The following is a 115,343-nucleotide window of genomic DNA, read 5'->3' as shown; positions in this document are numbered from 1 at the left end:
TTCAGTTATTTTCTGAATCAGCGCGGCATTCAACAAACGTTTTTGCCAGATGTCGTTCAGGCTATCGAAGCTGGATGCCCAGCTGGGAACTGCATTTTTGATTGGCAGCCGTTCATCTGTATTGAAGTTGAAGGGTTCCGGTTTTTGCAGTTGAGTGATCAACCACTCCAAACGTTCCTGTACCCTCGACTGGAACAGGTTATAGAAGTTATAGGGACTGGTAAGCTGCCCAGAGGAAACAACTTGTGCAAAGTTGTTTCTGAGCCACTGATATTTGCCTACGTCTGCTGCCGTCAGATAAAGATGCTGCGGATCAAGCGATTTGACCAATAGATCGAAGGCCTTGTTGGACCATGCCTTGTCAAAATTGATATGAACATAACTGCCCAGGCGAATGGATTGAGTCACTTCCTGAGAGGCTAGCGAATCGTCTGCATTGGGGGTGACTGTGGCCAGCGCAGGGGTAGCTAAAGTAGTGCACAAGGCCAGAGCAATAGCACTTGAAGCAGTAATAAACGGCCTCATCAAGGATGACTCCCGATTTTATTAATCTTGAAAGTTCAGAAAAACAGCCCTGTGCATGTCGTCATGCCATAGACTATCCATCAACGGGTTTCCAGCAGTTTAACAGGCCTTTAAGGTGTATAGTCAATCGTCATATGCCTTTTTTGTCGGCATAATACATGCAGGCAATAGCATTGAAGGTTGCTGGAAGAAGATTGACACTACCTTAAAGGCGTCTTTTTTTCATGGTGCGCGATATTGAAGATGGCGACGTTTACATGAGCGTTGCCAAGGCTGAAATTTGTCTGGGCAGGGACTGTTCTCATGAATTCTTGTTTAACATGCCAAGTCATTTGATAACCATGATAGTCAAAAGATACGTTGGGAAACAATGTTTTCAAACATCTTTTCCAATAAAAAGTATATCGCCAGTGGAGATTCACTCCTTCTTCATGGTTCCCTTTTCGTTATTCATCTTTATTGCTGCCAATCTATAAACCACTTCATAGGCAAAAACGAGAGAACTTTATGTCTTCCTCAGCAGTATTACATCGCCTCTTTTCTTTCCTGAATGCTTCTCCCACCCCCTGGCATGCCGTGGAGGTAATGGCCCAACGGCTGAGTGAGAACGGTTTTACTCGCTTGAATGAAGGGGAGTCGTGGTCACTTTCAGCGGGCGAGAGCTATTATGTCACACGTGGCGATGGCGCCTTGATTGCTTTCCGCCTGCCGATGAAGGATCTGACGGATTTCCGCATGATGGGTGCCCATACGGACTCCCCACAGTTGCGCCTGAAGCCCAATGCATTGATCAATTCGCGTGATTGGTGGCAATTGGGTATCCAGGTATATGGTGGCGCGCTGTTAAACCCCTGGTTTGATCGTGATCTCGGGTTGGCTGGCCGTGTGCATTTGCGCCGAAACGGGCGTATCGAATCTCTGTTGATCGATACCAAACGTCCCATAGCGGTGATTCCCAACCTGGCCATTCACATGGACAGGGAAGCGAATAGTGGGCGCAAGATCAACCCTCAGACCCAAATGGCGCCTATTCTGGCCTCTATTGAAGAAGAGGTGGGGGAGGATGTCCATACCTTCATCAAAACCTTGATTGAACAACAGTATGGTGCAACGGAAGGGGATGTACTGGATTTCGAGTTGGGCTTTTATGATACCCAGCAAGCAGCATTGATCGGTTTCAGGGAAGAACTCTACAGCAGCGCGCGTCTGGATAACCTGTTGTCCTGCTTTTGTGCGCTTGAAGCGCTCCTGGAGGCTGATGGCACGCAGGGAACCATGCTTGTAGCCAATGACCATGAGGAAGTCGGTAGCGCGAGTGTCAGTGGTGCACAGGGTACTTTCCTTGCGGACGTGCTTGCCCGTTTGAGTGAACAGAAAGGCGTGGGCGCACAGCGAGCTGCTCAGGCCAATGGTGCTGAAGAGACGCGAGTACGCCTGATACAACATTCGCGCCTCATTTCTTGTGACAATGCGCATGCGTTACATCCCAATTTTGCCGACAAGCATGATGCGTCCCACGGGCCTCGCTTGAATGGTGGGCCGGTTATCAAGACCAATGCTAACCAACGTTATGCCACCAGCAGCCAAACCGCCGCACTATTCCGTGATATCTGTCAGCAGAATGATGTCCCCGTACAGGACTTCGTCACGCGTTCGGATATGGGTTGTGGCAGTACCATTGGGCCTATTACGGCAACACAGTTGGGTATTCCCACACTGGATATCGGTTTGGCTCAGTGGGCCATGCACTCTATTCGTGAAACAGCGGGGAGCAAGGACCCTGAGTTCATGATCAAGGCCTTGGTAGGCTTCTGTAATCGTGAGGATATTCAGTAGGTAACGTATAAGGGAAGTCTGATGATACGGCTACTAAAATGTCAGTTTCCAACCCGGTATTGTGAAAGATATCGACTGGCAGAAAGAGAGCGGTTGAGCAATATCTCATGAAAGATAACGGCTGAAAGGCATTGGGCGTATCGGTCAAGGTTCTGGTACGCCTTCTGTTCGTGGATTATTCAAAAATCATCAGACGGTCGAAGGCAAAATATCGGCGGCCTCACCGGTAGTTCGTATTCAATCTGGACATCCACGTAAAGGTATACTGTATCCAGGGTATGGATATCGATAAGTAGAATAAGAGTAGTTGAAAACAGAGGAATAGGAATAGGAATAGTTGCAGAGAGGCATTGTAGAACAACAGGTGGGATCGAAGTGGTGGCTACGCCCTGATTTGAACAGGGGACCCCATCATTATGAGTGATGTGCTCTAACCAGCTGAGCTACGTAGCCCTTCGATGGGTGCGTATCTTACTGATCATGCTGAAAATGTCAACCATAAAAATATAAAAGACGAAAAATCATCGAGTTGCTGCTATTTCTACGCGCCCGCTATATAGGGTTGCTTGCGAAAGGAAGCTGGCAAAATTGATCGATAAGAAGAATGATGTTTCTTTCCGGTCGATAAAATACTCTCATTGATCGTTAAAAAGCTCGGCAAATATACCGAGCTTTTTCTCTGATCGGATAGGATCAAACAGGATAGTTAGATGCTGTAGGCCTGCAAAGATATCTAGAACACCATACGCAAAATAATAAAGAGGATAAAGGAGAGGAGTATTGTAGCGGGTAGCGTCATGATCCATGCCAGTATCATATTGCGAATGGTTGCCCATTGCAGGCCGGAACCATTGGCGGACATGGACCCCGCAATAGCGGATGAAAGTACATGGGTCGTAGAGGCAGGGAGCCCAAGGTGATCAGCCGCTCCGATGGTGGCCATGGTCACCGTTTGCGCAGCGACCCCTTGTCCATAATTCAGATTGTCTTTGCCGATTTTCTCACCAATGGTTGTCACGACCCGTTTCCAGCCAACCATGGTACCGAGCCCCAGAGCCAGTGCAACCGCCACTTTTACCCATGAAGGAATGTATTGGGTGCTCCGATTGACGGCTGCCTGGTAGGCATCCACGGCTTGCCGGTCCTGTGGCGAAATGGCAAGCACACGGCCTTCTTCGATCAGATGAAGGGCCTCTCCCGTAAGATACAAGCGTGTACGGATCTGAGCGACTTCCTCGTGGGGAATTTCACTAAAGCTATGATAACGGGCCAGCTCATCACTTGTACTACGCAGGTACTCGGCCAGTGCAGGTGTGGCCTGTATATCCCAGCTATGGTTTTTAATCGTCTCTGTAACCACTTTCTGAGGTGAATCGATAGTGGTGGGTGGGTATGGATACTGTTCCAGCATCTGTGCAACGTGGTTGGATGCCTGTTGGAGTTCGACAAGATCCTGAGTGTGGGAATCCGGGTTCAGGGAAAAGGCAGCCGGTACCAGTCCAATTAGAATCAACATGATGAGCCCCATCCCTTTTTGCCCGTCATTCGACCCGTGGGCAAAACTGACCCCTGTACATGTCAGTATCAGGAGACCCCGAATATAGCCGGGTGGTTTCTCATCAGGCTGCGCCACCTTGTTCAGTGAAGGCGCCCGGATGAAGACTTTCATGACAATCAACAACAGGGCAGCGGCAATAAATCCGATGATAGGGGAGAAGAGCAGCGACAAACCGATCTTTTCAGCCTGGCCCCAATCGATACCATGGATGGAAGCACGCCCGGTTTCCAGAAAATTATTGGCAAGTCCCACTCCGAGTATGGAGCCAACCAGGGTGTGAGAACTGGAATTGGGCAAGCCAAAATACCAGGTACCGATATTCCAACTGATGGCAGCCAGTAATAGCGCAAAAACCATGGCAAGGCCGGCACCGGTACCGACCTGGGTAATCAGTTCGACAGGCAATAGCGCAATAATACCGTAGGCGACAGTTCCAGTTGCCACCAGAGCACCGAAAAAGTTAAAGAGTCCAGACCAGAGCACTGCTGCCTGCGGTGGCATGGAACGGGTGTAAATGACGGTGGCGACTGCATTGGCAGTATCATGAAATCCGTTGGCAAATTCGAAGCCAAAGGCGATCAGAAGTGCAGCGCACAGGGTGATCCAGGGAATGGCAGGAATACCATCGAGATCAATACCCAGGCAATAAAATATATAACAAAGGCCTGCCAGTATCATGCCCCCCATAAGCAGGGCCGTGGGCAGTTTCGAGAAGCCTCTCTTGGAACGCTGTGCTACTTCTGTGACGTTGACAGAGGGTTCCGGAGGGGGAGGCATGGACATAAGCAAGGATTCCGAGCGGACAACATGTGATTCAAGGTGCGCGGCAAGCGTATTACTTCAAGATGACAGTAATGTGACAATTTGTGTCATATTGCCATAAATCTGCTCTTCCTGAAACGGCTATCAATCAGCGAAGAATAGGTACATCAATTTCAAGAGCACTTTATAACTGGAAAAACCACGTGAGAAAAGCCCCGGAATACAGAGGCCAGCCGTCTTTTTGAAGGGAGGTATGTGAAATCGGATAGCACGAAAAATGTACAAAGGATCGCAAAAAGAAATGCCTACTTTATGGCGTATAGCTGACACATATACCGTTGACCTGCCTTTTTGGCCTGGAAAATTGCCTCGTCTCTTTCTTTGCGTGGTTTGGACACAATTATTATACATAAGGCTATAGATGAAAACGCAACTTGGTGTAATAATCCGCCGCGGCGTTTCATGGGCAATATGCCTTGTGGTTACGCCCATACTCGTTCGGTCATATATCGATGCAAAGGCTTGTGTCGGTATGGCCGTTCCTTCTTCATAATGTGGATAACTGTTCGGTCAGCAATATTACTGGCTGAAGCCTTGTACGTCTGGAACCTGGAACAATGTACTGTTTGAACATCGTACTGTTTGAGTAGTGTAATGGTTAAAGTAGTGTATCGGTTAAAATAGTGTATTGGCCAAAACAGTGCATTGATTAACACAGTGCCTTGGTTAAAACAGTATATCGCCTGTTATCCCGCCTGATTGGGCATGGTTTCCAATCTCACCATAACGATAGTGGAATATGGAATGACCTCATCGACCTCCTATTCGAATCGGCAGGCCTGGCTGCGTGTTGGTTTGTTGGCGCTGGCTGCCTTTATTTTCAATACTACCGAATTCATGCCGGTAGGATTGCTGAATGACATCAGTATCAGCTTTAATCTTCCTGTGCATGAAATCGGGTTGATGCTGACTATATATGCCTGGGTAGTCGCGGTGTTTTCTCTACCTGCCATGTTGCTTACTCGCAAGATGGAGCGTCGACGCCTGCTCAGTGTGGTATTTGTCATCTTTATTATCAGCCATATTCTCTCTTCAGTGAGCTGGAGTTACCCCGTACTGGTCGTCAGTCGTATCGGTATTGCATTGGCGCACTCGATTTTCTGGTCCATCACGGCATCGTTAGCGGTGCGTATTGGCCCGCCGGGGAAAGAGCACAAATCGCTTGCGCTTCTGGCGACAGGAACGGTGCTGGCAATGGTACTGGGTGTCCCACTGGGTCGCATTATCGGTAACGCGTTTGGGTGGCGGCTTACTTTCTCATTGGTCGCCATGGCGGCTACCATGATACTGCTGGTGCTTGGGCGTTCACTGCCCTTGTTGCCCAGCGAGAACGCAGGGTCATTTTCCAGCCTTCCCACGTTGTTGAAGCGACCTTTGCTGCTCACTTTCTATGCCCTGACGCTACTGATGGTCACCGGTCATTTCATGGCGTATAGCTATATTGATCCATTCTCTATAGAAGTGGCGCACCTTTCCAGCATGATGGTCACAGGACTATTGTTGGCATTTGGTATTACTGGAATCGTGGGCTCGTTGCTGTTCAGTCGCTTGGGGGGGAAATTCCCCAGGACCTTTATGTTCGCGACTGTAGCTGTCATGACCCTTTGTCTTTTTCTGCTACTGCCAGTTGCACACAGTCATGAAATGCTCATGGTATTGGTGGCGATCTGGGGGGCTTCCATCATGTGCCTTGGGTTAAGTCTGCAGGCACGTATCCTGGAACAGGCAAGCGATGCAACGGATGTGGGGATGGCCGTTTATTCCAGCCTTTACAACGTGGGTATTGGAGGAGGGGCCCTGTTGGGCAGTATCGTCATCAGCCATCAACAGTTGAGCCTTGTGGGTATTTACGGCGGTGGTTTGGCTCTGGTCGGTACTTTGCTTTATGGCGCCGTTGCAGGGCGTTCCTTGATGAGTAAGCGAATCCGGCATAATGGGGCCTGATGGCACGGCTCTTGATCATTCTGGGAAGCCGAAGCATGTGGGGCGGCTGGATGCCGGATTGTTCTTGTGACTTCAATGTGATGAAGCCCGCCTGGTGCCCATGTCATGGCCATGGAAGGGTCTGAATGATACATGATAAAGAGAGGGGCTGATGGTGTCATGACCGTCAGCCCCTCTCTTTATGGTTTGCTCGTGCTTTGCGAAGCTAACCAGCGCTTGTTTCTACCCAAGCGCTGAGTCATTACTCAAGAAGCAGTCTCACAGGCGCCTTTTGAAAGGGCGCTATACATTGAAGCGGAAGTGAACAACATCACCATCCTGAACAATGTAGCTCTTGCCTTCGAGTCTCCATTTGCCTGCGTCCTTGGCACCTGCTTCGCCCTTGTAGGTGATAAAGTCTTCGTAGCTGATCACCTCGGCACGAATAAAGCCCTTTTCGAAATCGGTATGAATAACGCCTGCTGCCTGCGGTGCCGTGGCCCCGACAGGGGTTGTCCAGGCTCTGACTTCCTGTACACCGGCTGTAAAATAGGTTTGCAGGCCAAGCAGTGAATAACCGGCGCGGATGACACGATCAAGCCCCGGTTCTTTCATCCCCAGCTCTTCCAGAAACATGGCTTTTTCTTCGCCATCATCCAGTTCGGCAATTTCAGCTTCCAGTTTGTTGCAGACAACGACGACAACGGCGTTTTCCTGTTCGGCAATCTTGCGAACGATATCCAGATAAGGATTGTTTTCGAAGCCATCTTCATCGACATTGGCAATATACATGGTGGGTTTCAGCGTTAGGAAACCATAGCCACGCAACAATACTTTTTCATCATCATCCAGCCCGAAGGAACGAAGTGGATTCCCTTCTGCCAAGTGAGGCTGAATTTTTTCCAATACCGCTTTGGTTGCGATAGCTTCTTTATCGCCGCCCTTGGCAACGCGCGTCAAACGTTGGATGCCACGATCAACACTGTCCAGATCAGCAAGCGCCAATTCGATATTGATGGTTTCGATATCGGCCTGAGGGTCAACCTGATTGGCGACATGGATCACATTCTCATCATCGAAACAACGTACCACATGGGCGATTGCGTCTGTCTCACGGATATTCGCGAGAAACTGGTTACCCAACCCTTCCCCCTTGGAGGCACCCGCCACAAGGCCTGCAATATCCACGAACTCCATCGTGGTGGGGACGACTCTTTGCGGTTTGACAATCTCGGACAACGCATCCAGACGGGGATCAGGCATTGGTACAATACCTGTATTGGGTTCGATGGTGCAGAAGGGAAAGTTTTCTGCATCGATGCCTGATTTTGTCAGTGCATTGAATAGCGTTGATTTACCCACGTTCGGCAAACCGACAATGCCGCAATTAAAGCCCATAGTGTTGTCCTGAAACCTTAAGGATGAGGGAGGAGGCTCCTGTAAGAGTGTGTTTGAGCAAGCACTGGCATTGTAAGGGCCCGCATACTGAAAAACACCCCAAGTGGAGACTCATCTTGTCATGAATGATTGCCATGTAGACTGAGCGTGGCTCTTGGCGGTAAGCACATGGAGTGTGCTGCTTGGTTTATACCTCATCGCCTTGGCGAGAACTGTTGCCATAACGATAGCCACTGAGTATCGCCAGCTTTTGTACACATGACTCTGATTCGGCATAGTCTAACCGATCATGAGGGCGCTGTGCAGATTGCGGACGTTTATATATCAGAAATGGAGGCTATGTAGATGGCTCATTGCCTTGTTCCATTCTCCATCAAGAGCCAGGGGTAGGTCATCTAGAGCGGCAGCTATCGCGTTATCAATTGCAATTCGATCTGACTTGCCGGGAGTCCCCAGCACATAGTTGACAACCTTGGCAGCGTCACCCGGGTGCCCAATGCCTACCCGCAAACGATAAAAATCACGGTTATTACCCAGTGCACTGATGATGTCACGTAATCCATTATGTCCACCGTGACCGCCGCTCTTTTTGAAGCGAATTTCCCCGGGTGCGATATCCAGTTCATCATGCGCAACCAGAATTTCTTCTGGGGCCAGTTTATAAAAACGTGCCAGCGCAGCAACGGCCTGACCACTTCTATTCATGAACGTAGTGGGTATCAGTAGATGAATGTCCCGGCCGCCGAGATGTACTTTGGCGTATTCACCGAGGAATTTTTTCTCTGCACGCAAGGGCTGATTATTGCGCCGAGAGAGTTCTTCTACGAACCATGCGCCCGCATTGTGTCGAGTCTCTGCGTACTCGCTACCGGGGTTGGCCAGTCCAACAATGGCTTTAATGGAAGAGGACATGGGTTAACACCATAATGAAAATTCGGAAGGATGGGGCTGAAAAGGGGAGCAAGTGTGACAAAGCATGAATACACGAGATTTTGTTTCAGGCGATGCCAAGTCCCATGTTATCGGATGATTTCGGGGACACCTAATCAAAAGGATATCCGTTTGGTTGCATACACTTGGATGGAATGACGCACCCGCCTGAAGACCTGTCTTGAAATACCCGGTCTCCGCTTGTGTTTCTACCATAAAATAACCCCCCGAGCATCCTGGACGCTCGGGGGGCCATAAAGACGAATTACTCTTCTTCGTCTTTGCTTTCGCCTTCGTCAGAGGCCGCTTCATCGTCCGCTGCTTCTTCGTCTTCGTCAGACTCGGATTCAACTGTCGGATGAGAAACGGTGACAACCGCTGCGTCAGCATCTTCGTCATCTTCGACGTGTGCCAGAGCAGTCAGTGTAACGCCAGCGGGTACTTTGATGTCAGACAAGTGCAGAGACTCACCCAGACCCAGCTCAGCAACGTCGAGCTCGAGGTATTCAGGCAGATCTTTCGGCAGCGCGCTGATTTCCACTTCGTTCAACAGAACGTTGAGGATACCGCCTTCGTCTTTAACACCTTTGGCTTCTTCTGCATTGTTGAAGTGCAGCTGAATGTTCAGGGTGATTTCTTCGTTCGCATTGATGCGTTGGAAGTCAGCGTGAGTGATCAGCTCCTTGAAAGGATGGCGCTGAAGATCACGGATGATAACCTGCTCAACCTTTCCACCTTCGATGTCGAGTTTCACGACGGAAGAGAAGAAAGCATCATCGCTGATCGCCTTGTAGAATGCAGGCTTGTCGATAGCGATGGGGAGAGGCTCGGCATCACCACCATAAATGATACCAGCAACACGTTCGTTCGCACGGCGCAGGCGGCGGCTCGCACCTTTCCCCAGCTCCGTACGCACAATTGCAGAAAGAGTATAATCGTGCTTCATGTTAATTCCTTTATGTGCACTTTAGCGTGCATTCGTTAAGTAAAGCGGAGTACTTCAGGATACAAACCGCGACCAGATCGTATCCTTTCCGCCAGAAAACGAAGTTCGTGAACTTCGTATGACTGTCGCAGGATGCGCCACTGGGAAACCTCAGTGGAACATCGCGCTAACAGATTCTTCATTGCTGACGCGGCGAATTGCTTCAGCAATCAGGCCAGCGACTGTCAACTGGCGAATCTTGCCAGATTGGCTGGCTGCTTCCGACAGGGGAATGGTATCTGTAATGACCAGTTCATCCAGTACGGAATCATTGATATTGTCGACCGCAGGGCCTGACAGAATGGGGTGTGTGGCGTAGGCAACTACCCGTGCCGCCCCATGTTTTTTCAGTGCTTCAGCGGCCTTGCACAAGGTACCCGCCGTATCCACCATGTCATCGACCAGAATACAGGTGCGATCCTTCACCTCACCGATGATGTGCATTACCTGTGCGGTATTGGCGCGCGGGCGACGCTTGTCGATGATCGCCAGTTCGACATCCAGCTGCTTGGCGACTGCACGGGCACGAACCACACCGCCGATGTCAGGGGAGACAACAATAACATCGTCGTAATTCTGACGCTCAATATCATCCAACAGAATGGGGGAGCCGTAAACGTTGTCCACCGGGACATCAAAGAAGCCCTGAATCTGGTCGGCATGAAGGTCCATTGTCATTACACGGTCCACACCGGCTTTTACCATCATGTCCGAGACAACCCTCGCTGAAATCGGTACACGAGCGGAACGGATACGGCGATCCTGACGTGCATAGCCGAAATAGGGTACTACGGCAGTAATACGCGTGGCAGACGCACGACGCAGTGCATCTACCATCAGGATGAGCTCCATCAGATTGTCATTGGTGGGTTCGCAGGTGGACTGGAGAATGAAGACATCCTTGCCGCGGACGTTTTCATTGATCTCTACAGTGATCTCACCATCGCTGAATTGACCTACAGTGGCATGGCCAAGGCGATTATCCAGGGCCTCTGCGACCTTGCGAGCCAATTCGGGGTGAGCATTACCAGCGAAAACCATTAATTTGGACACGACACAGCTACCTTTTAATGCTGGAAAGAGTCTTGTTGCATGCTGAAACGATCAGGCATCGTGCTTTGGGGTTTGCTTCTATCAGGGGCCTTGCCTGCAAGGAACATACCCGTTGGATTTCCCGGGGCGCCACTATGACAGTGCGTTACCACTTTTGGAAAAGACCAATGATCACGATGCCAAAAATTATATCAACATCGATGGCAATATGGATGAGTAAATCGCCGTTCGATGGGAGTAAAGCAACGGTTTTGCTTCTGCCGGCATGTTTGTATTGGCTGTTCAGCAATCGATGTTTCAGAAGAACGGAACGAAGGGTAGGGAAGAAGAGTGGATATGTATACTGTTGAGGCCAGTGGATAGATACATTATTCGGCGATGATCTTGATTAAATGGCTGGGGTACCAGGATTCGAACCTGGGAATGCCGGTACCAGAAACCGGTGCCTTACCACTTGGCGATACCCCAACATGATCATCGATATAAAAACAATAATATCGACTTGGCTACAACAACCGACCCACCTGCCTAACCTTTGCCATGTTCAGGCTCTGTCAGTAGGAGATATACCTGTTAACAGGATATACCGGAATGACCGAGCATGTACAAAAGCCCAACTCCTGCGGTAGTCAGCAAAAGGTGGAAGCGCCGGAGAGCAAGGTTGGTTGCCCTTGACTCGGCGCGTACTATACGGAGTATTGGAAAGCGGGTCAAGTCCTCGTGTTGAGTGGTCAGCTACTCGTGTGATTGGGCTGCCATTGGGTGATGACAAAAATGACGGTGATATCACCATATGTCAGCTTCAAGCGTCCGGGTAACCAATAGGTGCCGGCGTAGCTCCATTGCTCATAATGGATGGTCCAGCCATTCTGTTGCAACGTTTGGGGGAAACCGAGCCGGTCATGGGTAAAGTGACTGGGGGAATCCGGGGTTGCTTCACCCTTGATCCAGCTATTCAACGCGGACACGGGAAGTGACCAACCCAATTGCTGTTCCATCAGGTCTTCAGCTGTCGGTGCATTGAATGTGCCGTTGCTATTCTGTAGAGAGACATTTCCCGGCTGGCCGACCAATGTATTACGGCCCACGCCAAAGGGGCCTGAAACCATGATCAGATAGTGTTGGCGATTTTGGGTCCAGTCAAGATTGGCGCTACGGCTTTGTTGGGGTGAACGAAAACCGATTTTGCCGTTGATTTCCCACTGCTGTAGGCGCTCAAGGCGAGCCTGTTGCTGTTTCCACATACCGTGCTGTCGTGCAATGGAAGGTGTAGGAGGGGAAACGGCGCATCCCGCCAACAGTGAAAACGTTACGATCGCGAGAAGTGTATAAATGCGCAGACTGTACCGGCGAAGCGGATGGCTGCAAGTTGTCATGGTGTGTGTCATCGCGTGACAGCTCCTTTTGCGAGCGATGAAGAGGATTGAGCGGAAACAAGCCACGGATTTTGCTGTATCAACTGGCTAAGTTCCGGATGGCTGGCGAGTTGCGTCATGCCCCTCGTGGCCACTTTCTGGGCTTCCTGTTTTTGCCCCAGCATCAGCAGGATCGAGATGAGATGCGAAGCAATTTCGTCTTCCTGATCCTGTTTATAGGCCAGCAATTCCCAATGCAAGGCCTGGTGAGGCTGGTTCATTTTGGCATAAGTCCAAGCCAGGCTATCCATAATGGCCGCATTGTTGGGTGCGACCTGATTGGCTTTGGTTAACATTGACAGCGCTTCGGGATAGCGGTGTGTAAAAAGAGTGAGTGTATAGCCATAGGTATTCAGTACCTCTGCACTATTGGGGTGGCGTGACAACAATATTTTTAAATCGCGTTCTACTGCCGCAGGGCGTTTCTGCTGAATGTTGCGTTGTGCGCGTAGCATGAGCAGATTGTCATTGTGGGGTGCCATGGCTTGAATTTGCTGGTCCAGCAACTGGGTAGCCTGTGCACTTTCCTGCAGGTCATCGAGAAGGCTAATGCTGAGTACGGTGAGCGGGCCACGTTGGTTTGGGTAGTGAGCTCGTTGGTCCGCCAGATAGCTAACGGCCGCTTGTTCGCTTTGATGCGCTACCAATAATTCCGTTGCTCGTATGCGCGAAGGCATGAAATCAGAGCTATTCTGAGGGATAGACGTATAGCTGGAAACAGCGGTCTTCCATTGTTGCCGCTGTTCGGCAGCAGCCCCCATCAACAGGTGTGTTCTGGCAATAACACCAGCGGGTACGTTGCTGGATTTCAGGTTGGGCGTCAATAACTGTTCAGCGAGAGCGGGCTGTTGCGCTTCCAGAAAGAGTTGCCCCAGTTGGATTCTGAGTGAGGGTGGATTATTCGTTGAAGCAAGCAGTTCCTGCGCACTTTTGAAAGCATTGTCATTCTGCTTCAAGTCAAGCTGAAGCTGGACGATGGCAAAGATATATCTGGGTTGGTCCGGTGCCAATTCGTGCGCGTGCTGGATGGCAATCAACGCCTTTTCGGGCTGTTGAAGAGCCAACTGTATTTGGCTCTCGACCAACCAGGTGGCGGCCTCTTTAGGCCATTTTTCTTCAATTTTGTGGATATTGGTCAAGGCTGTTTGGGGGTGATTTTCACCCATGGTCACAATGGCGCTTGCCAACGTGGGTTGGAAACGATTCGGATGCTGTTTTGTGTAGTGGCTTAGCTGTTGAGCCAGTGGCGTAAGATTGGCATTGGCATCCAGTGCCTGGCTTATCAGACGAGCCAATTCAGGTGTCTGGCCTTGTTCATCCAGCCATAAGCCAATATCGAGTGCCTGATTCCACTGCTGCTGATAGGCGAAATGGTTCATCAGGACCGTGGCCATTGCAGGAGAAGGAGGATGCTTTTCAAGATTAATCGCAGGATGACTTTTCAGCCATTCGAGGGCAATGGCCTGGCTAACCCGCGGCGCGTTGGCGGAGCCCAGTGCCTCGGCTGCCTGATTCAGTAATAGCAGACTACCAGACTGTTTTGCAGCGCTCAGGTAACGAATGGCGGCGGCGGCATTTTGGCCGGATGCCAGCAATGCCTGTGCTTGAAGCAGACTTGTGACAGTTTGTGGCCCAAGATTTTCAACACGGCTCAGGTCGTTGGAGTAAGGGCTGGTCGCTGTTTTGGCGTTGGTATCTGCATAAGCGAGTGACGTTATGCCGCTGGACAGCACCCCTGCTGAAAGGGGGAGAGCAACAAGTAATGAAGAGAGCCTGCGAAATTTCATGGACACGCCTTATAAAAACGGTTGTTCCTGAAAGAAATCAGCTCTGCCAGGCTGCTAGCTGGTCAGATAGATCACTGGATTGATTGTAGGGCTAGCCGCGGCGAGCCATTGATTGTTTATATCAGAGTCCAGAAACGCCCCAGAGTTCCCATTCTGGCGGGCTGGGTGTCTCTATAATGACTCCGATCTCACGACAGTCTGAGAGCAGTCGATGCTCTCATGTCACATACTGTTATGTGGTTTGGCAATGTGTAGACGTCTTAAGCATGCGTGCGAAATGTAAAAAACCGCGGTTTTTTCAACAGGTAAGTTGTTATGAAAGACACTCATTGGAAACAACTACTGCCCCCTGACGTAGAAAAACAGGCTTCAATAGCAGAATGTGGCGATTCCGCTTTTCTTGCTCAATATCAAATCCTGGCTTTTTTACCGTACGGTTGTGATAGCTTCCAATATACCTGATGTCTCTGGGTTGTGGGGTGCTATCGTTGAAATTGCGTATTTGTTATATCTTTTCAAAGTGATTGATAGTTTTTTTTTATCGACGATTAGCTGTTTGATTATCTTTGTATAATGAATGGCGTTCTGCAACTCGCTGAAAAGGCACTGAATTTATTCCTTTCCATGCTGTTTTTATTACTGGTTGAACGCTTGTAACGGCGTGGTCGATTGTCGCATGACGTGTCTTTTGGCCCGCCTTTGCGGGTTTTTGATTGGTCGGTCAGTCCTGAATTGTGCTACCATTGAGTTAATCCATAAGTGCAGGTGAGCTGCACGTTTCCATTAATATCACTACCTTTAATGACGTCGCCATTCGTGAATCCTCCTATCGTCATTTTTATGATGGGCATGCGCATCAAAGACAGGGTTGATGCAACGAGATTCGGGGGACGCTCATTCAGACCCGTTTAGATGCTGCTCTGTTCCGCGGCTTTGGCATGATACGTGGCTGTTGTTTTCGTCATCAGGGGTAGTGTGCAGATGCATGAAAAAGATGGCTTATGACGCTTCTTACCCTTGGCATCAATCACCGTAGTGCTTCGCTGGATATTCGCGAGGCCTTGGCATTTTCTCCTGAACAGCTGGAAAGCGCTTACGCTGAACTCATCACGCTGGATGAAGTGGATGAGGGCGTAATTGTGTCTACCTGCAATCGAACGGAATTTTATCTGGGTGTCGATCATCTTACCGACGCCTCTGTAGCGCATATCCTTGCGTGGTGGGCGGATTTCCATGGTTATCCGCTGACGTCTCTTGAATCCTGTGTTTATCAATTTCGTGGTGAAGAGGCGGCGCGCCATTTGATGCGTGTCGCCTGTGGCATAGATTCCATGGTATTGGGTGAGCCGCAGATTCTTGGTCAGGTTAAATCCGGTTATCAGTTTGCTCAGCGTTTCGCTGCATTGGGTAGCACGCTGGACAAGCTTTTCCAGTACGCTTTTGCGACGGCCAAGCAGGTTCGTTCGCAGACCGGCATTGGTGAAAATCCTGTCTCGGTTGCCTATGCTGCAGTGCACCTTGCCGGTCGCATATTCGATGATCTTTCCCGTTCGCGTGCGCTTCTGATTGGCGCAGGTGAAACGATCGACCTCGTGGCACGCCATTTGAAAGAGGCCGGTATTCAGGGGCTTATTATTGCCAACCGTACGGTTTCCCGTGCTGAGCGCCTGGCGGCTGAAGTGGGAGGCGTAGCTGTCGGTCTGGATGAAGTCCCTCAGGCATTGTCATGTGCCGATATCGTGATTAGTTCGACGGCCAGCCCGTTGCCCGTCATGGGAAAGGGGGCGGTAGAAAGCGCGCTTAAGGCACGCAAGCATCGCCCGGTCTTTATGGTGGATATTGCTGTTCCCCGTGACATTGAGCCTGAAGTCGGTGATTTGGAAGACGTCTTCCTCTATACCGTTGATGATTTGAACGAAATTATCGACGAAAACCTGCGAAGCCGTGAAACCGCGGCGGCCAAAGCTGAAACCATGATCAATGCCCGTGTGGCTGAATGGCAGCATGAACGTCGTGAGCGGAGCGCCGGGGAGCTGATCCGTCGTCATCGGCGTCAGGCAGAAGCGTTGCGTCAGGCAGCGGAAGCCCATGCCCTTGCACAGCTTGATCGCGGCGATGACCCACATGAAGTGATTAAACGTCTTTCCAACCAGCTTACCAATAAATTGTTGCATGGAACGACCGCGCGTTTACGTATCGCTTCTGGCGCAAATCGTCAGGACATTATGTCTGTCGCTGAAGCCTTGTTGATCGATGGTGGTATGGATCATATCGAGGAAGCTGCGCGTGAGGCGGAAGCCACGGCCCAAAATCAAAAAGCCCGGCAAAGTCAAACCTCCGGGGTAGCCAATAACGCGGAATGTCCTTTCTCTCCTGCGGCGGCGTCTTCTACGGTTAATTATCACTAGATAGGCTTCCCCATTACCGGCATTGGGGCGAGTGATCCTGCCCCCATGCCTCTGGTCAAAGAAGGTGTGGAGTCTTCTGGCGGCAGTCGCCAAAAATAACCTTAAGCAGTTTTTTCCAATTTTCCGCGCGCCACCTCTTTCTCTTCTGTATTATATCCCCTTTCCTTTTATTGCCTGCCGCCGTGTGTTGCCACGGGGCAAGTGCCGAGTCTTTGTCATTACAGGCCCTATTATGAAGTCATCCTTGCGAGAACGTCTTGATCATACGGCAGACCGCTTCGAAGAGCTTTCAGCGCTCCTTTCCGAACCTGATGTGATTAGTGATCAGACGCGTTTTCGAGACTACTCGCGTGAATACTCGGAACTGGAAGAACTGGTCTCTGCCTGGCACCGCTATCTTTCATTGGAAGAGGAACGTGATGCTGCTGAAGTCATGTCGAACGACGCTGATGTTGATATGCGGGAAATGGCGACAGAAGAGTTGGCAGCACTCAGGCCAAAAATTGATGCGCTCGAAGAAGAGATCAAGCGTTTATTGATACCCAGGAACCCGGATGACGAACGGAGTGTCTTTCTGGAAGTGCGTGCGGGCACAGGTGGGGACGAAGCGGCTCTTTTCGCCGGAGACCTCTTCCGTATGTATTCGCGCTATGCTGAAAACCGGGGATGGCGTGTGGAACTGTTGAGTGCCAGTCATGGTGAGCAGGGCGGTTTCAAGGAAGTGATCGCGCGGGTCGAGGGGAAGGGTGTGTATGGCAAGCTTAAATTCGAATCCGGTGCGCACCGTGTTCAGCGCGTACCGGCTACCGAGTCCCAAGGGCGTGTCCACACCTCCGCCTGTACGGTTGCGATCATGCCTGAAGCTGATGAAGTCTCTGACATCGAGATCAATACCAATGATCTGCGTATTGATACATTCCGTTCGAGTGGGGCCGGTGGTCAGCACGTTAACACGACGGATTCGGCTATTCGAATTACCCACTTGCCGAGTGGTATGGTCGTCGAGTGTCAGGATGAACGTTCGCAACACAAGAACAAGGCCAAGGCGATGTCGCTGTTGGCTGCACGCCTGAAACAGGCAGCGGAAGAAGCCCACCATCAACAACAATCGGAAACACGCCGCTCGCTGGTGGGGTCCGGGGATCGTTCAGAACGTATCCGTACCTATAACTTCCCACAAGGGCGTATGACAGATCACCGCATTAATCTGACCCTCTACAAATTGACCGATATTCTGGAAGGGGACCTGGATTCAGTGGTGGACCCCTTGATTCAGGAACATCAGGCTGACGAACTGGCTGCCTTGCAGAATGATTGAGTGAGGGTGCCATGTCATTAACCGGTACAACTATAGATCCAACGGGAACTCCAACGATAGAAGCGGCACTTGCTCATGCTCGGCAACATCTGGTGATGGCTTTAGGTGTTCCTGTCGCTGACGCGGCACTGGATGCCGAGGTGCTGCTCGCTGCGCAATTGAATAAAAGCCGTAGCTGGCTCTATACATGGGGTGACAAGCCGTTGGAGGCTACGGATGTTGTGCCGTTTAACGAAATGATCGAACGCCGCGCCCAGGGTGTGCCGGTGGCTTATTTGATAGGGTATCGTGAATTTTTTGGGTTAACGCTTAAGGTTTCGAACGCGACGCTGATCCCCCGTGCCGATTCCGAATGTCTGGTAGAAAAGGCCCTGGCACTGGCAACTTCACCCCAAGGGCGAGCACTGGATTTAGGAACGGGTACAGGGGCTATCGCACTGGCCTTTGCGAGTCACAGGCCAGCGTGGCAAATCACGGCGACAGATCGTATTGAAGGTGCAGTCGCACTGGCAGCAGAAAATGCGGCCGCTTTGGGGTTGTCCAATGTGCGCTGTATACAAAGTGATTGGTTTTCCGCAGACGCATTGGCTGGGCAACGGTTCGATCTGATCTTGTCAAATCCCCCTTATATTGATGGTCAGGATCACCATTTGGATGAGGGGGATGTACGCTTTGAACCCCGCTCCGCACTTGTTGCTGAAGATGAAGGTTATGCTGATCTATTGACAATCATTCAGCAATCCATACACTTCGTGCGCCCCGGCGGATGGCTCCTGTTGGAACATGGCTACACGCAGGGGGCCAGGGTTCAGCAATTGCTCAGGCAATATGGGTATGCAGTCGTAGATACCCTCCGTGATTTGGGAGGGAATGAGCGCGTCACGTTTGGACGGTCCAATCCAGTAGAGGGGGTTGAGGCTGAAATGAAAACCACAGGTACCCTCCTTTGAAATAAAGGAGAGTGACCGCCGAGACATTGAACGGCAGCAGCATGCCCATGATCGTGACAAACGCGGTCATAAGGCGTAAGTAGTGCCTATCGCATTGGGAGGCGGAAGGGCTGTGTGTTTCTGCCCATGGTGGCCTGCGTCGATCTTGTTGGGAAGTAGCTGTCTAAGAAGCCAGAAGCTTCATTTGTAGCGCCGTAGGCGATTGGAGTGGAGAGCAGTGAACACTCCTGCGTTCTCCATGTATTACAGCAACGCATGTTGCTTCAATGTCAGTAATCAATAGGGAGTCATGACGGATGAACGATCAACAATTGTTGCGCTACAGCCGGCACATTTTACTTCCCGAAATCGATATTGAAGGTCAGCAGCGTCTTCTGGATGCCTCTGTGTTGATTGTCGGCCTGGGAGGGCTGGGCTCAGCCGCTGCACTTTATCTGGCTGCGGCGGGGGTCGGGCATCTGACTCTGGTAGATTTTGATGAGGTTGATCTGTCCAATCTCCAACGGCAGATTATCCATACTGAAGCACGTCTAGGGCAGTCGAAGGCGGAATCTGCCAGCGAGGCTATTGCAGAAGTTAATGGCACTGTGGTTGTTAAGACGATTTCAGAACGTCTGACACAGGATGCACTTGATCAACATGTGGCAGAGGCGGATTTGGTGCTTGATTGTACTGACAGGTTTTCGAGCCGCTATGCCATTAATCAGGCATGTTGTCTGGCTGAACGCCCCCTGGTATCGGCAGCGGCTATTGGCTTCTCGGGGCAGCTGGCTGTATTCGACTTGCGAAAGGAGGCATCTCCTTGTTATGCCTGCCTTTATGGCTGCGACACAGGGGAAGACTCAGCTACCTGTGCCGAAAGTGGCGTGGCTGCACCTCTGGTAGGTGTGATGGGTAGCTGGCAGGCGCTGGAAGCACTGAAGTTGATTACTGGCGCTGGTACACCTGTGGCTGGTCTGACTTTGTTCGATGGCCTTCGTGGGGAATGGCGTCAGTTAGGAGCCGAAAGGGACACCAGTTGTGAAGTTTGTCGGCAATTTCGTTCGCACTAATTCCCGGATTGCACTATTTTCATTTCATTACACATGGTTATTTTATTATCCATAGTTCACCGCCATCGGCCTTTTCGGAGACTCAAAAAAGATGACACAAGAGACGGCGAACCAGCACACCCCCGAAGAATCCAGACTTCAGGGAAGCATTCGTACCAGTTCACGTGAGGCCTCTTCCATTAGTTTGAAAGGATTATCCAAGCGATTTTCCGAGGATGTCGTGGCGCTTGACCACGTTGATCTGGATATCCGTGCAGGGGAGTTTTTTACTCTGCTTGGCCCTTCAGGCTGTGGCAAGACGACACTGTTGCGTATGTTGGCGGGCTTTGACTCTGCCGACGAAGGCGTTGTGATGATTGGTGGGCGTGATGTCACTGAGATTCCTCCTCACAAGCGTAGTGTAAACACGGTTTTTCAATCCTATGCGCTGTTTCCCCACTTGTCGGTGCACGATAACATCGCTTTTGGCCTGAAAATGCGGGGGATGAAAGCCGCCGAGCGTGATGAGCGTGTGAAGCGTATGGCGGCCATTCTGAAAATTGATTCCCTGCTTGAACGCCATATTCATCAGCTTTCAGGAGGGCAACGTCAACGTATTGCCCTGGCGCGGGCATTGGTAAATGAGCCTGATGTATTGTTGTTGGATGAGCCCCTTTCTGCATTGGATGCTGGACTACGTTCTGATCTTCAGGTTGAGCTTAAACGTTTGCAACAAACGTTGGGCATGACGTTTGTTTTTGTGACGCATGATCAGGAAGAAGCAATGGTCATGTCTGACCGAATTGCATTGTTGAATAGCGGTAAAATTCAACAGGTGGGTACGCCTCCCGAAGTCTATGAGCGTCCTGTGAACCGTTTTGTAGCGAAGTTCATTGGTCACGATAACCTGTATCCGGTGTCAGGGCGTGACGGTATGACAGTGACAACGCCACTTGGCAAGCTGACGACAGAATTCAGGAACGAAGGAAAGTTGGCCCTTTTACGACCTGAAATTATTGAGCTGACACCGGTAGGCAGTGCTGGCGTTGACCCAAAACTGGCGTTGAATCGTCTGGTAGGAAGGGTGGAAGAGCGCTTTTATCGCGGAGCAACGGTTGAGTACCGCTTGTCCTGTGACGGTGTCCCCCTGCTGGCTGAAGCGACCAACTCGGGTGATCGCCTTTTCCGTGTCGGAGATGATGTGCAGGTCGAAATCTACCCTGAAGATGTTGTCCTGATTGATGACGTGTTGTAAGCGGCGTTAGAGCCATCCTCAACGCGGCAAGAGATTCAAATCAGTATTGTCTCCGCCCATGCGGAGAGTGACCAACCCATTGTTGGTGGAGTTATTTCAATGGCGAAAAACACGGCCCGGCCTGTCCAGGCACCTTCTCACCGGAAAGCCATGTGGCATCTATTGCTGACTACAGGACCTTCGGTGGCATGGATCACCATATTCCTTGTGTTACCGAGCCTCTATATGGTGTCGATGGCATTCTTGACCAATGGTGTTTATGGTCAACCGCAGCTGCCACTTACTTTAAGTGCCTTCAAGCAATTGGCAGGGTATGGCTTTCTGGGCTGGAGCCCGGGTAATTTATATACCCTGTTGCATACAATTAACTACACCCTGTTTTCAACAGTATTGACAGTTCTGGTCGCCTATCCTGTTGCCTACTATATTTCGACATGTCGGCCCAGCCTTCGAGTCATCATGCTGTTGGCCGTCGTGGTTCCTTCATGGACCAACCAGGTTATCCGTGCCTTCGGATGGATGAACCTGCTCTCTCCAGGCACACCACTATCACACTTGGCGAGCTGGCTAGGATTCACTACGCCTGATTTAGGGCTTTATCCATCCGCTTTTGCAGTCATGTTAGGGTTGTTATACAACTTCTTGCCTTACATGGTGTTGCCTCTCTACAGCGCTTTTGAAAAACTGGATAACTCGCAGCTTGAAGCCGCACGTGACCTTTATGCGAATCCGTTGCGTGCTTTTTTTGCTGCGATATTTCCACAAACGTTGCCCGGCTTGATGGCCGGACTAGTGCTGGTCATGATTCCTGCTTTTGGAATGTATGTGGTACCGGCGCTATTGGGTGGTGGTAAAGCGATGATGATCGGCGATGTTGTTGCTACCCAGTTTACCGATGCGTCCAATTGGCCGCTGGGTGCAGCCGGCTCCCTACTGATGTTGGCAGCGACCCTCCTGGGTATTTGGTTGCTTCGACGCCTGGGGCGCCGCCTCGGCGGCGGTGAGGAGGTCGTGCTATGAATCACTCCACTGTTAGTCAGCCAAAAAAGCATATGGCAAGAAAGCGTCGTCGGTCTCCCTTGTTTGCCATCTTCTGGTGGCTGGTCATGATTTTCCTTTATGGCCCGCTGGTCGTCATCGTTCTGTATTCGTTCAATGCGATTAATAGTGCGGCCTCATTCGCCGGGTTTTCACTGCGGTGGTATCAACAGTTGTTCAGTGACCCCAGCGTGGTGAGTGCTTTCTACAATTCGATGATACTGGCGGTAACGTCTTCGATTATTGCGGTGATATTGGGCTCTTTCATGGGCTATGGATTGTATCGTCACCGGGGGAGCCGAATGGGATGGTTGATCATTCTGCTTTATTTGCCCATGGTCATGCCGGATATTGTGTTTGGTATTGCTGACATGGCGTTTTTCGTGCGTATTCATTCATGGACAGGCTGGTTGTCACCCGGGCTTGGTACGATGATTATCTCGCACGTCACGTTCGAGATTCCTTTCGTCGCGTTGGTGGTCTATTCGCGTTTTGTGGGGATGGATGCGACCTTGTTCGATGCCAGTAAGGACCTCTATGCATCGCCATTCAAGCGGACGCTTCATTTTATTATCCCGGCGATCAAACCGGCGCTGGTAGCTGGTTTCTTCCTTGCCTTTACACTCTCCTTCGATGACTTTGTGGTGAGTTTCTTTACTTCAGGGCCCAATAGCGCAACGCTTTCCATTTATATTTGGGGAGCCATACGCAAAGGGGTATCACCGGAGATTAACGCCATCGGCTCCCTGATGATTCTAGCCGTCTTTATCGCAGCATTGATCAGTTTGCTTTTCACAATGAGAAGCCGTCGCAGAGAAGGCGCAATTTGAGTCATTATGGGGTAGAGTGTGTTTCTATTCCGTCAAGTCATCCAATTAATTAAAAAAATGACTTGTGCGGTATTGGAGGGGACGTTTCAGTACAAGAGCGCGGTTCAAGTAGTACTGGAACCTTCCCGAAAACCATCGTTTCCAACTATCTGGCTACCATTAAGAGAGGTAATCCAACGTTGATCAAATTTTCCAAACTCATGGGTGTGGGCGCACTATGTGCGATGGGTGCTGCGGTATTGCCGTCGCAGGCCTCCGCAAAAGAGACGCTGTATCTGCTGAACTGGTCGGAGTATATGAATCCCGCCATTATCACCCAGTTTGAGAAGAAGTACGACGTGAATGTCGTGCAGAACTACTTTGGAACACTCGGGGATCTCTATGCTCGACTGCAAGCGGGTGGAGACTCTCAGTTCGATGTAATTGTACCTTCCAATTATTACGTACCGCGGCTTATTCACGCTGGGCTTGTGCAACCTCTTGATAAATCAAAGTTGTCGAATCTCAAGAATATCATGCCGAAGTTCATGAATCCTGAGTATGATCCGCAGAGCCAGTACAGCGTGCCCTATCAGTGGGGTACAACCGGTATTGTCTATAATACCAAGGCATTTCCGAATCACCCGGATAGCTGGAGTTTATTGTTTGATCCCAAGGCGAACCCTGACCAGCCATTTGCGATGCAGTCAGATGGGAATGTAATGATCGGTGCCGCCTGTGCCTATCTGGGCCACGCCTATAATTGTAACGATCGCCAGGATTGGATTCAGGCAGGTAAATTACTGATGCAAACCACAGGCCGTTCCAACTTTTCAGGGTACGTGGATGGCACTCCCGTTCTGGACCAGCTGGCGCGTGGTACCGTTAAAGTGGGCATCAGCTTCAATGGCGATTTCCTTAACTCGCGTAACGCTGATCCGAAGGACTTCAAGAATCTCGCTTTCTTTGTCCCGAAAGAGGGGGGGGAATTGTGGGTAGATACCATGATGATCCCTGCGCACGCACCTCATCCGGACCTCGCCTATAAATTCATCAACTTTATACTGGATGCCAAGGTAGGCGCCGAACTGTCGAACTGGACGTATTATTCCAGTCCCAACAAGGCTGCCTTGCCTTATCTGGACAAAGCCCTGCAGGAATCCCCTTCGGTGCCTTCAGCCGATGTCATGAAGCGCGTGCACTATCTCCCCGCGTTGGATGGTCAGGATCTTATGGACTTCCAGCAATTGTGGAGTGAAGTACGTTCACACTGATATACAAGTAGACACAATGTTTACGAAAACGATGTGAAGAAGGGCGCTCTTGTTGAGAGCGCCCTTTTTATTTCCTGATGCTATCTTCAAGTGAGTTCGTATTTTGCCTGCCCTAACCAGCCGATAGCGCATGCCAGATATTCATCACCATAAAGTTTTCGAAAACGTACGGTTTCGTCCAGTTGGCTATCGCGCCACACAGCGAGGCGTTGAGTGAAAAATCCAACGTTAAGGGAACGCGGCACTCTACGGTAATGCACTGGCGCCATTGTTCGTAGGTTTCAGGGAAGGGCGTCAACATCATTTCAGATCATGCGCCAAAGTAGAGATTTGGCATTCATCTGCCCGTCTTTTGTTTCCGATAGTAACAGCACGAATTGGCACGTGGACACTGCATATTGATATGTTATAACATATCAATAAAAAGAGGCTATGACGTTCAATCCTAAAGCGGTGAGTTGTTCAAACATACTGCTGAAAACTCAAATGAAATCGATGGCATATCCAATGCGGTATTCAGCCTGATCATGAATTCTGGAGCATTACGATGAAGAGTACAGCGCAGACATTTGCAATGCCAAAGAAGCTCCCGGTCACTGTTTTGTCCGGATTTTTGGGAGCGGGCAAGACGACCCTGCTCAATCATATTCTCAATAATCGTGAAGGACGGCGGGTGGCTGTTATTGTTAACGACATGTCCGAAGTCAATATTGATGCGGCATTAGTGCGAGAGGGTGGAGCCGAGCTGTCGCGTACTGAAGAAAAACTGGTCGAGATGAGTAATGGCTGCATTTGCTGCACGTTGCGTGAGGACCTGTTGAACGAGGTCGCACGCTTGGCGGATGAAGGACGATTCGATCAATTGATTATTGAATCTACCGGTATCTCTGAGCCTTTGCCAGTCGCTGAGACGTTTACCTTCGAGGGGGAGGACGGCCGCTGCCTGAACGAAATGGCACGGCTCGATACAATGGTTACCGTAGTGGATGCATTCAATTTCCTGCGTGACTACAGTTCACGTGACAGTTTGCATTCACGTGGGGAGTCATTGGGTGAGCAGGATGAGCGTACTGTGGTTGACTTGCTGATCGAACAGATCGAGTTTTGCGACGTGATCGTGCTTAACAAGGCTGATCTTGTCAGTGAAGAAGAACGCGAACGGCTGATTGCGATTCTCCTTGGCCTGAACCCGCGCGCCCATATCGAAACGGCAGCCTTTGGCAAGGTGCCCCTCGAGCGAGTACTGGATACGGGACTGTTTGATTTCGATGAAGCAGCCCTTGCCCCGGGCTGGTTGCAGGAGATGCGTGGTACACATACGCCGGAGACCGAGGAATATGGCATTGGTAGCTTTGTCTATCGGGCCCGTCGACCATTTCATCCACATCGTTTCCATGATCTTGTCGAAAGTGAATGGCCCGGTGTGGTGCGTTCGAAAGGTTATTTCTGGCTTGCCAGCCATCCGGGAAAGGCCGGTTCATGGTCACAGGCGGGCGCAGTGGCCAGACATGCTGCTGTCGGGTACTGGTGGGCTGCGATTCCCCGCGAGCGTTGGCCGCAAGATCCCGAGTATGTGGCAAAGATTCGCGAGAAATGGGATGACAAGGTGGGGGATGCGCGGCAGGAACTGGTTCTGATTGGTATGGACATGGACGAAGCAGCGTTGCGTGCTTGTCTCGATGCGTGTCTGTTGACTGACGACGAGATGGCCGCTGGCCCCGACGTATGGGAAACCTGGCACACTCCCTTCCCCGGTTGGACGTGATGGTTCTTCGATAGTGTGAAAAAGTGCGTTCATGACCAGACGAACATGGCTTGAATATGTCGGTAAAACAGGGCGCCATCGGGGGTTGGTTAAATTCTTGCCTTGTATGGACAACGATTAACAGAGTACATAACGAACTTGACGTCTTGGCTGCGGGGCAGAAGGTGTGCCCCCGGCTCCTCTTGGCGTTATCAGCTGTATTCCACACCCTCTGAATCAGTGAATCCCTTAGTAATGCGAGTAACAGGTAGACAGCCTTTCATGAGGCCTGTATAACTCTTTTTCTGGTCTCGTGGCGGGCTTTCAAACGTTCGTACTGCCGTACCTGCGTAAGATTTGATCAAGTTGGTACGGGGCTTCTCACATGTGGCGTCAGATCACAGGGAAACGAGCCAAAATAATCACTACGCACACACATTTGACAATCCTTGCACTCAATTATCGACCCTTGATAGGGGCAGCAAGGTTTGTTTTGGAGTTTTGAAATAATGCATATCCCTCCTTCGTCAGCAAACTCCGTCAAGAGTCCTCCTACACGTAAGCGTTGGTATCGATCGCTTTATGTCCAGGTGGTGCTGGCTATCGTCATTGGTATCCTACTGGGGCATTTTTCACCTGCATTGGCCATGCATCTGAAACCGCTGGGGGATGCCTTCATTAAACTGATTAAAATGGTCATCGGTCCTGTTATTTTCTGCACCGTCGTAACCGGTATTGCAGGCATGGGTGACATGAAAAAGGTCGGTCGGGTAGGCGGCAAGGCACTCCTGTATTTCGAAGTGGTTTCTACCGTTGCATTGGTGATTGGTATTGCTGCCGGCCTGATATTACGCCCGGGGGTAGGGTTCAATGTGAATCCAGCCACCCTGGATGCTTCCGCGATTGCTCAATACACGTCGTCTGCGCAGCATGGTCATGGAATCGCTGATTTCTTTCTTGGCATTATCCCTTCCACAGTGGTGAGTGCCTTTACAGAAGGGAATATCCTGCAGATTCTTCTGGTGGCTATTTTGACAGGCGCTGCATTGGCCTCCATGGGCGAGAAGGGCGCTCCGGTTATTTCCGCACTGAATCGAATCTCTTCTATCCTTTTCACGATTGTGGGTTATATCACCAAAATGGCCCCTATCGGTGCTTTGGGTGCGATGGCCTTTACAGTGGGCAAATATGGCATTGGCTCGTTGGCACAGCTTTTTGAGCTGGTCATCTCTTTTTATGCCACCGCCATATTTTTTGTGGTTGTCGTATTGGGAGCTGTTGCCAAAAGTGCAGGTTTCAGTATTTTCCGTTTGATTTCATATTTGAAGGAAGAACTGTTGATTGTACTGGGCACCAGTTCCTCCGAGTCAGCCTTGCCGCAGTTGATGTCCAAAATGGAAAATGCAGGTTGCCCAAAATCCATTGTCGGTTTGGTGGTACCTACCGGTTATTCATTCAATCTTGATGGTACCAACATTTATATGACGTTGGCGGTCTTGTTTATTGCGCAGGCCACCAATACTGATCTTACAGCCATGCAATTGGTAACCGTCCTCTTAGTGGCAATGCTGACTTCCAAAGGGGCCAGTGGCGTCTCGGGTGCGGGCTTCATCACATTGGCGGCCACTCTTTCCGTGGTGCCAGACCTTCCTGTTGCCGCAATGGTATTGATACTGGGTGTAGACCGCTTTATGAGTGAATGTCGCTCGTTAACCAATTTCATTGGCAATGGGGTTGCGACCATCGTTGTTTCTGTTTCTGAAAAGCAGCTGGATCGTCAGCGTTTGTCGGAAGTGCTTCACGCGGATTATCAATCGAAAGTGGCGAAAGACACGGAGGACGCCCATCCTCATAACAACCACTAAAGTTGCTATCTCGATTACCTGAACAGGTGCATTGATTTACATCCATACCCCGTTGGCTAGTGCCGCCTCGGGGTATTTTTACATGCGACGGCTGACTTGAAGGCGTCGATTTCAGCCGTACCAGTTTTTCAGTCAGAAGAGCCATAGGTCGCTATCGCCGTTGTCTGTAGAGTATGGCTCACGTTATCCATAGCATTATCCACCTGACATGAAGAATACTTATCGGGCTCTTGCGTTCGGCATGATGTTGGCTGTGTTCGACATGTTGAAAAGTGCAACCTCTCTGGGGCGCCGATTATTTCATGTCGCGAGAAAAACAGTGTTTATGTGGTGGTGCCATTCAGCTAAGTGAAGAAACCTTCCCTACTTACTCCCGCTCTGTACTATTGTAAAAAAAGGTACAGTTGTAAGGTAAAGTCTCTATCCGAAGGGAACCCTGATGGCTATCAATACTCAAAGACGTGTTAGGGCATTTTTTCTCGAGAGGTGGCCTGCTAAATCATTCATATCACCAAGGATACGGATATGCTGGAGGAAGGTAGTATGGGTGATTTTGTCAGGGATGGCATCAGTGCTGGTGTTATTGGGGGTATTGGCGCTACCGGGATGTGTCTCGGTAGGATATTCACCTCAACCGGGTTTGCCAAAAGGGTACGTTCCCAATCATAACCACGATATGATGAAATACATTACCGTGTCCGACAAGGTATAATTCCTTCACGCTTAATACGCAACAGCAAATGCCGTCATGTTATTTTACGTGAATAGGACATGCTGTGGCGTCTCATAAGTACAAGATTATCTACGCATATTAAACGTAATTTCACATCCCGTTTGCTCAAGCACTGTTAGAATGTCGGGATCGCTCTTAAAGTCATAAAGGATAGCCTCATGAGCATCGACCCAAAGGCAGGTAAGCTGCCTGACGAGTCTTCATTAGTCAATTTACCACGTCTGGTTACACGCTATTACAGCGTTACACCTGATATTGAAGACCCTGCCCAGCGCGTGGCCTTCGGGACATCCGGACATCGTGGTTCCTCTCTGAAGGGAAGCTTTAACGAGGCACATATTCTTGCGGTGACCCAGGCCATCTGTGATTATCGCTCAGCGCAAAAAATCACTGGCCCGCTGTTTCTAGGGATGGATACCCATGCCCTGTCCGAGCCTGCCTTTGTATCAGCTGTTGAAGTGTTGGCTGCCAATGGTGTCGAGACGCGTATCGATGCAGGTGTTGATGAGACACAGGGGGAACCGGGCTTTACCCCGACTCCTGCGCTTTCCAACGCCATCATTGAATACAATATCGGTCGAACCAGTGGTTTGGCTGATGGAATCGTTATTACTCCTTCTCATAATCCTCCCGTGGACGGTGGCTTTAAATATAATCCCCCCAATGGTGGCCCGGCGGATACAGACGTGACCGGGTGGATCGAAACCTGTGCCAATGAGCTGTTGAAAGCCGGCTTAAAGGGCGTGAAGCGTATTGACTATACTTCCGCGTTGAATGCACCGACGACTCAGCGTTTCGATTTTCTCGATAACTATGTGAATGGCCTCGATCAGGTCATTGATTTTGATGCGATTCGCCATTCCGGATTGAAATTTGCTGTTGATCCGCTGGGAGGGGCCGGCATTCACTATTGGCCACGTATTGCCCAGCGTTATCAATTGCCACTGGAAGTCTTGTCACAGCATCAGGATGCAACCTTCCGTTTCATGCATCAGGATTGGGATGGAAAAATCCGCATGGATTGCAGCTCACCCCACGCCATGGCCGGGATGATTGCAAACAAGGATCGCTTCGATGTAGCGTTTGCCTGCGATACGGATCATGACCGTCATGGTATTGTGGCGCGCTCTGTCGGCCTGCTTAATCCCAACCATTATCTGGCTGTGGCGATCGAATATCTCTTTACCCACCGCAATGAATGGCCGCAAGAAGCAGGTATTGGCAAGACGCTGGTCTCTTCTTCAATGATTGATCGTGTCGGCGAAGGACTGAATCGCAAAGTGGTCGAAGTGCCGGTGGGGTTCAAATGGTTTGTTGATGGCCTTATCTCGGGCAAACTGGGCTTTGGTGGTGAAGAGTCTGCCGGTGGTTCCTTCCTGCGCAAACAGGGTGGTGCATGGTCCACGGACAAAGACGGTATCATCATGGGGTTGCTTGCTGCCGAGATTACCGCTGTGACAGGCAAGGACCCGGGCGAGCGCTATCAGGCGTTGACAGAACGCTATGGCTCACCGGTGTATCAGCGTATTGATGCAGCGGCCAATCGTGAACAGAAAGCCAAACTGAAAAAGCTGTCCGCGGATCAGGTGAAGGCCGATACGTTGGCCGGTGACAAAATCACCCGTATTCTGACAAAGGCGCCGGGTAATGATGCACCCATTGGTGGCCTTAAAGTGGTGACAGACAACGGCTGGTTTGCAGCGCGTCCGTCCGGTACTGAAGATGTTTATAAGATCTATGCAGAAAGTTTCGAGGGTGAAGCCCATCTGAAGCGTATTCAGGAAGAAGCCAAAGCGCTGGTGGATAGTGTTTTGAATGACTGATCGGTGCGGGATTACCCGAATGTTACCTTCGAATGGATAATGCAATCGGGTATATGTTTTTTGTGAGAACCGGGCCTCTTTGAATGGGGGCCCGGTTTTCGCGTTTAATGGCACGAATGCATCATGCTAAAGCGCGTTGCCTACAAAGTGTTGACTAGAAGTTATAGCGTGCCAGCAACACGGTTGAGTCATGATGGTAGATATGATTACCGTCACTGTTTTTGTCCTTGTTCCAGACATGCTCAAGGGCAACGATGAATTGACGGTGGAATAGTCGCGCTGCGGTACCGAGGACACGACGGTCCTTATTGGCGGCACTCCGCTGGTCAGTTCTCAGGTCATACAGGCCATAGACCAACAAGTCATTGCCATCGCCCCAGACAGCGGGGAAGGTATACTGGGCATAGGTGCCATAATGATTATTGACAGCATTATGGGCAACCACATTACGGCTTCTTCCGCCGACTGCTGCCAAATACCAGTTCCCCGGTGACCAACTGGCGCCAAGATCCCATGCGTTGGCATTGGGTGAAGGATAGCTGGCATTGTTCTCCAGTGACTTCATGTGAGCATAGTGATATACCGCAGAGAGTGTGATGTCATACCCCGGCTTGAATTTGGCGCCGACTTCAACAAACTCCTTCCTTTTCGACCCGTACTGAATGTACTGAGGTTCCCCGTCGTTTCCTTCAATCTTGTGGTCATGCAATGTGCCACGAGACCATCCGTACATGGCGCCGAGCGTCCATTTTCCTTTGGTCACGACATATTTCAGTGTGCTGGAGGGACGCATGACCGAACCATTCAAATCATTGCCGCTCCATGACATCTCACTGTAGTCCCCATAGAAATAGGGCTGGTCTGTATAGACATCTACAAAGTCATACAGCAGTGAGTTCTGTCGTCCGAAGGTTAATGTACCGTATTCGGGGAAGGTCACACCGAAGAAGCGCTGACGATTGAAGTGGGCATCTCCATTATGGGTGGTATAAAGAGGGTCCAGCGCCTCTTCCCAACGTCCTGTCAGTATCCAGCCATTTGATAGCTTATGTTGATAAGCGACATTCAGGCGTGTACCGCCGTTACCAAAACGATTTTCCGACGTGCCACTTCGATTCCATTGATAGTCATAGGCAATACGACCTGAAATCAACAGAGCATCCGTAGGCGTTTCAAATACAGTAAAAGCCTCGGCTTTTGGAATCAGCGCAAAAGCGCTTTGCAATGACGCTAGTGCAAGTCCTCCAATGACGAATTGACGAGCGCGCCCACGCTGTTTTGTGGGGGAGTGTTGGGTACCCCATGTCGTTGCCAAAAACCGAGTAATGATGTTCTTGTGCGTAGGACATAGTTTTTCAAAATCTGGCTTTTCAAAACCTGGCTTTTCAAAACCTGGCCGAGAGGCACGTTGTGGATGGGTAAAAGTGCGGATGTGCATAAAATGTTGCTACCTACTTTATTATGATCAAGTATCGTTTTAAGCATGCATAGCGGTACCTGGCGGGCACCCCTGATGGCATTGACCAACAGTTTTTGTTGTCTGTTTCAGCGTATCCCTTCGCGATAAGCAGATGTTTTTATCGGAAATGATCCAGCCCCTGAGCGTAATGAAAACTGTCTTGAAATCCTAATAACAGATGGGCGTTAGCTATCAAAAAGCGTTATATCGACATAGGACTCATACAGCATGTTCGGCTGACCGCGCAGCTTCTGCCTCTGCCTCTGCTTCTATTCATATTCATGTTCATATTCACATTCATCCGCTGTTTCCAACGTTGTTTACGGATGCGAAATAGTGCTGTTTATTCACATGTTAACCAAAGAAGGAGAGAATACTTGATAATGGCAGGTATGACTACAAACAGCTCTTAAGTTTGATATAAATATAAATAAAGCCAATGGTATAGGTTTTTTATCGCTGTAAAGATGTTTTTAAAGCACGATTGTTTTTTTTATATAAGAAAGTTAACATCAGAAAACCAGACATCACTTTTCGCTTGGGATATAAAGTTGCGGCAGAGAAGAGGTCGAGTGAAAAGGTACGTCAAAAAGGAAGGGCGGCCGCTTGAAAAAAAACAGGGTGACCTATAGTCACCCTGATAGAGTACTGCTTCAGCAGACATATATTGATATGTTCAATTATGAAAGGGCATCCAGTTTTTGTTTCAGTAATTTGTTGACCTGCTGCGGATTGGCCGTACCGCGGGTAGCCTTCATTACCTGCCCCACAAAATAGCCAATCATCTTACCGCGTTTGTCCTCTTCGGCCTCACGATACTGAGTGACCTGAACAGGACTGTTGTTAATGACTTCATCGATGGCGGCTTCCAATGCACCGGTATCGGTGACCTGCTTGAGCCCTTTGGCCTCGATCACATCATCGGCGCTTTCGAAGCGACGTTCCCATAGCTCCTGGAAGACCTGCTTGGCTGCCTTACCATTGATGGTTTCATCCTTGATACGTGAGACCAGTTGCCCCAGTTGTTCGGCACTGACCGGACTTTCGGTGATCGAGAGCCCTTCACGATTCAGGTGGGCAGAAAGATCTCCCTGAACCCAGTTGGCGGCCAGTTTTGCATCGTTACATACAGTCAGTACATGTTCATAGTACTCTGCCGTGTCGCGTGATGAGGAAAGGATGTCAGCATCGTAATCGGACAGGCCCAGCTCATTGAGGTAACGCTCGCGTTTGGCCGTAGGCAGTTCGGGTAGAAGGGTGCGCTGATGGTCCACATAGGCTGAGTCCACTACCAGTGGCAGTAGGTCAGGGCAGGGGAAGTAGCGGTAATCGTTGGCTTCCTCTTTGGTACGCATGCTGCGGGTTTCATCAGCGTCCGGATCATACAGGCGCGTTTCCTGTACCACCTTGCCACCTTCTTCCAGAAGATCAATCTGGCGTTCCACTTCGTAGGCGATAGCGCGTTCAACGAAACGGAACGAGTTGACGTTCTTGATTTCCGCACGCGTACCGAATTCCGACTGCCCGGCAGGACGTACCGACACGTTCACATCGCAGCGCATGGAGCCTTCCGCCATATTACCATCGGATATGCCCAGATAGGTCACCAGCGTATGAATGGCACGCAGATAGGCAGAGGCCTCCTTGGCAGAGCGCATATCCGGTTCGGAGACGATCTCCAACAATGGCGTCCCTGCACGGTTAAGGTCAATACCGCTCATACCGATAAAATCTTCATGTAGAGACTTGCCGGCATCCTCTTCCAAGTGCGCATGGTGGACACGGATAGATTTCCGTTCACCATTTTCAAGGCTGATCTCGATTTGGCCTGCGCCTACGATGGGCTGTTCCATCTGGGTCGTTTGATAGCCCTTGGGCAGGTCAGGGTAAAAGTAGTTTTTGCGCTCGAACACTGAAATTTCAGGCAGTTCTGCGTCAATGGCCAGACCGAAGCGCAATGCCATGGCGACGGCATTTTCATTCAACACAGGCAGTACCCCCGGCATTCCGAGGTCAACGGCATTGGCCTGCGTATTGGGTTCTGCTCCAAATGCAGTAGACGAGCCGGAAAAAACTTTCGAGCGGGTCGCGAGCTGAACGTGGACTTCGAGTCCGATCACGGTTTCCCATTGCATAGTGATTTATCCTTCGCCGACTCAGTTCTGTTGCGGACGGCGGGTATGCCAATCCGTATGTTGCTGGAAAATATGGGCCACATTCAGCAGATGTGATTCTGCAAAATGGGGTGCCAGAATTTGCAGGCCTACCGGGCGATGTTCCACAAATCCGGCAGGAACACTGATCCCCGGAATACCGGCGAGGTTGATCGCGATAGTGTAGATATCCTGCAGATACATGGACACCGGGTCCATCTTCGCCCCCAATTCGAATGCCGTTGTGGGCGTTGCAGGCCCCATCAGGACATCCACTTTCTCGAAGGCATCAAGGAAGTCCTGACGAATCAGTCGGCGAACCTTTTGTGCTTTACGATAGTACGCATCGAAGAATCCCTCGGAGAGGGTATGGGTACCAATCAGAATACGACGCTTGACCTCTTCCCCAAAACCTTCGGCGCGGGTGCGCTTGTAGAGATCTTCAAGATCTGCCGGATTCTTACAGCGATAGCCGAAGCGAACGCCATCGTAACGGGACAGATTTGATGAGGCTTCTGCCGACGCAATCACATAATAGGTCGGGATGGCCAGATGGGTATGTGGCAGGCTGACATCAATGACTGTTGCGCCCAGGGATTCGTAGACCCTGACAGCTTCACGGATGGCTTTTTCAACCTGAGGGTCCAGACCTTCGCCGAAATATTCGACTGGCAAACCGATTTTCAGCCCCTTGAGAGGCGTATCAAGTTCAGCGGTATAGTCGGGTACCACGCGTGACACACTGGTCGAATCCCGTGAATCATGTCCGGCAATGGCATTTAGTAACAACGCGCAATCTTCTGCCGAACGAGCAATCGGCCCTGCCTGATCAAGACTGGATGCATAGGCGATGATGCCGTAGCGGGAGACCCGCCCGTAGGTCGGTTTCAACCCGGTGATGCCACAGAAGGCTGCTGGCTGCCTGATCGAGCCGCCGGTGTCACTGCCCATGGCCGCGGGCACCAGTCCGGCCGCCACGGCAGCCGCCGAACCCCCGGATGAACCACCGGGTACCAGTGTGTTGTCCCATGGGTTTTTTACTGCGCCATAGAAGCTGTTTTCATTGGAGGACCCCATGGCGAATTCGTCCATGTTGGTCTTGCCAAGGCTAATGGTGCCAGCGTCTTCCAGTTTGCTGACAATGGTCGCGCTATAGGGAGACACAAAATTGGAAAGAATGCGTGATGCCGCGGTGGTCAACACATCCTGAGTGCAATAGTTGTCCTTGAGCGCAATGGGGGCGCCGGTGAGGAAGGAGGCATTTCCCTGTGCACGCAATGTGTCAGCAGCTTCTGCCTGTGCCAGTGCACGGTCTGCCGTTACCGTGATGAATGAGTTGGTATCGGCACCGTATTGATCGATACGTGCCAGCAGGCCGCGTATCAGCTCAGTACTGGTGAATTCACCTGCATTCAGGCCACGGGCCATATCGGCTAGGGTTAGATCTAACATGCTGGTTGCTCTGGATTCTGTGAAATAGATCAAGTCGCTGGTTGTATTAAGTGTCCGTGAGCCTATTGTCGTGCGTTATCTGCCTACCTGTTGCACGCGAGGACTTCACTGGGAGGCGAAATCACTCAAAGGCGAATGAGGCCAGCATGAAAAAGGCGGTGGCGATAAAATGAAACGTGCAATAAAAAGGTTTTTTACGATGCTGGCATCTTGGACTCTTTGCCGGGTACACCATCAAAACCATTGCAGCCACCCGGTGTTTTCAGGGGCTCATGCCGCAACAGCCATGATTCATATAGGCGGCCGGGCGGCTCACATGAACAGATTTCTACTCAACGACGCGCGGTACGAGATACAGTCCTTCACTCACTTGCGGTGCTACCCGTTGATAACGTTCACGCTCGTCCGATTCGGTCACTTCGTCAGGGCGCAGGGGTTGCGTGGCATCCAGCGGGTGCGACAATGGCGCTGTCTGGCTTGTATCCACCTCTTGCAAGCGGTCTACCATATTGAGAATCCGCGAAAGGTCATCGACGTATTGCTCTGCATCAGCGTCATCAAGACCTATACGGGCCAGATGTGCTGCGCGTTGTACATCAGCGTGTTCGATCGCCATGCTGGTTTCCTGTTATCGAGATAGTACGTAACTGTTTTACGGTTTTTGCTGTTCGAATAAGAACGATTTCTCTTCGAATGTAATGAGCAGGTAGAAGACCGCTTGGAGTCAGGGGCCTGCTCACGTTATCCTATAGACATTATATCCGTGCGCCTGCACAAATTGCACGATAGTATGGACTGCATTCTATCGAATTGGCGGCGTTATCGAATCAAAGACGTTACCGGATGAAAAGGCTTCCCTCGCCATTGGCAGGGGGAGTATTCGGTTTCGTTGAAACGAGTGCCACGTTGAAGCGCTAAATGTGCTATTTTAATGGCTCATATTCATTCGTGGTTATTGGCTTTACATTCGAGTGCTAGATTAGCATATCTTGCCTTCTCCGGCAGCTGTTGGCTTGCCGCAAAGGGAACGCAATGATAACGTTTGTATCCGCACCGTACTCCGTGTCTGCCCTAGGTACCTCTACACAATGTTCAAACGTCTACGTGGTCTGTTTTCAAGTGATCTTTCCATTGACCTTGGTACAGCCAATACGCTTATTTATGTTCGTGGCCGTGGCATCGTCCTTGACGAGCCTTCGGTCGTCGCAATCCGTCAGTCCGGTAACATGCGCAGTGTGGCTGCGGTGGGTCTTGATGCCAAACGCATGTTGGGGCGTACGCCGGGGAATATTACCGCTACCCGCCCGATGAAGGATGGCGTGATTGCCGATTTCACTGTGACAGAGCAGATGTTGCAGTACTTTATTCGCAAGGTTCATCAAAGTACGTTCATGCGCCCCAGTCCGCGTGTACTGGTGTGTGTGCCTTGCATGTCTACCCAGGTCGAACGTCGCGCAATCAAGGAGTCTGCTGAAGGCGCTGGCGCTCGTGAGGTTTTCCTGATCGAAGAGCCCATGGCGGCGGCCATCGGTGCCGGTCTTCCGGTTGAGGAAGCGCAGGGTTCCATGGTGGTCGATATCGGTGGTGGTACTACTGAAATCGCTATTATCTCGCTTTCCGGTGTGGTCTATTCCGAATCCGTGCGTGTTGGCGGTGACCGTTTTGATGAAGCGATTACCAGTTATGTACGCCGTCATTATGGTACTTTGATTGGTGAGGCAACTGCCGAGCGTATCAAGGAAGAGATCGGGTGTGCCTATCCCGGCGGTGAGTTGCGTGAAATCGACGTACGTGGTCGTAATCTGGCCGAAGGTGTGCCGCGCAGTTTTACACTGAATTCCAATGAAATCCTTGATGCGCTGCAAGAACCGCTCTCTGCTATTGTGAGTGCAGTCAAAAGCGCGCTGGAGCAGTCTCCCCCCGAGCTGGCTTCTGATATCGCCGAGCGCGGTCTTGTGGTAACGGGTGGTGGAGCCTTGTTGCGCGACATCGATAAACTGCTTGCTGAAGAGTCTGGCCTGCCGGTTATCGTCGCTGACGATCCCTTGACCTGTGTAGCGCGTGGTGGCGGTAAAGCGCTGGAAATGATAGATCAGCGTGCCTTTGAGCTCTTCTCGATCGATTAATGGCGTAATTCTGTAATCTCGCTGCCTGATACACATGCGTATCGGGCAGGGGATTGCTGGTCGGTGTGTGGAGGAAGCTCTATCAAGTCCCTGTTCATTCGAGGCCCCAATCCTAATCTGCGCATGGTGTTTTGCACTGTGCTGGCGGTGGTTCTGCTGTACGCGGATCATCGTTATTCGTGGATGGATAATATCCGGGCCGAAGCTTCAACGGTCGTTGCACCGGTTCAATGGCTAGTCAGCCTACCTGCTGAAGGGCTGGGCTGGGCATCGGTCAATTTGTCCAGTCAACGCACGTTGATACATGAAAATCAGGTGCTGCGTACTCAGCTGAATCAGATGCTGCATCGCACCATGCAAATGGAAGCCATCGAAGCAGAAAACAATAACCTCCGTCAGCTCTTGCATGCCGCACCGCGTGGGCGTATTCCGTTTGCCACAGCACAGCTGATGATGGTAGATAACGATCCTTTCCTGCAGCAATTGATTATTGACCGTGGTGCACAGCAGCATGTCTATGTGGGGCAGCCGGTGTTGGATGCCTTCGGTGTTATCGGGCAGGTAGTCTCGGTAGAGCGCTTCACCAGTCAGGTATTGATGGTGACAGACCCAAGCTATGCCGTACCGGTGCAGATCATTCGCAATGGTTTACGCTTCATTGCGCAGGGTACCGGTTCGTCCAATGATATCGAGATCATGGATGTACCCAACAATTCCGATATCAGGGTAGGGGATGTCATGGTGACGTCTGGCCTTGGTGGCGAATATCCCGCAGGTTATCCTGTCGCGACTGTGACCAGTGTCCAGACCAATACCAATGGACCTTTTGCCCGCGTGATTGCGCAACCTTCAGCGCAGGTTAACCGTAGTCGTGATTTCCTGTTGTTATATGCGCAAGACGTGACCTCCGATGATGCGGGTGATGAAGTCAGCCAGCAGAGTATCGATGTCGCCAACAAGTTGGTGCACCCTCAGCAGGATGGGAGTGAGTGACATGGTAGGAGAACGGGATCGCGTCAACTATCTTACGATTTGGATTACGCTGATTATTGCATTGGTGCTGGAGGTCATGCCCATGCCTGACAGCCTGCTTCTTTTCCGTCCGCATTGGTTGGCGATGGCATTGATATACTGGTGTCTGGCAGCGCCCATGCGGGTCGGCGTTTTTCACGGCTTTATTGCTGGCCTGTTTCTTGATCTTCTGGAAGGAACGCCGCTTGGGCAAAATGCGTTATTGCTCTCGGCAGTCTGCTTCATGGCGCTATCGCTCTATCAGCGGATGAGGGTTTATTCGCTGTGGCAACAGGCACCGATCATCTTTGTTATTACCGGATTGGCCTTGCTGGGAGAACAGTGGCTACGTGTGCTTTTTGGCACCTCACGCCTTCATATCCAGTTTGTTTTTCCGGCATTGGTGAGCGGGCTGCTTTGGCCGTGGTTCTTCACGCTGATGCTACACATAAAGCGCCGTTTTAATTGATGTTTGAGTTATGCCCCATCCTATAGCAATGTTGGTCAACGTTATGCGGGTGAGGGTAACGTAATACAAAAGGTATGGCGTTGCGAAATCGTTTTCACGCGTTTTTTCCTGTTGGTGCCGGTATCTTTCTTTTATATCATTAGCACTTTTACACCATTAGCACTTTTTCATGCTGGTCAGCCTCACAACAATTTGTTTCTTCCCCACTTGATCTTATCCGACGGCCGGCGGTTATTGCCGTTTCTTCAACACGCGTCCCTTTACGCTTTATCCCCTTTCTGTTGACATTTTGTCACGTTTCTTTGTTCCAAACCGTGTAAACTGAAATGACACTGCGACGAGTCTCTTCAGGAAATGAATCGCATGCATCTTTCCTTTAAAAAGCATATAAAGAACAGGATTTATGGCCTCTGATGCACCCACGCAGGATGTGAAACCCTCTGAGTTTGATGCTGAGGATGCAACGTTACCTCCTCCGTTGTGTTTGGCTTCAGCTTCTCCGCGTCGTTTGGCCCTGTTGAAGACAATCGGAGTAATTCCATCCCGGGTGATTCCAGCCAATATTGATGAAAGCGTCAGGCCGGATGAAGCGCCTCACGCGTACGTCGCTCGCATGGCCGCCGAGAAAGCCAGTACACTTCGATGCACCCACCCTGAAAGTTGGATAATGGGTGCAGATACAACGGTGGTGGCGGGTGGCATAATATTGGGCAAGCCTGCGGACGAGGGCGATTTTTGTCGTATGTTTCAGCTGTTGAATGGTCAATCTCATCAGGTTCATTCTGCTGTTGCCTTGCTGGGACCTGAAGGGCAATCCTTTTCATGTCTTGTCACTACGACTGTGACATTCGCAGCCATCCCGGATGCTGAGCGAGATGCCTACTGGGCGACTGGCGAACCTGCCGATAAAGCTGGTGGTTACGCGATTCAGGGGGTTGGGGCGCAGTTTGTGACAGATCTGTCAGGCAGTTACTCGGCTGTTGTGGGATTGCCCCTTTATGAAACCTCACAACTGCTCAAGCAGGCGGGCTGGCGTTTACTTTGATCGTAGTAAATGATGGCAGTAAGTGGATGATGAAGTGACGGTATGAAAGGGAAGAGCTTGTTTTGTAATGAATTTTGATCGGATTCAGGCCGTCATTCCTCTCGTATCCATGTTACAGTAAAGCAGGGATGTACACTTTTGAATGCAGTTTATTGAAGCTTCACTCTAAAAAAACATCTGGAGATAAAGGTTTTTCCTGAGTCTATCACTGCCAGTGAAATGCCTGTTCGAAGTGCTTCGTTCAAAGAGCTTCGTTTAAAAAGCATTGTTCGGAGAGATAAAGGACAAAGCGGTCTAAGCAGCAATGATCGCCAGAAATCGCAAAGCCGAATGACTATTCGCTAAAGCGGAAAATCCTCAAATAAGGACGTTTGATGAGCGGCGAAGTATTGATCAATGTGACCCCAATGGAAACTCGGGTGGCCGTTATAGAAAATGGTCTTCTGCAGGAAATTTCCATTGAGCGACACCGTCGTTTGGGTATCGTTGGCAATATTTACAAAGGCAAGGTCGTTCGTGTTCTCCCCGGTATGCAGGCCGCTTTTGTCGATATTGGCCAGGAAAAGTCCGCATTCATACACGCACATGAATTGTGCCCGCAACGCAATGACGGAGAGGAACCCTCGATCCTTGATCTTGTGCGTGAAGGGCAAACCCTTGTGGTTCAGGTTATCAAGGACCCCATCGGTACCAAAGGGGCTCGGCTGACGACTCATCTTTCCATACCGTCTCGTTATGTCGTGCTGATGCCGGACACCGAACATATTGGGGTTTCCCAACGCATTGAAGATGAAGATGAGCGGGAGCGACTTCGTTTGGCAGGCGAAGCGGCATTGGTATCTGCAGGCCCGGAAGCCCCACCCGGGGGGCTGATTCTTCGCACGGCAGCAGAAGGGGTGGGCGAAGATGCCATTGTGGCGGACGTTTTATTTCTTGGGCGTTTGTGGCGAAAGATTCAGAAACGCCGAGTGGAGGCCCGTGCACCGGCATTACTTTACTATGATCTTCCCCTGTATTTGCGTGTGTTGCGTGACCTCATGCGGGATGATATTGAGCGAGTAAGAATCGACTCCCCTGAAAAAGGGAAGAAGTTAAAAGCCTTTGCCCATGAGTTCATGCCGGCATGGGAATCCCGTATTGAAGATTATCGCGGAGAACGTCCGATTTTTGATCTATTCTCTGTAGAGGATGAATTGGAAAAGGCGTTGGATCACAAGGTTCAGTTGAAGTCTGGCGGTTATATTATCATTGACCAGACAGAAGCCATGACGACAGTGGATGTCAATACCGGTGGTTTCGTCGGGCACCGCAACCTTGAAGAGACGATCTACAAGACGAACCTTGAAGCGGCCACAGTAATCGCTCGTCAATTACGACTGCGAAATCTGGGGGGTATCATCATTATCGATTTTATTGATATGGAAGATGCTGAACACCGCCGCCAAGTATTGCGATTACTGGAAAAGTCGCTTGAAAAAGACCACGCCAGAATAACCCTTTCGGGGGTTACCGAGTTGGGGCTGGTTCAGCTGACACGCAAACGTACGCGCGAGAGCCTGGAGCGCGTGTTATGCCAGTCTTGTCCGGTGTGTGCCGGGCGCGGGTCTATCAAGACACCGGAAACACTGTGCTATGACATCTTTCGCGAGATACTGCGCGCCAACAAGGCGTATGATAACGAAGGATATCTGGTGGTCGCTGCGCAGCCCATTGTTGATCGGTTGTTGGAAGAGGAGTCTTCCTCTCTGGCAGAAATCGAAGGCATGCTGGGCAAGTCAATCAAATTGCGTAGTGAATCCCACTATCCTCAAAATCAGTATGATCTAGTGTTAATTTAAGGGTTCAGAGCTTTCTCTCTATGTTTTACGCTCACACACGATGCAACGACATGCACATGACAAGCACCAACGGAATCCTGCTCAGCAGTGTTTTCCTTTCAATCATGTCTGATCGTGTACCAGAGGCTGAGTGTGGTATATCGCTGACAAGGGTGGATACGCCTTCATGACGATTGGAAAGCGGCTACTCTGTATCGGGGGGATGATTATTGCGGTGATACTGGCGATAGTAGCCATTATCATTCTATCCCTGCGGCTTTTTACCTGGCATATTACCGATGACTCTGCTTTTCTTCGCTGGATACCTGTTCCCTCTTCGGTGAAAGCAGGCTGGCAGGAAATTTCCTTTCACCTGGAAGGGCCGGAGCTGGTTGTTTCCATTGCAAAACTGCATGTGGATTACTTGCCCCAGGGAGGATCTCAACAGCATTATAATGTTGAAAAAGCCCACATTGACCTGAATTTGTGGCGTTCCCTGCGCCTGCGTCAACCTGCCTTCGACAGGCTTGATATTCAGCAGCCCAATATCCGTCTTGTACAATCCTCCAATGGTGAATGGTTCCCTCCCGGAAACGGCAACGGCGGTTTTGACTTTACTCTTTCCGATCTTGAACGTTGGGTGACCAACGTGGCGGGAAGCCGTGCCAGTATTACTCAGGGAACTGTTGATCTGGAGGGGCTTGCTGCGCATCATCAAGTGCAGGTGAATCAGGCAGAACTGGTGGTCGGTAAGCAGGGCAAAACAGCCCTTCAACTGAAAGGCACCATGGATAATGCCCAACGTGCCGGGGTAACTTTGCAAGCCCTATTGTCGCCGGAAAACGGGACGCAAGGGCAGGCAGAGCTCTTCGGTGATGCCTATCAGGTATCCACAATCGCCAGTATGTTCACCTTGCCGATGCACTACGATTTCAGCAGTCAGGGCAAGCTCCATGCGCAGTTACATTGGCGGGGTATGGAACAGGCAGACCTGCGTATCGCGACTCAGTTGCCTTCCCTTCATATAGATCGTACAGAAGACAATCAGGCACCCCTGAATTTGCAGGATGTTAGCCTCAAGGCAGCCATGAATTTTGACCACGGCAAATGGACCGGGGCAATGGCTGATCTGGGCGCGAAGGATGATCAGGGCAATCGGTTGGCTATTCCCAGCCATGGCAGTATTCGTGGTCAGGGGCAGAAGATGAATATTCTACTGCCTGATTTCCAGCTGGAACCGGCCAATCTCTTTTGGGGGATATTGCCCATTTCACCCCATCTGGAAACCTTCCTGACACACATGCATCCGCGCGGCCATGTGTGGGGAGCAACTATCAGTTTCGATATGTCGCCCCATATACCGGGCCGTGAACGTGTCCGCTTTCAGGCAGGCGTCTTCGGGGCTGAGTTCTCCCCCTATGATGAATCTCCGGGAGTAGGCCCCATCAATGGCTGGGTAGATACCACGTTGTTGAAAGGGTCAGCTGACCTTCAGGGGTCGGATTCCACTTTGGAAATGCCTCATCTTTTTGCCAGGGCGTGGCCCCTGGATCAGGTCAGCGGTACCTTGAACTGGATTACCAAGCCACGCTATACCGAACTCAATGCCAGGGATCTGATGTTGCAGCGTACGGGGGCAGGGACAGTCAAGGGGAACCTTTTGCTTTCATTGCCTGACGATGAACGCAAGCGGCTAGCGTTGAATGTCAAATTGGAGAATGGCAAGCTGACTGATCCTCTTCAGTGGGTACCGGTACACACGATCAGTAAATCGTTGGGCGATTGGTTAACGACGAATATTCATCAGGCTGAAGTCCCCAATGGCTCCCTGGATATGGTGATGGTTTTTGGTGCGCCCGAAGGGCATCCGGAAGAAGAGCGCAAAGTCGATTTTGCTGATCCGAAAGGGCCCAGTCACTTGCATCTTGACCTGACCATCAAGAATGGCAAGTTGGGTTATATGGATGGTTGGCCCCCGCTTGATCAGGTCGATGGGCAATTCTCCCTGAATGGCGAAGACATGAAGGGGACTATCCAGCATGCCGATCTCAAGGGGTTGACTGGCTCCAATGGCATATTTTCATTCCACGATCATGTGCTGAAAGCGAGCGCGCCCAGCATTGTCGGGGATGCATCAGGTCTGCTGGGAGTATTGCAGGAAGCACACTTTGATAGTTCCAGTATTCATACGCAGTTTAACCAATGGTCGGCACACGGCCCACTGCAAGGTAACCTCTCTGTTGAAATTCCCTTTGATGGAAAGGATGCGCACAAGGTTCATCTAATCGGGCAGGGTAGTATCCATGATGCAACGGCTGTACTGAATGCCAAGCATTTAACGTTTAGCCAGCTGTCGGGACAAGGAAAGCTCGAAATTGATCAGGGGAAACTTCGTCTGACGGGAACTGGTCAGGCCCATGCCTTTGACGGACCGGCCCATGCAGTCGTTGATCTGAATGATGGTGTGGGGGGCGTTCGTTTTTCAGGGCGTGCCAATGCTCAGGCTCCCTTGAAGTGGTTGGGGATTGACGGATTGGCGCCGAATATCACAGGGCCAGTCAATTATACCGGTAGTGCGTTGATCCGCCGCAGCGGTGGCCCTTTCGTACTTTCCGTCCGCTCTAATTTGAGAGGACTGGCCCTTCCATTTCCTGCACCTTTGGGCAAATCGGCAGCCGAGGTGGCACCGCTCAACATGGACATCGATTTGAGTCAGGGAATCGGTTCGGTCAATCTGGCTGATCGATTGTTTGTCCGTTGGCGTCATGAAATGAAACAGGGGCAAATCTGGGTGCAGCAATGGCCTTCACGCCCGACCTGGCAATCTGATGATGGCTGGGTGATCAACTGGCATGCGCCACGTTTGGATCCGATGGCATGGCAATCGGTGATTTCGCGTATCGATTTTAAACGTTTGGGTAGCTCATCCGGTTCTTCTCGTAAAGGAGGAGGAAGCAGCGATTCTTCCATCGTGTTCAATGGAGGTTCACTGAAAACTGAGTGTCTGGTATATCAAGAGCATTGTCTGGGCTCCCTCTTTGCCATCGGCTATCAAACCCATAACAATTGGTATGGGCAGCTGAAAGGACCGTTGGTTTCCGGTAGTGGCTCCTATGTACCAAGTAAACAGACACCGATCAACATTACGCTGGATCATGTTGCCCTCGACCCTGTGCTGAATCAGCTCCTTGAGGACAGTAAGAAAGCGGCAAATAAACCTAAAGCATTTTCGAATAATCTGTATCAGAACGTATTCACGTTGGTGCCGAATCGGTCACCCCTGATGGCGTATCCTGCAGGTATGGCGTCTGTCCCGGCGGGACATCTGGAGATACAGGATATTCAGGCCAGGAATGAACGTGGGCATGTTTCCCTCGACTGGCATGCAGATGCTTCGGGCATCACTATTCCAAATCTCAAGGCAGAACTGGCAGGGTCTCAACTGCAGAGTTCACTGCGTTGGAGCAAAGTCGGAGATGCCAGCGTCACGACAGGGCGTGCTACCCTTGAAAAGGGAGATATCGCTCGCCTGTTCGCGCTGATGAATCAGCCGAAAGTGGTAACAACACCGCATGGTGGTCGCATTGATACGAGCTTCTCCTGGCCCGGGGCTCCGTGGCAGCCCGACTGGCGTAGTGTAACAGGAACGATTGAAGGGCATATCAATGGTGGTAACTTTGAGTCCATTCAATCCAATTCGGCTCGTTTGATTGGTCTACTGAATCTGGATAATCTTTTCCGTCGTTTGCGTTTGGACTTCACGGATTTGACCGGCAAAGGTATCGCTTTCAACCATATTGATGGTGGCTTTGCCTTGAGCGATGGCCTGTTGACCACCTCTGGACCGATTGTCATTCGCTCCCCCATTACGACGTTTTCCTTCGATGGGCAGGTGGATCTCATCAAGCGCACATTGGATGAACAACTGAATATTACGCTACCTGTATCAGAGACCTTGCCGATTGCTGCGTTGGCGATAGGCGCACCTGAAATAGGCGGTATTCTTTTGCTGCTGCACTGGGCATTCGGACATTGGGTTGATCAGGTCACCGAGCTGCACTATGCGGTGTCAGGGCCCTGGACGCAACCGACGTTTAAAATGGAACGTCCCAACTGATGGTGTGCAGTGTTTGAACATAACCGGTGAACCGTCATCCATCGGAGGATTGCCTGAAAAGGGGCTGTCTTCCATAAGAAAGGGGCCTCGCAAAGAGGCCCCTTTTTCGTTGCAATTCTATTTCATTACAACCCTGTTTCGTCATGGCACCGGGCTGATGGAGGCTAAATGGCAGATTAATGCCACACGTCCCAAGGCTGGTGCAGCTACTGAGGTGTTGGCCCTTTCACTGCTCTAACGAAGTCGTTGATCCGTAGGTACCGTTTGAAAGCATCTCGGATCTGCTCGGGTGTTACTTTCATGATATGCGCAGCGGCAATTGCGCTTTCATTCAGCGGTTTTCCATCTTGTGCGTAGCTAGTCAATTGGCTGAGAATATCACTGTAGCTGCCTTCGGCAAGCGGGATCTGGCGAATCAACATCCCTTTGGCACGTTCTAGTTCCAACTCGCTGATAGGTGTGTTCTGCATTTGTCCCAAATCACGCAAAGCCAGTGTTTGTGCCCTGGAAACATTCTGCGGATCACTGCCATAGTTAATGCTGAAATTGCCACGGTGACGATTGAGACTCAACCCGCTGTCTACCGTGTAGACGAGCCCATTCGTTGAACGCAGGTCATGGTATAGGCGAGAGGCATAAAAGCCGCCGCTGAGGACCTGGTTGCCCACCATCAATGGATAACGGTCAGGATTTCTGTTATTCATGTCCACCATTTCGGACAGCGTCACAGTATCTTGTGTTGCGCTGTTATCGGGAACATGAATCGAGCTTCCTTTATTTAGTGGCACAGCAGGGTAATCAACATCCGGCTTGGACCCATTGGCTTTCCACTGTCCGAAGTTCTCTTCAACAATTTGACGGGCCTTTTCAGGGGTAATATCTCCGATGACGGTAATTGTCGTCATGTCAGGACGATAGACCCTGTTATAGTAGTTTCTGACATCCTGTAGCGTCATTTGCATGACATGTTGCGGATGAGGATAGCGCAGGAAGGGATCATTTTTAGGTAGCAATGCACCGTAGAGCCCTTGCGTGAAATAAAAATCAGGGGATTGAAGGGCACCGGCGTAGTATCCGGCATATTGTCTCTGAATCAGGGAGAAAGCCTGTTGCGGAAGCGCAGGATGCAACTCACCTTCAGCCAACAATTTCATACTGGCAGCAAAATTATTTGTCAGTGATGACAGTCCAAAATTATCTCCAAGGCTAATGTTGGCACTGAGGTCATCTTCTGCCTGTTGGTACTGAAGGCGTGAATAGTGCTTTGTCCCAAAAGAGAAGAGGGCATTGAGAATGTCATCGATGCCTTCCTGATGAGCCGGTGCCTGCATATCTTCGTTGGTATTGATCGAGCCGGAGACAAGCACCGTGTGGCTGAGCTTCTCGGGTTGAACAATCAGATGAATACCATTGGGTAGCCAGTAGGAGACCGGGTTTAGTGTCGAGTGGGGAACAGTCAACTTCCCGAAAGAGTGGCGTGCCCATTCAGGTAACTGAACGGGTTTGCTGGGTGCTGAGCTGAAACTTTCGGCACCGCCATATCCTTTACTGGAAGTCGCCGCACCTGAGCTGCTGGGCTTTAATGTCAGTGTCGCGGTATGTGCAGGGTCCAGCAGCTTGCGTGCCAATGCATTCACCTGAGCGGGCGTCACTTTCTCAATATTGCGAATCAACGCTTCTGGCGAATCAAGCCCATTCATCACAATCAGGCTGGACCATAAATTGGCTAGCCCACTGATGGAGTTACGCTGATACTCGAAGCTTGCAATGGTGTTTTGTTTGGCTGATTTGACCAGTGCCGGGTCAACCCCATGGGCCGCAGCATGCGCCAGTATTTTTTGCATGGCTGCCAATACTGGCTTGGGATCATCCCCACGGTTGAATGCGCCCACGGCTTCGGCCATACCTGCCTCAGGCAATGAATTCGCTGTAAATCCGGCAGCCAGCGCCGTTCCATTATAGCCCAATGCCGCCAAGTCTCCCCGTTGCGAGCCCAGGACATCGGCCAGAATCAGGGCCGCGTAATAGTCCTTGTCATGGATGCCGGGCCAACGATAGGCGAGGGCTACGGTGCCATAGGGGGTATCCGTGGGGAGTGTCTGCGAATAGGCGGTAAAGGGCTGGAAATGGAAGCTGGGGCGTTCAGGCAGCGTTTTTCGCGGGATATTGCCAAAGTGTTTGCGTACCATGGTTAACGTTTGTTGCGGATCAACATCACCGCTAATGACCAACACGGCATTGTTGGGCGCGTACCATTTCTCATGGAACTGACGAATCATTGACGCAGGTGTTTTATTGAAGGAGTCGCGCGTGCCTAGTGGCGTGTGCGCATAGGGCGTTCCCTTGAACATCCGTGCCGACAACTGCGTATAGAGTTTGAAATCCGGATTGGAAAGGTCGCGCGAGACCTCTTGTTCGATGGCCCCTCGTTCGTCTTTCCATTGTGCTTCCGTGGCATCCAACCCCTTCATGCGAAGCGATTCCAGATGTAATGCAACGTCGAGGTTTTGTACAGGAGTGGTAAAGAAGAATTGCGTCATGAACTGGGTGGTATCGGCATTGAATGCGCCGCCCATATTGGCTGCAATTTCGGCAATCTGATCCTGTGTGATACCCGGGCTACCGCGGAACATCATGTGTTCCGTCGCATGTGCCGTGCCGGGAAAGCCTTCGGGGGCTTCATCCGATCCAACCAGATAGTTGATTTCAGTCGTTACGATGGGCGCTAATGTATCGCGGACAATGACCACCCGTAGCCCATTGGCGAGTGTTGTCTTCACTACATCATTGGCTTGAGCGACAGGCTGGGAAGACGTACTTGACTGGGGAGTTGCCGTGGTAGCGAGTGGATCATTCTTTTGGGATGTCAGTGATGCCGCACTGGCACACGTACTGACTGATAATGCAACGCCCAGTGCCAGGGCGGCGCCAAACATGACTTTCCCTTGCTGTGCCCGGCAGGGTAGGGGCTGTTTTTTTTGTCTTGACGGCATTGAGTAACCTCGTTGTCTCTCGTGATGGGCTGTTATTGCTGAGTTATAAACGCCTATTGCTGAATCAAAATCGATTTGGCGTGATTAAACGATAGGTAACGCTTGTCTCGAATCACGTTTTTCCTGGATCAAAATAGCCATCACACCCAGACATGCTGGCTTTCGGTATATGTGTGATGCCTATTGAAGATGTACGCCTATGATTTAATGAACATCGGTTTAATGAACATCGGTCCAACGAACGTCGGTTCAATGAACGTCGGTGGTTCAATGAACGTTGGCTGCCTGATGCCATGATCAGGTGGCTGGATTAATGGGCAGATGCATCGAGCACGACTATCGCTGATAGCGGACAGGCACATGTTCATCCAGACGATTTATTGAATAGAATCGCTATGGTTAAGTTTCATTTCAGTTAAAGTTTTAGCATAAAGGGCCGATATACGCTTTACAATAGAGCATGCATTTAGCCCTCGTGATGAAAAAACCTTTGTTCAGTCCACAACTCGTTCGGAGTCAGCAATGACAGCGCGCTCTTTCGTAGATGACCCTTTTGCAGACATGTTCTCAGCTGCAGAAGCGATGGCTCTTTTTTCCAACGCATCCGATGTATTGAAAACCGCTGAATCCATGTTGCTGACTCCCACCGGGCTGGACCTTTCCTCGTTGGATTCAAGTGTCACCGCAGCGATAGGCCCGGGGATCGATTTTGCTGAAGTATTTCTGCAGCGTCGTTGGGAAGAAAGCTGGGTATTGGCAGAAGGGCGCGTCACATCAGGCCAATTCAACAGTGATGGCGGGTTGGGTATTCGTTCTATTGCCGAACAGAAAACAGGCTTTGCTTACTCCAATCAAATCACGGATGAAGCATTGGCGACGACAGCCGCTACCGCCACGTCGATTGTAAAGTGCGGTCAACAGATCGAGCGGCAGCCTGTGCGGGTGTCCGATCACTCCTGTTTGTATGTGTCGGCTAATCCTTTTAGCGCACGGCAGGGTGAATCGGCAGCGCAAGCGGCTGCCAAAATCGCGCTTCTTCACAGGATTGATAAGCTTGCACGTGCTGCAGATACGTCTGTGACGCATGTGAATGCTGAACTGTTCACGCAATACGAGGTGGTCTTGGTACAGGCCAGTGACGGCACACTGGCAGCGGACCTTCGCCCATTGATACGGTTGAATGTATCGGTGATTGCTGAGCGAAATGGGCGGCGTGAAACTGCCAGGGCAGGGGGTGGAGGGCGATTCGATTTCGATGTTTTTGTGCATTCAAGTACCCCGGGTTTTCTGGTGCAAGAAGCAGTCAGAAAGGCATTGGTAAACCTTGACAGTGTGGCTTCCCCTGCAGGGGAGTTTCCGGTAATACTTGCCGCAGGATGGCCCGGAGTCCTGTTGCACGAAGCGGTAGGGCATGGGCTGGAAGGGGATTTTAACCGTAAGGGAAGCTCTGCTTTTGCGGGCCGTTTGGGGGAACAGGTGGCGTCTCCCGGAGTCACGGTCGTGGATGATGGCACATTGAAACATCGCAGGGGGTCCCTCTCGGTGGATGACGAAGGAACGCCAACGGAAAGCACGACGTTGATTGAAGATGGGCGTTTGACGGGCTATATGCAGGATAAGCTGAATGCTCGCCTGATGGGGATGCAACCGACGGGAAATGGTCGCCGTCAATCCTATGCACACTTGCCCATGCCACGTATGACAAACACCTATATGCAGCCTGGTGCTCATGATCCTGAAGAAATGATCGCGAGTGTTGATCGTGGAATTTACGCCGTTGGTTTCAGCGGTGGGCAGGTGGATATTACAACGGGAGAATTTGTCTTCTCAGCCAATGAAGCCTATTTGATCGAACGTGGAAAGCTCACCGCGCCGCTCAAGGGGGCTATGCTGGTAGGCAATGGGCCGGCGGTGATGTCACGTATTTCAATGATTGGGCATGATTTGCAGTTGGATGGCGGCACCGGTAACTGTGGCAAGGAAGCGCAAATGGTGCCAGTAGGGGTGGGGCAGCCTACGTTGAAGCTTGACCGGATGACGGTGGGCGGTACGCAGGCTTGATGACTCTTTGATCAGGATGCAGCGGGTTTATAGATGCAGCGAAACAGGACGATCCAATCAAATATCTTCCTGTTCCCTGAGTAATTTAAACAGTTTACGTGAATTTGTCGGTGGTTTTCCGGCATCCCGTTCACGACGTGCATTGCGGATAAGCTGACGCACCTGCCCGATATCAATGCCGGGAAATTTCGCCAGTAACTCGTCAAGAGCGGCATCACCATTTTCGATCAGGCGATCACGCCATTGCTCAAGCTGATGAAAGGCTACGTCACGTGAATTCTGCTGATCTTCAATGCGCTGAAAGGCAGCATGAATAGCATCGACGTCTTCGCTTCGCATGACTTTACCCACATATTGCATGTGACGGCGGCGCGCTTCATGAGAGGTAATTCGCCCCATCTCCTCCACGGCGGCCAACATATCATCCGAGAGCGGCAGTTGCGCACGTTGCGAAGGCTTCATTTCAATGATTTGTTTGCCCAGTTGCTGGAGCGCTTCCATTTCACGTTTGAGCTGGGATTTACTGGGCGGCTCGGGTTGAGCATCCCACTCTTCCTGTTCGCGCGCTTTGCGTTTGGATTTTGCCATGGTGAAATCCTTGGGTTGAACCTGTATTTGAACTGATAATCGTATCAGTATACCAAGCGGATGCATCTTCACGTCAGCCATGTAGCGTAAAATTTTGAATACGGGGGATAAGGTTCCCTGACTGACCCGCAAGGAGACATGATGAGCGACACTTTCGATGTGGATCAGCAGCGTTTTTTATTGGAGAAGAGCGCTCGGCTTGCACTGAATCATGCAGAAACACTGGGCGTATCTGGTTGTGCTGTGAGGGGAAGTGTGTCCCAACAGTTAGCGGCTGGTGTGTTGCAGCAGAAGGTTGATACTCTGACACTATCACGGGATCAGCTGATAGAAATCACCGTGTTTGACGGCCATCGGCGGGGCAACGCCTCCATTAGCGATACCAGTGATGCTGCCATAAAAGATGCCGTGGAACGTGCAACGACCATTGCACGGCTAACGGAGGAAGATCCCGCCCTAGGGCTGGCAGATCCTGCGCTTTTTGCTACGGCTGAAGATGATTTGGCGTTATACCATCCGTGGAAACTCACTCCGGATGAAGCCCTTGAAATTGCGTTGGCGTGTGAAAATGAAGGCCTGTCTGTGCCGGGTATTTTACGCTCACAGGGCGCGCGGCTGACAACAGACAGTAGGGTTGAAGTGCAAGCTAACAGTGCCGGTTTTTTGCAAGGGCGTGTATCGTCAGAGCACCTGTTGAGTTGTGGTCTGATAGCGGCTGATGATGCAGGGATGCGTCAGGAGGTTGAGTATACTCTGGGTCGCGCTCCCGAAGCGTTGGCCTCGCCTCGGTTTGTTGGGCAGCAAGCAGCAGAAAAAACGCTGGCATCAAGATCACCACAAACGGTCAGGACAGGGCGCTATTGCGTCATGTTTTCTCCTCCGATAGCCAAAGCTCTGATCAATATGGTGATCCGTGCCCTCAGCGGTGGAGCGCAGTACAAGGGCGCCAGCTTTCTATTGAATGCACTGGGTGAGCCCCTGATGCCCGATTGGTTCGGGCTTGTAGAACGTCCCCACGAAAAAGGGGGCTGGGCCAGCACATATTACGATAGCGATTGTGTGTGTACCCAAAATAATACTTTCATTGATCAGGGGTGCATCGCCAGTTATCTGCTTTCCACTTACAGTGGTCGCCGGTTGGGACTGCCGACGACAGGCAATGCAGATGGCGCCCATAATCTACGCGTTTTGGCACCTGCCATATCCGCAGAAGAGATGTTGCAGCGCATGGGGAAAGGCGTGTTGGTTACAAAGATGATGGGGCAGGGGGTAAATCTGGTGACCGGCGATTACTCACGTGGTGCACAAGGCTTCTGGGTGGAGCATGGCAAAATCCAGTACCCCATCGAAGGATTTACGGTCGCAGGCAATCTGAAAGAGATGTTGGGCGGCCTGCAAGCAGTCGGTAGTGATGTTGATACTCGCGGGGGCACCCACACTGGTAGCTGGCTCATCCGAGAGATGACGGTGGCTGGATAAGGAGTGCTCGTATCGGGGCAGTAATATTGTAGTGGAGGACTGCAAAGCAGTAAAAGATCAGAAACATTCAGAAGGGCAGAATGGTAGTAAGCTTAGTCGTAGAGCCGTGAGTAGTAAGCGCTACAACAATAATAGCGGGTAATGATGGGTAGGGCATGCAACTGACGGGCGGTGATTGCTTATCCTTCTACCTTCTACCTTCTACCTTCTACCTTCTATCTTAAGCGTGATGTGTATCTATCTTCTGTTGCAGTTTGAGCTGCCGATGGCGCAAGCGGACCGACGGATACTCTTCAGCGAAGTGGCGAGCAAGCTGTTCCACCAGATAGACAGAACGGTGCTGCCCACCGGTACAGCCCACTGCCACCGTAAAATAGCTACGATGTGTCGACATATAGTTGGGCAACCAGCGCTCCAACCAGTCAATGATATCCCGTGCCATGCGATCCGCTTCCGGTGTTTTTTGCAGAAATTCGATGACGGGTGTGTCACGGCCGGTAAATTCCCTTAGGGTTATATCCCAATACGGATTGGGTAGGCAACGTGCATCAAAGACCATGTCCGCATCATGGGGAACACCATGTTTGAAACCGAATGATTCGAAGCTGAGTGTCATCTGATTCTGCGCGTGGGCGGCCACTTGCTCGGCCATGCGTGAACGCAATTCATGTACAGAGAGATTACTGGTATCGATGATGAGCGCTGCCAGATCCCGAATGGGGGAGAGATATTTCTCCTCGGTTTCGATTGCCTCTGTCAATGTCATTTCTGTGCCGAGCGTCAGCGGATGGCGTCTGCGTGTTGCGGAAAAGCGCTCGAGCAGTTGGCGAGGGTCAGCCGTCAGATAAATGACCTGTATATCGATGTCTCGAGGCTCCAGAAATTCGAGTAGTTCGGGCAGGCGTACCAGAGCTTCGGGTACATTGCGTGCATCGATACTCACGGCCACTTTAGTGCGCTCTGGCGAATTGGTTTGCAGCTCATCGAGTAATGCGATCAGTAGCATGGAGGGTAGATTATCAATGGCGTAATAGCCGAGATCCTCCAGCGCTTGTAGCGCAATGGATTTGCCCGATCCGGAACGTCCGCTGATGATAACCACCTGCATGAGTGATAAGTCCTTATAAAATACCTAAGAATGTTACGAATTATTAACTTCTGAGGCCCAAGTGTAATCTGCATGGACACGCTTTTGGAAATAAAATACCTATTTTACTGATGGTGTTTCTATATCGATGATCATTGACGGGCCCGATGAGTACTAGCATACCTGACCTTTTGTGACAGGATGGTTAAAAGTACCTTCTTGGTCTTCCTGTTGGGAATATAAATGTACAGAACGATAGGATTGTAATGGGAGTAGTGAATATAGCAGGCCGGGCTAAAGGTTAAAAAGGGCTAATGGTTAAAGTAAGAGTGACCGTTCAGACACCATCGGTAGAAGTTATGGACGTAGCATGAAAAAGAGTAACGAAGGTGACCTAAAACAACACGCCCGCAGGCGTGTTGCGTTGGAAATATGCTATTGCATGCCATGGATGCCAGCAAACATTCAAAAGTGCGAATTGTTCGACAAGTCAAAATCATGGCTAAATAAATACGCTTCCAGTACGTATGGCCCTAATGATCAAAGCCCCAGGGAGCCCACGCCTTTTGAATGCGCCTGCACTTTTTCCTTGTATTTAACGAGTTGCCTGTCCATTTTATCAATCAACGAGTCGATAGCAGCATACATGTCACCGCGCTCATCAGCACCATGCAGATCCTTGCCGGCAACATTCAAGAGGCAGGCGGCCTGCTTTCTTCCCTTTTCAACCGAGAGTGTAACTTGCACATTGGCGATATTGTCGTAGTGACGCGTTAGGCGGGCCAGTTTTTGTTGGATGAAACCGCGAAGGGCTTCGGTCAATTCGATGTGATGGCCAGTGATGTTCAGTTGCATGACTTGCCTCCTGGTGGCGTGGCACCTTGTTGACGTAACAGCTTCTAAACGTATGTATGTGCTTTTCAATAAACGACTCGAAATAAAAGAACCTGTCTTATTGAATGTCGCTCTCTCACTGTAATCTGTTCGTCATGAAGACGACAAGAACCATTTTAGATTAAATACAGGCCTTATTGATGTCATACGGTTATAACGGCCTGGTCTGTATGCAACCTGACATGATTATACCGCTTCTAGGCGAGTCGTTTACGCTCGGAGGAAGCAGGTATACCCATGGATTCACGGTATTTGGCAACAGTGCGCCGTGCCACCATGATGCCGCTTTCTGCCAATGCATTGACCAGGCTGGCATCCGATAATGGTCGCCGTGCAGGCTCTTCATTGATCAGCTTTTTGATGCGTGCCCGAATAGCGGTACTGGCGTGTGCTTCATTATCCTGCCCCACATGGCTGGAGAAAAAGTATTTCAGCTCAAACACACCGCGTGGTGTGTGAATATATTTATTGGTCGTCACGCGGGAGATAGTCGATTCATGCATCCCTACTGCCTCCGCGATATCGGCAAGAATCAACGGCCGAATACCTTCTTCCCCTTTTTCAATGAAATCACGTTGACGAATAAAGATTTCGCGTCCTACTTTCAGTAACGTTTCATTGCGGCTGGAAAGGCTTTTAAGTAGCCAGCGTGCTTCCTGAAGATGTTGTTTGAGAAAAGTGTTGTCATCGCTTTTATCCGCCCGCCGTACCAGTGCCGCGTAATCGGGTTGAATACGCACTCGGGGAAGGGCGTCAGGATTAAGCTCGACGTGCCACCCCGAGCGACGATGATAAGCCAGCGTCAGATCAGGGATCACATAGCTATCAGTATGATGGGTGAAGCGCTGTCCTGGGTAAGGGTCCAGCCCACGGATCAACGCAATAACATGTTCCAGCGCCTGCTCATTCAGCCCCAGACGGCGTTTCAACAGTTTCATATCGCACGCTGCCAGCGGCTCAAGGAACTGGCGAACGAGCCGCTTTGCCTGTGCCAGATTGGCTGTATCGGCAGGCAGTGTCTCAAGTTGTAGCAACAGACACTCTTGCAGGTTACGTGCAAAAATACCGGTTGGCTCAAGCGACTGCAGCTCAGTCAGAACGTTTTCAATGCGTGCAAGGTTAGCATTCACGACATCCTGTTGTTTGAGGCTCTGTTCAATATCCGTCGTGCTGGCACGCAAGTAACCGTTTTCATCCAAACTATCCAATAATGTTTCGACAATGGCACGCTCTGTATCATCGAAATCGCATAGCTCGATCTGGCGTTGTACGACACTGTAAAGTGTCTCCTTGCTCGCATTTCGTTCGTGATCCATCGTATTGTCTGACACGCCACTGCCACTGCTGATGCTGGCAAGCGTTGCATCCTGGAAGGTATCGCTCCAGTCGTTATCCAGTGCCAGCTCCTCAGGGATATCGCTCGACCATTCCCCTTCTTCATTGGTCAAAGGCTCTTCGCTGCTTTCGGCATCGTAAAAGTCTTCTTCCAGTTCGAGCATGGGATTGCTTTCGAGTGCAGTCTGAATCTCCTGATTCAACTCAAGCGTGGACAACTGCAGCAGCTGGATAGCCTGCTGAAGCTGCGGCGTCATGGTTAAATGAGCACCGAATCGAAGTTGGAGTGAAGATTTCATCATGGTCGGGTATCTATCAAAATAATCAGTCGATACCTCTAACGCTATACCGCCTATTCCTTTGTGTGCAAGCGAAAAATATAAATTGATAGCAATTATTATGCCACTACTAAAAAAACGATTATATTGAAATAATATGGCTAATATTTTATGGTTTTGAAAATTTTATTCCTTTGAAAAGCAGGCTCACTGGCAGGTTTCCACCTTGTAAATATATGTGGTGACTGGATGAAATGAGCGGTAAGGCCAACGTATGCAAATCGAGGGCGCAGGTAATGCAGACTATCAGTCGCTAATACGGACTTGAGAGTCTTTGGTGCGTATGACACTTCATTTTCTGGCGCAGCATGATCTTGCTGAATTGAGGCTGATTATTCTGAATCAGTATTTCAACAGGGTTGCATTGACGGTCTTTAGGGGGGCAGGGGAGCTTATAGGGATGTTGTAATGTGAAAGACGGTAACGCCAAGGTGCTGTTCCTGGCGCCTGGAAGTACATGGCACTGGTATGGAGGTATCGCTTGCTCGACATGCGATAAAGGCTCAAAGGGCTACACGCGTAGAGGTGAATGAACAGAACGAGCAAGTGTTGGGCTATTATGCTCATCTGAGCTTTACTGCGATCAGGCGTTTCTCCCTGGATGGGCAGGGCAACCATATTCGCTTCTGCGGCTGGGCGCATGCACAGTCATGCGCTCTGGCCTACGTAAAAACGCCATGGAGAGTAGGGTACGTATTGTGTAACTGACTAACACGATGCCTCTATTTTATGCGCAATAAAGCACGTTAGAGGCGGAAGTCCTGCCCAAGATAGACATCACGAACATGCTGATTTGCCAGAATCGCATCTGCATCGCCTTCAGCAATGATTTTACCTTCACCGACAATATAAGCATTATCGCAGATATCCAGCGTTTCACGCACGTTGTGGTCAGTGATGAGTACACCGATGTTACGGTTGCGTAACTGACGTACAATCCCTTTGATTTCATTGACCGAGATGGGGTCTACCCCGGCGAAGGGTTCATCCAGCAGGATAAAAGCAGGTTCAGTCGCAAGGGCGCGGGCGATTTCGACACGACGCCTTTCGCCACCAGATAGACTCATGCCGCGGTTGTTGCGAATATGCTCAATGCTGAATTCGGCCAGCAGCTGCTCCATCCTGTCAAGACGTTGCTGACGATTCAGATCCTTGCGGGTTTCGAGGATGGCGAGGATGTTGTCGGTGACCGTCAATTTGCGGAAGATCGAGGCCTCTTGCGGGAGATAGCCGATGCCTGCACGTGCACGCACATGCATGGGGGCATTGCTCAAGTCCTTGTCATCAATAGCGACATGGCCGGCATCTGCCTGTATCAGCCCGACGATCATGTAAAAAGAGGTCGTTTTACCTGCGCCGTTGGGGCCGAGTAGTCCGACGATCTCGCCTTGACTGATATTCAGACTAATATCCTGTACAACGCGCCGTTTTTTGAAACTTTTTACCAGGTGCGAGGCGTGCAGTGTTTTCATCAATCAAAGACTCCGGTGCATGGGCTGCTATTGCTCTTGCCGCTTTTTACTGCTTTTGCGTATAGCTGATTCAGTTGTGCCTGTTCTACTTTTGGCTTGAGCCGCCTGTTTTGCTCTGGCCATTGGATGAAGGCGTAAAGGTCATGTTGACACGTCCACTAGTGCTGTTGGAGGCATCACCCGTACTACCGCCCTTGGCATTGTTGCCACTGCCATTCGCGTTGACCCGACGGCTGTCGATGTAATATTCAACGAAGGGGCCAGTAAAGGTATCTGTTCCCCTGTGTAGCTCAGCGTTGCCCTGCATATCCATTTTATGCTGGGTAACCCAGTAGTTGATAACGTTACCCCAACCACGCATCAACGGAGCTGTCGCTGTGGCCGCCTGCTGCACAAAGGCACGTTTATTGGCTGTCCCCGTGGCTTTGACGCGAACCAGATTATTGCTGTTATCCAAATAAAGATTAACGCGATCCGCATCAAGAGTAAGGCCACCTTGGGTGACATGAACATTTCCGGTGTAGGTAACTACCTTGGAGTTGTTGTCAGCGGTCAACTGATTTGAAACGACATGAATGGGGAGGCTGGTATCGGGTGCAGCGGCCAGTGCAGGTGCTGCTATGGAGCCAGCTACCATGGATCCCGCAACCAAAAGAGAAGCAATAAACCGAGCTTGCATCATGTCCAAGTGTTCCTTGCTATACAAAAGATATAAAGGATACTGGCTAGTGCCGAAGTATCCGATGTTAACTACCGGCCGTGGGCCACTAGCCTGAAAATGTTAGAGCGCTGGCGCCAGGGAGGTGAATACGGCATACCGCATTGGGTAACGCACGACACCTCCAGCGTTAACGACGTTGAGGGTTGAAGCTACTGCTGACATTTCCCTGCAACACCATGTGATTACTGTTGATCCAGGCCTGGAATGTGCTTCCCTGGGTCTCCTGCTGCCCCTGATGAAAGAAGCTTTGAGTATTGCTCCAGACACGCCCTTGAGGGCGATTGTAATGCACGATATCACTGGTCATTCGCCACAGATTGTCGGGTTGTACCGCCAAAGCATGGCCGGTGAGTGTAATATTGTTACCGCCGTTATCCAATTGCCCGGTATCACCACTGATATGCCACGTACGGTTCGAGCTATCGATGACCTGAATCCGTGGTTGCTCGGCCTGACTGCTGCCATTGCTGGCATAGTGACTGACGCGGGGGGATTCCATGCGCTGATAGGGTTGCCCATCCGCGTTGTATCGGGTCAATTGCGCGTTTTCCAGATATTGATCAGGTGTTCCCTCAGCGCTTTGAGGTAACGGCGATTGCTGGAGACTTTGCGTATTCTGATCAATATAGGCAAGAAAAATACCTGCGACCACGATAATCAGTAGCAAACCCAAGCGGTAAGCGTTGTTTTTAAGCCAGGCCATCCTGTATATCCTTAAGGATCAACCGTGTTGATAAATAAATGCATGTTCAGCGCATGCATGATGTACCTTATGCATATGAGTATCTCGACATACCGAGCATTCGAGTGCCCATTCAGGAAACTAGTTCCCTTTCGAAAAAAGAATTATACGTCATCCGGCGGCACAGTTGGGCTTTGCCTGTGTAATAAATTGTGCAAGTACGCTATCCCAATGCCCCTGTGCCTGAAGAATCAAATCGGCCAGCTCCCGCACAGCACCTTCGCCACCGCGTTTTTCAGTCACGATATTGGCATGAACCCGAATGTAATCAGGGGCATTGGCAACACTCGCTCCCAGCCCCGCGGCCTGAATAGCGCCAAGATCCGGCAGGTCATCACCGCAATAAGCTATTTTTACCAGAGGAAGCGAGCACTCCTCGGCGAGCTCGTTTAACGCAGCCAATTTGTCATTTCGGCCCTGAAAAAGCCGAGTGATACCCAATTCTCTGGCGCGCTGCTCGACCATGGGAGAACGCCGCCCGGTAATAATGGCTACCTCAATACCATATTGCTGGAGGAGGCGAATACCGAGACCGTCCTGAACATTGAAGGATTTCAGTTCACGCATCAAGGTTTCGTTTCCCGTGCCCGTTGACGAAGTGTCATGGGGCGGTAATGACGCGGCGTAACTGATGGCACCGTCAGTCAATACACCGTCTACATCCAATGCGAGCAGGCGTATGCCCTGCATACGTTCATTCAGTGTAGGTGTTGTGTGTGCGAAAGAGGGCATGAGTGCGCATCCTTGGAACGTGTTATGAGAAGTAATGTGTGTTAAAAGACGGAGCGTACGCTTGCAAAAAAGCGTACGCCTGATACCGGTTGTAGATCCTGCAGTGCAATACGGCTGATGGCTGGTCTACCTTTGCCATGGCAAGTCAGATTATGCAGGGCCGATGCAAACAGGAGTCAACGTCACACTACATTCCGATTGAGAAGATCCTGCAACTTGAGTGCGCCCACAAGGCGTCCTTCATTATCAACGACTGCCAGTGCGGTAATTCGTCGTTGTTCCATGATCCGTAACGCCTCAGCTGCCAGCATTTTGGGGGGCACCGTGATCGGCGTATGGCTCATGACATCAACAATAAGGGTAGTATCCAGCTCAAGATTTCTATCCAGTGTTCGTCGCAAATCACCGTCAGTATAAAGCCCCAGTAAATGTTGCCTGTCATCCACGATGGTGGCGAATCCCAGTCCTTTGGTCGTGATCTCAAAGAGTGTCACGCGAACAGAGTCTTCTGGTGATACCCGAGGAATGGCATCTCCTTTGCGCATCACATCATTGACCGTCAGCAGAAGGCGCCGTCCAAGCATCCCACCGGGATGAGACAGCGCAAAATCCTGAGCATTGAATCCACGGGCTTCCAATAGGGCAATAGCCAATGCATCTCCCATGGCGAGTGCTGCGGTGGTGGAAGCGGTGGGGGCCAGATTCAACGGGCACGCTTCTTTTCTGACTTCAACATCCAACACAACATCGGCGTGCTTTGCCAACGTTGAATAAAGGTTACCTGTCATCGCAATGATTTTGACGCCCTTGCGTTTCAGCATGGGCAGTAACGCCGCTATCTCGACGGTTTCACCCGAATGGGAAAGTGCCAATACCACATCCTTGTCTGTAATCATGCCGAGGTCGCCATGGCTCGCTTCAGCAGGATGAAGAAAAAAGGATGGACTACCGGTACTCGCCAATGTGGCCGAAAGTTTTCGCGCGATATGGCCGGATTTACCGATACCGGTGACAACCACACGGCCATTGAATTCATCATCGGTCTGTTGAAGGATCAATTGGCATGCGCGCGTGAATGCGCGATCCACACGCGGGATCAGAGCATCAATGGTATCGCGCTCAAGTGCCAGTGTTTGCCGCGCACTGCTGCAGAAGTCGAAATCGAGTGGTTGATTCATGGAACGTGATTTTCTCCCGAGCGGTGCAAGTCATCAAGTAATAGTTGCGGTTGTGTATATTGGGAACAATTGTGGAATTTTGAGGCTTGAATGTCATCCTCAATGAGTGAATATCGTGAAAACGATGGAAATGATCCCTCGCCCGGAGCCTCTGCCCAAGCTACTGAGCTACGTCTTTCTGTGGTCAATAACGCAATCACAACCAAGTCTACAATATTGTGTTAAAATACATCGTTCGTTAATCTTTTATTTTTTGTAGCACTCTAAAAGTCAGCTGTTTTCGACCCTCCAGATCTCCCGGATGGGGCAATGACACTCGCTTTGGTAGCTACACCTTTATCAAATTTCCGGAATTTGCTCCTGAGCAAATCCTGACCTAATGAATTGGGAGTGGCATGACGCGCCCAAACTTGATCGAAGTAAAGCAGCTCAGCTTTCACCGTGGTGCTCGCGCTATCTTCAAGGATATTACCCTTGACGTTGAGCGGGGCAAGGTCACGGCTATTATGGGGCCCAGTGGTACCGGCAAAACGACGCTGTTGAAGTTGATCAGCGGGCAGCTGGTACCTGATACCGGTACAGTGACGGTGAACGGTGAAAATGTCCATGCACTTTCGCGCAAGGCGTTGTTTACGTTACGCCGAGACATGGGAATGCTGTTCCAGAGCGGCGCGCTTTTTACCGATCTCTCCGTGTATGAGAATGTTGCGTTCCCGCTGCGGGTACATACCAATATGCCGGAAGAGATGATCCGTGATCAGGTGCTGATCAAACTGGAATCCGTAGGGCTGAGAGGTGCACGAGATCTGATGCCCTCCGAACTTTCTGGTGGAATGACACGCCGTGTGGCGCTTGCCCGTGCGATCGTGCTGGATCCAGCGCTGATCATGTATGATGAGCCTTTTGTCGGGCAGGACCCTATCACGAAAGGTGTGCTGGTCAAGCTTATCAAGGAGCTGAATACCGCACTGAACATGACCTCGGTTCTGGTGTCTCATGATATTAACGAGACGCTGGATATTGCGGATCATGTCTACCTGATCGCAGACGGTGAAATCATGGCAGCCGGAACGCCTGATGAACTGCGCCATTCGAATGACCCCAAAGTCAGTCAGTTCGTGCATGGTAAACCGGATGGCCCGGTGCCTTTCAATTATCCGGCAATTCCTTATATTGAAGACTTATTGGGTAGGGAGGCCAGGTCATGATTGATTGGCTTTCCAGCATTGGCCGCAAAACCATTGAGGTGATCGCGGCGATCGGGCGTTCGGCCATCCTTCTTGTGCGTTCTTTCCTGGGGGTTCCCAGCTGGAAGGGGTTTCGGCTCTGGGTTGCCCAGATGCATTTTGTAGGGGTTCTTTCACTCCCCATTATTGTGGTATCGGGGCTCTTCATCGGTATGGTGCTGGCCTTGCAGGGGTACATGATTCTGGTGAATTATGGCGCCGATTCGGCATTGGGGCAGATGGTTTCTCTGGCGCTCCTCAGGGAATTGGCGCCCGTGGTTGCTGCGCTGCTGTTTGCGGGGCGTGCCGGTTCAGCATTGACGGCAGAAATAGGACTGATGAAGGCCACCGAACAGCTTTCCAGTATGGAAATGATCGGTGTTGATCCTCTGCGTCGTGTGATTGCCCCCCGCCTGTGGGCAGGGTTGTGCTCCATGCCGATTCTGGGCGTCCTCTTTGCGGTAGTGGGTATCTATGGCGGTTACCTGGTCGGCGTGAAGTGGCTCGGTGTTTATGCCGGTGATTACTGGGGCAACATGCAGTCCAACGTTCAGTTCATGCATGATGTCATGAATGGCGTGTTGAAATGTTTCGTATTCGGCCTGGTGGTGACCTGGATTGCAGTCTTTCAGGGGTATGATCTGGTACCAACCTCCGAAGGGATTTCCCGTGCGACTACGCGTACGGTTGTTTATGGTTCACTGGCGGTACTGGGGCTTGATTTTGTGCTCACCGCACTGATGTTTGGAGGTTCATGATGAAGCGTAGCCATTGGCTGGAGTGTGGTGTAGGCATTTTTGTAATTATTGGCTTTCTGGGGCTGGTATGGTTGGGGCTGCAGGTTAGTGGTCTGACACCCTCGGCATCGGAAGGCAGCTACACGGTGTATGCTGAATTTGGTGATATCGGAGGGTTGAAACCCAATGCGCGAGTCACCATGTCTGGAGTAACAGTGGGTAAGGTTGAGTCCATCACTCTGGATCCCAAGTGGCTGGATGCAAGGGTCACCATGCAGATTTCCGACACCCTCAAGAACAAACTGAGTGATGACAGTACTGCCGCTGTGCAGACGTCAGGCCTGTTGGGTGAGCAATATGTGGGGCTGACGACTGGAGCGTCATCGCAAATGCTGCAAAACGGCGGTACTATTCGCGATACTCAGGATGCGCTCTCACTCAATAGCCTTATCCAGCAGTTCATGTCGAATATGGGAAGTAACAAAGGGGCTTCAGGCAGTAGCAACTGATAGCCTGTTCACCATGAGACTATTTACCACTCTTTCTTCACCCGGCCAGGTTTACTCGTATTAAGTGTATCGCCAGCAGTAGGGGATGTAAGGCCAATTGGCCCTCCTGACCCACGTTGCGGATTACGCGAAAATCGTGTTGGCAAAGCGAAGGCAGACCCGGTATGGAGGTTTTATACCGTGAGTGCAGGAGAGTGAAATGCAGGACGACCTCAGGAGGTATGTATGAATCGACTAACCAAATATTGCTCTGCCGTGGGTGTTGCGTTGGCGCTTTCCTTTACAGCGACTGCCAATGCTGATGAACAGGCTTCCCAGTTTGTGACTCAGCAAATCAATCAGTTGCAGCAGGAAACACATGGTCGGGCGGCTCAGTTCAAGCAGCATCCTCAGGAGTTGCGTGCGCTACTGGCGAAAAACCTGACACCTATCGCGGATTTCCCCTATATTTCTGCCATGGTCATGGGGCGTTACTATCGTTTTGCCACGCCTGAACAGCGCCAGCATTTCGCTCAGGTTTTCCAGAACTCAACACTGGATACGCTGACTCAAGGCTTGCTCAGTATCAACTATGATGGAATCGAAGTAGGCAATGCGGCTCAGCAACAGCGCTATGCCAACGAAACAGGCGTTTCCGTTAATGTTCGGACTGCCAACGGTCAGACCTATCCTATCGACTTCACTTTGTTGCAACGCAATGGACAGTGGAAAGTCATTAATGTGATTGTGAACGGTATCAACCTGGGATTGACCTTCCGAAATCAGTTCGATTCAGCCATGCGTTCTCATAACCACAACTTCGATCAGGTGATCGATAACTGGGATACCAGCTCTGCCGTGAATAAAATTCAGCAGAGTAACGGCAGCAACAATGGCTGATCGACTTCTGGATGATGCACAGGTCGGCTTGTTGGCTGAGGGGAATACGCTTCGTATTACTGGACAGCCGGGCTTCAATAATGCAACGACGTTATGTGAGGCCGGCATTCACTGGCTTCAGTCGCACAAGCCGACGGTCATTGATATTGATGTTTCCAATATCGAATCATCCAATAGTGGGGTTTTGTGTGTGTTGCTTGAGTGGCTTCGCTTTGCTGATCGTCAGGGCATTCAAGTGAAACACATTATGCTCTCGGATCACTTGCGCGAACTGGTCAAGATTGCCGGTTTGACGGTTATTCCCGCGTTCAACACCGCGATGGTCGACAAAGCCAGTGCATAATGAGCCTCGACGTCTTGTGGCAACTGTCATTCGACATGAGTGAACATGAGGCCGGCATTGTGGCACATTTTTGTTCATATCCTGTTGTGTGAAGGGGCGTTATAGTGAGGAGTAGGTTGCGATAGATGGACCGTCTGGATGGCGCCATTCCAGATGTCATTGTTCACACTGAGTTGACCTGACCATACCGTTGTAAAGCAAGGGCTGCTTCCTGTAGAAGGGGTAGCCCTTGTTTCGTTTGATCCCCCTGCCTGTGAAGGGGTGGATCTTTTTTAGACGATGAAAGGTGTTGAAACAACACTGCTGCTTTCGGTTCGACGGTGGGTCGTTTATGATAGGCAAAGTTTTTTATGTGGTGTGAATAAGGTCGTAGTGCTCTCTTCCTGTTATCAGGGTCAAAACGTGGTATTGAGCCCGTTTTTCCCTTTGCGGGAAGTCGGCTGAGCATCGCTGCCGTCAAGCCCCCATTGGAAAATACGAGCCTGTTTTGGCAAACAGGACAGAGCGGACGAGCCCCGCACGGAATGAAGCTTCGTGCCCGAGGGGTAAAGGGCTTTCGTGCCGTATTATGTTCGCCAAGTGGTTTTTATTCACACACGCTGACCGTGTTATTGGAGATTTGGTATGCAACCCGAGGACGTCAAGGCTAAACTCGAGTCCCATTTGGATGATTGTGAATTTCATATTCAGGGCGAAGGCTGTAACTTTCAGGTGACTGCCATTAGTGAGCATTTCGAGGGTTTGTCACCGGTAAAACGTCAGCAACTCATCTACTCAGCACTCAGCGACGAAATAGCGAGCGGTGCCTTGCATGCTATCAGTATTCGCACATATACGCCGTCCCAGTGGGCCTCCAATAACTAATATATGCGTGCCGGAATAGCATCGGCGGCGCTGAAGGATTCATGGCGTTGATGCAATCGCTCGGCAAGCAATCGGAAAAGTAATGGATAAATTGATTATCTCGGGCGGTGTTCCGCTCAAGGGTGAAATTTCAGCGTCTGGTGCCAAGAATTCAGCACTCCCCATTCTGGCAGCTACCCTGCTGACCAAAGACCGCATCACGCTACATAACCTGCCTTTATTGCGCGATATCACGACCTCTCTGGAATTGCTGTCCAGCATGGGGATCAATTACGAAAAAGTGGGTGAAAAAAGCGCTGAGTTAGGGGGAGCGGTCAGTCATTGTCAGGCACCCTATGACCTCGTCAAGAAGATGAGAGCCTCGATTCTGGTACTGGGCCCCTTGCTGGCGCACTATGGGAGTGCCGATGTATCCCTTCCCGGTGGTTGCGCTATTGGTAGTCGCCCGGTTGATTTGCATCTTCGTGGTCTTGAGGCCATGGGGGCAGAGGTTACTGTTGAAAATGGTTATGTGCATGCCACCGCCCCAAATGGCTTGCATGGCGCGCACTTCATGATGGATGTGGTCACCGTCACTGGTACGGAAAATCTGCTGATGGCCGCCACGTTGGCGAAAGGTCGCACCGTTTTGGAAAATGCGGCTCGCGAGCCGGAAGTGGTTGATCTGGCGGAGTGCCTATTGGCAATGGGGGCTAAAATCACTGGTCATGGTACCAGTACCATTACGATTGATGGTGTGGATGCCTTGCATGGGTGTGAACATGAAATCATGCCTGATCGAATCGAAACGGGTACTTTCCTTGTTGCCGCTGCTGCAACGCGGGGTAGTATTACCATCCACAAGACCCGTGCCGATACACTGGAAGCCGTTATTGCCAAGCTGGAAGAGGCGGGTGCCGTCATTCGGGTAACAGACGATACCATTCACCTGGATATGGAAGGGCGTCGACCGAAGGCGGTTAACCTGCGTACAGCACCGTATCCGGCGTTTCCGACGGATATGCAGGCTCAGTTCGTAGCCATGAATGCCGTGGCTGAAGGCAGCTCCCGGGTGATCGAAACGATCTTCGAAAACCGCTTCATGCATGTGCAGGAGCTTAACCGTATGGGCGCGCACATTGCGCTGGAAGGTAATACGGCACTTATTGAAGGGGTAGAATGTCTTTCTGGTGCGCCAGTGATGGCGACTGACCTGCGTGCTTCCGCCAGTCTGATTATTGCCGGCTTGACTGCTTCGGGTGAAACGGTCGTTGATCGTATCTATCACGTTGATCGTGGCTACGAGTGCATCGAGCAAAAATTCCAGTCTCTGGGTGGCGACGTTCGCCGTGCCCACGGCTAAGGTTACGTCTTCCCATTCATCCAGCTGCGCCAGAAGAAGTGATTACATGAGCAAGCCATTGATTATCGCGCTGTCGAAAGGACGTATTCTCAAGGATACGTTGCCTCTGCTGGCAAGGGCCGGTATCGAGCCGACCGAATCCGTGAGTGACAGTCGCAAGCTTCTCTTCGATACCACGGTTGAGAACGTCAAGATTATTGTTATTCGTGCCACGGATGTACCTACCTACGTCCAATTGGGCGCTGCTGATTTGGGCATTGCAGGTAAGGATGTCCTGATGGAGAGCGGTGCCAAGGGCTTGTATGAGCCATTGGATCTGCGCATTGCTGCCTGCCGTTTGATGACTGCCGGTATTGTGGGGCAACATCCGACGCGCGCACGCCGTAGAGTCGCGACCAAGTTTCCCGCTATCGCCAAACGGTATTACGCATCGATGGGAATTCAGGCCGAAGTCATCAAATTGTATGGCGCCATGGAGCTTGCACCGCTGATGAATCTGGCAGATGAGATCGTCGACATCGTCGATACGGGCAATACACTCAGGGCGAACGGTATGGAACCCCGAGAGCTCATTGCACCGATTACGACGCGTCTGGTGGTCAATAAGGCTGCCATGACCATTCGTCATGCGGAGATCCGACCCATTGTTGAACGTTTAAGGGAAGCGGTTAATTATCAGGAGACGGTAGGGGAATTATCATGAGCGAAAACGGAGTGGAAAACTTTTCCATTGCCCGGTTATCAACCGAGTCAGCGGATTTTAATGATCGTTTGAGTGGCCTGCTTGCCTGGGAAAGCGTTTCAAGTCAGGACGTTCAGGGGCAAGTCAATGACATTATCCATGCTGTTCGGCATGAGAAAGACGCCGCCGTTATTCGCTATACCGAACGGTTCGATCACCTGAAAGTGTCTTCGGTTGATGAATTGACGCTCGATGCTGCTGCGCTTGAAAAAGCTTATGCGTCTCTGCCTGAAAAAGAAAAAGAGGCGCTCAAGGTCGCTGCGGAGCGTATCCGTAGTTATCACGAGCATCAGCTCGGTGAATCATGGCAATACACCGAGGCAGATGGCACGGTGCTGGGCCAGAAAGTGACACCTCTTGAAAAAGTAGGCGTCTACGTCCCAGGTGGTAAGGCGGCCTATCCTTCTTCCGTATTGATGGATGTGATGCCGGCACGCGTCGCCGGCGTCAAGGAAATCATCACCGTGGTTCCGACCCCGGGCGGTGTAGTCAACCAGATGGTATTGGGTGCGGCGCATGTGGCGGGTGTTGACCGTATGTTTACCATCGGTGGCGCTCAGGCCGTCGCTGCACTGGCATATGGTACGGAAAGTATTCCACGCGTTGATAAAATTGTTGGGCCGGGCAATATTTATGTGGCGACGGCCAAGCGCGCGGTGTTTGGACAGGTGGGGATCGATATGATCGCTGGGCCTTCCGAAATTCTGGTGGTGTCCGACGGTACGACCGATGTGGATTGGTTGGCGATGGACCTGTTCTCACAGGCAGAGCACGATGAACAGGCACAAGCCATTCTGCTGAGTTGGGATGACGATCATTTGGATGCGGTTGAAGCGAGTATCCGCCGTCAACTTCCGACAATGGAACGTGCCAGCATCATTGCCGAATCACTGTCCCAGCGTGGCGCGTTGATCAAGGTCAGGGATGTCGAGGAAGCATTGGCGATAGTCAATCGTATCGCACCGGAGCACCTTGAGCTTTCTGTTGAGAATCCTGATGCTTTGTTGCCGCAGGTACACAATGCGGGCGCTATCTTTATGGGTCGCTATACCGCTGAGGTCCTGGGGGACTATTGTGCAGGGCCAAACCATGTTCTTCCCACGTCTGGCACGGCACGTTTTTCATCGCCTCTTGGGGTCTATGATTTCCAGAAGCGCTCTTCGATTATTCAGTGCTCAGCAGAAGGGGCGCACACACTGGGCCAGACAGCTTCGGTACTGGCTCGAGGTGAGTCGTTGACTGCTCATGCACGTGCAGCCGAGAATCGCCTGAAAAAGTAGTCGTTACATCAATAGCGCTGAGTAATCATCGCCATGGAAACCGGCATCCTTAAAAGGCGCCGGTTTTTTTGTATTTTTCCTTTGTTTTTTCAGAAACGAATAGAACTCTACAAACCATTACAGCCGTCGAAATTGCATACACCCATAGGGTGCACGGTTCTCTCAAATACTGAACAATTAATTTGGCAAGCCTGGATAGCTCTGTGTATTACCTGCTGAATTATCCGAGCCATTAACGGAAGGATCGCTCTGTTGTTCAAACGAGGGTTGCTGTAATTCGCTTGATCCTTGCGGCTGGTTACTGGTTTCCTGACCCGTTGATTGTGCTTCCCCTGTGCCTTGCTTATTGGTCAGAACAGGGGTAGGGGTAATGCTGGTGAGATTCGGGGGGCGGACACCTACACGGATATTGACCTGGATGTGTTCATGCCCACGCAAGAGTGTCATTGTAATGATGCTGCCCGGCTGCAAATTGGCGATTTCATTCAGTGCCGCATACGGATTGAGCAGGGGGACGCCATTGATGGCAAGAATAACGTCCCCCTGTTTGACACCCGCTTGTTCTGCAGGCCCCGCTACACTGCCCACCACTAGATAATTGGGGGCTTGAATGGAAGCCAGCGGCAGGGACAGGTTGCTTCGCTGGGTTGCATCGATACCCAAATAGCCGCGCTCGACATGACCATAACGAATTATCATGTCCAGCACCCGGCGGGCAATATGGATAGGGATGGCGAAACCAATCCCCTGCGAACCCACTGTGCGGGAGAAAATGGCGGTATTGATACCAATGAGCCGCCCGTCGGCATCGATCAATGCACCGCCCGAATTTCCGGGATTGATAGAGGCATCTGTTTGAATAAAGTCTTCATAGGGGCTGACACCGAAGCGAGCACGTCCTACTGCACTCACGATACCCATCGTGACGCTTTGCCCGATGTTAAAAGGATTTCCGATCGCCATGGCGATATCACCGGGGCGCACTTCGTAATTATCCGCAAATTTCACGGTAGGAAGATGGCTTAGATTGATTTTCAATACGGCTAGATCTGTCTCATTGTCGGAGCCTACCAATTTTGCGTCTGTCATCCGGCCATCGGCCAGTGTGACCACTATCTGGTCTGCCGAACGAATGACATGATTGTTGGTCAGAATGTAGCCGGAATGCGAGACAATGACACCGGACCCAAGATTGATCAGCTGCTCACTGCCTGGTTCTGTACCTTCTGTGCCGTTTGATCTGTTGGTGCCCTCGTCCTGAGTTGAGGGGGAGAGTATTGCTTGCCTACTGCTTTTTTCATTATCCGTGGTGGGATTAGTGTTAGCCTGATCGTTGTTCAATTGCGCAACGGGCACCGGCACATTGCCAGGCTGTTGGTTGATGACCTGATGACTCATTGGCTGAGTAGGGGCGAGTTGATTTTGATCATTCTCACCGTTGTTATCATTCCGGCTGGGTTGATAAATAGGGTCATTATTCAATGGCGACTTTGGTGCCTGCCCCGACAAGGTGCGCAAGGACGAAACGGTAACCACCGCGGGTGCGGCCCGGGCTACTGCATCTGCGTAACTATCGCGCTTCACGACACTTTGTTCAGATGAGTGAGCAGGGGCTGCTGCTTTCCTGCCAATAAATTGAGGCAAGTACTGAAGAACAACGACAGCGAGTAGTATGCCACACAGAACAGGCCAGAGAATTCCTCCCAATAATTTGCGCATACTGATGCCCCCTGCGGGTCCTTCTGTCATTGAATGTTATAGAGTTCTATCATGGTAACAGCTCATGGTAGGTGTCCGGTATGATTGACGCCAAAAAATGTATATGGAAGCCTGGATTACCTCTCTATGAAAAATGGGCAGTAGGCTAATTGCCTGTTATTACACTTCTGTGCGCGATAAGATCAGCATTTCCACCCGTTCACTCAAGAGATCAGGTCAGACAAGATGGAAAAGCGTAATTTGCTCATTGATGCGATGGCGGAAAAACTGCATGCATCACGTTTCAAGGACTTTACTGTAAACGGGTTGCAGGTTGAAGGGGCACAGAATGTTAGTCGTGTGATGACGGGTGTTACCGCATCGCAAGCCTTGATTGAGGAAGCCGTTGCGTGGGGCGCTGATATGTTGCTGGTGCATCATGGTTATTTCTGGAAGAACGAGCCGGTAGAAATAACCGGGATGAAGCAGCGCCGAATTGCGACCCTGCTGAAGCATGATATCAATTTGGTGGCCTGGCATTTACCCCTGGATGCCCACACTGAGTTAGGCAACAATGCATTATTGGGCAAGCGTATGGGATGGAAGGTCGATAAGGCCTTGGATGCACCATTGGGGCAGGGGTTGCTCTATATTGGCGATGCAGATGAAGCGATGAATCATCAGGCCTTTGCGGAACATATCGCCTCCCGGCTTGAACGACAGCCACTGGCGATTCAAGGGCACGACCGCCCATTAAAACGTATCGCGTGGTGCACTGGTGCCGCGCAGGACATGCTCGAAGAAGCCTACAAGGGCGGAGCAGATGCCTTTGTTTCAGGAGAAATATCAGAGCGAACGCCCCATATTGCCCATGAATTGGGTATCAGCTATTTCTCGGCGGGGCATCATGCGACCGAACGCGATGGTATTCACGCATTGGGGGATTGGTTGGCTGAACACTTCGATATCGAACACCGCTTTGTAGATATTCCCAACCCTGTTTGAGGAAAAGGGGATGGCGTGCATCATGGGGGAAGCGTTTGGCATGAACGATCAGTACGTACTGTCTGGTATGGACTGCCGGGTATGAACTGTCATGTATGAATTGTGAGCGGTTAACGGTGAGCTGTGACAATTGTACATTTGCCTTGCGGCGATGTTTCCTCTCTCTCTAAAGTAATAGATGGCTATTGATGGCCATTTGGCGCTTTTTATTTCCGCGTACCTCAAGCGAGCAATCGCAATGAAGGATACAAGAAACAACACTGGCCGCAAACATATGTATGCGGCCAGTTCAGGGCGATATTCGTATATGTCGCTGCCGATATGACTTGCCCCATCCCCTTAATAGCGTGGGCGGTCAGCCTTCACAGGTTCGCTTTCTGGCGTCTCTGTACTCTTATGAATACCAAAGCCTTCCGTTAACGTTCCTTTTTCCTCGGCATAGTCACGTGGAGCACTCAATGAAGCGGCTTCTTCATCCGCGACTTCTTCTGCGCTGCGCGATCCCGCCAACACTGATAGCCGGCGTTTGATGCTTTCATCCTTGATCAGATGCCCTGCATCTTCTTCCAGCGTACGGTTTAATGATGTTGTGCAGCTTTGCAGCTCACTGGCAATGCGTGTGATTTGCGCGAAGTGATTTTCCACCTGCTCGTGGAGCTGGCTTAGCTCGGTGTGTTGTCCTGCTGTGTTGTTGGCTTTCCCCGCACTGTTTTTGGCAGGTTTAAGACGTCCAACGATCACGCCGATGATGAGACCAATTATCAGGCAAATCAGGCCTGTGATCCAAATGCTGTTGCTCATTGTCACTCCTGGTGAAAATACGTCGCGTCGTTATCTTCTGGTGGATATCGCCGCATGGATATCATCATATCAAAATTGTCGCGTGGAACCTGTGTTGCTGAGGCTGTGCCGCACCAGTATAAGTTCATCAGAATGCTTTCCTGGTGCGACTGCAGCACTACAGCGCCTATTCCTCGGCTTTCAAGGGTTGAGCGCCTTAAGCTCCAGGACGCTTTAAGTATACTGGCTTTGTGAAAAGGGCGTAAAGCCTGTTGGTCATCCCCGCCATCAATATAAACAAGGCGTTATGATTGGCTTGCAAAGCAGGGGGGCTACTGAAGATAGGCATGTTGACCCATGACATGTATGTATCGACTTTCATATGAGCGTATCAACCCAACTGTTCACTGAAGCAGAATAAAGGATTATGTCAGTCCACTTGCGGGAGTGTTAAGCTAGAAACAAGTGGAATGGGTCATTTTAAACACTGATGTAGTTTTTATCTTATTTGAATCGAGCATTCGAGAGCGACCGTGAGTACTTTTACTTCTTCCGACACCTCACCCGCATCCCCTTGGGCACGTTATCAGCAGGACCTGAAAAAAGAAGGGTTCCAGCATGATGAAGCGCAGGAAAAAGCGGTCAAACATCTGCAACGTCTTTACGATAAACTTGTCTCTACCCCGCGTGAACAGCTCAAACCACACCCGGTAGCACCCACTAAAAAAGGCTTGAAGGGATTATTTGGTCGGAAGAAAGAGGAGGATACCCCTCCGGCAGCGCTTGTTCCCACTGTTCGAGGACTCTACTTCTGGGGTGGGGTGGGGCGTGGTAAAACGTATCTGGTGGATAATTTCCATGATTCACTCCCTTTTGATGACAAGCTACGCATTCATTTCAACCGTTTCATGCAGCGTGTCCATAAAGAGCTGGAGCATCACAAGGGGCAAAAGGATCCATTGAAACTGGTCGCTGGGCAGTTTGCCCGCGAAGCACGTGTGATCTGCTTTGACGAGTTTTATGTCAAGGATATCGCTGATGCCATGATACTGGCCAATCTGCTTGAGGCATTGTTTGCCGAGGGTGTGGTGTTGGTTGCCACTTCAAATATCGAGCCGCAGTATCTGTATGAAAACGGCCTGCAACGGGCGCGTTTCCTGCCCGCCATTGATCTGATCGTACGCCACTGTGAGGTGGTCAATGTAGATTCCGGTGTGGATTACAGGCATAGGACGCTGGAACATGTTGACACCTTTGTGACGCCTGCCAACGAACAGGCTGAGCAAACACTGGCGAGTATCTTTGCTGATATGGCGGGTAAAAAAGGGCAACTCAATCAACAGGTTAACGTTAATGGGCGCTCATTCCCTGCGCATGAAATCAGTGACGGGGTAGTCTGGTTCGAGTTCGAGGCGCTTTGTGACGGGCCCCGTAGTCAGAACGACTATATTGAGCTCTCACGCCGCTTTCATATGGTACTGATATCCCATGTCCCACAGTTTAATGAAGGGATGGATGATCAGGCGCGCCGCTTTATTGGCCTGGTGGATGAGTTTTATGACAGGGCAGTCAAGCTAATCATGAGCATGGCAACGCCGCTCTCAGCACTCTACAAGGGAAACGATCTTGCCTTTGAATTTGAACGTACATTATCGCGTTTGGATGAAATGTCATCAAAGGAATTTCTGAAACTCCCTCATCGGCCATAGTGTTTTTCCACATGTTTCATTCTGCCGATTATTGGTTTTTACGATTATTAGTTTCTTAATTGTATCTGAGTACTTAATGACAGCAGGATATTTGCTATTTTGTGGATCTGCTGTACAATACGCGCTCGCTTAACTGTTGTTCACCTTTTTGTACTATCTGTAATTTACCATGCTGTAATTTACCATGTCCGTTTCGCTGCATTTTCTGTGTTATCGGGCTTGAAGGATTTACGGATAAAGACAAAAAATAGGGCGAACAACCAAGAAAAATAGGGAAGGCATCGTTTGGCTTCGGTCATCATGCCCAATAAAGGTATTTACCATGAAAACGTTCAGCGCCAAACCGCAGTCCGTTCAGCGCGATTGGTACGTTGTAGACGCTACCAACAAGACTCTTGGCCGTCTTGCCACTGAGCTCGCTCGTCGTCTGCGCGGCAAGCACAAGCCCGAATACACCCCTCACGTTGATACCGGTGACTACATCGTCGTCATCAACGCTGACAAGGTTCGTGTTACTGGTAACAAGACTTCCGACAAGCAGTACTATCGTCACACTGGCTATCCCGGTGGTCTACGTTCCATGTCTTTTGAGCAATTGATCGACCATGCGCCTGAGCGCGTTATCGAAATTGCTGTCAAAGGCATGCTGCCGAAAGGCCCGTTGGGTCGTGCAATGCACAAGAAGCTTCGTGTCTATGCTGGCGCAGAGCATCCGCATACTGCACAGCAGCCCAAAGAACTGAATATCTAATCAAGGGACAAGCTAATGGCACAGTATTACGGAACCGGTCGTCGCAAAACCTCTACTGCTCGTGTATTCATCAAGCCGGGCACAGGTAAAATCACTGTTAACCAGCGTGAGCTGGACACCTATTTTGGTCGTCCTACCGCACGTCTGGTTGTTCGCCAGCCTCTGGAATTGACCCAGACTACCGAACAGTTCGACATCAATGTCACTGTTTCCGGTGGTGGTGGTTCTGCCCAGGCCGGCGCGATCCGTCACGGTATCACCCGTGCATTGATCAGCTACAATGAAGAACTTCGTTCTCCTCTGCGTGCTGCGGGTTATGTGACTCGTGATGCTCGTAAGGTTGAACGTAAAAAGGTCGGTCTGCGCAAAGCACGTCGTCGTCCTCAGTTCTCCAAACGCTGATTCTCTTCGAATCAGTGCAGCAGGGCGCTCTATTGCGCCTTGCCCATACCCGGCTTTTCACGAAAGGTCGGGTATTTTTTTGTCGAATTACGGATCATGCGAAATTCTGTATGAAAATTATGCCAATTGCTCACCCAAGTTGTGGGTGGTCGTGGTATTATCTTTCCTCGCATAGATCAAGGAGTGTTCCATGGGAGTTGTAGCCAAGCGGTCTTCGATGACTTTCTATTCAGGCCGTGATGACCACTACAGTCATCGTGTGCGCATCGTCCTCGCCGAGAAAGGCGTGTCTGTCGATGTCATCGAAGTGGATGAAGATAATCATCCCGAAGAGCTGATTGATCAGAATCCATATAACGGTGTTCCTACCCTGATTGATCGCGATCTTGTTTTATATGAATCCAAGGTAATGATGGAGTATCTTGATGAGCGTTTTCCTCATCCTCCCTTATTGCCCGTTTACCCGGTAGCCCGCGCTCAGAGCCGTCTCTGGATGTATCGTGTCGAACGCGAATGGGCTCCGTTGGTTGATACGATTGTGTCAGGTACTGCGACCAAGAAAGATACCGAACAGGCGCGTAAAAGCCTGCGTGAAAGCTTTATTGGTATAGCGCCCATCTTTGAAGATATGCCGTTCTTCATGAATGAAGAGTTTTCACTGGTGGATTGCTGTGTAGGTCCGATTCTTTGGCGTCTGCCCAGTCTGGGTGTTGATTTGCCTGAAAAGCAAATCAAGCCATTGTCTGCTTATATGGATCGACTCTTTAATCGTGATTCCTTCCGTGATTCTCTTCTGGAATCCGAACGCGAGCTTCGTCGCTGAAGTCTGGCAAATTCCGGGGTGTTGGCGTTGGGTCAACCCCCTGAATATTCTTTTATTCGTGTGAAGGCTCTCTTTCCATTCAATCTTTCTGACTGATTGAAGTGTGCTGCCTCGCCAACCTTGTCACCTTTCAGCTCTTTTTGATCTGATGTCCTGATTATTCAGGGTTTACTTGCAGGAGTTCATCATTATGCGCTCTAGTCGTCCCTATCTCTCCCGTGCACTTTACGAATGGCTTTTGGATAATGACCAGACGCCTTATATCGTTGTTGACGCCACCATTGAACACGTCGTTGTACCGACGCAGTTCGTACAGAATGGGCAGATTGTATTGAATGTAGCTCCTACTGCCGTACGGGATTTCCGTATTGAAAACGATATGGTGAGCTTCAATGCACGTTTCAGCGGTGAAGCAATGGAGGTGTGGGTTCCCATTGAAGCATTGATGGCGATCTACTCTCGTGAAACCGGTGCGGGTATGGCCTTTGGGCAGGAGCCTGTACTCCCTGAGCCTGAAGTAGACGAAGAGGAGGGGGCAAAACTGGAAAGTGTTCCTGATACTCGGTCAACCACTCCCGACGATGATGGTGATGATCGACCCAAACCGAAGAAGAAGCCTTCTCTTCGCGTCGTTAAGTAACGCTGCTGCTTGCACATGCTATATGTATGTGGAGTCGTGCATGCATTCCTGCATTCAGTGCAGGCATCCCCGGGCTTCATGGCATTCACTATGCTGGTAAGTGAGCTTCCGCGAGTGAGCGACCATCTGAGAGCAAGTAGCTTTCTGGGAGCAAGTGGCCGGCTGATGAGTAAGCGTATCCGGGCAAAGGTACCGATGTTGAGTAGTTCGTAAAATGGGTGCACACGAATGAGTCATGAGGTGCCAATGGCATGCGAAAGGTCACTCGATGCCATGTGATACGAAAAAAGGCGAAGCCGTCAGTGGCTTCGCCTTTTTTTAGCGGGTAGCAAATGTTCAACCAGACACAAAATCCATGACTGGGCAGGCTGTTGTCAGCTTCGAGTCGTTGTTAGTCTTGATCGACAATCTGGAAAGCGTTAACGACGCCTTTGACACCAGAGATATTGGCCGCCTGACGCACGGCTGTTGATGCTTCATAGGAGTGCACAATTCCCATGAGGTAGACAATACCGTTTTCCGTCAGGATGAAGCAGCGGTCCCCACTAAGCGTGACGGCTGATTTTACACGGGTGGTCAGCCATGTATCTTCCATTCTACGCCAATGGGATGTATTAACGCTGACAGTTACCGCATTGTAAATGTGGGTGTGGCCCTGCGTATTTTCAGCAATTCTTTGGAGGGCGTCCTTCAGCGATTGGCTGGGGACCTGGCCGGTGAGCAGGATATAGCCGTTCCAGGTGGAAACATTGACATGTGATTCAGAAGCGATGGGTTGCTGCATGAACTGGTTGTAAATGTCTGATGCCAATCGACCGTCATTCACCTTTTGCTGAGAGCTCCGCATCAGGTTTGAAGAGGCTTGTGCGCTCTGGTTTTGGTTGGTGGTGGCATTGGTGCTACAACCGGCAAGTGCGGCTGTTGCCAACGTAAATGCAACTAACAGACCTTTGGTGTAATGCTTTGAACTCACTGGAATCACTCACTCTTCTGTCGATACGAAATGTTCAATCTGTGTCTGACCTGTCTTCAGTGTTGGACAATCCTGGTTATCCGACTTGATCGAAAGCGATGAATCAATCAGACGCTTTGATGCTACTCATGGTTTGAACATTATCAATAGCTGGCTGCCATTGAAAGCTCAGGGTTTATCACATTATCAGATGCATCCGTTGTGATGATTAACCGAATGTAGATATATAGCAAGATGACACATCTCCTTCCAGCTTGCACGCAACATGATGCAAGAGGTTACCTCTTTTATTCCATTTCACCGAAAAGTTGGAAGTCGATCATGTCACATAGGCAGTGAATAACCAGCAAATGAACTTCCTGAATACGCGCAGTAGATGTGGAGGGCACACAAATCTCGCAATCATCCTGACTCAGCAGTGATGCCATATCGCCGCCGTCGCGTCCGGTAAGGGCAATGACACTCATTTCACGGTCATGAGCTGCCTGAATGGCCTGAATGACGTTGGAGGAATTGCCGCTGGTCGAAATGGCCAGAAGAATATCCCCGGGTTGCCCCAGTGCTCTGATCTGCTTGGAAAACACATCATTGTAGCTGTAATCATTGGCGATCGAGGTCAGCGTTGATGTGTCTGTTGTGAGTGCCATGGCGGGTAGGCCGGGGCGTTCCCGTTCAAAGCGATTCAGCAGCTCGGAGGAAAAATGCTGTGCATCTCCTGCACTGCCACCATTGCCGCAGGAGAGTATCTTGCCATCATTGATAAGGCATTGGACCATTTTCAGGCTTGCCTGTTCGATATAAGCAGGTAAAACCTCACTGGAGTAGGTTTTGGTATCAATACTGGCGTTGAACTGATCAATGATTCGGGATTGCAGATCCATGGTGTCTCTTAATCTCGTGAGAGCGTGGGGCACAAAAGTGTCCGGGCATTCTGCCAGCTGACTTCTGTGATTTTGAATTTTATCCTTACACTTTACCAGAGCTCGGTAAAAAATGCCTTGGCTCGGATGTGCTTAATCTGCTCAACAGGCCTGGAAGCAACGTTAATAGCCAGGTGTCAGTCGCCATCCGGGTATCGCTAACACCCACATGTTAGTCATATTAGTAACGATGGTAACCATAAAGTTCATTCTCCCCAATGCTTGCCAGTTAATGATGATCTCGCCAGCATCACGATGAAGATTCCAACTCGTCGCAGAATAATCCTGTGGATACAAGGGAAGAACATAATAGGGGAGTCAATGAGGGCTAACGTCGGCGACTTGTAGCCGGTGCAGTCTGTTTGAATCGCCATGGCATTCATCAAAAACAGTCGAAGGCGTTGGGTATCCATTCACACGCCATATTCTGTTGAGTTAAACCGGAAAATGCGATGACATCAAAGCGTGCCGCGATATCACTCCCTACCTGATTTGCCATGAAATGTTGGGCGGCCCTGATGATTCGTCTACGCTTGGTCAGCGTAATTGATTCGGCAGCACTACCGTGCCGTGAGTTCTTTCGGTAGCGTACTTCGACGAATACCAGTGTATCTTCATGGCGCATGATCAGGTCAATTTCACCGCCCCGAATACAATAGTTGCGGGCGACTTCCCTCCATCCTCTGGCTTTTAAAATCTCGACAGCCCTTTCTTCTATCTGGCGTCCGATTCTGACGGGCTGTATGGATGTTCCCTGCTGCGACAGGCAAGACCGTGCATACGGTGATCGTGCTGTTTTAACGGTATTGGCTGAAAGGATATGCTCAGCAGGGTATTGCATTGGAGTGTGATCCTGCGGTGACGTATCAGAAGGTGTTTGCGCACTCATCAAGAATTTTACCGTAAAGCATTGGCTCTAAAACTTTTTCGTTACACTCTGATTCGAGCATCCGGTTTTGTAGCCAAACCTGTAAAAACGTTTTTCACTCAGTGTTCAGGTAATGCATTCAAAAAGAGCGTTCTACCGACCTATACCCCATGGCGATAGAACGCTCCTTTTTGCTATTTACTGCCTGTGATTATTTACTGTTTGTGACTATTTGCTGACCTTTTACGATCTACTTGCCTTTCAGTGAGGCATCGCTGTGGCTCAGGGTTGTGCGGGCACTCCTCCCTTGAACTCGGCCCACGGCAAATGGCGCTCGAAGCGGCGATTCTTGTCAATCTGAAGAAGGCCCGTAGCACCATTGATTTTGGTGGAGGGAATGGCCTTATAGAGAGACAGGTTGTGTGCCAGGTTGTATGCATCCACACCCATGGCAGCCAGTTTGAAAACAGGTGGCGGGAGTTGAGCCTGACTGAGTTGCTGATAGGCGGCAGAATTGGCTAAATTCGAGCTGCCCACCACTTGAGGAATTTCCCACGGGATATTTGGGAACTTAACGCCATTCAGGTCTGAATCCGAATTGGCATTGGGTGTGCCCGAATAAACGTGTGAGGTTGCATAGATGGGTAAATGGGTATTGTAAAATGCCAATGTCGGCGGCACCTGACGCGCATAGGGAGGGAGTGCGAGCATGAAAATCATGTCTGCGGCATTACCACCACTGCGAAGCATGCGGGTGACTGTGCTGGTAACGGCACCATTCGGGTTGTAGTGTTCAACATCAGCCACCTGGCCCCCTTGTGTCTGCCATTGTTGGGCGAACGAGTTATATACCCGATTCCCCCACTCGTTATTGGGTACAAGTACGTCGGCATTATGGTGACCATCCGCAGAGGCCTGAATGGCCGCCTGGCGCGCTTCATCTTCGGCAGACAATCCGTATTCATAAAGATCCGGGTTGTTGTTCGTCGCCGAATTACCGTAGTTGAGTGCAAGGGTAGGTAGTGGGGCGCTGGTTTGTTGTTCCAGTTGCGTGACCAGATTCTTGTCAAGTGGTCCAATGACTACCTGGGCACCGGCCTGTTCGGCCTGCTGGTAAAGTGATTGCAGGTTTCCCTGTGATGAATCGATGAAATCAAGGCTGGGGACGCTTTGTCCGGATTGGCTTTGAGCCTGCTGTTGGGCTTGAATACCTTGTTTGATCGCCTGAGCAACTGTTGAAAGATCACCGCTTTGCGGTAACAGAATAGCGATTTTGCTAATGGTTTGCGTCTGAGTGTTCTTGATTGAAGTCAGAGATTCAGGCAGCTCTTTTGACGCAGGATGATCAGGGTAAGCTGTTTGCCAGTTGCTGATCTGCGTTTTATAGCCGTCGATGTTGTTACCGGCCTGCAAGTGTAGTTGTGCCAGCGTGATCCAGCCATCGGCAAGTGAATCAGGGTCAGGCACACGATTGAGTTGGCTTGCATTGAGCTGCGAGAGTTGCTCCCAGATATTGTTGTTCAGGTCAGTGGTGTTATTGGCATCACGCTGAGCCTGAATAAGCGTTATCGTGGATTGTAAATGGTTGCCCAGTTTTCCCTGTGCCTCACCGCGTACCGTTTCCAGTGTCTGCTTCTGGGTATCGCTCAGGGGAATGTGGGTGTTGAGGATATTGGTGGTTGTCAACGCGGCCCGGGTGTCGCCTGTTTTGAGCGCACCCTGTGCCAATAGTGTGGCGTAGCGAGCTTTATCGCTATTGTTAAGCTGGCGTGCATTGATCTGTCGAAGCACACTGACTGCCTTCGAGCTATTCCCCTGCTGTGTTAGAATATCTGCTGCCTGTAGCCGGTTTTGCGCCGCCTCTTGCCCTGTCTGATGTTGTGCCTGATCCAGCAAACTTTGGGGGGAAGGCGTACTGCTTCCAAAAGGGTTGGCGGCACATCCACCCAGTATAAGCGTGGCGATGGTCAAGCCGCCAAGTTTATGCAGCGAGTCGCGCATGTGAGTTCACTCCTTGTGCAATTCCGGTACAGTATTCTGTCGATATTATCAGATCATGGGGAAAGCTACCCATGATTTGCGTATGCTATTAAACCTAGCAGGTCACGGATAACGTGGCGAGCAATCATGGGTTATTTTTTGTATGCCATGGACTGTTGTTGTTTACCCGTTGCCAGTGGCCGCCAATAGAGGCAGCTGATAGACGCGGCCAATCACTATAGTCGATAGTCAATGCGGAATGGATGACGCCTACATGGATAGTGGCAAAGGCTTGTAGTGAAATAGACCGTAATAAAATAGCCCATAGCGCAATAGCAGTGGAATGATGCATAGGCAAAGAACGGAGCGTATCCATAGTGTCCCCAGTCACAAATGAATCCAGTATATCGGCTGCTAGCGAGCCGACTTTAGCCCCTCAGGATACTTCAACAGGTGTGCTTTATGTTGTGGCAACACCCATCGGCAATCTGGATGACTTGTCTCCCCGTGCTATACGCATTCTTCAACAGGCGGATGTGATCGCGGCGGAAGATACTCGCCACAGTGGGCGATTATTGTCGCATTTTGATATCAGAACACCGGTCATTGCCTTGCATGATCACAATGAACGTGCCCGTGCAGAAACTCTGGTGCAGCGTATCGGTCAGGGGGAAAAGATAGCCCTTATCAGTGACGCCGGTACACCACTGATCTCGGACCCCGGTTATCGTGTAGTAGGGCTTCTGCGTGAGGCGGGGTTGCCTGTCGTGCCTGTTCCCGGGCCGTGTGCCTTGATCACTGCGTTGAGCGGTGCGGGACTGCCAACAGATCGATTTATTTTCGAAGGGTTTCTACCCGCCAGGCGCTCGTCACGGCAACGTGTGCTGGAACGATTTTCCAAAGAAACAGCGACACTGGTTTTTTACGAGTCCCCCCATCGGATTGAAGAGAGCCTGCGCGATATGGCGGTTGTCTTTGGGGACCGTAGAATCGTTTTGGCGCGTGAATTGACCAAGCGCTTCGAAACATTTTTGTCTGGATGTGCAGAAGCGCTTCTGGCGCGCATGGCCTCTGATCCAGATCAAAGTAAAGGCGAATTCGTTGTCATGATCAAAGGGGCTGAAGAAGAGGCAGCGCAGGGGCAGGATGTGGATGCAGATACATTGCTTTCTGCGCTGTTGGATGCGTCTGTAGGCGTCAAGCAAGCCGCGGGAGTTGCGGCCAAAGTACTGGGCGGCAAGAAGCAGCAGTGGTATGAAAAGGTGCAGGCCATGAAAGATGCTCGTTAGCAAATACCGCTCTTTTAATGTAACTCCCTGTAACTGCACGGTTATACAGTGACTTTACCTTGAGTGGCGGCGCGTGCGCTGGTATTCTTCATGCTAGAGAGTCGGTCAGACAGTCGCCGCTGTATAGTCATGAATTTTGGTTCATGGGTACAGGGGAGGAAAGTCCGGGCTCCATAGGGCAGAGTGCCAGGTAACACCTGGGCGGCGTGAGCCGACGGAGAGTGCAGCAGAGAGAAGACCGCCTACGCAGGCCCGGTTTGCCGGGCTGCCGGCAAGGGTGAAAGGGTGCGGTAAGAGCGCACCGCGCGGCTGGCAACAGGCGTGGCATGGTAAACCCCACTCGGAGCAAGACCAAATAGGAACCCATCGGCACGGCCCGTGCAAGGGTTCGGGTAGGTTGCTTGAGGCAAGTGGTGACGCTTGCCCTAGAGGAATGGCTGTCCACGACAGAACCCGGCTTATCGGCTGACTCTCTACAATTTCGATTTGCTGCGTCACAACCTGGGCGCGGCGAATGATGCAGGCTTCTTGTTTTTCGGGAGCCTGTTGTTGCCAGAATTCGGATATTGTCCTTATTTATATGAAGGGCTATTTCCTGGTACGCCAACGCTGACTACACTATTAATCTACATCATCAACTACACTACTGTTATCCAAGCTACGGGCAGTTGGGTGAAGGCCAACCTGACAGACGTTGGCTACACTCAGCAAGTTGACTATGTAAGCCCAGTGCTGACGATGTTGAACCCTTGTTGGGCGATGTTTACGCTTGGTAGTGGAAGAATGTATAAGCGGCGGCCGGGGAATACCTTCGGTTTTATTTATTTTTGACTGTTAGTAGGTGCCATGACATTGAGGGTTGAAGATACTGAGCTCAACAAAACTCGGTCCCTGCCACAGTCGGAAGATCACAAGCACACAAGTGTGTTGCTTGATGGTGCTGTTGATGCACTGATTTCCAATCCTGATGGGCTCTATATTGATGGCACCTTTGGCCGTGGCGGTCATAGTCGTGCCATTCTCTCCCGGCTTTCCTCCGAAGGGCGTCTGGTCGCAATTGACCGTGATCCTCAGGCCCTCGAAGCAGCCAACGCTATTTCAGACCCACGCTTTTCGATTCATCGTGCTACCTTTTCAGAAGTAGAGGCTGTGGCGCGTGAGGAGCAGGTCGAGGGGCGTGTGGCAGGTCTTCTTCTCGATATCGGTGTTTCTTCTCCCCAGTTGGATGATGCTCAACGCGGTTTCAGTTTTTTGCGCGATGGCCCTCTGGATATGCGGATGGATCCGGAATCGGGGATGTCCGCGGCCGAATGGGTGGCCTCGGTTGACGAGTCTGAAATGGCGCGCGTGTTCAAAGTCTATGGTGAAGAGCGTTATGCGCGCCGCTTGGCTCGTGCTGTTTGTCGACGTCGGGAAGAAATACCCTTCGTCACCACCGGTGATCTTGCTGCGGTCCTGAAGGAAGCACACCCTGCGTGGGAAAAACACAAGCACCCGGCGACCCGCGCATTTCAGGCCATTCGTATCCATATCAATGATGAGCTTGGGCAGTTGGAAAAAGCGCTGGATGCAGCTCTGAATGTATTAAGACCGGGTGGACATCTGGTGATTATCAGTTTTCATTCGCTTGAAGATCGTATTGTAAAGCGTTTCTTTCGTGATGAATCACGGGGAGACGCGCATTTGCCGCCGCATTTGCCTGTCACTGAAGCACAGCTGAAACGCCGGCTTGAAATCGTTGGTAAGGCTCAAAAGCCGTCTGCCGAAGAAATAGACGTTAATCCGCGTGCACGAAGCGCTGTCATGCGCGTTGCTCGTAAGTTGGGGTAAACACCTTATGATAACTCCTGTCGCAAAACGGGCTGGGCGCCCAGTCGTAAAAGTGGGTAGTCTCTCTCGCCGATTATTCTTTGGTGCTACCTTGCTGACAGTGTTTATTCTGGCGGTACTTAACCTTGTATCTGCCTTTGCAGTGGTGACGATCACTCACCAGACACGCGTGCAATATGCCGAGTTACAGACACTCGAACACAAGATGGATGGCTATCAGGCCGATTGGAGCCGCCTGTTGTTGGAAGAGAGCACCTGGTCCAGCCCTTCTCGTATTGAAGCCATTGCGCAGGATCATTTGCACATGCATGTCCCGGCCGTTAATGAGACCAGAGTGCTGAGCCCATGAATAATCCGCAATATCGGGGGCGGCGTGAAAGTAACTCCCGTCAGCCAGCCTCGAAAGGAGCTCCTTTGCCAGCCAATGTCTGGCGATATCGCATCATGCTGGTCATCATCCTTGGGGTGTTGGGGCTTTTGGTTTTTCGTATTGTGGATCTGCAGGTGGTGACGCAGAAATTCCTCATGGGGCAAGGGGATGCACGCACGATCCGCAATGTCAGTATTGATGCTCACCGAGGCATGATCACTGACCGTGATGGTGAGCCTTTGGCGGTATCGACACCGGTTATTACCCTATGGGCCAATCCTCACCAGATGCCTACTGATACAGCGAGCTTGACGCGTCTTGCCAACGCGCTGGGGGAAGATCCTTCTTCCTTCATCCAGCACATCGGGCATTTGCGTAGTCGTGGTTTTATCTACCTGCGCCGTCAGGTGGCGCCACAGGATGCGCAGAAGGTGCTCGATCTTGGGATCGCAGGGGTTTATGGGCAGCATGAATACAAGCGTTATTATCCTGCCGGTGATGTTGCTGCCCAATTGGTGGGTGTCACCAACATTGATGATAAAGGGCAGGAAGGGCTCGAACTCGCCTACAATAAATGGTTGACCGGTAAGCCCGGAGAGCGCCGTGTACTGGTAGACCGTAAAGGGCAATTGGTACGTGAGCTTCACCTGATTCGGGATGCCCACCCAGGCGGGGAGCTGCATCTTTCGATCAATACACGCCTTCAATATCTGGCATTTCGTGCGCTGTCAGATGCCGTCCGCCAGCACCACGCGGATGCCGGTACACTGGTCATGATGAATGCGAAAACCGGTGAAGTACTGGCGTTGGCGGATTTTCCCTCCTATAACCCGAACAATCGCTCTGACATGGACCCGAGTGGGCTACGTGCGCGGGCTGTTACGGATGCTTTCGAACCAGGCTCGGTCATGAAGCCACTGGCCATGTCATCCATTCTGGAGAGCCACAAAGTGCCTCTGGATACGGTATTGAATACATCGCCCGGTTACATGCGTGTTGATGGTTATACGATCCGCGACGTATCCAACTTTGGGCGCCTGACGCTAACGGGCGTCATTACCAAGTCATCCAACATAGGGATGACCAAGTTGGCGCTTCGTGTGCCGGACAATACGATCTGGAATATGTACAACCGCCTGGGCCTGGGCCAGAGCCTGGGCACCGGTTTCCCCGGAGAGGCTACCGGTAGCCTGCCCACCCCGTACTCATGGTCGAATGCAAAGCGTGCCACTATGGCCTATGGTTATGGTGTTTCCGTATCCGCGCTTCAGTTGGCCACGGCGTATACAGCGTTGGGTAATAACGGGTGTCGGCTGGCGCCATCGTTCCTGCGGCTGGATACTGCTCCGAAATGTGCGCAGGTGATGAATCCTGATACAGCACATCGGGTATTGAACATGATGGAGACTGTCATGGGGCCATACGGCGGGGGCTATCGTGCCCGCATTGATGGTTATCGTGTGGCCGGTAAAACGGGGACAGTACACAAAGTCGGGGCGTCGGGTTACGAGGCAAACGCATACCGTTCCAACTTTGTTGGGATTGCTCCCGTATCGAATCCTCGCCTGATTGTAGTGGTCTCGATTGATAACTCGAAAACCGGTGGCTATTACGGGGCTCAGGTGGCTGCACCGGTGTTTTCACAGGTCGCCGGGCCCGCCCTGCGCATGCTGGATGTACCACCTGATGCCAATGCCGGAAAGTATCATGTGATGTCTCCGCAGCAACAGGTAGAACAGGCCGAAGCCATGCGTCGGCAACAGGCACAGGAAGTGACGGGTATCAATAACAATCAGGCCGCAATCGATGCTGCCAGGAAGATGCCAAATGACTGAACAGGCCACCATGACCGATATTGTGCCCGAATTCCGGGTGTCAAGGGTTGAGCTGTCTCAGGTATTGAAAACCCATTGGCCGGAACTACCGGATATCTATTTCGATGCTGTGGCGGATGATGCCGGCCTTTTTTTCGATTCTCGAAAAATTCGTTCAGGTGACGTATTCATCGCACGTGAGGGTAGCCAGCAGGATGGCCATTATTATATTCCTCAAGCGTTGGACAATGGGGCGGGTTTGGTGTTGCTGGATGAAGGCGGTATTGAAAAGCTCTCCTCGCTGACATTTCCTGATGCTCTTTTGGCAGCCGATGGTCACCTCAGGGAGAGCCTCCAATCCAGAATTGTGGCGTTGACGGATTTGGATAGCGTGCTGATGCACCTCATCCAGACTCTGGCAGATATTCCGGCATCTCTGGATATCATGGCCGTTACGGGAACGAATGGTAAAAGTTCGGTCACCCATTATATTGCCGCGCTCTCCGAGCAGCTCGGGCATCCGACGGGGCTCATGGGAACCCTGGGTGTGGGGCGTTTGGGGGCACTGCAGGAGACAGGGCTCACAACACCTGACCCGCTGGCTGTTGCCGGTGTTGCCCAACAATTGGCGGCAGCCGGGTGTGAGCGTCTCGCACTGGAGGCATCGTCTCATGCACTGGATCAGGGGCGTCTTGATCCTCTTGAAATTCGTACGGCAATCTTTACCAATCTGACGCGCGATCATTTGGATTACCATGGCAGCATGTTGGCCTATGCCGCTGCCAAGGCCAAGCTGTTTCAGCGCAAGACTATCGAGCTGGCAGTAGTCAATGCGGATGATGATTATGCTGCGTTGATGACAGCAGGATTACCTGCCTCTGCACGCTGTCTGCGAGTTGGTGGTGCCGAGGGCGATTTTCGTATTCTCTCATGGACACCTGAAGCCGCTGGGCAGAAAGCACATTTGCTAACGCCAGAAGGAGAGCGCGAGCTGCATCTTTCCCTGATGGGCCGCTTCAATCTCGATAATATCCTGCTGGCGATCGCTGCATTGTATGGGCGCGGCGAGTCGTTGGATAAGCTACTGGCCATTGCCGAACGTATTCATCCTGTTGCTGGCCGGATGGAACGCCTTGATCTTCCTGATGCACCGTTGGTGGTGGTGGATTACGCACATACTCCGGATGCACTCGAAAATGCACTGGGTGCGCTTCATGATCACGTAAAGGGTAATCTGTGGTGCATTGTAGGGTGTGGCGGCGATCGAGATACTGGTAAACGTCCCTTGATGGCCGAGGTAGGTGCTCGCCTTGCACAGCATTTGGTTATTACCGACGATAATCCGCGTACCGAGGACGCTGCGACAATTCGGGCACAAATAATTGCTGGCCTCCCCGAAGGGGCCGTCTATGAAGAAGTGGCGGGCCGCCAAAAGGCCATTGAAGAAACGATTGCCCAGGCCAGTGCAGACGATCTGATTCTGATTGCCGGCAAAGGGCACGAAAACTATCAGGACATTCAGGGCGTGCGTCATCCTTTCTCGGATCTGGATATTGCTCGTCAAGCGTTGGCGTTACGGAGTCGTCCATCAGTGCATGCAGACGAAAGCGATCACGAAAAAAGCCATACACAAGGAAGCTCCCATGCTTGATACATTACGACAGGCGGCAGAAGCCATGGGGGCTGATTATCATGGGGAAGCACTTCCTTTCACGCGCCCTGTGACCGATAGCCGCCAGCTTGCTGCAGGGGATCTCTTCTTTGCCATGCGTGGCGAGGCGATGGATGGTCATGTTTTCGTAGCGCGTGCCCTTGATGCCGGTGCAGCTGCCGTTGTGGTTGATCATGACATGAGTGACGAAGTGCCTGCCGCAAAAGGGCGCCAAATGATTGTCAATGACACTCGCCTGGCCCTTGGGTTGTTGGGTGGGTTTGCGCGTCGTGCGGTGACGACTGAATTGATTGCCGTTACAGGGAATAGCGGCAAAACCACGGTGAAAGAACTGATCAAATCAATTCTTGTGGCTGCTACAGGAAATGATGAAAAGGTGCTGGCGACACTCGGTAACCTGAACAGTTATGTCGGCGTGCCGCAAACTCTATGCCGTTTACGTGATACCGACCAGTATGGCGTGGTTGAACTGGGCGCTAGTCATATAGGTGAATTGGCCTGGACGTCGCCTCAGGTGAGGCCCCAGGTCGCAGTCATTACCAATGTGACGGGGGCGCATGTGGGGGAATTTGGCGGGTTGGGCAATATCGCTCAGGCCAAGTCGGAAATCATGCTCGGCTTGGCCGCCGGTGGGCGGGTTGTCCTTAACCGCGATGATGCCTTCTTCCCCGTGTGGCATCGTATTGCGCGGCTGCATTGCAACGAGGCAGATATTATTGATTTTGGTCTGAACGAGCAGGCAGACGTGAGCGCGAGCAATATCACGCATGATGCACACGCGCGTTATACGTTTGATCTCTCGATTCGTGGCAACGTTGTCGGTCACGTTCAACTACAGTTGCTGGGTGAATATAATATTCGCAATGCCTTGGCAGCGGCAGCGGCCACGTCAGCTTTGGGTATTGCCGACGAACATATTGTGGCGGGTCTGCAACAGGTTGGATTCGTTAAAGGGCGGATGCGCTTTTGTGCGGGAAGTCATGGGCGCACACTGCTGGATGATACCTATAATGCTAACCCCGGTGCCTGCAAGGCTGCGCTGGAAACGCTTGCCCAGCAACCAGCGCCACGATGGTTTGTCATGGGTGAAATGGGCGAATTGGGTGAAGAGAGCCATGCGCTTCATCAGGAAATTGGGGCTTTTGCAAAAGCATTGGGTATCGATGGTCTGATTGCCTATGGCACAGGCACGGCTCCTGCGGCGCGGGCATTTGGTGGCGAGTCCTACTCGAATTGGGATGAGTTTGTCACAGCCGTTGAGCGTGAATTGCCCAACGATGCCTCAGTGTTGATCAAAGGGTCACGCAGTACACGGTTGGAGCGGGTAGTGGAAATCCTTGCCGCCCCTTCACAACAGGAAGAAGCCTCATCGGCTTCTAATTCAGTCAACCATTAGAATGTGAACAGATAGATGCTTCTTCTTATCAGCGAATGGCTGTCACACATTTCGACAGCTTTCAATGTTTTCAGCTATACCACTACCCGTATGCTTTTGGGTGCCTTGACGTCACTGATTCTTTCATTGGTGATGGGGCCATGGTTCATTCGTCGTTTGGTCTCTGCCCAGATCGGGCAGGCCATTCGTGATGATGGCCCACAGTCACACTTGTCAAAAGCAGGTACCCCCACCATGGGGGGGGCCATGATTCTGGCAACGATTGGTATTTCGACGCTGCTATGGGGAAGTCTGACCAATCTGTACATCTGGGTCTTGTTGATCGTTACATTGGGTACCGGCGTTGTGGGCTGGGTAGATGATCACCGCAAGGTTGTCGAGAAAAATCCGCGTGGCTTGCCTGCACGGTGGAAATACTTCTGGCAGTCGGTGATTGCGCTTGCAGCGGGTATCATCCTGTATCTGGCGGCCAAAACGCCTGATCAGACCGCGCTGATTATCCCGATGTTCAAACATGTGGTACTGCCGCTGGGCATATTCTTTGTGGTGCTGACCTACTTCGTGATCGTGGGTAGCTCGAATGCCGTTAACCTGACAGACGGTTTGGATGGTCTCGCGATCATGCCTACGGTATTGGTGACGCTTGGGCTTGGTGTCTTCGCGTTTGCCAGCGGTAACGCCGTCTTTGCAGACTACTTGCATATCCCCTTTATTTCAGGGGCGAATGAAATCTGTATTTTCTGTGCTGCCATTGTAGGCGCCGGACTGGGATTTCTTTGGTTCAACACCTATCCCGCTCAGGTTTTTATGGGCGACGTAGGAAGTCTGGCACTGGGTGCTGCACTGGGTACCATTGCGGTTATCGTACGTCAGGAAATCGTGCTGGTGATCATGGGGGGTATTTTTGTGGTTGAAACACTCTCCGTTATTTTGCAGGTAGCCTCCTTCAAGCTGACCGGCAAGCGTATTTTCCGCATGGCCCCGATCCATCACCATTTCGAACTGAAAGGCTGGCCAGAGCCTCGCGTTATTGTGCGCTTCTGGATCATTACGTTCGTTCTGGTACTGGTTGGACTGGCGACACTTAAATTCCGTTAAGGTAATCGTCCGCTAAGGTAAAAGATGGAAGTACATACGCCAAATGTAGCGGCTGAGCACAATGAGGCTGCTGAGCTTTTTCCACGCACGGGAAGGGTGCCCAAGGGGTATCGCCTTGTGGTGGGAATGGGTATCTCCGGCCGTGCCATTGCGCGGCATCTTCTCCGCCTGGGCGAGCCATTTGCCATGGCAGACAGCCGTAGTGCACCTCCCGGGCTGGAGGCATGGCGCCGTGATTTTCCGGTTACGCAAACGTACGCCGGGGAATTTCTGGGTGATCTGGGCCGGCTGGATCTTTCACAGGCGTATGAAGTGATTGTTAGCCCCGGGGTTGATCCAAATCAGGCTGCCTTCGACAATGTACGGGATCGTCTGATTGGCGAGCTGGATCTCTTTGCACGTGCGGTACCTGAAAGTGCACAGGTGGTTGCCATTACAGGGTCGAATGCCAAATCCACGGTAACCACACTGGTGGGAGAGATGGCGCAGGCCTGTGGCCTGGATGTAGGCGTAGGGGGAAACCTCGGTACCGCCACCCTGACGCTTCTTGAAGAACATCATGCTGTATACGTATTGGAGCTTTCTTCCTTCCAGCTGGAAATGTCACATCTGTTGGCGCCCACGGTAGCCTGTTTCCTGAATCTGAGTGAGGACCACCTGGATCGTCATGGGGATATGATCGGCTATCGTGCGGCAAAGCTGAATATCTTCCATCATGCGCATGCGGCGGTTGCCAATATTGATGACAGTGCTACCTGGCCGGTGTCAGATGCCATGCCCACAACATGGTTTACGACTCGTTCACCTATTGAAGGGACGAATGAGCTAACACGCGCCGGTAGAACTGCGGGGGATGTCTGGGGATTGAACAAACAGGCAGGTAGCGCTACCGCATTGGTCCACAATGATGTTGACTGGCTTGAAAGTACCGACTTGCACGTTGCCGGAGAGCATAACCTGGCGAATGTGTTGGCTGCCCTGGCGATTGGTGCATCCATGAAATGGCCTAAAGCACCCATGCTTGAGGCGGTAAAACATTTTACGGGGCTGCCTCATCGGGCGGAGCGACTGGGTTGTTATCACGGTATCGACTTCATCAATGATTCGAAGGGGACCAACGTTGGGGCCAGCCTTGCAGCGCTTCGGGGGATTACCCCAACCTTGTCAGGCAAATTGCTATGGTTGGGCGGTGGTGTGGGTAAAGGGCAGGATTTTTCCCCGCTGCTTGAGCCCCTGATGGCGCACCGCTCAAACGTTTTCCTGTTTGGGCAGGATGCCAGCAAAATACAACAGGCGCTGGTATCCCATCCTTCGGTGACGGTGGTGAATACATTACAGGAAGCATTGGAAAAGGCGCTTGAGATCGCCGAGTCAGGCGATGCCATTCTGTTGTCGCCTGCCTGTGCCAGTCTTGATCAGTTTCGAAATTATCAGGCGCGTGGCGATGCCTTCCGCGACTGGTTTGAACAGCTGGATGAAGTGACTTCATCCACGGAAAAGGAATGCCGATGACTCTCTTTGCCAAACTGGAAGAGCGCTTCTCAACAAAAGGGCATGCGCTTGATGGCTGGTTGATTCTTTCTACCCTGATTCTGGTCTCAATTGGCTGGGTGATGGTGACCTCTGCCTCCAGTGAAATTGCTACCAGTACGACCGGTAATCCGTACTATTTCAGTATTCGACATGGTATTTATATCCTGCTCGGATTCATCATGGCGATTATCTGCATGCGTGTCCCGATGTCATGGTGGCGTGCCAATGGCCCCACACTCTTTCTGGTGGCATTGATCCTGTTGGCGGCGACACTGGTGGTCGGGCGCGAAGTCAATGGTGCACGCCGCTGGATACCGGCTGGAATTATCAACCTGCAGTCTTCCGAGATTGCCAAGGTGTGTCTGGTCGTGTATCTGGCGGGCTATCTCACCAGGCACCTTGAGCGCGTGCGTACCACGTGGGCCGGCTTCGCGGCACCGTTATTGCTGGTTGCCGCCATGGGTGTTCTGTTGATTCTCGAGCCTGACTATGGGGCTACCGTGGTGGCGCTTTCGGCCGCTATGGGAATGCTACTGATGTCAGGTGTCCAACTCTGGCGTTTCCTGTTGCTATCAGCCGTGGTGCTGGTATTGGCAGTCATTATTGCGATGGCCGAACCTTACCGTGTTGAACGTGTTACCAGTTACCTCAACCCATGGGCCAATCAGTATGCCAGCGGTTATCAGCTGACACAGGCCCTCATTGCTTTCGGGCGTGGTGGCTGGTTTGGAGTAGGGTTGGGTAACAGTATTCAGAAACTCTTCTACCTTCCTGAGGCACACACTGACTTTGTGTATTCCGTGCTGGCTGAAGAGCTCGGTCTGGTCGGCTCTGTTGGTGTGGTACTGCTTTTTGCTCTGTTGGTTTTCCGTGCGTTCAGAATCGGGCGCACCGCCGAAATGACAGGGCGGCTTTATTCCGCGTATGTCTGTTATGGCCTTGCCCTCATTTTCGGTGCGCAGGCATTTATCAATCTGGCTGTAAATACGGGGCTGGCGCCTACTAAAGGGTTGACATTACCGCTAGTAAGTTATGGTGGCTCGAGTATGTTGGTGTCGGGTGCAATGATTGGTGTGTTGCTGCGTGTGGATGGCGAAACCCGTGCCTATTTGCGTTCGCGCAAGAATGATCAGCCCCGTGGACGTCCTCATCGTGAGCGTCGTTTGGCACGTCTTAGGGAGCGTCAGTCATGACATCTTCCGAGAATAAAACACCCGTGCGCATGTTGATTATGGCGGGGGGTACCGGTGGGCACGTCATCCCCGCACTTTCCCTGGCAAAGGAACTCAGCCGTCGTGGTGTTGAAATCCATTGGTTGGGCTCGCCGCGCGGGCTGGAAAATACACTGGTGCCTCAAGCCGGTTATCCCTTGCATACCATTGACGTGAGTGGGTTACGGCGCAATGGTCTGGCCGGTTGGCTGAAAATGCCCGTGCACCTTTCCCATGCGGTCCTTCAGGCGAAAAAGATCATTCGCGAACTGAAACCGTCATTGGTGATTGGGATGGGTGGGTTTGCCAGTGGTCCTGGAGGGCTGGCAGCCAAGTTGTCGGGTGTTCCCATTGTCATTCATGAGCAGAATGCCGTTGCCGGTATGACCAACAAGGTATTGGCCCGAATGGCTGCCCGTGTCTATGCGGCATTCCCAACGGCTTTTCCGCCCTCAATCAAGGCGCAAGTCGTTGGTAATCCTGTTCGTGAAGAAATTTCTGCATTGGGTGAACATTTACGCACCCGTGAAGACATGCAGGATCGCAAGCTACATCTGCTGGTAGTGGGTGGGTCGCTGGGGGCTTCGGCACTGAACCGTGACGTACCGGCTGCACTTGAGCAATTACCGAAAGACCAACGTCCGGATGTACGCCACCAGAGCGGTCGTAACAAACTGCGTGAAACGGAAGACGCCTATCAGAAAGCGAACGTCATTGCCGCATGCAGTGAGTTTATTACTGATATGGCGCAAGCCTACGAGTGGGCTGATCTTATCGTCTGCAGAGCTGGAGCCCTGACGATTGCCGAGTTGGCTGCGGCTGGCAAGCCTTCCATTCTGGTGCCTTTACCTACGGCGGTGGATGATCATCAGACACTCAATGCACATGATTTGACGGACTATGGGGCAGCAGTACTGGCTCCCCAGCGGGATATCACCGGTGAGTCGTTAGCAAAAAAACTGGTCGACGTCTTACACCCGGATGTGTTGGCCGAAATGTCCATAAAGGCACATCAGCGTGCACGGCCGGGAACGATGGAAAAAATGGCAGCAGGATGTTTGGAGATTGCGCGTGAGCACTAGGAAGAAAGGTCATTCCGAATCCGTTTCAGAGAGTCGACCGACTTATATTTCACGTAGCAGTATGGGGCGAATCAATCGTATCCATTTTGTGGGAATAGGCGGTTCCGGTATGTCCGGCATCGCTGAAGTGCTACATAACCAGTCGTTTCAGGTCAGCGGTAGTGACCAAAAACGCTCGGCGGTGACAAACCACCTGGAGCAGGTCGGCATTAAGGTCTTTGTGGGGCATAGTGCTGACCATGTGAAGGATGTAGATGTTGTTGTTGTCTCTACGGCCATAAATCCGAGTAACCCGGAGGTCGCCTATGCACGTGAACATCGTATTCCGATTGTTCGCCGTGCCGAGATGCTTTCTGAACTGATGCGTTTCCGTAATGGCATTGCCATTGCAGGTACGCATGGCAAGACCACGACGACCAGTCTGACAGCGACGCTGTTGGCAGAAGGTGGCCTGGACCCTACCTTTGTTATTGGAGGCCTGTTGAACAGTGCAGGCACCAATGCGCGGTTGGGGGAGGGGGAGTTTCTGGTCGCCGAGGCAGATGAATCCGATGCTTCTTTCCTTCATTTGCAACCAATGACCGCCATTGTAACGAACATTGATGCGGATCACATGAGCACCTATGAAGGCGATTTCAATCGTCTTCAGGAAGCCTTTATCGCCTTTCTTCACAATGTGCCTTTTTATGGGCAAGCCATCTTGTGTACTGATGATGAAACAGTGACATCGTTGCTGCCAAAAATTCAGCGCCAGTTTGTAACCTATGGTTTTAACGAAAAGGCTGACTTCAGGATCGAAGACTTCACTCAAAGTGACCGTACCATTCAGTTCACTGCTGTACGACCAGCGGGGTACTCGCCGCTTTCGATCCGCCTGAATATGCCGGGCAGGCACAATGCTCTGAATGCGATAGCGGCGATTGCAGTTGCCACCGATGTGGGTGTGTCTGATGAAGCCATTATCAGTGGTATGCGTGATTTCGCGGGGGTAGGGCGGCGTTTCCAGGTGCATGGCAACTTTGCGCTACCCGCCAACCGGGCAGAGGTCATGCTCGTGGACGATTATGGTCATCATCCTCGTGAAGTCGAAATGGTCATCGAAGGAATTCGACAGGGGTGGCCCGAGCGCCGTCTTGTCATGCTGTACCAGCCTCATCGCTACAGTCGCACACACGAATTGTACGATGAATTTGTACGTGTGCTATCACAAACCGATGTGCTTTTACTGTTGGATGTCTATTCGGCGGGTGAAGCTCCTGTCAAGGGTGCAGATAGCCGTGCACTGGCAAAATCCATCCGTCAGCGCTCCGAGCTGGACCCTGTCTTCGTCGAAAGCAAACAGGTGCTGGGGAGTATTCTGTCCAATGTCCTGAAGGACGGCGATATTCTTATTACCCAAGGGGCAGGGGATATTGGTGTCATTGCGCAGGCGCTGGCAGATTGTCAGTTGGATGTCGAGAAACTGGTGCTTTGATTCGAACGCTAATGTTTATTTGTGAGAGCTCTCATGCCGAGTAGTCTTTTTAACCGTTTGTTGGGCCTGATACTGATTGTCGTAGTCTTGGGTGCCTGTGGTCGTACTGTTTGGATCTGGTTGGATCAGCCCATTCAGTCTGTCCATGTGGATGGCCATTTCGAGCATATCCGCCCCAACCAACTGAGTCACCAGCTCTCACAATTGGTGACTGGGCAACGCTGGCTATCAATCGATCTGGATACTATTCGCAATGAAGTGCTTCAGATTCCATGGATCGCGCAGGCCCGTGTTACTCGCCAATGGCCCAATACGCTGGATTTCCAGCTACAGGAACAACAGCCGGTGGCCTGGTGGAACGATAATGGATTGCTGAACGCGGATGGTCAGCCCTTCGTGGCCTCGAGTGCCAATAGCCAGCATATGGCTAACATGCCTCATTTGGCTGGGCCGGATGATCGTTCGGCAGACGTGCTGGCGCTCTATGCGCAATTAAAACAGCGTTTATCCCCCCTGGGATTGACGGTCACACAGGTCCGTTTGGAAGCGCGTGGAGCCTGGCGTTTTCAGGTAAATAATGAGTTTTGGGTCGTTTTGGGTAGAGGTGACCTTACAATTCGCGTTACTCGCTTTATCGTAGCGTGGCAACGTGCATTGTCGAGTGAGGTTGCCAATATCAATTATATCGACTTGCGCTATCCCAATGGCCTTGCTGTAGGCTGGAAAGGTAAAAGTTCGGGAAAAGAATGAGTTAGCAAAAATAACGGCAGTTAAATAATAAATACAATATTTTTCTGCCGTTATTTATTTTATTTACCCCTAACGTTAACGGAAACCAAAATACGCTTTTATATTACCTGCCCAATAAATAAATATTTCCGTTTATTTAAATAAAAGTATTTCCAAAGTGTATTTTCCTATGTAGTATGATTTTTAGAGAGGTGGAACGGCTCGAAGAGTGTATCCCCTAAGAGGTACGTCCTCGGTATAAATAATCCGGTCGAAAGTATGCTGGATTTCAGTAATGGATAGTCACGAAAATAGTGGGTCATGAGTGGCCATCGCGTTGAAAGTCACTACCCTGCATGGGTACTCGCGGTAGGGGTGGCAGGTCCTTGTGAATAATCTTGTGTGATCTCTTTGCAATGGGTTTTCAGCAATGAGTGCTACATGAGGGAGATAGCCGGCTGAAGGTGAAAGAGTATAATGTGTTTATATGCTTCTTGATCGTTCTCGATAATCAGGCTATATACTGATAGCGTTTAAAAGTTTAAAACTTCGTATGATCAATATTGTATTGAGTATGGTATTGAGTATGTCATTTATGACCTGGTTGTTTATATGTGTCGTAAATAAAAAGCGAGATAACATCTTCTCACACTATTGAAGCGCTAATATCTGGACCTCGGAATGGTGCTGGTGTCATATATACGAAGAGCCGCTTGATAGGAAGTGGTGAAGTGGCAATGCGATAAACAAGGCAAAGGGCATGCCGGGCGCACGATAAGAGCGGAAAAGGTATTGCACCGGGAGCTGTTGGTTTGATTCGTAGTGTTTTGCTGGATTGGGAACGTTACAGGTAATATCCCATGGGTGTCTTGAGTGGTTTTTGAGATAGTGATCCATGCCCATGCAAGCGAATCGTTTTTCCCGGGATGTCCATGGAAGGAAAGCATGTACATTGCGTGGAAAAAGCCAAAACGTTTACTGAATGTGTCTCAAAATTGACGAAATGTTATTCAATTGTGAATGTTGTGGGGTAAGACAAATGTCTCACGATTTTATTTGCATATTGGATTAGCTGTGCGGGTAGATACGCGTTAAAATGTCAGGTTAGTGACTAATATACGTTCATCCGCCAGCAACGGTGCCGGCAAACCTGAAAATCTCCAATGAAAGGCCAGCCTGATCTGGCAACATGTCACGACATATGCAGGATGCAAAGATGGGTTGGGCAATCAGGATATTGGAAGACAGGTAGTTGACAGGCAAGCAGTTGGCAGACAAGCCGTTAGTGGCTAGCAGACAGGTGGTTGGTCGATAAGCCAATAGACCATCGGCTGAAAAATAAAACATTTGGGTGGTAGGGGAGGGGAGACCTCCCGGCGGCAGATGTTTTAAAGGTTGGGCGTTGAGGTGTTCATGATAAAAAGGGTGGCAAAATCTTCATCCTTTGGTTGAACGTTAAAACTCACGCTCGTGCAGGTTTTTCGAATTAATTCAGGAGCAGGGCCGATATATGGCTGGACATTCCAACACTTCCAACATGGTCGTCGGACTGGATATTGGAACTTCCAAGGTAGTTGCTATTGTCGGTCAGCCAACAGACGACGGTGGCATCGAGATTTCAGGTATTGGTTCTCACCCTTCGCGTGGTATGAAGAAAGGGGTGGTGATCAACATCGAGTCGACCGTTCAGTCGATTCAACGGGCCATCGAAGAAGCCGAGCTCATGGCAGGGTGTGACATACACTCTGTCTTTGTAGGTATAGCAGGTAGCCACATCAGCTCCATGAATTCCGATGGCGTAGTGGCTATCCGTGATCGTGAAGTGTCACCCTATGACATCGAGCGTGTTATTGATTCGGCACGGGCACGTGCTGTGTCGGAAGGGCAGCGCGTACTGCATGTTATTCCCCAGGAATACACCATTGATTCACAGGAAGGTATTCGTGAACCTCTGGGTATGTCCGGTGTCAGACTTGAAGCTCGTGTACACTTGGTTACAGCTGCATTGAATGCAGTACAAAACATTGAGAAGTGTGTTCGTCGCTGTGGCCTGGAAGTGGATGACATCATTCTGGAACAGCTGGCCTCCAGTTATGCCGTGCTCACCGATGATGAGCGTGAACTCGGTGTTTGCATGGTCGATATCGGTGGCGGTACAACCGACATGGCCGTCTTCACCGAAGGTGCGATTCGCCATACGGCGGTGATTCCGATTGCCGGTGATCAGGTGACCAACGATATCGCCATGGCGTTGAGGACGCCAACGCAGTACGCCGAAGACATCAAGGTAAAATACGCGTGCGCATTAACACAGCTTGCCTCCAATGAAGAGATCATTCGTGTTCCCGGAGTTGGGGAGCGTGCGCCTCGCGAGCTTTCACGTCAGGAGCTGGCGCAAGTGGTTGAGCCGCGTTATGAGGAGTTGTTTACCCTGGTACGGGAAGAACTTCGTCGTAGCGGTTACGAAGACCTGGTAGCAGCAGGCATTGTTTTAACCGGCGGCACCTCTCGCATGGAAGGTGTGGTCGAGCTGGCGGAAGAGATCTTCCATATGCCAGTACGTATTGCTGTTCCTCAGAATGTACGTGGTCTGGCGGATGTCGTTCGCAATCCGATCTACTCCACTGGAGTCGGTTTGCTGGAATATGGCATCAACCATTCGCGTCAGGATTACGATGACGACACTTTCGATAACGAGCCATCATCACGTTACGAAGAGCAACATCGACGCAGTTACTCTGAGCGCAGCTCTTCACGATCCATTGGTGAAGCGTTACCATCAGCCATAGATCGTCTTCGAGGTTGGTTTAAGGGTAATTTTTGATAAGACCGCGTAGCGGTTACAGGAGACGGGGCTTATGTTCGAACTAGTTGATAATGCGCCATCCAACAATGCGGTCATCAAAGTGATCGGCGTTGGTGGTGGTGGCGGTAATGCTGTTAACCACATGGTTGAAAACAGTATTGAAGGCGTTGAATTTATTTGCGCGAACACCGATGCGCAGGCGCTGAAACGGGTTGCAGCCAAAACGGTTCTGCAACTGGGTACAGAAATTACCAAAGGGTTGGGTGCAGGTGCCAATCCTGATGTAGGCCGTCAGGCGGCAATGGAAGATCGTGAGCGGATCACTGAACTTCTGGAAGGCGCTGACATGGTCTTTATCACGGCCGGTATGGGCGGTGGGACCGGTACTGGAGGTGCACCTGTCGTTGCTCAGGTAGCGAAAGAGCTGGGTATTCTGACGGTAGCCGTGGTGACGCGCCCCTTCCCGTTTGAAGGGCCAAAACGTCAACGTGCCGCCGACGAAGGGATGAAAGAGCTCTCCGAGCACGTCGATTCCCTGATCACCATTCCCAATGAAAAGTTGTTGACGGTACTGGGCAAGAACGCGAGCCTGTTAACAGCATTCAGCGCTGCCAACGATGTTCTCCTGGGCGCCGTTCAGGGGATTGCCGAGCTGATCACCAGCCCCGGTATCATCAACGTCGACTTTGCTGACGTGCGTACTGTTATGTCAGAAATGGGGATGGCGATGATGGGTACCGGTTCTGCTACCGGTGAAAATCGTGCACGCGAAGCTGCCGAGAAAGCCATCCGCTCACCGTTACTTGAAGATGTTAATCTCAATGGCGCCCGCGGTATTCTGGTGAATATCACAGCCGGGCCTGATCTTGCGATTGGTGAATTCACAGAGGTGGGTACCACCGTTCAGGAATTCGCGTCTCAGGAAGCCACTATCGTGGTGGGGACCTCCATTGATATGGACATGTCTGACGAGCTGCGTGTGACGGTAGTTGCTGCAGGTCTGGAAGATGCCCGCGTAACCCAGCGTCAGCCGGTGAATGAGTCCCGTAGTAGCCGTGGTGATGCCAACGATTATCGCAAACTTCAGCAGCCTCAGGGTGGGCGTGCTGCGGCAGCGCGTGAACGTGCAGAAGAGGGCGTTCGTGAACGTCGTGGCAATGCGGCAGCCAAATCACGGGATCTGGACGATTACCTGGATATTCCTGCCTTCCTGCGTCGTCAGGCGGATTAATACAAGCGTTATCATTTTAAATGGGCCGCAGGTGAATTCCTGCGGCCTTTTTTATTTGGAATTTGGCGGGTGATGTCATATCTTTGACATGTCTGGAAGGGAAAATTTCGAATAGTCGAACACTGTTCGTTGTCGCTCCTTAAGGGAGCTGGTATGATCTTTAGACTTCCTCTCCGTTATCTTTCGTAGCAGGTCATCATGATACGTCAAAGAACCCTAAAAAATACTATCCGAGCCACTGGTGTGGGCCTGCACTCGGGTAAAAAGGTCTATCTGACACTCCGCCCGGCTGCCATCGATACTGGTATTGTTTTTGTCCGTACCGATCTTTCTCCTGCAGTTCATATTCCCGCCGATCCGGAACGGGTAAACGACACCATGCTGTGCACTGCACTCTATAGTGGCGATGTGCGCGTTGCTACTGTCGAGCATCTGATGTCTGCCTTTGCAGGGTTGGGTATCGATAACGCATACGTAGAGGTCAATGCACCCGAGATTCCCATCATGGATGGGAGTGCAGGCCCTTTCGTTTATCTGATGCAATCTGCCGGGATTGTTGAGCAACAGGCTGCGAAGAAATTCATTCGCATTACTCAGCCCATTTTTGTTGAAGAAGGTGACAAGTTAGCCTCCTTCAAACCCTATGATGGTTTCAAGGTTTCTTTTGAAATCAGTTTCGATCACCCGGTATTCACTGAGCAGCACAAGAAGATGGTGGTGGATTTTTCGACATCATCCTACGTGAAGGAAGTGAGCCGCGCACGTACCTTCGGCTTCCTTAGGGATCTGGAGCGCATGCGAGCCAGTAACCTGGCGTTGGGGGGGAGCCTCGATAACGCCATTGTTGTCGATGAATACCGTATCCTGAACGAAGATGGCTTGCGCTACGAAAATGAATTTGTGCGCCACAAGATTCTTGATGCGGTGGGTGATCTTTATCAGCTGGGTTACAGCATTCTGGGTGAGTTTCATGGCTTCAAATCAGGGCATGGCCTGAATAACAAGCTGGCCCGCGCACTCATGAAACAGCCTGAGTGTTGGGAGCTGGTCACGCTGGCCGAAGAAAAAAGTGCGCCGGTCTTTTATTTCACACCCGCTGTTGCTTGATATTCTGCTTTTTTGTTGCCTGATCAAAGGCTACTCTTGGGTCCTGCGTTCTGTCAGGACCTTTTAAATACTCCCTTAACGTATTTTCTTTTCCCATGCACTTGATATCACGGGTCCACGCTCATTGGGTCTGATGCGGGTGTGGCCTCATGCCGCGCTTCCTATCGCTTCCTATATCGTATGCCTTGCGCTTATCCGGGAGGCCCTTATGCACAGAATTCATTTGAAGGTGTGCTGGTGTGGCAGAAAGGAGGGAGACACTTACTCGCTGTCGTGATTCGACCCATCCGTTGAGGTGCGTGTATGAGCGGACAAACGCTCCAGCGCCGCTTTGAGTTTTGGGTCCGTTGTATATTCCGCGCACGCGAGGATGTGTTCAGAAGCTTCTTCAGTGATATAACGTGGCGGTTTGCGCACTGCCGGGCGAATGGAGCGCAATGGGCGTACCTTGAAAGCGATGGCATCCACATGGTGGAAATCAGGCAGTGAGTTGATCAATTTCAACAATCGGGTTCTTTCGAAACGCAACCATGTTAACCACACGGCTTTATCGGTTAGAATAGTGACCGTGCCCTGGGTACAGCCGCCAACAAGCAAATGCCCCTGCATTTCGTCCGGGAGCTTTTCTTCAAGCAAATGCTGTACCCGTGAAATGGCATCCGCCTTGTGCAACAGAGGGGAAAGCTCGCTTTTTCCCATGGCCCGAGGCGAAGAATTTGCAAGTAATCGTGATACGGGCTGTGCGTTTCGCTGCTTAACCTTTATACTCATCGCCTTGTTACCTGCTTGATCATTATTACTCGATAGCGCTATTACTTGATGGTCATGTCATTCGGTTTGAATCGGATGTCCTCTGCCCCCGGTGAAGGCTTGCATATACGTTACCATGTACGCACCGAGAACATATAGTCATACACATCATCGTTTGGAGTCGCGCCGCCGCCATCACTGGTTGTGGACGTCCCTTCTGGTCGGGTGTCTGCTGCCTATCGTCGTGACGTCGTCACTGACGCAAGCCAGGCTGGATTCCCTGACGGCCGAGCTGGTGCGTATCGCGTTCCTCGTTCCCGAGTCCATTCGTGCAGTATCACGGCGCAAGGTTCGTGCACCGCAGCGTCGGGGCGTATCCCTGCGAGCACTTATTCTCCACCCTTTTTCCGTTCGATTGCCGGATGTTCCCTTTCTCAAAATGGTATGTGGGCAGGATGTCTGTTCACGCCGAGGCCCGCCTGTGCTGACCTGTTAATCCAACGCCGTGAGTCCGCGCACCATCGTTAGGGTGCATGACTTTTTACCCGGACACATGATACGGCAAATTTTTAGCTAACAGTCAAAAACATGGTTCATCTGCCGTTAATACTTTTAAGCGGTTACCCACATGCAGATGAGCAGGAACAGGAAAGCCAGATGTTAACTTCAATAGTACGAAAAGTACTCGGTAGCAAAAACGAACGTGAACTGAAACGCATGCGCAAGGTCGTCGACAAGATCAATGGTCTTGAAGAAAGCTTTGCTGCGCTGGACGATGCGGCCCTCAAGGCCAAAACCGATGAATTCCATCAGCGCATTGAAAAGGGCGAGTCTCTGGACAGCATTCTGCCAGAAGCCTTCGCGACGGTGAGGGAAGCCAGTAAACGTGTGCTTGGCCTACGCCATTTCGATGTTCAGTTGATCGGTGGTATGGCCTTGCATGAAGGTCGCATAGCCGAGATGAAAACCGGTGAAGGTAAAACACTGGTGGGAACGCTGGCGACGTATCTGAATGCGTTGAGTGGCAAGGGCGTGCATGTGGTGACGGTGAATGATTACCTGGCGACTCGTGATGCTGCCATCATGCGCCCGCTGTATGAATTTCTCGGCCTTGAAGTAGGGATTATCTATTCCGGGCAAATGCCGCATGAAAAGCGGGCGGCCTATGGCGCTGATATTACCTACGGTACTAACAACGAGTACGGGTTCGACTATCTGCGCGATAACATGGCGTTTTCTGTTGAAGAAAAAGTGCAGCGTACCCTTAATTTCGCGTTGATCGATGAGGTGGACTCCATCCTGATTGATGAAGCGCGTACTCCGCTCATTATCTCCGGGCCGGTCGAAGACAATACTGACCTGTACAAGACGGTTGACCGCCTGGTGGTTGGGCTAACACCGTGTACGTCTTCCGAAGAGCCTGAATCCGGCGATTTCATCATTGATGAAAAGCAGAAGCAGATCGAGCTGACCGAACAGGGCCACCAGAAGGTGGAAGAGCTGATGCGTGGGGCTGACCTGCTTGACGAAAATGACTCGCTCTATGCTGCCCAGAACCTGGGGCTTTTGCATCACGTAAACTCTGCTTTGCGCGCTCAGCACTTGTATAGTCGTGACGTTGACTACATTGTTTCCAATAATGAAGTAGTGATCGTGGATGAACATACCGGTCGTACCATGCCCGGTCGCCGTTGGTCCGAAGGGTTGCATCAGGCCGTTGAAGCCAAAGAGAACGTGGATATTCAGAAAGAGAGCCAGACACTGGCGACCACTACGTTCCAGAACTATTTCCGCCTGTACAACAAGCTGGGTGGCATGACAGGGACGGCAGACACCGAAGCCTATGAATTCCAGCACATCTACAAGATGGACGTGCTGGTGATTCCGACCAACCGTCCGTTGGTGCGCAAAGACTTGAATGACCTTGTATACATGAGCGCAATGGAAAAATACGAGGCCATTATTGAGGATATCAAATCGACCATTGCAGAAAATCGTCCGGTACTGGTCGGTACGGCATCCATTGAAAGTTCCGAGTTGCTATCCAATCTACTGCGCAAACAGAAAATTCCCCACAATGTATTGAACGCCAAGCAGCATGAAGGCGAAGCGCATATCATTGCACAGGCAGGGCGCCCGGGCACAGTGACCATCGCTACCAATATGGCTGGACGTGGTACTGACATCATGTTGGGGGGAAGCTGGGAAGCCGAGGTGGATCAGCTTGAAAATCCTTCCGAGGCACAGAAAGCGCAGATCAAGGCCGACTGGCAAAAACGTCATGATGCGGTTATCGAGGCGGGCGGCTTGCATGTGATCGGTTCCGAACGTCATGAATCCCGTCGTATTGATAACCAGTTGCGTGGTCGTGCGGGGCGTCAGGGTGATCCGGGCTCTACCCGTTTCTTCCTCTCTCTGGAAGATAATCTGATGCGCCTGTTCGGTTCGGAACGCTTGCAGAGTCTGATGAACCGTCTGGGGCTTGAGCGCGGTGAAGCCATTGAAGCCAAAATGGTATCCAATGCGGTAGAGCGTGCGCAGCGCAAGGTTGAAGGGCGTAACTTTGATATTCGTAAGCAGCTGTTGGAATACGACGACGTAGCCAATGACCAGCGTCAGGTGGTGTATGAACAGCGTGATGAAATTCTAACCAGCCCGGATATCGCTGAAAACATTCGCAATATCCGTCAGCAAGTAATGGAAACGACTTTCGAACAGTATGTCCCAGCGGGTACCTTGCCAGAGCAGTGGGATATCGAAGGGCTGGAAAATGATCTGAAAGAGAACTTCAATCTTTCCGTTGATCTTGAAGAGTGGTTTGAAGAGGTGCCCAACCTGTCGGCTGAGGCGATGCTGGAGCGTTTGCAGGCCGAGCATGCTGAGCTGCTGGCCGACAAACGCGAGAATCTGGGCGATGAGCTGATGAACCGTCTGGAAAAACAGTTCATGTTGCAGGTACTTGATACCCGTTGGAAAGAGCACCTTCAGTCGATGGATCACCTGCGTCGTGGTATTCACTTGCGTGGTTATGCGCAGAAAAACCCCAAGCAGGAGTACAAACGCGAGGCTTTCGAGCTGTTCCAGGGGCTGATGACCAACGTGAAATCAGACGTTATCCGTATACTTAGCCATGTACAGGTTCGCATGGAAGAAGAGGTAGATCAGTTCGAGGAACAACGTCGTCAGCAGTTGGAGCAGGAGCAGTTCAACTCCGCCGTTGTGCATGATGAACTGCCTTCCGAGTTTGCGATCAGTGATGATGCCCTTGCCGCTGCCGAAGCGGTAAATGACACGGCAACCCCTTCTACCGTGAAGCGTGAAGAACCCAAGGTCGGTCGTAATGACCCATGCCCTTGTGGTTCCGGCAAGAAGTACAAGCAGTGTCATGGTCGTTTGAATTAACAAGTGACGAATGCCTACCACACCTGTGGTAGGCATTTTCATGATGACGTATTTAACAGACAACCGTATGTCAGGAGTCATGAATGGCCGTAGGTGAATCCGTATTTCCTACTCTTCCCGCGTTGAAAGGTGTGCGTATCGGTGTATCCAGTGCGGGCATCAAGCAGGAAGGGCGCAAGGATCTGGTCATATTCGAGCTGGATGATACCGCGACCGTGGCCGGTGTTTTTACTCGCAATGCCTTTTGCGCTGCTCCTGTCATCCTTGCCAGGCAGGCACTGGTTGAGCGAAATACACGGTATTGGCTGATCAATACGGGAAATGCCAATGCGGGGACGGGGGAGCAGGGACTCAAGGATGCTCAGCGCTGTTGCGAGGCCTTATTGGCGGCTGTAACGCAGTCTGATGCGTCCGGTAAAAATGGCGTGATGCCTTTTTCTACCGGTGTCATTGGTGAGCCTCTCCCTGTTGAGAAGATCGAGAATGCCATACCGGCAGCGCTGGCTGATCTGAAGGGAGATAATTGGGAAGCCGCAGGGTGGGGGATTCTCACCACTGACACACGGCCCAAGTTGTCCACTCGGTCATTAACGATCAATGGAGAAACCGTGACGATCAACGGGATTTCCAAAGGCTCTGGAATGATCTGCCCGAACATGGCGACCATGCTTTCGTTTGTGGCGACAGATGCGACAGTGGATGCGGATTTACTGCAACAATTACTTTCAGATGTGACCGAACGTACGTTTAATCGTATTACAGTTGATTCGGATACGTCGACCAATGATGCCTGCGTATTGACGGCCACGGGGAAAGGCCCGGAAATTGTACAGACACGGGATGTTCAGCGCTTTACTGAGGCATTGTACGAAGTAATGCTGGAGTTGGCACAGGCGATCGTTCGTGATGGTGAAGGTGCCACCAAATTCATTGCGGTCAATGTTCAGGAAGCTGCTTCAACAGAAGAAGCACTGGCCGTAGCCTATAGCATTGCGCATTCACCACTGGTCAAGACTGCTCTTTATGCCAGTGATGCCAATTGGGGCCGAATTCTGATGGCCGTTGGAAAATCAGGTGTAGTTGATCTGGATGTGAATCGTGTCAGTGTGGCTATCAACGGCGTTACCATTGCTGAAAATGGTGGCCGTGCACCAGACTATACGGAAGAGGCGGGGAGTGAAGCCGTCGCTCAGGAAGAGATTACCATTTTGGTCAGGCTTGCGCGTGGTGGTATTCAGGAGACGGTATGGACATCTGACCTTTCACACGAATATGTCAGTATCAACGCTGATTATCGCAGCTGATCCGGACTGTTTTGCTGTTCGTTGCAATGGCACAGGAAGGAAATAAATCTGCTGAAAATCCTGCGTGTATAGCCCTTTCCCTGGGTGCACGCGGTTCAGGGGCCAGCCTTGGCAAGGGTGGTTACTTCATGTATCAATGCCGCAAGAGCGGTACAAGTTTGAGGTGTTGCGTGAGCAATACAGTAGTATCAATTGAAGACCGACTATCTTCAGAGGAGCTGAAGCGATGAAACGTGGTCATTACTCACATGATCAGGCCGTAGTGCCCAAACGGCGTGTTCATGTCGTCGCGGCAGTGATCTATGACGATCAGAATCAGGTATTCCTTTCCCGCCGCCCATCCTATGTGGATCAGGGGGGCCTCTGGGAATTCCCCGGAGGAAAGCTGAATGCGCATGAAACCTCCCTTGAAGCGCTCAAACGTGAACTTAACGAAGAGCTGGGCATCCAGATTGACCGTGCGCAACCCTTGATCAAGGTCATGCACGAATATGAAGACAAACATATTCTGCTGGATGTCTGGGAAGTGCGTCAGTATGAAGGTGAGCCCTATGGGCGCGAAGGGCAGGTCGTTCGTTGGGTACCGGAAGAAAAACTGGCACGTTATCATTTTCCCTCGGCCAATGGTGCGGTGATCAAGGCAGCGATGTTGCCCCATCTCTACATGGTTACTCAGGATGAGAGCGACGAAGAGGCGTTTCTGGCAACATTCAAAGCCTCTTTGGCACAGTTCAATCCTCCGATGGTACGGTTGCGTGCCCCCAGCTTGTCTGCGGAAGCCTACGAAGCTCGTGCTCGCGTGGTCGCGGATCTGTGCCGTGAGTCGGGTGCCAAACTCATGCTGGGACATCACGGTTCTGATATAGAACCATTGATTCAGATGGTCTATGACTTCGATGCGGCGGGTTTGCATCTAACCAACGAACAGCTGCTTCAGCTGGAAGAGCGGCCTTTGGAGTCGACGCATTGGTTGGCAGCTTCCGTCCATGACAAGGATTCACTGGATCGTGCTGAAGCATTCGATTGTGACTTTGCGATGCTGAGTTGTATCAATACGACTACCAGTCACCCGGATGTTACGCCTTTGCGCTGGAATGGTTTTCAGGAAGCCGTTCGCGATTGCCATATTCCTGTGTTCGCGCTGGGTGGTTTGGAATTGAACGACGTTGATAAAGCACGTGCCGTGGGCGGGCAGGGTATTGCAGCCATACGCGCTTTTCTACCGAAGGATTAATCGGCTAGCCTGAATGGCTGAATGGCTGAATGGCTTTTGCCCGCGTTGATGATACTTTACGTGAACCGATGCTGAACATGGATGGTTGATACGTGCCACAAGCGGCGCTCTCTGAAGAAGGGAGTGCCGCTTTTTTATTAACAGTTTCCATATCGCGATTCGGTGTTCTCGTTTACACGTTGCCTTGCATAGGGGGGAAAGAAACACGCAGTGAATGTCATGCGGGCTGAATAGAGAGGACATGGAAATAAGGAATAGAACTAAAAAAAGATTATTCCTTGAAATTCCCGCGCTCAAAATTATCGATCAGACTATCGATATCCATCTCGTCCATTGCGGGCTCTCCCGGTATGCGGTGTCTCTCACCCGCCCATTCGCCTAAATCGATAAGACGACAGCGTTTGGAACAGAAGGGGCGATAGGTGTTTTCTTCTTTCCATTCAACGGCGGTACCACAGTGTGGACACGCGACTTTTAACGGTTTTTGGGTATTGGACATGACATAACCTTGATTCTGGCGTATTTACGAGGTACCAAGCGATCGGTATACCTTGTGTTGTGGATTCTTCTATATGAACTGTTCACACTCACTTTCAAAAAGACTGAAACCGGGAACGATGTATCTCTTCAACTGATGGATGATAGATGCGACTGTTCAGGCTTGCCTTTGACTGACAAAAATCAGGCAAACTGCAGACTCAACGATGCTGAGCAGCCAGTGAACGGTAAATGGCATCCAGTGCCTTTACCCGCTCTGATGTCAGCGCTCTTGATTGTGTGTTGTCAATCACATCATCGGCCTGACTCAGGCGTTCCTTTCGAGGCATTTGTGCCTTGAGGATCGCTTGCGCCTGTTCAAGCGAGCTACCATCTCGCGCCATCAAACGTTCCAGCTGCATCGATTCGGGGATATCCACGACCAGCACTCTATCCACGATAGACTGATACTTGTTGGATTCAAGAAGCAGGGGAACAACTAACAGCCGGTAAGGCCCTTCCAACTCGGGTAGTAGTGTTTGAATACGTGTGAAAATAGTCGGATGCATTCGGGATTCCAGCCAGTGGCGTTGGTTCGTATCCTCGAAAATGAGACGACGTAACTGTTTACGGTCAAGAGCCCCATCCGCGGTCAGAATAGAGCGTCCAAAGTGCTGTGCGATCTCTTCTAACAGGGGTTCTCCGGGTGCAACAACGTCGCGTGCAATCACATCAGCATCGATCTGACTAATGCCTAATGCAGCAAAATCGTTGGCAACGGTGGTTTTTCCGCTGGCGATACCGCCTGTCAGTCCGATTGTAAGCATGGAATACCAACATCCGTGAGGTTAAAACTGTTGCCCTAAATCAAAAACAGGAAGATAAAGCGCTGATACGATACCGCCCAGCATAACACTTAGCATGACCATAATCATCGGTTCGAGATAACGCTCCAATATTGAGAGCTGATGCTCCCACTGACGCTTTTCCAGCAAAGAGGCTTGTATGAGTGCATCCGCGAGTTGGCCTGTCTGCTCTCCATTTTTGATCATGGCCGTCAGTGATGGTCCGAACCGAGGATGTTGTGCCAATAGCGTGCCAAATGATTGCCCTGTTTGTAGCTGATATGCCAGCGTATTCAGTCTCCATTGGTCATCAGGCAATTTCAGGAGCAGTAATCCCTGATCAAGGGGAACACCCTGTTCAAGTGCCAGTCCCAGAGACTTGAGAATCAGGACCTTCTCTCCGTTAATCAATAGAGGCCCTATAGCGGGAAGTCGATGCATAGCCTGCAAGAGCGGTTGCCAGGCACTCAGTAATATCAGTCCACTTGCCATGAGGATGGCAATGCAGGTTATCGCGTGATGTGTGACAAGCGATGAGCACTGGAAGAGAGACTGTGTTATCCACGGCAGCGCGGTCATGTGATGCGCGTATAAGCCTTCAAACACGGGGACGACTTTAACTAACATGACCAGTACCATAACGGTGCTTAGGATGCCGACAATCAGGGGATAGTGGAGTGGGGCCGTTAGTCGCCTCTTCAATGTGATACGTTCTTCCAGCCACTGGCTGATCTGCTGCAAAACAGGCACCAGCTGCCCGCTTTTTTCGGCCAGTTTTATCAACGTGATAGCAAGTGGAAAAGTGCGGTTCAGGCCTGTTGTAATAAAGAAGTCTGACAATGGATAACCTCGTTCAATTGATACTGCCATTCCCTGCCAAAAGAGCTGCTCACTCCCTTTTTTGTGTATTTCTTGCTGGTTTTCGATAGCGTTACCCAAATCGATTCCCGCTTCCAACTGGAGAGCGAGTTGGTCAAACCTCATCTTCCAACGAGAGGCTTTTGCTCGTGGTAGAGTGCGGCGTAAGCGTTTAAGTGATATGACCCAAATACCTGTCGCTTCCAACTCTTTAAAAGCGGCCTGTTTGTCAGCTGCCAGCAAGCGGCCACGCTGATGCTCACCTGTTGTCGTCCTTCCATACCACTGCCAAATCCCTATATGCTTGGGGAAAGGGAGTGTATTGACTTTTGCTGAGGTGTCAGAAGAGGGAATTGCTTCCCGGGGAGCAAGAACAGTATTGAAGCCACGAACTGTTGAAGACATACCTGTCGTAGTCGAGGAGGCATCAGAGGACATACATGAGGTCCTCTGATGCCACCATGCCTTTCGACACAAGTGCCATGCCCGCTTGTTTCAATCCTGCCAATGCAGCTTCTGTCGACAGTGCTTTGGGAAAATGAAAGGGGGGAGTGCCCATGTCAAAGAGGCCAATGCGCCCAGATCGCCCCTGATAACAATGAGGACACTCTGCATGGGAATGCGTTTTTGATAACAGAGGCGTCTGTGGCAGCGCTTCTCTTACCTGATAGTGGTGTTCTTCGGAGTATAATTCTTCAGAGTATAAAGCGGCGTTAGTACCACGACAATGCACACACAAGGCCGGAACCAGCCGCTGCGCAATGACGAGTGACAACATTTCCTTTAATGCCTCTTCCACGATGCCCAATTGGCGCAATCGTGCCCAGCAGCCATATACACTGGCCGCATGAACGGTCGCGATGACCAGATGGCCTGTCTGTACGGCTTTGAGCGTAATGTCAGCTGTTTCTTCATCGCGTATTTCCCCGATCATGATGACATCCGGGTCCTGACGCAAAAATGCTCGGAGTGCAGTAGCAAAGGTGAGTCCTGCCTTAGGTTCGATCTGAACCTGCTGTACCCCGGGCAAGTGGTGCTCAACAGGATTTTCAGCGCTGATGACGTGGCGGCCCTTACGATCAATCTGCATCAATGCACTGTATAACGTACTGGTTTTACCGCTGCCTGTAGGGCCACAGACGAGTATGAGCCCACGGTTTTTCGTCAGTGCCTTTTTTACCTGCTCTACCTGATGCAGACTCATCCCCAAGTGATCCAGCTGCAAAGAGAGCAAATCTGCATTAATCAGGCGCAGCGTCAACTTTTCACCGTGGATAGTTGCCAGTGTAGCAACACGAAACGAGACGTCGCTTTGGTCCGCTATCGTCAACACGAGCGCTCCATCCTGTGGTAAACGGCTCTCGGCTATATCCATCCCCGCCAATAACTTTAGCCGCAAGAGGCAACGTTCCCCTTCTTGATGGGGGACTTGATCAACGACGCGCAGGCGGCCATCAATACGGATGCGGATCTGATAGTAAGTGGGGTCCGGCTCAAAATGAATGTCCGAGCCTCGTAACAGCAGGCATTGCTGCACGAGTTTTTCCAGAAAATGTGCCGGTGTTTCGTCCACAGTACTTTCGTCTGTAATCGGCACATTGGTCGAGCCATTCAGTCGTGCATAGATTGCAAGCCATTTGTTGTGCCGTTCTGTGTCAATGATATGTTGAACGAAATTTTTTCCTGTAACGAATCTTAATCTTGCCAGAATATCCGGTGCCAAATGCTTATCGCAGCCAATATGTAGCACGCCATCCTCTTCCAGCAGGGGAAGAAGGCGTTCCCGATGTAATAGCGCCAGAGGAAGATGCTCATGGGGCAACCGACTAATATCGCTGTCATGAAGTGGGAGGTATTCACAGTCCTCTTTTGAGGTGAAGGGAACGGTAGAGTACGCATCTTCGACAGAGGAATATTCCGGGGCAAGTGCAAATGACCTACGCATCCCATAAGCTTTTTCAGCATGTCGTTCAATCCGTTCAGGATGCTTTAGTTGTCCAGCATGCTTTAGTTGTTCAGGGTGCTTTGGTTGTTCAGAGTCATGCCGCGCTGGTGGTATAGACGACGGTTGACGAGATGATGAAGATTGACGAGGTGGTGACGGTTGCGATAGGGGCATCTGAAAAATCTCTTTCATGACTTTTGTGATGTCCCTTATCGGCCAAAACCGGCAGAAATTTAGGCTAAATTTTTACTTGGAAATGCCGTTATAGAAATTCGTCAACCAGGGAGGATTTCTTATGACACATTCACAACCCACTTTTGCACGTTCCATTCTCAAGGCTATTTCCATTATTTCCAGGCATATAAAACGACGGGCAGTCGTGTTTACTGAATGCCTGCTACGCACAGGGAGGCTTCATTTTTTCTCAGAGGGAAAACGACGTCTCCGGTGGGTGACTTCTTACCATACATCGGGGGAAGCAGGATTTACCTTGCTTGAAATGATTGCAGTGGTGGCAATTATCGGTGTATTGGCAGCCATTGCCGTGCCGCGGTATCAACTTTATGTGGCACGATCACAAGTGGCCTCTGCATATCTTTTACTTAAAGGTCAGCAAATCAGCGTTGAAGATCACCTGTTACGGGGGCAGATACCTACGATGGCTGCACTCGGTTACTCTGTTCAGCACGTGAAGCATTTGCATGGAAAATGGAATGTGACGTCTCAAGGCGCTCTGCGTTATGACTTTGGTGATGGTGCTGCACCCCGTATTGAAAAGGGAAGCTGGCTTGAGCTGCGCCCCGGAAATGACACCCGTGGGTGGCTCTGTGTTGCGGGTGGAAATTTGGCAAAAGAGCTGGTACCTACCGGTTGTCAGGCTGAAGGAGGCGCCGGTGTCAAACTGGTTGATGCCACTAAGGGGTAGTCGTTACCTTTTGGTTAACGGGAGGATATAGTGCTTTGGCCGTATTGGCGCTGGAGCTCTCCTGCTTACGCCTGCTACCCTTGAACAAACCGTGAGAGGGTAGCTGGTACTCGTGGCAATCAGTCAGCGGCTATCCATACGGAAAGTGTTCCGATCCAGTAAATATCCCGTATAGCTGCATTCAGCCGTTGGGTGGGTGTTTCTATTGATAACTCATGCGATTCTTCTGAATGAATATCATGAGGACAGAACAGCTCGATATCGATATGGCGCTGGCCTGTTTCCGCATTGTGTCGGTAGTGAATGGCGAGATGAGTTCTTTGCTTCCAGCAAGGATCAGACCCCCAGCGTTCATTCAATAAATGGATAATGTCGGTGCGAAGAGGCAAGTGTTCGCGATGCTGGTGATCTTCTTCACGATCATTTTCGGTGTCGATATGAAACGTGACGTCGGCCAGGTTGGGAAGCTGCTGGCGGAATTCCTGAGTGACTGCCATTCCGATTTCATGCGCTTCAGTGACCGAAATGGTGGGGGCTACCTGTAAATGGACATCCAGCGATATCTCGGCGCCCAAACGTCGTGCACGAAGGTCATGCAAGCCCTGAAGTTCAGGGATAGGCGTGACTGACGCTGCCAATGCCTGCATTTGCTCCGCAGGCAGGGCGGTATCAACCAGCTCTTTACTGGCAGGCCATAGCGTATCAATGCTGATTTTGGCGATCATCAGGGCAACCAGTAAG

At 51.0% G+C, this 115,343-nt stretch carries 97 protein-coding genes, 2 tRNA genes and 1 other RNA gene (2 of these 100 cut by a window edge); 61 read left to right on the top strand and 39 right to left on the bottom strand.

Annotation, left to right across the window (positions count from 1 at the left end):
* Nucleotides 1-525 carry the beginning of a carboxy terminal-processing peptidase gene (locus LMG33818_RS03300; protein WP_442321918.1) on the bottom strand. It extends 1,584 nt beyond the left edge of the window, so only the first 525 of its 2,109 coding nucleotides appear in the window; the start codon lies at nt 523-525; the stop codon falls past the left edge of the window.
* Between the two features lie 507 nt (nt 526-1,032).
* Between LMG33818_RS03300 and LMG33818_RS03295 the strand changes: the two genes are divergently transcribed.
* Nucleotides 1,033-2,361, top strand: a complete 1,329-nt coding sequence (locus tag LMG33818_RS03295) for a M18 family aminopeptidase (RefSeq protein ID WP_442321917.1) — start codon at nt 1,033-1,035, stop codon at nt 2,359-2,361.
* Between the two features lie 376 nt (nt 2,362-2,737).
* Here the strand turns inward: LMG33818_RS03295 and LMG33818_RS03290 are convergent.
* Together LMG33818_RS03290 and LMG33818_RS03285 are read right to left on the bottom strand one after the other, a co-directional pair.
* Nucleotides 2,738-2,814, bottom strand: a tRNA-Met gene (locus tag LMG33818_RS03290).
* 280 nt (nt 2,815-3,094) lie between these two features.
* Nucleotides 3,095-4,702 (bottom strand): inorganic phosphate transporter, encoded by a 1,608-nt coding sequence (locus tag LMG33818_RS03285; protein ID WP_442321916.1) that lies wholly within the window; start codon nt 4,700-4,702, stop codon nt 3,095-3,097.
* A gap of 783 nt (nt 4,703-5,485) precedes the next feature.
* Between LMG33818_RS03285 and LMG33818_RS03280 the strand changes: the two genes are divergently transcribed.
* Entirely contained in the window at nt 5,486-6,685 is a 1,200-nt protein-coding gene (locus LMG33818_RS03280; protein WP_442321915.1) for a sugar transporter, read from the top strand.
* Nucleotides 6,686-6,967: 282 nt separating this feature from the next.
* On the opposite strand, the gene ychF is transcribed toward LMG33818_RS03280, so the two are convergent.
* The 7 genes from ychF to LMG33818_RS03245 all read right to left on the bottom strand — a co-directional run bounded on the left by ychF (nt 6,968) and on the right by LMG33818_RS03245 (nt 14,232).
* Nucleotides 6,968-8,062 carry a redox-regulated ATPase YchF gene (gene ychF / locus LMG33818_RS03275; RefSeq protein WP_442321914.1) on the bottom strand — a complete coding sequence of 365 codons (1,095 nt, stop codon included), beginning with the start codon at nt 8,060-8,062 and terminating at the stop codon, nt 6,968-6,970.
* A gap of 324 nt (nt 8,063-8,386) precedes the next feature.
* Nucleotides 8,387-8,974: an aminoacyl-tRNA hydrolase gene (gene pth / locus LMG33818_RS03270; RefSeq protein ID WP_442321913.1), complete on the bottom strand. Its 588-nt coding sequence runs from the start codon at nt 8,972-8,974 to the stop codon at nt 8,387-8,389.
* 283 nt (nt 8,975-9,257) lie between these two features.
* Entirely contained in the window at nt 9,258-9,938 is a 681-nt protein-coding gene (locus LMG33818_RS03265; protein ID WP_442321912.1) for a 50S ribosomal protein L25/general stress protein Ctc, read from the bottom strand.
* A 150-nt stretch (nt 9,939-10,088) separates the two neighbouring features.
* The gene (locus LMG33818_RS03260) at nt 10,089-11,030 is read right to left on the bottom strand and encodes a ribose-phosphate pyrophosphokinase (RefSeq protein ID WP_442321911.1); all 942 of its coding nucleotides are present in this window, start codon (nt 11,028-11,030) and stop codon (nt 10,089-10,091) included.
* 393 nt (nt 11,031-11,423) lie between these two features.
* A tRNA-Gln gene (locus LMG33818_RS03255) sits at nt 11,424-11,498 on the bottom strand.
* Nucleotides 11,499-11,761: 263 nt separating this feature from the next.
* Nucleotides 11,762-12,406: a lipoprotein insertase outer membrane protein LolB gene (lolB, locus tag LMG33818_RS03250; protein WP_442321910.1), complete on the bottom strand. Its 645-nt coding sequence runs from the start codon at nt 12,404-12,406 to the stop codon at nt 11,762-11,764.
* Between the two features lie 8 nt (nt 12,407-12,414).
* Nucleotides 12,415-14,232, bottom strand: a complete 1,818-nt coding sequence (locus tag LMG33818_RS03245) for a tetratricopeptide repeat protein (protein ID WP_442321909.1) — start codon at nt 14,230-14,232, stop codon at nt 12,415-12,417.
* Between the two features lie 1,001 nt (nt 14,233-15,233).
* Here LMG33818_RS03245 and hemA point away from each other — a divergent pair.
* From hemA to LMG33818_RS03205, 8 genes are all read left to right on the top strand, one after another.
* Nucleotides 15,234-16,640 (top strand): glutamyl-tRNA reductase, encoded by a 1,407-nt coding sequence (hemA, locus tag LMG33818_RS03240; protein WP_442321908.1) that lies wholly within the window; start codon nt 15,234-15,236, stop codon nt 16,638-16,640.
* 232 nt (nt 16,641-16,872) lie between these two features.
* Complete coding sequence (gene prfA / locus LMG33818_RS03235; RefSeq protein WP_442321907.1) at nt 16,873-17,958, top strand: peptide chain release factor 1; 1,086 nt, start codon at nt 16,873-16,875, stop codon at nt 17,956-17,958.
* Between the two features lie 11 nt (nt 17,959-17,969).
* A complete protein-coding gene (prmC, locus tag LMG33818_RS03230) occupies nt 17,970-18,908 on the top strand; it encodes a peptide chain release factor N(5)-glutamine methyltransferase (protein ID WP_442321906.1) in 939 nt (312 codons plus the stop codon).
* Nucleotides 18,909-19,204: 296 nt separating this feature from the next.
* Nucleotides 19,205-19,960 (top strand): HesA/MoeB/ThiF family protein, encoded by a 756-nt coding sequence (locus LMG33818_RS03225; protein ID WP_442321905.1) that lies wholly within the window; start codon nt 19,205-19,207, stop codon nt 19,958-19,960.
* A gap of 91 nt (nt 19,961-20,051) precedes the next feature.
* Nucleotides 20,052-21,194 carry an ABC transporter ATP-binding protein gene (locus tag LMG33818_RS03220; RefSeq protein ID WP_442321904.1) on the top strand — a complete coding sequence of 381 codons (1,143 nt, stop codon included), beginning with the start codon at nt 20,052-20,054 and terminating at the stop codon, nt 21,192-21,194.
* Nucleotides 21,195-21,293: 99 nt separating this feature from the next.
* Nucleotides 21,294-22,214 (top strand): ABC transporter permease, encoded by a 921-nt coding sequence (locus tag LMG33818_RS03215; protein WP_442321903.1) that lies wholly within the window; start codon nt 21,294-21,296, stop codon nt 22,212-22,214.
* The gene (locus LMG33818_RS03210) at nt 22,211-23,062 is read left to right on the top strand and encodes an ABC transporter permease (protein WP_442321902.1); all 852 of its coding nucleotides are present in this window, start codon (nt 22,211-22,213) and stop codon (nt 23,060-23,062) included. Before LMG33818_RS03215 ends, LMG33818_RS03210 begins: the two co-directional genes overlap by 4 nt.
* A 179-nt stretch (nt 23,063-23,241) precedes the next feature.
* Complete coding sequence (locus tag LMG33818_RS03205) at nt 23,242-24,315, top strand: ABC transporter substrate-binding protein (protein WP_442321901.1); 1,074 nt, start codon at nt 23,242-23,244, stop codon at nt 24,313-24,315.
* An 86-nt stretch (nt 24,316-24,401) separates the two neighbouring features.
* Here LMG33818_RS03205 and LMG33818_RS03200 read toward each other — a convergent pair whose 3' ends face one another.
* Nucleotides 24,402-24,584 carry a hypothetical protein gene (locus LMG33818_RS03200; RefSeq protein WP_442321900.1) on the bottom strand — a complete coding sequence of 61 codons (183 nt, stop codon included), beginning with the start codon at nt 24,582-24,584 and terminating at the stop codon, nt 24,402-24,404.
* A gap of 278 nt (nt 24,585-24,862) precedes the next feature.
* On the opposite strand from LMG33818_RS03200, the gene zigA reads away from it, so the two are divergent.
* The 4 genes from zigA (at nt 24,863) to pgm (ending at nt 30,480) form a co-directional block, all read left to right on the top strand.
* Nucleotides 24,863-26,080, top strand: coding sequence for a zinc metallochaperone GTPase ZigA (zigA, locus tag LMG33818_RS03195; RefSeq protein WP_442321899.1), 1,218 nt, complete (start codon nt 24,863-24,865; stop codon nt 26,078-26,080).
* A gap of 488 nt (nt 26,081-26,568) precedes the next feature.
* A complete protein-coding gene (locus tag LMG33818_RS03190; RefSeq protein ID WP_442321898.1) occupies nt 26,569-27,924 on the top strand; it encodes a dicarboxylate/amino acid:cation symporter in 1,356 nt (451 codons plus the stop codon).
* A gap of 525 nt (nt 27,925-28,449) precedes the next feature.
* Nucleotides 28,450-28,593, top strand: coding sequence for a hypothetical protein (locus tag LMG33818_RS03185; RefSeq protein WP_442321897.1), 144 nt, complete (start codon nt 28,450-28,452; stop codon nt 28,591-28,593).
* A 222-nt stretch (nt 28,594-28,815) separates the two neighbouring features.
* Nucleotides 28,816-30,480 carry a phosphoglucomutase (alpha-D-glucose-1,6-bisphosphate-dependent) gene (pgm, locus tag LMG33818_RS03180; RefSeq protein ID WP_442321896.1) on the top strand — a complete coding sequence of 555 codons (1,665 nt, stop codon included), beginning with the start codon at nt 28,816-28,818 and terminating at the stop codon, nt 30,478-30,480.
* 154 nt (nt 30,481-30,634) lie between these two features.
* Here the strand turns inward: pgm and LMG33818_RS03175 are convergent, their stop codons facing one another.
* From LMG33818_RS03175 to gatC, 4 genes are all read right to left on the bottom strand, one after another.
* Nucleotides 30,635-31,918, bottom strand: coding sequence for a porin (locus LMG33818_RS03175; RefSeq protein ID WP_442321895.1), 1,284 nt, complete (start codon nt 31,916-31,918; stop codon nt 30,635-30,637).
* 701 nt (nt 31,919-32,619) lie between these two features.
* Nucleotides 32,620-34,074: an Asp-tRNA(Asn)/Glu-tRNA(Gln) amidotransferase subunit GatB gene (gene gatB, locus LMG33818_RS03170; protein ID WP_442321894.1), complete on the bottom strand. Its 1,455-nt coding sequence runs from the start codon at nt 34,072-34,074 to the stop codon at nt 32,620-32,622.
* 21 nt (nt 34,075-34,095) lie between these two features.
* Nucleotides 34,096-35,544, bottom strand: a complete 1,449-nt coding sequence (gene gatA, locus LMG33818_RS03165; RefSeq protein ID WP_442321893.1) for an Asp-tRNA(Asn)/Glu-tRNA(Gln) amidotransferase subunit GatA — start codon at nt 35,542-35,544, stop codon at nt 34,096-34,098.
* Nucleotides 35,545-35,872: 328 nt separating this feature from the next.
* Nucleotides 35,873-36,160: an Asp-tRNA(Asn)/Glu-tRNA(Gln) amidotransferase subunit GatC gene (gene gatC / locus LMG33818_RS03160; protein ID WP_442321892.1), complete on the bottom strand. Its 288-nt coding sequence runs from the start codon at nt 36,158-36,160 to the stop codon at nt 35,873-35,875.
* A 472-nt stretch (nt 36,161-36,632) separates the two neighbouring features.
* Between gatC and LMG33818_RS03155 the strand changes: the two genes are divergently transcribed.
* The 6 genes from LMG33818_RS03155 (at nt 36,633) to LMG33818_RS03130 (ending at nt 46,129) form a co-directional block, all read left to right on the top strand.
* Entirely contained in the window at nt 36,633-37,670 is a 1,038-nt protein-coding gene (locus LMG33818_RS03155) for a rod shape-determining protein (protein ID WP_442321891.1), read from the top strand.
* A gap of 63 nt (nt 37,671-37,733) precedes the next feature.
* Nucleotides 37,734-38,663 carry a rod shape-determining protein MreC gene (gene mreC, locus LMG33818_RS03150; RefSeq protein ID WP_442321890.1) on the top strand — a complete coding sequence of 310 codons (930 nt, stop codon included), beginning with the start codon at nt 37,734-37,736 and terminating at the stop codon, nt 38,661-38,663.
* 1 nt (nt 38,664) lies between these two features.
* Complete coding sequence (gene mreD / locus LMG33818_RS03145; RefSeq protein WP_442322176.1) at nt 38,665-39,150, top strand: rod shape-determining protein MreD; 486 nt, start codon at nt 38,665-38,667, stop codon at nt 39,148-39,150.
* A 403-nt stretch (nt 39,151-39,553) separates the two neighbouring features.
* Nucleotides 39,554-40,195, top strand: a complete 642-nt coding sequence (locus tag LMG33818_RS03140; RefSeq protein WP_442321889.1) for a Maf family protein — start codon at nt 39,554-39,556, stop codon at nt 40,193-40,195.
* Nucleotides 40,196-40,569: 374 nt separating this feature from the next.
* The gene (rng, locus tag LMG33818_RS03135) at nt 40,570-42,033 is read left to right on the top strand and encodes a ribonuclease G (RefSeq protein ID WP_442321888.1); all 1,464 of its coding nucleotides are present in this window, start codon (nt 40,570-40,572) and stop codon (nt 42,031-42,033) included.
* Between the two features lie 166 nt (nt 42,034-42,199).
* Nucleotides 42,200-46,129: a YhdP family phospholipid transporter gene (locus tag LMG33818_RS03130; RefSeq protein WP_442321887.1), complete on the top strand. Its 3,930-nt coding sequence runs from the start codon at nt 42,200-42,202 to the stop codon at nt 46,127-46,129.
* Nucleotides 46,130-46,335: 206 nt separating this feature from the next.
* On the opposite strand, the gene LMG33818_RS03125 is transcribed toward LMG33818_RS03130, so the two are convergent.
* Complete coding sequence (locus LMG33818_RS03125) at nt 46,336-49,065, bottom strand: M16 family metallopeptidase (protein WP_442321886.1); 2,730 nt, start codon at nt 49,063-49,065, stop codon at nt 46,336-46,338.
* 639 nt (nt 49,066-49,704) lie between these two features.
* Here LMG33818_RS03125 and tldD point away from each other — a divergent pair.
* The gene (gene tldD, locus LMG33818_RS03120) at nt 49,705-51,183 is read left to right on the top strand and encodes a metalloprotease TldD (protein ID WP_442322175.1); all 1,479 of its coding nucleotides are present in this window, start codon (nt 49,705-49,707) and stop codon (nt 51,181-51,183) included.
* A gap of 57 nt (nt 51,184-51,240) precedes the next feature.
* Here the strand turns inward: tldD and yjgA are convergent, their stop codons facing one another.
* Complete coding sequence (gene yjgA / locus LMG33818_RS03115; RefSeq protein WP_442321885.1) at nt 51,241-51,771, bottom strand: ribosome biogenesis factor YjgA; 531 nt, start codon at nt 51,769-51,771, stop codon at nt 51,241-51,243.
* A gap of 141 nt (nt 51,772-51,912) precedes the next feature.
* On the opposite strand from yjgA, the gene LMG33818_RS03110 reads away from it, so the two are divergent.
* Nucleotides 51,913-53,250 carry a metallopeptidase TldD-related protein gene (locus tag LMG33818_RS03110; protein WP_442321884.1) on the top strand — a complete coding sequence of 446 codons (1,338 nt, stop codon included), beginning with the start codon at nt 51,913-51,915 and terminating at the stop codon, nt 53,248-53,250.
* A gap of 220 nt (nt 53,251-53,470) precedes the next feature.
* Here the strand turns inward: LMG33818_RS03110 and rapZ are convergent, their stop codons facing one another.
* From rapZ to LMG33818_RS03095, 3 genes are all read right to left on the bottom strand, one after another.
* A complete protein-coding gene (gene rapZ / locus LMG33818_RS03105; protein ID WP_442321883.1) occupies nt 53,471-54,358 on the bottom strand; it encodes an RNase adapter RapZ in 888 nt (295 codons plus the stop codon).
* 519 nt (nt 54,359-54,877) lie between these two features.
* The gene (hpf, locus tag LMG33818_RS03100; RefSeq protein WP_442321882.1) at nt 54,878-55,192 is read right to left on the bottom strand and encodes a ribosome hibernation-promoting factor, HPF/YfiA family; all 315 of its coding nucleotides are present in this window, start codon (nt 55,190-55,192) and stop codon (nt 54,878-54,880) included.
* Nucleotides 55,193-55,428: 236 nt separating this feature from the next.
* Nucleotides 55,429-56,868 (bottom strand): RNA polymerase factor sigma-54, encoded by a 1,440-nt coding sequence (locus LMG33818_RS03095; RefSeq protein ID WP_442321881.1) that lies wholly within the window; start codon nt 56,866-56,868, stop codon nt 55,429-55,431.
* A 313-nt stretch (nt 56,869-57,181) separates the two neighbouring features.
* Here LMG33818_RS03095 and LMG33818_RS03090 point away from each other — a divergent pair, with 313 nt between their 5' ends.
* Nucleotides 57,182-57,313: a hypothetical protein gene (locus LMG33818_RS03090; RefSeq protein ID WP_442321880.1), complete on the top strand. Its 132-nt coding sequence runs from the start codon at nt 57,182-57,184 to the stop codon at nt 57,311-57,313.
* 59 nt (nt 57,314-57,372) lie between these two features.
* The gene (locus LMG33818_RS03085) at nt 57,373-57,612 is read left to right on the top strand and encodes a GNAT family protein (protein ID WP_442321879.1); all 240 of its coding nucleotides are present in this window, start codon (nt 57,373-57,375) and stop codon (nt 57,610-57,612) included.
* Between the two features lie 38 nt (nt 57,613-57,650).
* Here the strand turns inward: LMG33818_RS03085 and lptB are convergent, their stop codons facing one another.
* The 5 genes from lptB to LMG33818_RS03060 all read right to left on the bottom strand — a co-directional run bounded on the left by lptB (nt 57,651) and on the right by LMG33818_RS03060 (nt 61,749).
* Nucleotides 57,651-58,376 carry an LPS export ABC transporter ATP-binding protein gene (gene lptB / locus LMG33818_RS03080; protein ID WP_442321878.1) on the bottom strand — a complete coding sequence of 242 codons (726 nt, stop codon included), beginning with the start codon at nt 58,374-58,376 and terminating at the stop codon, nt 57,651-57,653.
* 85 nt (nt 58,377-58,461) lie between these two features.
* Nucleotides 58,462-59,058, bottom strand: coding sequence for a lipopolysaccharide transport periplasmic protein LptA (gene lptA / locus LMG33818_RS03075; RefSeq protein ID WP_442321877.1), 597 nt, complete (start codon nt 59,056-59,058; stop codon nt 58,462-58,464).
* Between the two features lie 166 nt (nt 59,059-59,224).
* A complete protein-coding gene (gene lptC, locus LMG33818_RS03070) occupies nt 59,225-59,800 on the bottom strand; it encodes an LPS export ABC transporter periplasmic protein LptC (protein ID WP_442321876.1) in 576 nt (191 codons plus the stop codon).
* Nucleotides 59,801-59,950: 150 nt separating this feature from the next.
* Nucleotides 59,951-60,571, bottom strand: a complete 621-nt coding sequence (locus tag LMG33818_RS03065) for a KdsC family phosphatase (RefSeq protein ID WP_442321875.1) — start codon at nt 60,569-60,571, stop codon at nt 59,951-59,953.
* Nucleotides 60,572-60,753: 182 nt separating this feature from the next.
* Nucleotides 60,754-61,749 carry a KpsF/GutQ family sugar-phosphate isomerase gene (locus tag LMG33818_RS03060; RefSeq protein ID WP_442321874.1) on the bottom strand — a complete coding sequence of 332 codons (996 nt, stop codon included), beginning with the start codon at nt 61,747-61,749 and terminating at the stop codon, nt 60,754-60,756.
* A gap of 395 nt (nt 61,750-62,144) precedes the next feature.
* Between LMG33818_RS03060 and LMG33818_RS03055 the strand changes: the two genes are divergently transcribed.
* The 9 genes from LMG33818_RS03055 (at nt 62,145) to hisD (ending at nt 69,671) form a co-directional block, all read left to right on the top strand.
* Entirely contained in the window at nt 62,145-62,957 is an 813-nt protein-coding gene (locus tag LMG33818_RS03055; protein WP_442321873.1) for an ATP-binding cassette domain-containing protein, read from the top strand.
* Entirely contained in the window at nt 62,954-63,733 is a 780-nt protein-coding gene (gene mlaE, locus LMG33818_RS03050; protein WP_442321872.1) for a lipid asymmetry maintenance ABC transporter permease subunit MlaE, read from the top strand. The genes LMG33818_RS03055 and mlaE overlap by 4 nt, the downstream gene beginning before the upstream one ends.
* Entirely contained in the window at nt 63,733-64,221 is a 489-nt protein-coding gene (gene mlaD / locus LMG33818_RS03045) for an outer membrane lipid asymmetry maintenance protein MlaD (protein WP_442322174.1), read from the top strand. Before mlaE ends, mlaD begins: the two co-directional genes overlap by 1 nt.
* 225 nt (nt 64,222-64,446) lie before the next feature.
* Nucleotides 64,447-65,100, top strand: a complete 654-nt coding sequence (locus tag LMG33818_RS03040) for an MlaC/ttg2D family ABC transporter substrate-binding protein (RefSeq protein WP_442321871.1) — start codon at nt 64,447-64,449, stop codon at nt 65,098-65,100.
* Complete coding sequence (locus LMG33818_RS03035) at nt 65,093-65,443, top strand: STAS domain-containing protein (protein ID WP_442321870.1); 351 nt, start codon at nt 65,093-65,095, stop codon at nt 65,441-65,443. The genes LMG33818_RS03040 and LMG33818_RS03035 overlap by 8 nt, the downstream gene beginning before the upstream one ends.
* A gap of 624 nt (nt 65,444-66,067) precedes the next feature.
* The gene (locus LMG33818_RS03030; protein WP_442321869.1) at nt 66,068-66,307 is read left to right on the top strand and encodes a BolA family protein; all 240 of its coding nucleotides are present in this window, start codon (nt 66,068-66,070) and stop codon (nt 66,305-66,307) included.
* A gap of 82 nt (nt 66,308-66,389) precedes the next feature.
* Complete coding sequence (gene murA, locus LMG33818_RS03025) at nt 66,390-67,649, top strand: UDP-N-acetylglucosamine 1-carboxyvinyltransferase (RefSeq protein WP_442321868.1); 1,260 nt, start codon at nt 66,390-66,392, stop codon at nt 67,647-67,649.
* A gap of 46 nt (nt 67,650-67,695) precedes the next feature.
* Nucleotides 67,696-68,352 (top strand): ATP phosphoribosyltransferase, encoded by a 657-nt coding sequence (gene hisG, locus LMG33818_RS03020; protein ID WP_442321867.1) that lies wholly within the window; start codon nt 67,696-67,698, stop codon nt 68,350-68,352.
* Nucleotides 68,349-69,671 (top strand): histidinol dehydrogenase, encoded by a 1,323-nt coding sequence (gene hisD, locus LMG33818_RS03015; protein ID WP_442321866.1) that lies wholly within the window; start codon nt 68,349-68,351, stop codon nt 69,669-69,671. The genes hisG and hisD overlap by 4 nt, the downstream gene beginning before the upstream one ends.
* 177 nt (nt 69,672-69,848) lie before the next feature.
* Here hisD and LMG33818_RS03010 read toward each other — a convergent pair whose 3' ends face one another.
* The gene (locus tag LMG33818_RS03010) at nt 69,849-71,390 is read right to left on the bottom strand and encodes a S1C family serine protease (RefSeq protein WP_442321865.1); all 1,542 of its coding nucleotides are present in this window, start codon (nt 71,388-71,390) and stop codon (nt 69,849-69,851) included.
* A 225-nt stretch (nt 71,391-71,615) separates the two neighbouring features.
* Here LMG33818_RS03010 and LMG33818_RS03005 point away from each other — a divergent pair, with 225 nt between their 5' ends.
* Nucleotides 71,616-72,374: a Nif3-like dinuclear metal center hexameric protein gene (locus tag LMG33818_RS03005; RefSeq protein WP_442321864.1), complete on the top strand. Its 759-nt coding sequence runs from the start codon at nt 71,616-71,618 to the stop codon at nt 72,372-72,374.
* A gap of 339 nt (nt 72,375-72,713) precedes the next feature.
* Here LMG33818_RS03005 and LMG33818_RS03000 read toward each other — a convergent pair whose 3' ends face one another.
* Nucleotides 72,714-73,175 carry a ZapG family protein gene (locus tag LMG33818_RS03000; protein WP_442321863.1) on the bottom strand — a complete coding sequence of 154 codons (462 nt, stop codon included), beginning with the start codon at nt 73,173-73,175 and terminating at the stop codon, nt 72,714-72,716.
* Between the two features lie 512 nt (nt 73,176-73,687).
* Here LMG33818_RS03000 and zapE point away from each other — a divergent pair.
* The 5 genes from zapE (at nt 73,688) to LMG33818_RS02975 (ending at nt 77,479) form a co-directional block, all read left to right on the top strand.
* Entirely contained in the window at nt 73,688-74,863 is a 1,176-nt protein-coding gene (gene zapE / locus LMG33818_RS02995) for a cell division protein ZapE (RefSeq protein WP_442321862.1), read from the top strand.
* Between the two features lie 322 nt (nt 74,864-75,185).
* Nucleotides 75,186-75,614: a 50S ribosomal protein L13 gene (gene rplM, locus LMG33818_RS02990; RefSeq protein WP_442321861.1), complete on the top strand. Its 429-nt coding sequence runs from the start codon at nt 75,186-75,188 to the stop codon at nt 75,612-75,614.
* Nucleotides 75,615-75,629: 15 nt separating this feature from the next.
* Nucleotides 75,630-76,016: a 30S ribosomal protein S9 gene (gene rpsI, locus LMG33818_RS02985; protein WP_442321860.1), complete on the top strand. Its 387-nt coding sequence runs from the start codon at nt 75,630-75,632 to the stop codon at nt 76,014-76,016.
* Between the two features lie 190 nt (nt 76,017-76,206).
* The gene (locus tag LMG33818_RS02980) at nt 76,207-76,839 is read left to right on the top strand and encodes a glutathione S-transferase N-terminal domain-containing protein (protein ID WP_442321859.1); all 633 of its coding nucleotides are present in this window, start codon (nt 76,207-76,209) and stop codon (nt 76,837-76,839) included.
* A gap of 190 nt (nt 76,840-77,029) precedes the next feature.
* Nucleotides 77,030-77,479, top strand: a complete 450-nt coding sequence (locus tag LMG33818_RS02975) for a ClpXP protease specificity-enhancing factor (RefSeq protein ID WP_442321858.1) — start codon at nt 77,030-77,032, stop codon at nt 77,477-77,479.
* A 391-nt stretch (nt 77,480-77,870) separates the two neighbouring features.
* Here LMG33818_RS02975 and LMG33818_RS02970 read toward each other — a convergent pair whose 3' ends face one another.
* From LMG33818_RS02970 to LMG33818_RS02950, 5 genes are all read right to left on the bottom strand, one after another.
* Nucleotides 77,871-78,452: a BON domain-containing protein gene (locus LMG33818_RS02970; protein WP_442321857.1), complete on the bottom strand. Its 582-nt coding sequence runs from the start codon at nt 78,450-78,452 to the stop codon at nt 77,871-77,873.
* A 287-nt stretch (nt 78,453-78,739) separates the two neighbouring features.
* Nucleotides 78,740-79,333 (bottom strand): phosphoheptose isomerase, encoded by a 594-nt coding sequence (locus tag LMG33818_RS02965; RefSeq protein ID WP_442321856.1) that lies wholly within the window; start codon nt 79,331-79,333, stop codon nt 78,740-78,742.
* Nucleotides 79,334-79,754: 421 nt separating this feature from the next.
* Nucleotides 79,755-80,213 (bottom strand): YraN family protein, encoded by a 459-nt coding sequence (locus LMG33818_RS02960; protein WP_442321855.1) that lies wholly within the window; start codon nt 80,211-80,213, stop codon nt 79,755-79,757.
* A gap of 309 nt (nt 80,214-80,522) precedes the next feature.
* Nucleotides 80,523-82,241, bottom strand: coding sequence for a penicillin-binding protein activator (locus LMG33818_RS02955; protein ID WP_442321854.1), 1,719 nt, complete (start codon nt 82,239-82,241; stop codon nt 80,523-80,525).
* A gap of 124 nt (nt 82,242-82,365) precedes the next feature.
* Nucleotides 82,366-82,596, bottom strand: a complete 231-nt coding sequence (locus LMG33818_RS02950) for a hypothetical protein (protein ID WP_442321853.1) — start codon at nt 82,594-82,596, stop codon at nt 82,366-82,368.
* A 1-nt stretch (nt 82,597) separates the two neighbouring features.
* Here LMG33818_RS02950 and rsmI point away from each other — a divergent pair, with 1 nt between their 5' ends.
* From rsmI to lpxC, 17 genes are all read left to right on the top strand, one after another.
* Nucleotides 82,598-83,509, top strand: a complete 912-nt coding sequence (gene rsmI / locus LMG33818_RS02945) for a 16S rRNA (cytidine(1402)-2'-O)-methyltransferase (protein WP_442321852.1) — start codon at nt 82,598-82,600, stop codon at nt 83,507-83,509.
* A 97-nt stretch (nt 83,510-83,606) separates the two neighbouring features.
* Nucleotides 83,607-83,986, top strand: an RNA gene (gene rnpB / locus LMG33818_RS02940) — RNase P RNA component class A.
* A 72-nt stretch (nt 83,987-84,058) separates the two neighbouring features.
* The gene (locus LMG33818_RS02935) at nt 84,059-84,340 is read left to right on the top strand and encodes a hypothetical protein (protein ID WP_442321851.1); all 282 of its coding nucleotides are present in this window, start codon (nt 84,059-84,061) and stop codon (nt 84,338-84,340) included.
* Between the two features lie 15 nt (nt 84,341-84,355).
* Nucleotides 84,356-85,339, top strand: coding sequence for a 16S rRNA (cytosine(1402)-N(4))-methyltransferase RsmH (gene rsmH / locus LMG33818_RS02930; RefSeq protein WP_442321850.1), 984 nt, complete (start codon nt 84,356-84,358; stop codon nt 85,337-85,339).
* A 7-nt stretch (nt 85,340-85,346) separates the two neighbouring features.
* Nucleotides 85,347-85,688, top strand: a complete 342-nt coding sequence (ftsL, locus tag LMG33818_RS02925) for a cell division protein FtsL (RefSeq protein WP_442321849.1) — start codon at nt 85,347-85,349, stop codon at nt 85,686-85,688.
* The gene (locus tag LMG33818_RS02920; protein WP_442321848.1) at nt 85,685-87,544 is read left to right on the top strand and encodes a peptidoglycan D,D-transpeptidase FtsI family protein; all 1,860 of its coding nucleotides are present in this window, start codon (nt 85,685-85,687) and stop codon (nt 87,542-87,544) included. Before ftsL ends, LMG33818_RS02920 begins: the two co-directional genes overlap by 4 nt.
* The gene (locus tag LMG33818_RS02915) at nt 87,537-89,174 is read left to right on the top strand and encodes a UDP-N-acetylmuramoyl-L-alanyl-D-glutamate--2,6-diaminopimelate ligase (protein ID WP_442321847.1); all 1,638 of its coding nucleotides are present in this window, start codon (nt 87,537-87,539) and stop codon (nt 89,172-89,174) included. Before LMG33818_RS02920 ends, LMG33818_RS02915 begins: the two co-directional genes overlap by 8 nt.
* Complete coding sequence (locus LMG33818_RS02910; RefSeq protein ID WP_442321846.1) at nt 89,167-90,591, top strand: UDP-N-acetylmuramoyl-tripeptide--D-alanyl-D-alanine ligase; 1,425 nt, start codon at nt 89,167-89,169, stop codon at nt 90,589-90,591. Before LMG33818_RS02915 ends, LMG33818_RS02910 begins: the two co-directional genes overlap by 8 nt.
* 15 nt (nt 90,592-90,606) lie before the next feature.
* Nucleotides 90,607-91,689 carry a phospho-N-acetylmuramoyl-pentapeptide-transferase gene (gene mraY, locus LMG33818_RS02905; RefSeq protein ID WP_442321845.1) on the top strand — a complete coding sequence of 361 codons (1,083 nt, stop codon included), beginning with the start codon at nt 90,607-90,609 and terminating at the stop codon, nt 91,687-91,689.
* 24 nt (nt 91,690-91,713) lie between these two features.
* Entirely contained in the window at nt 91,714-93,201 is a 1,488-nt protein-coding gene (murD, locus tag LMG33818_RS02900; RefSeq protein WP_442321844.1) for a UDP-N-acetylmuramoyl-L-alanine--D-glutamate ligase, read from the top strand.
* Complete coding sequence (ftsW, locus tag LMG33818_RS02895; protein WP_442321843.1) at nt 93,192-94,415, top strand: putative lipid II flippase FtsW; 1,224 nt, start codon at nt 93,192-93,194, stop codon at nt 94,413-94,415. The genes murD and ftsW overlap by 10 nt, the downstream gene beginning before the upstream one ends.
* Nucleotides 94,412-95,515: an undecaprenyldiphospho-muramoylpentapeptide beta-N-acetylglucosaminyltransferase gene (murG, locus tag LMG33818_RS02890; RefSeq protein WP_442321842.1), complete on the top strand. Its 1,104-nt coding sequence runs from the start codon at nt 94,412-94,414 to the stop codon at nt 95,513-95,515. The genes ftsW and murG overlap by 4 nt, the downstream gene beginning before the upstream one ends.
* Nucleotides 95,516-95,576: 61 nt before the next feature.
* Nucleotides 95,577-96,989: a UDP-N-acetylmuramate--L-alanine ligase gene (gene murC / locus LMG33818_RS02885; protein ID WP_442322173.1), complete on the top strand. Its 1,413-nt coding sequence runs from the start codon at nt 95,577-95,579 to the stop codon at nt 96,987-96,989.
* A 33-nt stretch (nt 96,990-97,022) separates the two neighbouring features.
* Nucleotides 97,023-97,739, top strand: coding sequence for a cell division protein FtsQ/DivIB (locus tag LMG33818_RS02880; protein ID WP_442321841.1), 717 nt, complete (start codon nt 97,023-97,025; stop codon nt 97,737-97,739).
* A 1,489-nt stretch (nt 97,740-99,228) separates the two neighbouring features.
* The gene (ftsA, locus tag LMG33818_RS02875; protein WP_442321840.1) at nt 99,229-100,542 is read left to right on the top strand and encodes a cell division protein FtsA; all 1,314 of its coding nucleotides are present in this window, start codon (nt 99,229-99,231) and stop codon (nt 100,540-100,542) included.
* A 34-nt stretch (nt 100,543-100,576) separates the two neighbouring features.
* A complete protein-coding gene (gene ftsZ, locus LMG33818_RS02870) occupies nt 100,577-101,755 on the top strand; it encodes a cell division protein FtsZ (protein ID WP_442321839.1) in 1,179 nt (392 codons plus the stop codon).
* A 198-nt stretch (nt 101,756-101,953) separates the two neighbouring features.
* Entirely contained in the window at nt 101,954-102,862 is a 909-nt protein-coding gene (gene lpxC, locus LMG33818_RS02865) for a UDP-3-O-acyl-N-acetylglucosamine deacetylase (RefSeq protein WP_442321838.1), read from the top strand.
* A 261-nt stretch (nt 102,863-103,123) separates the two neighbouring features.
* Here lpxC and LMG33818_RS02860 read toward each other — a convergent pair whose 3' ends face one another.
* A complete protein-coding gene (locus LMG33818_RS02860) occupies nt 103,124-103,633 on the bottom strand; it encodes a DUF721 domain-containing protein (protein WP_442321837.1) in 510 nt (169 codons plus the stop codon).
* Nucleotides 103,634-103,748: 115 nt separating this feature from the next.
* Between LMG33818_RS02860 and LMG33818_RS02855 the strand changes: the two genes are divergently transcribed.
* The 4 genes from LMG33818_RS02855 to LMG33818_RS02840 all read left to right on the top strand — a co-directional run bounded on the left by LMG33818_RS02855 (nt 103,749) and on the right by LMG33818_RS02840 (nt 109,552).
* Nucleotides 103,749-104,108 (top strand): hypothetical protein, encoded by a 360-nt coding sequence (locus LMG33818_RS02855; protein ID WP_442321836.1) that lies wholly within the window; start codon nt 103,749-103,751, stop codon nt 104,106-104,108.
* A gap of 161 nt (nt 104,109-104,269) precedes the next feature.
* Nucleotides 104,270-107,014, top strand: a complete 2,745-nt coding sequence (gene secA, locus LMG33818_RS02850) for a preprotein translocase subunit SecA (RefSeq protein ID WP_442321835.1) — start codon at nt 104,270-104,272, stop codon at nt 107,012-107,014.
* Nucleotides 107,015-107,097: 83 nt separating this feature from the next.
* Nucleotides 107,098-108,318 carry a bifunctional glutamate N-acetyltransferase/amino-acid acetyltransferase ArgJ gene (gene argJ, locus LMG33818_RS02845; RefSeq protein ID WP_442321834.1) on the top strand — a complete coding sequence of 407 codons (1,221 nt, stop codon included), beginning with the start codon at nt 107,098-107,100 and terminating at the stop codon, nt 108,316-108,318.
* Between the two features lie 226 nt (nt 108,319-108,544).
* Nucleotides 108,545-109,552: a Nudix family hydrolase gene (locus LMG33818_RS02840; RefSeq protein ID WP_442321833.1), complete on the top strand. Its 1,008-nt coding sequence runs from the start codon at nt 108,545-108,547 to the stop codon at nt 109,550-109,552.
* A gap of 4 nt (nt 109,553-109,556) precedes the next feature.
* On the opposite strand, the gene LMG33818_RS02835 is transcribed toward LMG33818_RS02840, so the two are convergent.
* The 5 genes from LMG33818_RS02835 to LMG33818_RS02815 form a co-directional block, all read right to left on the bottom strand.
* Nucleotides 109,557-109,703: a hypothetical protein gene (locus LMG33818_RS02835; RefSeq protein WP_442321832.1), complete on the bottom strand. Its 147-nt coding sequence runs from the start codon at nt 109,701-109,703 to the stop codon at nt 109,557-109,559.
* Nucleotides 109,704-109,823: 120 nt separating this feature from the next.
* The gene (gene yacG / locus LMG33818_RS02830; RefSeq protein WP_442321831.1) at nt 109,824-110,051 is read right to left on the bottom strand and encodes a DNA gyrase inhibitor YacG; all 228 of its coding nucleotides are present in this window, start codon (nt 110,049-110,051) and stop codon (nt 109,824-109,826) included.
* A gap of 199 nt (nt 110,052-110,250) precedes the next feature.
* A complete protein-coding gene (gene coaE / locus LMG33818_RS02825; RefSeq protein ID WP_442321830.1) occupies nt 110,251-110,856 on the bottom strand; it encodes a dephospho-CoA kinase in 606 nt (201 codons plus the stop codon).
* 21 nt (nt 110,857-110,877) lie between these two features.
* Nucleotides 110,878-112,170 carry a type II secretion system F family protein gene (locus LMG33818_RS02820; protein ID WP_442321829.1) on the bottom strand — a complete coding sequence of 431 codons (1,293 nt, stop codon included), beginning with the start codon at nt 112,168-112,170 and terminating at the stop codon, nt 110,878-110,880.
* Complete coding sequence (locus LMG33818_RS02815; protein WP_442321828.1) at nt 112,160-113,869, bottom strand: GspE/PulE family protein; 1,710 nt, start codon at nt 113,867-113,869, stop codon at nt 112,160-112,162. Before LMG33818_RS02815 ends, LMG33818_RS02820 begins: the two co-directional genes overlap by 11 nt.
* Before the next feature lie 103 nt (nt 113,870-113,972).
* Here LMG33818_RS02815 and LMG33818_RS02810 point away from each other — a divergent pair, with 103 nt between their 5' ends.
* The gene (locus LMG33818_RS02810; RefSeq protein ID WP_442321827.1) at nt 113,973-114,602 is read left to right on the top strand and encodes a pilin; all 630 of its coding nucleotides are present in this window, start codon (nt 113,973-113,975) and stop codon (nt 114,600-114,602) included.
* A 119-nt stretch (nt 114,603-114,721) separates the two neighbouring features.
* On the opposite strand, the gene LMG33818_RS02805 is transcribed toward LMG33818_RS02810, so the two are convergent.
* Nucleotides 114,722-115,343, bottom strand: partial view of a cation diffusion facilitator family transporter gene (locus LMG33818_RS02805; protein ID WP_442321826.1) — the 3' portion only. The gene runs 572 nt beyond the window's last position; only the last 622 of its 1,194 coding nucleotides appear in the window; its start codon lies beyond the right edge, outside the window — the gene reads right to left on this strand; it ends in the stop codon at nt 114,722-114,724.

It is taken from the genome of Cernens ardua (assembly GCF_051251085.1).
Lineage (GTDB): Bacteria > Pseudomonadota > Gammaproteobacteria > Pseudomonadales > Halomonadaceae > Cernens > Cernens ardua.
The sequence above is the reverse complement of the archived record's forward strand: the minus strand, read 5'-3'. Positions and strand labels throughout refer to the sequence as shown.

What these genes read in the sequence shown, in the direction of transcription:
- LMG33818_RS03065 (WP_442321875.1), bottom strand. Translation starts at nt 60,571, where the DNA reads ATGCCCTCTTTCGCACACACAACACCTACACTGAATGAACGTATGCAG.
- prfA (WP_442321907.1), top strand. Translation starts at nt 16,873, where the DNA reads ATGAAGTCATCCTTGCGAGAACGTCTTGATCATACGGCAGACCGCTTC.
- ftsA (WP_442321840.1), top strand. Translation starts at nt 99,229, where the DNA reads ATGGCTGGACATTCCAACACTTCCAACATGGTCGTCGGACTGGATATT.
- LMG33818_RS03295 (WP_442321917.1), top strand. Translation starts at nt 1,033, where the DNA reads ATGTCTTCCTCAGCAGTATTACATCGCCTCTTTTCTTTCCTGAATGCT.
- lptB (WP_442321878.1), bottom strand. Translation starts at nt 58,376, where the DNA reads ATGAAAACACTGCACGCCTCGCACCTGGTAAAAAGTTTCAAAAAACGG.
- LMG33818_RS03200 (WP_442321900.1), bottom strand. Translation starts at nt 24,584, where the DNA reads ATGGCGCCAGTGCATTACCGTAGAGTGCCGCGTTCCCTTAACGTTGGA.
- mreD (WP_442322176.1), top strand. Translation starts at nt 38,665, where the DNA reads ATGGTAGGAGAACGGGATCGCGTCAACTATCTTACGATTTGGATTACG.
- lpxC (WP_442321838.1), top strand. Translation starts at nt 101,954, where the DNA reads ATGATACGTCAAAGAACCCTAAAAAATACTATCCGAGCCACTGGTGTG.
- hisG (WP_442321867.1), top strand. Translation starts at nt 67,696, where the DNA reads ATGAGCAAGCCATTGATTATCGCGCTGTCGAAAGGACGTATTCTCAAG.
- rapZ (WP_442321883.1), bottom strand. Translation starts at nt 54,358, where the DNA reads ATGCAGGTGGTTATCATCAGCGGACGTTCCGGATCGGGCAAATCCATT.
- LMG33818_RS03285 (WP_442321916.1), bottom strand. Translation starts at nt 4,702, where the DNA reads ATGTCCATGCCTCCCCCTCCGGAACCCTCTGTCAACGTCACAGAAGTA.
- LMG33818_RS03005 (WP_442321864.1), top strand. Translation starts at nt 71,616, where the DNA reads ATGGAAAAGCGTAATTTGCTCATTGATGCGATGGCGGAAAAACTGCAT.
- rplM (WP_442321861.1), top strand. Translation starts at nt 75,186, where the DNA reads ATGAAAACGTTCAGCGCCAAACCGCAGTCCGTTCAGCGCGATTGGTAC.
- ftsZ (WP_442321839.1), top strand. Translation starts at nt 100,577, where the DNA reads ATGTTCGAACTAGTTGATAATGCGCCATCCAACAATGCGGTCATCAAA.
- LMG33818_RS03040 (WP_442321871.1), top strand. Translation starts at nt 64,447, where the DNA reads ATGAATCGACTAACCAAATATTGCTCTGCCGTGGGTGTTGCGTTGGCG.
- LMG33818_RS02855 (WP_442321836.1), top strand. Translation starts at nt 103,749, where the DNA reads ATGTACGCACCGAGAACATATAGTCATACACATCATCGTTTGGAGTCG.
- LMG33818_RS03245 (WP_442321909.1), bottom strand. Translation starts at nt 14,232, where the DNA reads ATGAAATTTCGCAGGCTCTCTTCATTACTTGTTGCTCTCCCCCTTTCA.
- LMG33818_RS03185 (WP_442321897.1), top strand. Translation starts at nt 28,450, where the DNA reads ATGCTGGAGGAAGGTAGTATGGGTGATTTTGTCAGGGATGGCATCAGT.
- tldD (WP_442322175.1), top strand. Translation starts at nt 49,705, where the DNA reads ATGGCTCTTTTTTCCAACGCATCCGATGTATTGAAAACCGCTGAATCC.
- mraY (WP_442321845.1), top strand. Translation starts at nt 90,607, where the DNA reads ATGCTTCTTCTTATCAGCGAATGGCTGTCACACATTTCGACAGCTTTC.
- LMG33818_RS03215 (WP_442321903.1), top strand. Translation starts at nt 21,294, where the DNA reads ATGGCGAAAAACACGGCCCGGCCTGTCCAGGCACCTTCTCACCGGAAA.
- murA (WP_442321868.1), top strand. Translation starts at nt 66,390, where the DNA reads ATGGATAAATTGATTATCTCGGGCGGTGTTCCGCTCAAGGGTGAAATT.
- LMG33818_RS02910 (WP_442321846.1), top strand. Translation starts at nt 89,167, where the DNA reads ATGCTTGATACATTACGACAGGCGGCAGAAGCCATGGGGGCTGATTAT.
- gatB (WP_442321894.1), bottom strand. Translation starts at nt 34,074, where the DNA reads ATGCAATGGGAAACCGTGATCGGACTCGAAGTCCACGTTCAGCTCGCG.
- LMG33818_RS03030 (WP_442321869.1), top strand. Translation starts at nt 66,068, where the DNA reads ATGCAACCCGAGGACGTCAAGGCTAAACTCGAGTCCCATTTGGATGAT.
- LMG33818_RS03060 (WP_442321874.1), bottom strand. Translation starts at nt 61,749, where the DNA reads ATGAATCAACCACTCGATTTCGACTTCTGCAGCAGTGCGCGGCAAACA.
- mlaE (WP_442321872.1), top strand. Translation starts at nt 62,954, where the DNA reads ATGATTGATTGGCTTTCCAGCATTGGCCGCAAAACCATTGAGGTGATC.
- lolB (WP_442321910.1), bottom strand. Translation starts at nt 12,406, where the DNA reads ATGACAACTTGCAGCCATCCGCTTCGCCGGTACAGTCTGCGCATTTAT.
- LMG33818_RS02960 (WP_442321855.1), bottom strand. Translation starts at nt 80,213, where the DNA reads ATGCAATACCCTGCTGAGCATATCCTTTCAGCCAATACCGTTAAAACA.
- hemA (WP_442321908.1), top strand. Translation starts at nt 15,234, where the DNA reads ATGACGCTTCTTACCCTTGGCATCAATCACCGTAGTGCTTCGCTGGAT.
- lptA (WP_442321877.1), bottom strand. Translation starts at nt 59,058, where the DNA reads ATGATGCAAGCTCGGTTTATTGCTTCTCTTTTGGTTGCGGGATCCATG.
- ftsW (WP_442321843.1), top strand. Translation starts at nt 93,192, where the DNA reads ATGCCGATGACTCTCTTTGCCAAACTGGAAGAGCGCTTCTCAACAAAA.
- LMG33818_RS03000 (WP_442321863.1), bottom strand. Translation starts at nt 73,175, where the DNA reads ATGAGCAACAGCATTTGGATCACAGGCCTGATTTGCCTGATAATTGGT.
- LMG33818_RS03125 (WP_442321886.1), bottom strand. Translation starts at nt 49,065, where the DNA reads ATGTTTGGCGCCGCCCTGGCACTGGGCGTTGCATTATCAGTCAGTACG.
- rng (WP_442321888.1), top strand. Translation starts at nt 40,570, where the DNA reads ATGAGCGGCGAAGTATTGATCAATGTGACCCCAATGGAAACTCGGGTG.
- murD (WP_442321844.1), top strand. Translation starts at nt 91,714, where the DNA reads ATGGAAGTACATACGCCAAATGTAGCGGCTGAGCACAATGAGGCTGCT.
- LMG33818_RS03010 (WP_442321865.1), bottom strand. Translation starts at nt 71,390, where the DNA reads ATGCGCAAATTATTGGGAGGAATTCTCTGGCCTGTTCTGTGTGGCATA.
- LMG33818_RS02880 (WP_442321841.1), top strand. Translation starts at nt 97,023, where the DNA reads ATGCCGAGTAGTCTTTTTAACCGTTTGTTGGGCCTGATACTGATTGTC.
- murG (WP_442321842.1), top strand. Translation starts at nt 94,412, where the DNA reads ATGACATCTTCCGAGAATAAAACACCCGTGCGCATGTTGATTATGGCG.
- zigA (WP_442321899.1), top strand. Translation starts at nt 24,863, where the DNA reads ATGAAGAGTACAGCGCAGACATTTGCAATGCCAAAGAAGCTCCCGGTC.
- hpf (WP_442321882.1), bottom strand. Translation starts at nt 55,192, where the DNA reads ATGCAACTGAACATCACTGGCCATCACATCGAATTGACCGAAGCCCTT.
- LMG33818_RS03130 (WP_442321887.1), top strand. Translation starts at nt 42,200, where the DNA reads ATGACGATTGGAAAGCGGCTACTCTGTATCGGGGGGATGATTATTGCG.
- LMG33818_RS02955 (WP_442321854.1), bottom strand. Translation starts at nt 82,241, where the DNA reads ATGCGCGACTCGCTGCATAAACTTGGCGGCTTGACCATCGCCACGCTT.
- LMG33818_RS02920 (WP_442321848.1), top strand. Translation starts at nt 85,685, where the DNA reads ATGAATAATCCGCAATATCGGGGGCGGCGTGAAAGTAACTCCCGTCAG.
- LMG33818_RS02820 (WP_442321829.1), bottom strand. Translation starts at nt 112,170, where the DNA reads ATGTCCTCTGATGCCTCCTCGACTACGACAGGTATGTCTTCAACAGTT.
- hisD (WP_442321866.1), top strand. Translation starts at nt 68,349, where the DNA reads ATGAGCGAAAACGGAGTGGAAAACTTTTCCATTGCCCGGTTATCAACC.
- LMG33818_RS03095 (WP_442321881.1), bottom strand. Translation starts at nt 56,868, where the DNA reads ATGATGAAATCTTCACTCCAACTTCGATTCGGTGCTCATTTAACCATG.
- pgm (WP_442321896.1), top strand. Translation starts at nt 28,816, where the DNA reads ATGAGCATCGACCCAAAGGCAGGTAAGCTGCCTGACGAGTCTTCATTA.
- gatC (WP_442321892.1), bottom strand. Translation starts at nt 36,160, where the DNA reads ATGGCGATCGAACACGCTGATGTACAACGCGCAGCACATCTGGCCCGT.
- LMG33818_RS02965 (WP_442321856.1), bottom strand. Translation starts at nt 79,333, where the DNA reads ATGGATCTGCAATCCCGAATCATTGATCAGTTCAACGCCAGTATTGAT.
- LMG33818_RS03220 (WP_442321904.1), top strand. Translation starts at nt 20,052, where the DNA reads ATGACACAAGAGACGGCGAACCAGCACACCCCCGAAGAATCCAGACTT.
- LMG33818_RS03155 (WP_442321891.1), top strand. Translation starts at nt 36,633, where the DNA reads ATGTTCAAACGTCTACGTGGTCTGTTTTCAAGTGATCTTTCCATTGAC.
- LMG33818_RS02835 (WP_442321832.1), bottom strand. Translation starts at nt 109,703, where the DNA reads ATGGAAACTGTTAATAAAAAAGCGGCACTCCCTTCTTCAGAGAGCGCC.
- ftsL (WP_442321849.1), top strand. Translation starts at nt 85,347, where the DNA reads ATGATAACTCCTGTCGCAAAACGGGCTGGGCGCCCAGTCGTAAAAGTG.
- LMG33818_RS03225 (WP_442321905.1), top strand. Translation starts at nt 19,205, where the DNA reads ATGAACGATCAACAATTGTTGCGCTACAGCCGGCACATTTTACTTCCC.
- LMG33818_RS03280 (WP_442321915.1), top strand. Translation starts at nt 5,486, where the DNA reads ATGACCTCATCGACCTCCTATTCGAATCGGCAGGCCTGGCTGCGTGTT.
- LMG33818_RS02975 (WP_442321858.1), top strand. Translation starts at nt 77,030, where the DNA reads ATGCGCTCTAGTCGTCCCTATCTCTCCCGTGCACTTTACGAATGGCTT.
- LMG33818_RS02860 (WP_442321837.1), bottom strand. Translation starts at nt 103,633, where the DNA reads ATGAGTATAAAGGTTAAGCAGCGAAACGCACAGCCCGTATCACGATTA.
- LMG33818_RS03265 (WP_442321912.1), bottom strand. Translation starts at nt 9,938, where the DNA reads ATGAAGCACGATTATACTCTTTCTGCAATTGTGCGTACGGAGCTGGGG.
- secA (WP_442321835.1), top strand. Translation starts at nt 104,270, where the DNA reads ATGTTAACTTCAATAGTACGAAAAGTACTCGGTAGCAAAAACGAACGT.
- LMG33818_RS02840 (WP_442321833.1), top strand. Translation starts at nt 108,545, where the DNA reads ATGAAACGTGGTCATTACTCACATGATCAGGCCGTAGTGCCCAAACGG.
- LMG33818_RS02915 (WP_442321847.1), top strand. Translation starts at nt 87,537, where the DNA reads ATGACTGAACAGGCCACCATGACCGATATTGTGCCCGAATTCCGGGTG.
- LMG33818_RS03085 (WP_442321879.1), top strand. Translation starts at nt 57,373, where the DNA reads ATGGAGGTATCGCTTGCTCGACATGCGATAAAGGCTCAAAGGGCTACA.
- LMG33818_RS03055 (WP_442321873.1), top strand. Translation starts at nt 62,145, where the DNA reads ATGACGCGCCCAAACTTGATCGAAGTAAAGCAGCTCAGCTTTCACCGT.
- rsmH (WP_442321850.1), top strand. Translation starts at nt 84,356, where the DNA reads ATGACATTGAGGGTTGAAGATACTGAGCTCAACAAAACTCGGTCCCTG.
- prmC (WP_442321906.1), top strand. Translation starts at nt 17,970, where the DNA reads ATGTCATTAACCGGTACAACTATAGATCCAACGGGAACTCCAACGATA.
- LMG33818_RS03190 (WP_442321898.1), top strand. Translation starts at nt 26,569, where the DNA reads ATGCATATCCCTCCTTCGTCAGCAAACTCCGTCAAGAGTCCTCCTACA.
- ychF (WP_442321914.1), bottom strand. Translation starts at nt 8,062, where the DNA reads ATGGGCTTTAATTGCGGCATTGTCGGTTTGCCGAACGTGGGTAAATCA.
- LMG33818_RS02810 (WP_442321827.1), top strand. Translation starts at nt 113,973, where the DNA reads ATGACACATTCACAACCCACTTTTGCACGTTCCATTCTCAAGGCTATT.
- pth (WP_442321913.1), bottom strand. Translation starts at nt 8,974, where the DNA reads ATGTCCTCTTCCATTAAAGCCATTGTTGGACTGGCCAACCCCGGTAGC.
- gatA (WP_442321893.1), bottom strand. Translation starts at nt 35,544, where the DNA reads ATGTTAGATCTAACCCTAGCCGATATGGCCCGTGGCCTGAATGCAGGT.
- LMG33818_RS02950 (WP_442321853.1), bottom strand. Translation starts at nt 82,596, where the DNA reads ATGGATACGCTCCGTTCTTTGCCTATGCATCATTCCACTGCTATTGCG.
- lptC (WP_442321876.1), bottom strand. Translation starts at nt 59,800, where the DNA reads ATGGCCTGGCTTAAAAACAACGCTTACCGCTTGGGTTTGCTACTGATT.
- argJ (WP_442321834.1), top strand. Translation starts at nt 107,098, where the DNA reads ATGGCCGTAGGTGAATCCGTATTTCCTACTCTTCCCGCGTTGAAAGGT.
- LMG33818_RS03175 (WP_442321895.1), bottom strand. Translation starts at nt 31,918, where the DNA reads ATGCACATCCGCACTTTTACCCATCCACAACGTGCCTCTCGGCCAGGT.
- coaE (WP_442321830.1), bottom strand. Translation starts at nt 110,856, where the DNA reads ATGCTTACAATCGGACTGACAGGCGGTATCGCCAGCGGAAAAACCACC.
- yjgA (WP_442321885.1), bottom strand. Translation starts at nt 51,771, where the DNA reads ATGGCAAAATCCAAACGCAAAGCGCGCGAACAGGAAGAGTGGGATGCT.
- LMG33818_RS02815 (WP_442321828.1), bottom strand. Translation starts at nt 113,869, where the DNA reads ATGAAAGAGATTTTTCAGATGCCCCTATCGCAACCGTCACCACCTCGT.
- rpsI (WP_442321860.1), top strand. Translation starts at nt 75,630, where the DNA reads ATGGCACAGTATTACGGAACCGGTCGTCGCAAAACCTCTACTGCTCGT.
- yacG (WP_442321831.1), bottom strand. Translation starts at nt 110,051, where the DNA reads ATGTCCAATACCCAAAAACCGTTAAAAGTCGCGTGTCCACACTGTGGT.
- mlaD (WP_442322174.1), top strand. Translation starts at nt 63,733, where the DNA reads ATGAAGCGTAGCCATTGGCTGGAGTGTGGTGTAGGCATTTTTGTAATT.
- LMG33818_RS03140 (WP_442321889.1), top strand. Translation starts at nt 39,554, where the DNA reads ATGGCCTCTGATGCACCCACGCAGGATGTGAAACCCTCTGAGTTTGAT.
- LMG33818_RS03210 (WP_442321902.1), top strand. Translation starts at nt 22,211, where the DNA reads ATGAATCACTCCACTGTTAGTCAGCCAAAAAAGCATATGGCAAGAAAG.
- LMG33818_RS03035 (WP_442321870.1), top strand. Translation starts at nt 65,093, where the DNA reads ATGGCTGATCGACTTCTGGATGATGCACAGGTCGGCTTGTTGGCTGAG.
- LMG33818_RS03110 (WP_442321884.1), top strand. Translation starts at nt 51,913, where the DNA reads ATGAGCGACACTTTCGATGTGGATCAGCAGCGTTTTTTATTGGAGAAG.
- LMG33818_RS02980 (WP_442321859.1), top strand. Translation starts at nt 76,207, where the DNA reads ATGGGAGTTGTAGCCAAGCGGTCTTCGATGACTTTCTATTCAGGCCGT.
- murC (WP_442322173.1), top strand. Translation starts at nt 95,577, where the DNA reads ATGGGGCGAATCAATCGTATCCATTTTGTGGGAATAGGCGGTTCCGGT.